Below are 85,289 nucleotides of genomic sequence, written 5' to 3' on the forward strand. Positions count from 1 at the left end.
ACCCCGAAGCCGAGGCCAGCGCCATCCCCCCCGACGGCAAGCTGCTGGGCACGGATCAGGGCGACGAGATTCGCGTCTTCAAGGGCCGCTTCGGCCCCTACGTCCAGCGTGGCGAGGTGACGGAAGAGAACAAGAAGCCGCCGCGCCAGTCGATCCCCAAGGATTGGCCACCGGAGGAGCTGGAGCTTGAGCGCGCGCTGATGCTGCTGTCGCTGCCACGTCAAATCGGCCCACACCCCGAGGATGGCGTGATGGTCTGGTCCAACATCGGGCGGTACGGCCCGTACATCAAACACGCGGAAAGCACGTCAGACCGGGGCGGCACCAATGCCAACCTCGAAGGCATCGACGAGGTCTTTACCGTGGGGATGAACCGCGCTGTGCAGCTGTTGGCCGAAAAAATCGCCAGCCGGGGAGGACGCGGACAGGCCGCCAAACCGCTGCGCGAATTGGGCGACCATCCCGAGGCCGGTGGCGCGGTCAACGTGATGAAGGGCAAATACGGCCCTTACGTGAAGTGGGAAAAGATCAACGCGACAATCCCCGACACCATCGACCCCGAGGATCTGACAATGGCGCAGGCGATCACCCTGATCGACGAACGCGCCGCCAAGGCTGGCAAGAAAAAACCTGCGGCAAAGAAAAAGCCGTCCGCAAAAAAGAAGGCCGCCCCCAAGAAGCCCGCTGCCAAGAAGACCTGAGCGCGACAAAGCAACCGATGATCAAAGACTTGTGATTTGATCCTGCCCCCGAAACTTGCCAGACCAGCGGCAAAACATCGGGCAAAGGGCAGACAAATGACAGATCATCTGAACAAGCGCAGTTTCATAACCGGGGTGGCGGCAACCTTGTTTGCCCCAAGCGTCCTGCGGGCGGACCCCGGTGACCTCAACCCTGTGCGGCGCAACGCCACCAGCTTTACCGCCCAACATTGGCAGGATCACTTTGACACCCTGGGCAAGGCGGCCATCGTGGCCGACACCACCAGCCGCGCATTGCATTTCTGGAGCGGCGACGGGCAGACCTATAATGTCTATCCCACCTCCGTGCCACGCAGCGACGAATTGACCAAGCGGGGGTATACAAAGATCGTGCGCAAGCGTGTCGGTCCCGACTGGACCCCGACGCCCAGCATGGTCGAACGCGACCCTGATCTGAAATACATGCCCCCCGGCCCCGGCAATCCGCTGGGCACCCATGCAATGTACCTGAGCTGGCCCGCCTACCTGATCCATGGCACCCATGACACGCGCAAGATCGGGCGACAAAGTTCCGACGGTTGCATCGGGCTCTACAACCACATGATCGAAGCCCTGTACCAGATCGCGCCCATCGGCACGCAGGTCCGCATACTGTGATCCGCTCCGTGGCGCGCGCCCCTGCATGAATTGACTTTGCCGCGACGCGGCGTCACAAGTTCTTCTGACCATAGTGACAGGGGAGCATGCAGAATGAACAAGATCTACGCAACCGCCACGGAGGCGCTGGAAGGCGTTCTTTCAGACGGCATGCTGATTGCCGCCGGGGGTTTTGGCCTCTGCGGTATTCCGGAATTACTGTTGCAGGCGATCAAGGAACATGGCGCCAAGAACCTGACCTTTGCCTCCAACAATGCGGGCGTGGACGATTTTGGCATTGGCATCCTGTTGCAGACCCGGCAGGTGAAAAAGATGATCTCCTCCTATGTGGGCGAGAACGCGGAATTCATGCGCCAATATCTTTCGGGTGAGCTGGAGCTTGAATTCAACCCACAGGGCACACTGGCCGAACGGATGCGCGCGGGCGGTTGCGGCATCCCCGGTTTCTACACCAAGACCGGCGTCGGCACCCAGATCGCCGAAGGCAAGGAAGTCAAACAGTTCAACGGAGAGGATTACATCCTCGAAGAGGGCATTTTTGCCGACCTCAGCATCGTCAAGGCCTGGAAGGCCGACGACACCGGCAACCTGGTGTTCCGCAAGACGGCGCGCAACTTCAACCCGCCTGCCGCCATGTGCGGCAAGGTCTGCATCGCCGAGGTCGAGGAAATCGTGCCGCGCGGGTCGCTTGACCCCGATACGATCCACCTGCCCGGCATTTACGTGCACCGGATCGTTCAGGGCACCCATGAGAAACGCATCGAACAGCGCACCACGCGCAAGCGGGAGGAAGCATAATGGGCTGGGATCGCAACCAAATGGCCGCACGTGCGGCGCAAGAGCTGGAAGACGGCATGTATGTGAACCTCGGCATCGGTATTCCGACGCTGGTGGCCAACTATGTCGGCGACAAGGACATCACCCTGCAATCCGAGAACGGCATGCTGGGCATGGGCCCCTTCCCCTTTGATGGCGATGAAGACCCCGACCTGATCAATGCGGGCAAGCAGACCATCACCGAACTTTCCCGCACCTCCTATTTCGACAGCGCCACCAGCTTTGGCATGATCCGCGGCGGCAAGATCGCAGCCGCGATCCTGGGTGCCATGGAAGTCGCCGAAAACGGCGATCTGGCCAACTGGATGATTCCGGGCAAGCTGGTCAAGGGCATGGGCGGCGCGATGGACCTTGTCGCAGGGGTCGGCAAGGTCATTGTCGTGATGGACCACCAGAACAAGGCCGGTGAAAGCAAAGTGCTCAAGGAATGCACCCTGCCGCTGACCGGCAAGGGGGTGGTGGACCGGATCATCACCAACCTTGGCGTGCTGGACGTGGTCGAAGGTGGGCTTCGCATCGTTGAATGCGCGGATGGCGTCACCGAGGAAGAATTGCGCGCCGCGACCGAGGCCACAATTGTCTGAGATCACCCGCGAGGTCAGCGGCAGCAAGGGCCGCTATGTCCTGTCTCAGGACGGCCACGAGGCCGAGCTGACCTATTCGCGCCTTGGCGAGACACAGGTGATTGCGGATCACACCAGCGTGCCGGAGGCTCTTTCGGGCACCGGTGCCGGTCTGAAACTGGTCACGCGGCTGATCGAGGATGCCCGTGCAGAGGGTTTCAGGATCGTGCCGCTGTGCCCTTTCGTAAATGCGATGCGGCGAAAGCACCCGGAATGGGCGGACGTCTTCAACGTCTGAAAGGCGGGGTATCGCGATCTTTTCAAAAAGATCGACACGGAGTTTTCAAAAACTCCGGTTCTCCCGATGCGTAGTGCAAGATCGTGCCGCTCTGCCCCCTTGTGAGTACCGAGCTGCGAAAACACCCCTTATGGGCAGACACCTGCAACATCTGAACGGCGGGGTGCAGCGATCTTTTCAAAAAGATCGGGCCGGAGTTTTCAAAAACTCCGGTTCTCTTTTCTCAGTTCATCGCGGCAAAGACACAGCCGTCTGAGATCAGTTCGGGCGGCGTCTTGCACAGGCCCTTGGCCACCTGGAAGGCCGCCAGCACCTTGGGCACGTAGTCGCGCGTTTCGGCAAATGGCGGCACACCGGCGTGTTTGCGCACCGAGCCTTCTCCGGCATTATACCCCGCCAGCACCAGGATCGGGTCGCGGTCAAATTCGTCCATCAGCCAGTTCAGGTATTTCACCCCGCCGGTGATGTTCTGGGACGACGCCAGACTGTCTATCACCCCGAACCGTTCCGCCGTGGCGGGCATCAGCTGCATCAACCCCTGCGCCCCGGCCCGGCTGACCGCATCGGGCTTTCCGGCGGATTCAACCGTGATCACCGCCAGGACCAGCGCGGGCGAGACCTGGGTGCCGATGGTCGAACGCAGGATGTCGATGCCATTGATCTTGGCGATATCCTGCATCTGCTGCAGGCGGGGGCTGTTGATCTTGCCGCCCGCACCCGCCAGCGTCGCCATTGCGGTTTCCAGACGTCCCGGACCGGACTGCGCGATGTTCGGCGATACCTTTTCCCAGAACCAATCGAATTGGCCGGGTGTTTTGGGCGTAATTGCGCCCGAAGGCTGCGCAACCACGTCGGGGCCGACTTTGGGCTTCAGCGCGGCGGCCTGAACCGCCGGGTCGATCTGGATGCCGATCCGCGGCCGACTTCCCGGTTTGGGGGCCTTTATCCGCTTGGCACTGAAATCGGCAAAGGGGCGCGCGCTCTCCGCCCATAGCGGTGCCGCCACCATGGCGCCCGAAAAGAGCGCGATTGCCAGAATACGATACATGCCTGCCTGCCGTTGATTGTTGTCGGCTCGATTTTCAAACAGCTTCCCACAAAATCACCGTCAAAACCAGCAAATCGAGCCATGAGCACTGCCAGAACCCGTAAATCGAGGCGGATATTGCGGCAATTTCGCCATAATTCACCCCCAGATCACGCAATTTTAACTAAACTCATTCATGCTCTGTGGAAATTTTCATTTAGGAACATGTGCTTGCATTTTTTTTGGCCGGAGGTGGGCGAAAAAACCAAAAAGTCACATTTGCCGCCAAATTCATGCCCCAATCAGACAGCTATATAGCGTCATACCAAGTCGGACAGGCGCTCAACTGAGAGAACGGTGCCACCAACGGACGGCAGGGTGTAACCTTAAAACTTTGATCCTTGGAGGGACAAACCATGATGAACTTCTTCGCAAACTTCAAATCTGACGAATCCGGTGCCGTGACTGTTGACTGGGTTGTGCTGACCGCCGCCGTTGTTGGCCTGGCCGTTGCTGCGTACTCCTCGATCCAGACTGGTGCTTCCGGCCTGACCGACCGTACAGCGACATACCTGGACGGCCGTACACCCGGCACCAACTAATTCTTACCTGATGGTATGAAATTGCGGGGCCGCACTCTGATGATCAGACTGCGGCCCCGTTTTCGTCCCGGTCGGACGATCGGGTCAACCCTCTTTGAGAGGAGCACAACCATGTTGCGCAAACTGAAGCAATTTCGAAAGTCCGAACGTGGCGCGGTCACGGTGGACTGGGTCGTCCTGACTGCCGCGGTCGTATCGCTGGCAGTCGTGATAGTTCTGACGATCCACAACGGCGCAGAAAGCGTGGGCGATGGCACCGGCACCTGGCTGGGCAATCGATCGGTCGGGAACTGACCACAAAGCTGACCTGACAGGCTGACCTTTCGGGTCGGCCTTTCGGGCGCTCTTTGCCGATGATTCTGACTTTGTCAGCGCCGCGGCCAGGGCGCCGCAGCCTTTCCATCGGAGAGGCAAAATTTCGTCATATTCGGGTGCTACGCCGGACGTGGACAAAGAGGCGTCGGGCAAACCCGGCACGAATGAGCAAGAGGTGATAACATGCGGATGGTATTTGGACTGGTCCTTTTGGTGGGCATCGCGCTTGCCGGCGGGGCTGTTTATCTGGCCAAGGATCGGATCGCGCAATACCAGTTGGCGAATGCGCGCGCTCAGGAAGCCTTGTCACAGGTTGTGCCCACGGTTTCGGTCTTTGTGGCTGAAGGCCCCCTGAAATACGGTCAACGGCTGACCCCGGAAGACGTGCGCGAAGTTGCATGGCCCGAGAACGCCATCCCCGAAGGTGCCTTTACAGATCATGCCGTCCTGTTTCCCGAAAATACGGATGAACCCCGCGTTGTCCTGCGCGCCATGGAGAAAGACGAAGCGATCATGGCGCTCAAGGTCACAGCGCCAGGCGAAGATACCGGTCTGACCTCGCGGCTGGAACGCGGCAAGCGCGCTTTTACCATCAAGGTTGACGTATCCAGCGGCGTTTCGGGCTTCCTGCGTCCGGGCGACAAGGTCGATGTCTATTGGACAGGCCGCGTCAGCATCAACCGCGACACGCCGACCACCGAAGTCACCAAGCTGATCGAGGCCGGGGTGCAATTGATCGCGGTGGACCAGTCCGCCGGTGGCGAGTTGAGCGAGGCGACCATCGCCCGCACCGTCACCGTTGCGGTCAGCCCGCAGCAGGTTGCAGGCCTGGCCCAGGCGCAATCGACCGGGAACCTTTCGCTGTCGCTGGTGGGTGCCGAGGATGACACTGTGGCCTCTGCCATCGAAGTGGACCAACGTGCCCTGCTTGGCATCGCAGCCGCCGAGATCAAGGCCGAAGTGGCCAAGGAAAAGGTCTGCACCATCCGCACACGGCGCGGTGCTGAAGTGGTCGAACTTCCGATCCCCTGCACCAACTGAGCCGCTGACGGACCACCAAGGTCGTTGAAAACCAAACGTTTGACCCGGCGCCGCAGAGATGCGGCGCCGGTCTCGTTTAATGTTATGTTGCTATTTGCCCACATAAGAAAAACAGCCGAACACCTTGATTCTTGCAATAAAATCAAAACTGACGCAGAGTGTTTCAAACGACGGGCGAAAAGACCCTATATTGAGGCGTGATCAAAAAGGCAGGTCACATGAAAATCGACAGATTTCTGAAAGCGGCTCTACTGGGCCTGACACTGACTGCTGCGCCTGTCGCAGTGTTCTCTCCTTCGACAGCCCATGCGGATACGCTGCGGGTCATGAAACGTGGAACCAACGCGGCACTGAACGTGCCGATGAACCGCGCGGTCGTGGTGGAAAGCGATATTCCCTTTGCTGAACTCAGCATCGCCAACCCCGGTATTGCGGATATCTCATCGCTCTCCGATCGCACCATCTATGTGCTTGGCAAATCGCCGGGTCTGACCACGCTGACACTGCTTGATGCCAGCGGCCAGCTGATCACCAACGTCGATGTGCGCGTCGCGGCGGATGTATCGGAGTTCAAGGAACGCCTGCGGCAGATCATGCCCGGCGAGAACATCGAAGTACGAACTGCAAATGACGGCATCGTGCTGTCGGGCATCGTCTCTTCCACCCAGCGCCTTCAACGTGCGCTGGATCTGGCAGAGCGCTACGCCCCCGAACGGGTGTCCAACCTGATGAGCGTCGGCGGCATCCAGCAGGTGATGATGAAGGTACGCTTTGCCGAAATGCAGCGTAACGTATCGAAATCACTCGGCGCATCGCTGGCCTTGAACGGGGCCATCGGCGGCACCGGTATCAACGGCGGCACTGGGACGACAAATACCTCTGGCGGGGTCACGGGCTCGCTCGGCGGGAATATCCCGGCCACCAACCAGAACGCGGGCGCGGTGCTCTTCGGTTTCAACGCAGGATCGACCCAGGTCGGTATCCTGCTGGAAGCATTGGAAGAAAAAGGTGTCGTTCGGTTTCTGGCAGAGCCGAACCTGGTCGCCCTTTCCGGACAGGAAGCGAAATTCCTCGCCGGGGGTGAATACCCCGTGCCGGTGGCACAGACAGACAACCGGATCTCGGTCGAATTCAAACCTTTTGGCGTCGAACTGGTCTTTGTCCCCCGCGTGGTCGACAAGGACCTGATCAACCTCGAACTCAAGGCGGCGGTGTCGGCCATCGACCCGACCAACAGCCTCGAATTGGGCAACGGCATCTCTATTGCAGCCTTCACCCGGCGGGAGACTTCCAGCACGGTTGAAATGCGCGACGGAGAAAGCTTTGCCATCGCGGGGCTTCTAACCGACGACTTTACCGACAATTCCCGGCAGTTGCCGTGGATCGGTGATGTGCCGGTGCTGGGCGCCCTCTTTCGTTCTGCGGATTATCAGCGCAGCCAGACCGAACTTGTCATCATCGTGACCGCACATCTGGTCACACCGACCCGTGGCGAAGCGCTTGCGCTGCCCACCGACCGGATCAAGCCACCCACTGAAAAAGACCTCTTCCTTTATGGTCGCACCGCAGAAGGCACACGCGCCCCGAACAAGGGTGCCGCCGGCGAGGTTGCCAAACAGGACTTTGGCGGGTCATATGGTTATGTACTGGACTGAACAGATGACACCAAGGCTGGCCATGAAACTCAAACTCACCGCTGCATCGGCAGGTCTGGCCGCCCTTCTGGGCTGCGCGCCCAGTTCCGATCCGGTCTATACCCAGTTCTACAGCGAAGCGGGCGCGCTGGCTGACACCGGCTACTTTGGCAATGCCACGCTGAACAACCGTTTGGTGATGACGGGCGAGCGGCAATATACCTTCGATCTGGCCAACCGATTTGCCAGCGAAGTGACATCGGTCGTTAACTTCGAATTCAATTCATGGCAATTGGACGGCAATGCCCAGGCGATCCTGCGCCAGCAAGCCAGCTGGATTCGCCAGTTCCCGGAAATCCGCTTCCGCGTTTATGGTCACACCGACGCAGTGGGCTCGAACCGCTACAACAAGGGCCTTGGCCTGCGCCGTGCCAATGCCGTCGTCAGCTATCTGTCGACCCTCGGCATCAGCCGCAGCCGTCTCGAAGCCGTTGTTTCCTTTGGCGAAACCCAGCCCTTGATCGTGACACAGGGCCGCGAGCGCAAGAACCGCCGCACCGTCACCGAGGTCAGCGGCTTTGTGGAACGCCACCCCACTGTTCTCGATGGCAAATACGCGCAGATCATCTATCGCGACTACGTCGCAAGCGGCGTGCCGCCCAGTCAGCTGAGCGAGACGCTGACCGCAGGGGTCGGCGGCCAGTAATCCGGACAGCAAGGGGGCCAGTGGCCCCCTTCTTCTTGCGCGCTGATGGCTGCTGCGCGCCCGCGTAACGGTCTGATCAATCTAAGCCGCAGCGCCTGATCGTTTCAACATACCCAACAATCAGACCTTTTTAGCCCCAATCTCGCCCAAGTTTACCGCGATATTCACCTCAATAGGACAGATGTGTCTGTGCAGAATGCCAGACATGGGTGACAGCGCGGGGCCGAAACTGCATAGGAACAGCAGCCGCTCCAGCCGCCAAACCCTTGTGAGTAGAGGAAAAGGGCTATGAGTAGCGTAATGCCGCAACCAGAGACAGCGCCGATTGTTGCCTGCACCGTCAGCCGTGACGTGCAGAATTTCGATCTTTTGATCGAAGACATGGAAGATTCCATGGGCGAAAGCTGGGGCGATCTTGGTTTTGCCGAAGCGCTTGCCTTTTTCAGCCAGCCCGAGGCCTCCGCGATGGAATTCATTGCCCTGGCGATGGATCAGGAGGACGAGGACAACCTTGTTCTGATGACAGAGATCATCAGCCAGGCCAAGGCCCACGGCATCAAGGTTATCCTGATCGCAGAGGATGTAACCCCCGCCGCGCTGCACAGCCTGCTGCGGCAAGGTGCCGATGAATTTGTCCCCTACCCCCTGCCCGAGGGCGAGTTGGCGCAGGCCATCACCCGCGTGCGCATGGCAGATCAACCGGCCCCGCAACACGTTGAAACCAGCGGCCCCAGCCTGCGCGCAGGTGTCAACAAGAATGGCGCGGTGATCGTGGTACACGGCCTTGCCGGTGGCACCGGCAGCACCACCATGGCCGTGAACCTGGCATGGGAACTGGCCACGGCTGACAAGAAATCCGCGCCTTCTGTCTGCTTGCTGGACCTCGATTTTCAGTATGGCTCTGTTGCGACCTTCCTTGACCTGCCGCGCCGTGAGGCCGTCTATGAGATGCTGTCGGACACCGAAACCATGGACGACGAAATCTTTGGCCAGGCGATGCTGACCTACGAAGACAAGCTGAACGTGCTGACCGCACCCACCGACATGCTGCCACTGGACCTGCTGAGCTCCGAAGACATCGAACGTGTGCTGACCATCGCGCGCAGCCAATTCGATTATGTGGTGATCGACATGCCCTCGACGCTGGTGCAATGGTCCGAAACCGTTCTCAATCAGGCGCATGTCTATTTTGCCATGCTGGAACTCGATATGCGGTCTGCCCAGAACACGCTGCGCTTCAAACGTGCGCTCCAGTCCGAGGATCTGCCGGTTGAAAAGCTGCGGTATGTGCTGAACCGCGCACCCAAGTTCACCGACCTGAACGGCAAGGGCCGCGTCAAGCGGATGGCGGAATCGCTGAGCATCTCGATTGACGTGCAACTGCCCGACGGCGGCAAGCCGATCACCCAGGCCAACGACCATGGCCTGCCGCTTGCCAATTCTGCGCCGAAAAGCCCGCTGCGCCGCGAAATCGCCAAGCTTGCCGCCTCAATCCATCATTTGAAAGGCGATCAGGCTGAAGCCGCCTGATCCCCGAACTGAAAGAGCACAGCCATGTTTTCGAAGTACAAGAAGGCGTCAGACGCCGCACCGGCCCGCAAACCGGCAGCGGTTGTCGATCTGGCCCCGCCGCCCGCCGCCACGGCGGCAAAATCGGTTGTGCGCAAGGCGGCGCAACCGGCCGCAGCCGCGCCCATCGACAAGGATGTGAAGCGCAAGCAGCGGATGGGCGAAATCAAGCTGGAACTGCACCGTGCCCTGCTGGACAACCTGAACCTGGCAGCGCTGGAACATGCGACGGAAGCCGACCTGCGGCAGGAAATCAATGCGATCTCGGCGGAAATCCTGGCCGAAAAAAGCATCGTTCTGAACCGCGAAGACCGGATGACGCTGAACTCCGAACTCTTTGACGAGGTCACGGGCCTTGGCCCGTTGGAAACTCTGCTCAAAGATGACTCGGTCAACGATATTCTGGTGAACGGCCCGCAGCAGATTTTCGTCGAACGCGACGGCAAACTGCAATTGACCGATGTTACCTTCAAGGATGAAAAGCACCTGCTGCGCATCATCGACAAGATCGTGTCGGCCGTGGGCCGCCGGGTCGATGAATCCAACCCCTATGTGGACGCCCGTTTGCAGGATGGCTCGCGTTTCAACGCGATGGTGCCGCCGGTCGCCGTGGACGGCAGCCTTGTCTCCATCCGTAAGTTCAAGAAGGACAAGCTGGCCATCGACGATCTGGTCAACTTCGGGGCCTTTACCGAGGAAATGGCCGCCTATCTTCAGGCCGCCGTGGCGACGCGTCTCAATATCATCGTGTCGGGTGGTACGGGTTCGGGTAAAACGACCACGCTCAACGCATTGTCGTCCTTCATCGACAACGCCGAACGCATCCTGACCATCGAGGATACGGCGGAACTTCAGCTGCAACAGACCCATGTGGGCCGGATGGAAAGCCGCCCCGCCAACGTCGAGGGCAAGGGCGAGGTTTCCCCCCGCGACTGTCTGAAAAACGCCCTGCGGATGCGTCCTGACCGGATCATCGTGGGTGAGACGCGTGGCGAAGAGGTGATCGACATGTTGCAGGCCATGAACACCGGCCACGACGGGTCGATGACCACAATCCACGCCAACTCTGCCCGCGACGGGGTGTCCCGTCTGGAGAACATGATCGCCATGGCGGGGATCGAAATGCCGCTGAAAGCCGTGCGCAGCCAGATTTCATCGGCTGTGAACCTGATTGTGCAGGCCTCGCGCCTGCAGGACGGTTCGCGCCGCATGACCTCGATCACCGAAATCACCGGCATGGAAGGCGACGTGATCTCCATGCAGGAAATATTCCGCTATCAGCGTGTGGGCCTGACGCCCGACAACAAGATCATCGGCCATTTCACCGCCACCGGCGTGCGCAGCCACTATGCGGAACGCTTCCGCATGTGGGGCTATGACCTGCCGTCCTCCATCTATGAACCGATTGCGGCCCAATAGGCTGCACCACAAGAAACTCGCGGCCCGATGGGCCGTGCCACATGAATGCAGCCGCCCCTGTAAGGAATTAGTGCAATGAGCGCCGAACCAATCATCTACGGCCTGATCTTCATCGGTGTGCTGGTGCTGGTCGAGGGCCTGTACCTTGTCGCCTTTGGTAAATCCATCAGCCTCAACAGCCGCGTGAACCGCCGCCTTGAGATGCTGGAAAAAGGCACCCGCCGCGAGGAGGTGCTGGACAAGCTGCGCAAGGAAATGCAGCAGCATATGGATGCCAAGACCATCCCGCTGTATTCGCTGCTGTCGATCAAGGCACAGAAGGCGGCCATCGCCTTTACACCCAAACAGCTTTTGATGATCATGGCAGGGGTTTCTGCCGCTGCCTTCATGGCGCTGACCGTGGGCACGGAAACCGACGCGCCGGTGCGCGCCCTTCTGTCGGTCGGGATCGGTGTCGGCGGGGTGTATTTCTGGATCTCGGCCAAGGCGAACAAACGCATGGGCATGATCGAGGAACAGCTTCCCGATGCGGTGGAACTGATGGTGCGTTCACTTCGGGTAGGGCATCCGTTCTCCAACGCCATTTCAATCGTGTCCAAGGAAATCCAGGATCCGCTGGCCTCCGAATTCGGGGTCATCGCCGATGAATCCGCCTATGGCCGCGACGTGGGCGAGGCGCTCAAGGACATGGCCGAACGTCTGGACATGCAGGATTTGCGCTTTCTTGCTGTGGCCGTGACGATCCAGCAGCAGTCAGGCGGTAACCTGGCCGAGATCCTTGCCGGTCTGGCCAAGGTGATCCGCGCCCGTTTCCGCCTGTTCCGCCGGGTCAAGGCGATCACGGCAGAGGCAAAATGGTCCGGCAAGTTCCTGTCTGCCTTCCCCATCGTGGCGCTGATCGTGATCAACGTCTCCGACCCGCACTACTATGACGAAGTGCGCGACCATGCGATGTTCATCCCCGCCTGTTTCCTCGTGGGTATCTTCCTGGCGATGAACCTCTTCGTGATGCGCATTCTCACCGACATCAAAGTGTAAGGCACGGACATGGATATCCTTTTACAGATCAACGATCAGATCACCCAGGTCCTCGGCCCGATGGGGTTGATCATCATCGCGGGTGTCGCGGGCTTTATCATGGTGGCAACCGTCGCCATCATGTACCTGCGCCAACCCGAGGACCCGCTGACCAAGCTCAAGCGCAACGCGGCGAACCCCGGCAAGGCGGATCAAAGCGCCAAGCTGCGCCAGGCCGACCAGAACGCACAATTGCAGAAGTTCGCGAAATTCCTGGAACCAGAGGATGTTGCGGAATTGTCCGCCAAACAGCTCGTCCTGCGCCAGGCTGGCTACCAGTCGCGCGACGCCGTGCGCATTTTTTACTTCGCACAGATGGCGCTGGGGCTGCTCGGCATGGCGGCGGGCATTTTCTATACCGGCATCCTTGGCGGTGGCGAAGGCATGAGCACCCAAAAGACCATGATCTACACCCTGATGCCCGGCGCATTGGGTTATTTCCTGCCGAAATACTGGGTGACGCGCCGCGTCGAGGCACGCAAGGAGGAAATCACCCGCGGTTTCCCCGATGCATTGGACATGATGCTGGTCTGCGTCGAGGCTGGCCAGTCGCTGGACCAATGCATTGTCCGCGTCAGCGCGGAACTGCGTGCGTCCTATCGCGCCCTGTCCGAAGAATTCCAGATCGTTGCCTACGAGATGAAGGCCGGCAAGGACAAGATCACAGTGCTCAACGACATGGGCGAACGCTGCGGCGTGCAGGACGTGTCGTCTTTCGTGACCGTTCTGGTCCAGTCGGCCGCCTTCGGTACGTCGATTTCGGATGCGCTGCGGGTCTATGCCGGGGAAATGCGTGATAAACGCGTGATGCGCGCCGAAGAGGCCGCAAACAAGTTGCCAACCAAGATGACCCTTGCCACAATGATGCTCACGGTGCCGCCGCTGCTGATCATTCTTGTGGGTCCTTCGGTCCATGGCATCACGCAACTTGGCAATATGGGTGGACTGGCGGAATAATGACACCACGACACGGGCGCGGTTTTTTCCCTGCCCTTGCTCTGACCACGATCCTTGGATTGGCCGCCTGTTCACCGGGCGGCTTTTCCGCGTTGAAGCCGGATCAGGTCTATGCCCCCGGTGTCGACCAACGGGCAGAGGCGGTTGACGGCGTCGAAGTGGGCCACCGCCTGATCGCCGCCGGGCAATACGAGCTGGCCATCAAATCCTTCAACCGCGCCGCCCTCGATCAGGGGCTGAATGGCGAAGTGCTGTCGGGTCTCGGCTCTGCCAACCTTGGGCTTGGTCGCCTTGGGCAGGCCGAAACCCTGCTGCGCCGTGCCGTAAAAGAAGAAGGCGGGCAGCCCGAAGTCTGGAACAACCTCGGCGTTGTCCTGATGGAACGGGGCAAGACCGTCGAGGCGGAACAGATTTTCAAGAAAGCCTATGCGCTCGACAATGGCCAAAGTGACGCAATCCGCGACAATCTTCGCTTGGCACTCGCCAAATCGCAAAATTCTGATAACGTAGAACTTGACGACAACGATTATAAGCTCGTGCGCCGGGGCGGCGGTAATTTCCTTATCACAGCCCCTCTTTAACGACACCGGCATCGAGGTAGAGCAGAAAAGGACGCAAACATGCGCCACCCTATTCTTTTGGCCGTCTGCATCGCAGGCGTGACCGCTGTTGCAGGCTGCGGCGAAAAAGACCCCAACGCCACCGTGGAACGTGCCTTCAAGGACGTCAACGTGGTGGACGAAACCAACCTCTCCGACGTGATGCTGACGGTTGCCGACCCGAATGAGGCGGTGACGTATTTCGCGCGCTCCGCCGCCGAGAAACCCGACAACATCAGCCACCAGCGCGGTCTCGCATCCTCGCTGATCCGGGCAAAGCGGGTGACAGAAGGTGCTGTCGCCTGGTCCAAGGTGACCAAGATGAAAGACGCCACCAGCGACGACAGCGTCGAATATGCCGATGCGCTGATCCGTGCGGGCGACTGGGCCAAGGCGGAAAAGGTTCTCGACGGCGTGCCGCCCACCCATGAGACATTCAAGCGCTACAGGCTTGAGGCGCTGGTCGCCGACAGCAAGCAGGAATGGAAGAAGGCAGACAGCTTTTACGAGATTGCGGTCGGGCTGACCACCACGCCGGGTGCCGTGATGAACAACTGGGGCTATTCCAAACTGACTCGCGGCGACTATGCCGAGGCGGAGCGGCTGTTCTCTGAATCCGTGCGCCAGGACACCACCCTGTTCACGGCCAAGAACAACCTGATCCTGGCGCGCGCCGCACAGCGCGATTACACCCTGCCCGTGATCCCGATGGACCAGACTGAACGCGCACAACTGCTGCACACCATGGCATTGTCGGCGATCAAGAAGGGTGATGTGGAAACCGGCAAAGGCCTGTTGCGCGAAGCCATTGATACGCATCCGCAGCATTTCGAGGCCGCTGTGCGCTCGCTGCGCGCGCTGGAAAGCTAGTCCGGTGACAATCAGCGCCACAGTCGCCCTGTGGTTCCTGCCCTTTGTCCTGCCGATCTGCCTGTACGTCGCCTATACCGACATGGCGCTGATGAAGATCACCAACAAGGCTGTGATCCTGTTGGGCCTGATCTTTGTCGTACTGGGTTTTTTCCTGATGCCCTTCGACAGCTACCTGTGGCGGTTGGCGGCGCTGCTGATCGTGCTGGCAGTCGGCGTGATCCTGAATGCGGCAGGGGTCCTGGGCGCGGGTGATGCGAAATTCGCCGCTGCCGCCGCCCCCTATGTTGCGCTGGGCGATCTGCGCCTGCTGATGTCGCTTTTCATGGTGATACTTCTGGCGGCTGTCGTGGCGCATAAGGGGGCCAAATATTCACCCCTGCGGCGGATGGCCCCGGAATGGGTCAGCTGGGAGCAGACGAAAAAGTTCCCCATGGGCCTCGCCCTTGGCCCCACTTTGGCCATCTATCTGATCCTCGGTGCGCTCTATGGTGCCTGATAAACGCCATAATCCACCGTTAAATACCGCCTGAGCAGACAACGCCCCGCCCGAGAGGAGCCGCACCGTGAACATGCAGACCAGCGCCGTCATGGCCCCGCCGCCGCCCAAGCGGCTCGAAGACATGAAATTGCCGATCGTGATGATGCGGGACATCCTGCTCAAGACGATTTTCCGCAAGAACGTCGATCTGGTCAGCGAACTCTCCGCCGCCATCTGTCTGCCGATCCCGGTGACCCAGGAACTGGTCGACATGGCCCGCACCCAGCGCCTGCTGGAGGCAACCGGCACGCTGAACGCCCAGAACGGCAATGAAATGGGCTACCAACTGACCGATGCGGGCAAGGCCCGCGCGCTGGACGCGCTGGCGCAGTCCGAATATTTCGGCCCGATGCCGGTGCCGCTGGATGTCTACCGCGAACAGGTCAAACGCCAGTCAGTGCGCAATCTTCAGATCACCCGCGACCAATTAACCGGCGCAATGGGCCACCTTGTCCTGCCCGACAGCCTGCTCGACCACCTCGGCCCCGCTGTCAGCGCAGGCCGGTCGATCCTGATGTACGGCCCTCCCGGCAACGGCAAATCCTCCATCTCCAACGGCATCCGCGACGCTTTGGGCGACAGGGTCTATGTGCCCCGCGCCATCGAATATGCCAGCCAGGTGATCACGGTCTATGACCCGATCGTGCACTCCAAAGCCGAGGACGAAGCGCAGGACCCGACCTCGCTGCGCCGCGTCACCCGCTATGACATGCGCTATGTCTGCTGCGAACGGCCCACGGTGATCACCGGGGGCGAATTGTCGCTCGACATGCTCGACCTCGTCTACAACCCAACCGCCCGCACCTATCAGGCACCGCTGCAATTGAAATCCACTGGGGGCATCTTCATCGTTGACGACCTTGGCCGCCAGAAAGAACCGCCGCAAAGCATCGTCAACCGCTGGATTGTCCCGCTGGAGGAATCCAAGGATATCCTCGCCCTGCAATCGGGTGAAAAGTTCGAGGTGCCCTTTGACACACTGGTAATCTTCTCCACCAACTTCCACCCGAACGAGATCTTCGACCAGGCCGCGTTGCGCCGGATCTTCTTCAAGATCAAGATCGACGGCCCGAACCAGCAGAACTTCCTCAAGATCTTTGCCATGGTGGCCAAGAAACGCGGCATGCCGCTGGACGAGGCGACACTGGTGCATCTGCTCAAGGTGAAATACCCCACGATCGACAACATCTATGCGAACTACCAGCCGATCTTTCTGATCGACCAGATGATTGCGATCTGCGAATTCGAAGGGGTGCCTTACCATATGTCCCCCGACCTGATGGACCGCGCCTGGGCCAACATGTTCGTCAAGGACGAGACCATCGTAAAGTAAGGGGTCAGGACGCGGCCTGGCCAGAATATTGCGCCACCCTCCCGCTTCCCTATGCCAAAAATGCCTCCGGCGGTCCGGGGGCTGGCCCCCGGTCCATCCCATGCTAACTTGCGCTCCATGCGCCCCTTGCCCCCCCTCTTCACAGACTGGTTCACCGCCAAGGGCTGGTCGATCCACCCGCACCAGCAGGCCATGCTGGACCGTGCCGATGCGCCCGCCCTGCTGCTGATCGCGCCCACGGGGGGCGGCAAGACGCTGTCGGGTTTCCTGCCCACGCTGATCGACCTGGCCGAGGGCCGACACGAGGGGATGCACACCCTCTATATCTCGCCCCTCAAGGCGCTGGCGGCCGACATCAAGCGCAACCTGACCACCCCGGTGCAAGAGATGCAACTGCCCGTCACCATCGACGAACGCACCGGCGATACCCCCGCCAGCCGCCGCAAACGGCAACGCGCGGACCCGCCGCATATCTTCCTGACCACGCCGGAAAGCCTGGCACTGTTAACAAGTTACGAGGACGCCCCGCGCATGTTTCGCGGTCTCAAGCGGGTGGTGATCGACGAAATCCACGCTCTGGCCGAAAGCAAGCGCGGCGACCAGTTGATGCTGGCGCTGGCGCGGTTGCAGACCCTCTGCCCCGACCTCAAGCGCGTGGGCCTTTCCGCCACGGTGGAGGACCCTGCCGCCATCGCGCACCTGATGGCCCGCCACCCCGACCCCTGCGAGATCCTGCTGGCCGACCCCGGCCCGGCCCCCGACATCCGGATGCTGCGCACAGAGGAAGCCCCGCCCTGGTCCGGTGGCGGTGCTGCCTACGCGATTCCGGCGGTGCTGGAGGAGGTGCGCAAGCACCGGACCACGCTGATTTTCCACAACACCCGCGCTCAGGCGGAAATCTTCTTTCACAACCTCTGGCTTGCGAACGAAGACAGCCTGCCCATCGGCATCCACCACGGCAGCCTCGACCGCGAACAACGCACGCGGGTCGAGGCAGCGATGGTGCGGGGCGATCTGCGCGCCATCGTCTGTACCGGCAGTCTCGATCTCGGCATCGACTGGGGCGATGTGGACCTGGTGATCCAGATCGGCGCGCCCAAGAACGTGAAACGTCTGGTGCAGCGGATCGGACGCGCAAACCACCGCTACAACGCGCCGTCCAAGGCGCTGCTGGTGCCCGCCAATCGCTTTGAAGTGGTGGAATGTGTCGCCGCCCTTGAGGCCGTGCTGGACGGAGAACTGGACGGTGACCCGCGCGGCCCCGGCCCGCGCGACGTGCTCTGCCAACACATCCTGATTGCCGCATGCGCCGGACCTTTCGACGCCGACGCGCTCTATACCGAAGTCACCTCTGCCGGGGCCTATGCCGCCCTCTCCCGCGCTGATTTCGACGCCTGCCTCGCCTTTTGCGCCACAGGCGGCTACGCCCTGCGCGCCTATGACCGCTGGCAACGGCTGCTGCAACGCCCCGACGGGTTGTGGCAGCTGCGCGATCCCCGCGCGGCGCAGCGCATCCGGATGAACATCGGCACGATACAGGACACCGATACGCTCAAGGTCCGGATGAAGCGCAACCGGGGCGGCAAGCCCCTGGGCGAGATCGAGGAAGGCTTTGCCGCCTCGCTGACCCCCGGCGACACCTTCCTGATCGGCGGGCAGATCGTGAAATACGAAGGCCTGCGCGACATGACCGTGGAGGTCAGCCGGGACGCCGCCAAAAAACCGAAAATCGCCACCTTCATGGGCACGAAATTCGCCACCTCGACCCAGCTTTCCGCCCGCGTGCAGCAGATGTTCACCCAAGAGAGTTGGCCCGACCTGCCGCGCCACACCGCCGAATGGCTGCATCTGCAGCGCGACGTCAGCCAGTTACCACAGCCGGGCCGCCTGCTGATCGAAAGCTTCCCCCACGACGGGCGCGAACAGACCGTGGTCTACGGCTTTGCCGGGCGCAACGGAATGCAGACGCTCGGCCTCTTGCTGACCAAGCGGATGGAGGAACTGGGCCTGCACCCGCTGGGCTTTGTCGCCACCGATTACGCCACGCTGATCTGGGGGCTGGAGGCGCTCAAAGACCCCGCGCCGCTGTTTGACCCTGCCGCCCTGCACGAGGGGCTGGAGACATGGCTGGCAGGCAATGCGGTGATGAAACGCACCTTTCGCGCCTCTGCCACCATTGCGGGGCTGATCGAACGGAACAGCCCGTCAGCGCGCAAGTCGGGGCGGCAGGCGACGTTCTCCTCCGACATCCTCTATGACACGCTGATGCGCTACGACCCCGACCATCTGATGTTGCAGATCACCCGCGAAGAGGCCCTGCGCGGGCTGGTGGATTTTGGCCGCATCGAAGAGATGCTGGCCCGCATCGGCGGCCGCATCGACCACCGCCGCCTGTCCCGCGTGACGCCGCTGGCCGCCCCACTGTTTCTGGAAATGGGCCGGGTCCCGGTCAAGGCCGAAGCCGAGGAACGCCTGCTGGCCGAAGAGGCCGCGCGGCTGATGGAAACCTCCGGCCTCGCGCAGATCACCCCGGCCCCGTCGAACAAACCGAAATGGCGGGCGGGGTTCTGAGCGCGGGAGCAGGTGGCCTGACCGAGTGGCTGGCGGGGACCAAGGGGCGGTTTGTGTTGTCGCTGATCGCCCAGCCGGAGGTGCGGGAGGTGTTTGCGAGGTGAAGGATCGAGAGCGGCTGCTCGCTGCGCTCTGCATGGAGGTCAGCCATGCGGACTTAGCAAACTTTGACCAAAGCCCGGAATCAAGGTGCGCAGCACCGCCGGGCAGCCCCCGACCGCCCCATGGGCGGGCGCTTTCTCTCCGTAATGCGATTAATAAGCAGCACGTCAAAGTCGAGAAATAAAGTGGCACCCACCAATGTTCCAATGCCCACCCGCGGTCGAGCGCTGCCCTATGTTGCAATGTAACTTCGGGCTCAGACCTGCCCTTAGTTGCGCCAACCACGAATGTCCAATATCGGCCGATACTCCCAAAGAAACGGACCCGAAAATGCAGCCAAACCTGGGAATCATTTGCTGCAAATATCTCTGTAAATCACTGCAGATTTTCGCGTCACGCTACAGTCACGCGACACCTTCTCCATCCCCCCTTGCCAAACCTGACCCTTTCAAACATGAACAAAGGATGAACGGATATGATTTCACCCTTTCCGGGACACAGCTGACCGCGCTCGGTTCCGGGGCGCTGTGGTGGCCGGAGCAAGGCCTGCTCTGCGTCAGCGATCTGCATCTTGGCAAGTCCGAGCGGATCGCCCGGCGCGGCGGGGCTGCCTTGCCGCCCTATGACACCCGCGACACGTTGACCCGGCTGGCCGCTGACCTGGCGCTGTCCGGGGCGCGGACGGTGATCTGCCTTGGCGACAGCTTTGACGATGCCGATGCCGCCCGCGCCCTGCCCCAGGAGGAACGGTTGTGGATCGCGCGGATGCAGGCCGGGCGGCGCTGGATCTGGATCGAGGGCAACCATGACCCCGGCCCGATGGACCTTGGCGGCAGTCATCTGGTGGAACTGCCGCTGGCACCGCTGACCTTTCGCCATATCGCCCAGGCAGGTGCCAGCGGCGAGGTTTCGGGCCATTACCATCCCAAGGCCAGCGTCAGCACCCGCAGTGCCCGCATCACCCGGCCCGCGTTCCTTTATGACAGTGACCGGCTGATCCTGCCCGCCTATGGCACCTATACCGGCGGATTGCGCAGCCACTCAGAGGTGCTTTGCGCCTTGATGCGGCCCGAAGCCCGCGCCATCCTGACCGGCAAGACGCCCGTCACGATCCCCATGCCAAGATAGGACCCTTCATGTCGCCAGAAGCCATTCAGCGCATCCAAGACAGCTTTGCCGCGCAAAGCATGATGGCCACGCTCGGCGCCTCCCTTGAAGCCGTCGGCAGCGGTGACATCCGCATTTCGGCCCCGATCCTGCCCGGCGCACGGCAACAGCAAGGCTTCGGCCACGCGGCGCTGACCTTTGCCCTGGGCGATACCGCCGCCGGCTACGCGGCGCTGTCGGTGCTGCCATTGGACAACGAGGTCGTGACGGCGGAAATCAAGATCAACCTTCTGGCCCCGGCGCGGGGCGACCGCCTGCTTGCGATTGGAAAAGTGGTGAAACCCGGAAAACGGCTGTGTGTTGTCACATCTGAAGTCTTTGCGGAAACAGACGGCACGCGAAAACTGATCGCCGTCCTGCAAGGCACGATGGTGCCGGTCCCGATCTGAACCGGCACCCTCTCAGAACAACCCCGCCTCTTTTGCCGCCTCCCGTTTGCCGCGTGCCACCGGAACGTCGGCACCGTCCGACATCACCAGCACATCCCGCCCCTGCACACGCCGATGGGCGGTGACGGCGTCCAGGCTGACCCAATGGGAGCGATGGGTTTGCAGGCCCCGCACGCCGTCCAGTGCTTCGACCGCCTCGCCCAACCGCATCAGGATCAGGGCGCTGCCCTTGGCAGTGACGACGTTGAGATAGTGATCCTGCGCCTCGATCCGCACCAGCGGGCCGCGCAGTTCCAGCGGAAGTCGGCGCAGAAACATAGCAGCGGGATCTGCGGGCTGCGTTTCCGTTTCCGGCTCCGGGGCGGCCAAACCCCTGCGTGCAAGGTAGAACAGCCCGTTTGCCACCAGGACCGTCGCGCCGACGATGGTGATCATATATCCAAGGCTTCCGGCGGCTTGTCTGGCAAAGACAAGGCTGTTGATCCCATGGATCACGGTCGCGAGGACAAGCGCAAAGACGGACCAGAAGGCGAGTTTGCGTGACGGGCTGTCAGGTACAAAACGCCCCGCCAAAGCGCTGCACAGGATCGACAGCGCCACGACCCCCGCCCAATAGGCAGTGCGGCCTGGAAAGCCCAACGCCTCATTGGTGCCGAAGGGGCCCGCAACCGCGCAAAGCAGGGTCACCAGCAGCCATAATGCCACCAGAAAACCAAGCCGTTGCCGTTCACGATGCGTCAGATGCATCTGCCGCCTTCTCTTTGCCATTCACGAAGCACTGCCGCAGTTCGCGTAATGCCACTGTGTCTGAATGGTCCATCCTGCCATGCAAAGGCAACCCGTTAAAACACAAGGTTTGCCATGTCATTCGCCCCGCTTTTTGCTGCCCCTGCCGTCGTCCAGATCCATGCCTTTCTGGCACTGGCCGCTGTTGTTCTGACCGTAATCATCCTGACCCTGCGCAAGGGCAGCCGCCTGCATCGAAAACTGGGCTGGACCTGGGTTCTGATGATGGCTGCCGTGGCCCTGTCCAGTTTCTGGATCAATCAGCTGCGCTGGGTCGGGCCGTTTGGACCGACCCACATTCTGTCGGTCATCACGCTGGTCAGCCTGGTCGGGGGCGTGCGGGCCGCGCGGCGGCACGACCGGCGCAGGCACGCCCGCATCATGCGGGCGCTGGTTTTTGGCGCGCTGGTCGTCGCGGGGGGCTTCACGCTGTTACCCGGCCGGATCATGCACGCGGTCGTCTTTGCAACGACCTTCTAGGCGGTCAGGCCCTCGGGCTCGTCCAGCCCGTTGGCACGGCAACAGGCGGTGACGGTATTTGCCAGCAGGCAGGCGATTGTCATCGGGCCAACGCCACCCGGCACCGGGGTGATGGCCCCTGCCCGTGCGGCGCAGCTTTCATAGTCCACGTCACCCACGAGCCGGGTCTTTCCCGCGCCCTTTTCCGGCGCGTCCAGCCGGTTGATGCCCACGTCGATCACGGTGGCCCCTTCCTTGATCCAGTCGCCCGGCACCATCTCGGGGCGGCCAACGGCAGCCACGACAATATCGGCGCGGCGCACCACATCGGCAAGGTCCTTGGTGCGGCTGTGCGCGATGGTCACGGTACAGCTGTCGCCCAGCAGCAATTGCGCCATCGGCTTGCCCACGATGTTGGACCGCCCGATCACCACTGCATCCATGCCTGAGATCGACCCGTGATGATCGCGCAGCATCATCAGACAGCCCAGCGGCGTACAGGGCACCATGCTCTTTTGCCCCGTCCCCAGCAGCCCGACGTTGGAGATATGGAACCCGTCCACATCCTTGGCCGGATCAATTGAGTTGATCACCAGATCCTCGTTCAGATGCTTCGGCAGCGGCAATTGCACAAGGATACCGTGGATTTCCGGATCGTTGTTAAGCTGGTCGATCAGGGCCAGCAGGTCCGCCTCGGAGGTATCCGCCTCCAACTTGTGCTCGACCGATTTCATGCCGACCTCGACGGTCATCTTGCCCTTGGACCGGACATAGACCTCCGACGCGGGGTCCTCCCCCACCAGGACCACAGCCAGGCCGGGCGTGATGCCGTGGTCGTCTTTCAGCCGGGTCACATGCCCTGCCACCTGCGCGCGGACACGGGCCGCAAAGGCTTTGCCGTCAATGATCGTCGCCGTCATCTATCTCTCCAAAATTGAGGGGGCGGGGCCGCGCCCGGCTGCGCCGGACGCTCACCCCGCCAGTCGCCTGACTTTGCCAAGCGCCTTAAAACAACCCTTCCACGTCCCCGTCCGCGTTCAGCTTGATGTTCTCTGCCGAGGGCACGCGCGGCAGGCCGGGCATCGTCATGATCTCACCGCAGATGGCAACCACAAAACCGGCACCTGCAGACAGCCGCACCTCGCGTACGGGGATGTCAAAACCCGTGGGCGCACCGCGACGTTCGGGATCGGTGGTAAAGCTGTACTGCGTCTTTGCCATACAGACCGGCAGGTTGCCATAGCCCTGATCTTCCCATTCCTTCAGCTGGCTGCGGATCTTGTTGTCCATCAAGGCTCCATCGGCGCGGTAGATCTTTGTTGCGATGGTGTTGATCTTGTCTGCCAGGCTCATCTCGTCCGGATAGATCGGGGCGAACTTCGCCTCGCCTTTCTCGATGGTCTCGACCACCTTGGTCGCCAGATCGGCAGAACCTTCAGACCCCAGCTCCCAATGACGCGACAGCACCGCTTCGGAGCCTTGCGAAGCCACGTAGTCCTTGACCGCCTGCACTTCGGCATCGGTATCGGTGACGAAGTGGTTGATCGCAACGACCACCGGCACGCCAAAGCTCTTCACGTTCTCGATGTGACGGCCCAGGTTCGCGCAACCCGCATTCACGGCCTCGACATTCTCGGTGCCCAGGTCGGCCTTGGCGACACCGCCGTTCATTTTCATGGCGCGGACTGTTGCCACAACCACAACCGCCGAAGGCGCGAGCCCTGCCTTGCGGCATTTGATGTTCAGGAACTTCTCCGCCCCCAGATCGGCACCAAAGCCTGCTTCCGTCACCACGTAGTCCGCCAGTTTCAGCGCCGTTGTTGTCGCGATGACCGAGTTGCAGCCATGCGCGATGTTCGCGAAGGGTCCTCCATGCACGAAGGCCGGGTTGTTCTCCAGCGTCTGCACCAGGTTCGGCTGCATCGCATCCTTCAGCAGGACAGTCATCGCGCCATCCGCCTTGATATCACGGGCGAAGATCGGCTTTTTCTCGCGGGTATAGGCCACGATCATATCACCCAGGCGCTTTTCAAGGTCGGCCAGGTTCTTGGCCAGACACAGGATCGCCATGACCTCGGAAGCCACGGTGATGTCAAAACCCGCCTCGCGCGGGAAGCCGTTGGCAACGCCACCCAGGGATGCGGTGATGGTGCGCAGCGCGCGGTCGTTCATGTCCAGCACACGCCGCCAGACGACACGGCGGGTGTCGATCTCAAGCGCGTTGCCCCAATAGATGTGGTTGTCGATCATCGCCGACAGCAGGTTGTGTGCCGAGGTGATCGCGTGGAAATCGCCGGTGAAGTGCAGGTTCATTTCTTCCATCGGCACGATCTGCGCATAGCCGCCGCCTGCGGCGCCGCCCTTCATCCCGAAGTTCGGTCCCAGTGACGCCTCGCGGATACAAACGGCAGCTTTTTTGCCGATCCGATTCAGACCGTCGCCCAGCCCGACGGTGGTGGTTGTCTTGCCCTCGCCCGCAGGGGTCGGGTTGATCGCTGTTACCAGGATCAGCTTGCCGTTGGTGTTGCCTTGCACGCTGTCGATGAAGGTCTGGCTGACCTTCGCCTTGTCATGGCCATAGGGCAGCAGGTCGTCGCTGCCGATCCCAAGCTTCTCACCAATCTCCTGAATGGGGCGTTTCTTCGCTGCGCGTGCGATTTCGATGTCAGATTTGTAAGCCATGTGAGGGTTCCCCTAAAGACCGATGTGCCGTTTGCCCCTCTTATCGTGCAATCGTCCGTTCCACAGGTCGCAATTCCGACATTTCCACCACCCGATGCGGCGGTGGACCCATAAACCGTTTCTTTTTGGAAACCAGCGCCACTAAAGCGCCCCGCCTTAAACTTGAATCGCCGATACCCTGCCGCGCTTCGCGCTCTCGGGACATCGGCGATACGGAGTGTATCAGGTTAAAGGCGGGACGCTGTAAAGCGCCCCGCCTTAAACTTGAATCGCCAATACCCTGCCGCGCTTCGCGCTCTCGGGACATCGGCGATGGGGCTTGTGTCAGGTTAAAGGCGGGACGCTCTAAAGCAGTGCCCAGGCGCGCTGCCCCGGCACATGCAGCCGCAATGTATCGCCAACGGCCAGGTCGCCTTCGCGCTCGACCCAGGCGGTGACACCCCTGCGCCCCTTCGCCGCCGCCTTGAAACCCTTGCCCTGCCCCGGCACTTCCTTTTCGATCTCGCGCGCGGGAAGGTTGCAGGGGCCGTTCAGCATGTCGACGGTCAGGGTGGTGCCGGAAGGCGACTGCAACCGGGACGACGGCGGAATATGGGTAAAGTCGGCAATGCCCTGCATCACGATGGACGCCCCCAGAAGGCGGGGGTCCAGCTTTTCCACCCCGATCTGGGCCGCGATGTCCGCCAGCTCCTCTGCCGACAGGATCGAGAACTGCCGCGTATTGCGGATTTCCGTGCCCTGCGGGTATTGCGATTTCACCCGCACGCAGGAGGGTCTGGTCAGGCCGGCATGAAAATCACCCTCGAACCCGGCATAGGTGGCGCGGGCGCGGTCGATGGCATGTGACCGGATGTTGCTGCGGTCCTGCGGCACCATCCCCATCCAGACGATGGTCGCGGTATGATCGGTGGGCAGTAGTTCAGGCATGATCGCGGCTCCTTTTGGGGTGCGGCCACTCTGGTCAGGCAAAGCGCAAAAGAAAAGACCCCGCCGTGGCGGGGTCCGATGACATTCTGTTACGCCCTGATCAATGGCTGTGATCAGGTGGTTGGTTCCGGTTCCAGGCCACCATCCGCGGGGGGCAGTTTCTTGCCCTTGCCCTTGGCCTTGGGAATCGCGGTGACACTGGGCGCGCTGCCCTCGTCCGGGCCGCTCTCGTCATTCTCATCGGAGGGCGGCAGGCCATCCATCACGCGCTTGATCTCGTCTCCGGTCAGGGTTTCATATTCCAGCAATCCCTGGGCGAGACGCTCGAACTTTTGCTCGTTCTCGGCGATGATCTTCTTCGCCCATTCATAACCGTCCTGAATAAACTTCTGGACCTCTTTCTCCACCAGTTCCTTGGTGTTGGCAGAGACGGAGAAACCCGCCGTATTGCCCTGATAGCCCTGCGCGGCTTCGGAATAGTCGATGTTGCCGACCTTGTCGGACATGCCCCACTGAAGCACCATCGCACGGGCCAGTGCACTGGCCTGCTGGATGTCGCCAGCCGGGCCGTTGGACACAGCCTCCGGTCCATACTTGTGGATTTCCGCCGCCTTGCCCGCCATGGTCATGGCCAGCCGCTGGTGGCATTCATCCTTGAACATGTTCAGGCGGTCCATTTCGGGCAGGCTCATCACCATACCCAGCGCACCGCCGCGCGGGATGATCGTGGCCTTGTAGACCGGATCACACTTGGGCAGCGACATCCCGACAAGCGCGTGGCCAGCCTCATGATAGGCGGTCATTTCCTTTTGCTCGGCGGTCATGACCATGCTGCGGCGTTCCGGCCCCATCATGACCTTGTCCTTGGCCTGTTCAAAGTCGATCATGGTCACGAACCTGCGACCCACACGCGCGGCCATCAGGGCCGCCTCGTTCACCAGGTTTGCCAGGTCCGCACCCGAGAAACCGGGCGTGCCGCGTGCGATGATGCGCAGATCGACGTCGGGACCAAGTGGCGTCTTGCGGGCATGGACACCAAGGATCTTCTCGCGGCCCTTGATGTCGGGGTTCGGCACGGTGACCTGACGGTCGAAACGGCCCGGACGCAGCAGCGCGGGGTCCAGCACGTCGCGCCGGTTGGTGGCGGCCAGGATGATCACACCTTCGTTGGCCTCGAAACCGTCCATCTCGACCAGAAGCTGGTTCAGCGTCTGCTCGCGTTCATCGTTGCCGCCGCCATAGCCCGCGCCACGATGGCGGCCCACGGCGTCGATCTCGTCGATGAAGACGATGCAGGGGGCGTTCTTTTTCGCCTGCTCGAACATGTCGCGCACGCGGCTTGCGCCGACGCCCACGAACATTTCGACAAAGTCGGAACCGGAGATGGTGAAAAAGGGCACGCCCGCCTCACCCGCGATGGCGCGCGCCAGCAGCGTCTTACCGGTGCCCGGAGGGCCGACCAACAACGCGCCCTTGGGGATCTTGCCACCCAGGCGACTGAACTTCTGCGGGTTGCGCAGGAATTCGACGATCTCCTCAAGTTCTTCCTTGGCCTCGTCGATGCCTGCCACGTCGTCAAAGGTGACCCGGCCATGTTTCTCGGTCAGCATCTTGGCCTTTGACTTGCCAAAACCCATGGCCCCGCCTTTGCCGCCGCCCTGCATCCGGTTCATGAAATAGATCCAGACACCGATCAGCAAAGCGATGGGAAGCAGTGACATCAGGAAGGTCTGAAAGCCCGATTGTTCCTGCGGACGCACCTTGATCGGCACGTTGTTGTCGATCAGCAGATTGGTGATCTCCGCATCCTCGGGCTTGACCGTGACATAGTCCGACCCGTCCGCCTTGCGAAAACGCACCTGCTCACCGTCCAGGGTGGCATTGCGCACTTCGCCCTTTTCAACCGAGCTGACAAATTCAGAATAGGTCACTTCGTTGCTCTGCAGGGCATTGTTTGAGCCGCTGAAGAGGTTGAACAGCGCCAATACCAGCAAAAGCAACACGACCCAAAACGCGAGGTTACGCATATTTCCCAAGGAAGTTCTCCTAATTACAACGATTGGTGCCTATCGAGGCTGAGTTGTGTATGTCGAATGGCCAAATAGAACACTGACCTAAGATAGGGATCATCACAGTAGTTTCAATGCGATATTAGCCCGGCAAAGAATGTCTCTTCTCCGCCTTCCAACGTCGCATGCCAGTTTTGGTCCGGTCGGACAAGGGGTGTCGCGACAAGAGTATCGCCTTGCCACACTGCGGGTGACGACATCACCACAGGCAACGGAAGCCCGGATGCACGCCAATCTTTGCATTGTTCGACCCCCTGGGGACCCATCGCACCGATATACATGCCGTCGGTGGAAACCCCATCGCGGGCCGGTCTGACATGCCAGCGTGAATCCCACAGCAGGCCCGGCGGCACCCGCATGTCCTGCACAGCCTTATGTTCGCGGAACACCCAGATGGTGTCTTTCTCCCGCAGGGTGTGGCACCCATCCACTGTCGATGCCAGCCCCCGGCGCAGCGCCGCCATCAGCGTGGCAACTGCGGCCCGTCGGGGCGGATAGGGATTGCCGCTGATCCAGCCCAGGGTATGGACCAACAGACGGCGCCGAATTTCTTCGGGCTGAATCCGCAGCTGCCGTTCATTCAGCGCAACCGCACCTTTCTCGACGCGGGCCATATCGCGGGCCGCGAGGAACGATTGCCAGTTCAAAGCCACGCGCGCCTGACGCATCTGTTCGGCCACCGTCGCAAGGCCGTCTGCATCAATGCCCAGTTCGCTCAGTTCAGCCAGGGCCCTGCGGAACCTGATGCGTTCGTAACTCAGATCATTATTGCTCGGGTCTTCCGCCCAGCTGACCTGCTGGCCACGCAGATATTCCCGCAGGTCCGCGCGGGTGACAGCCAGCAGAGGCCGAACCCAGTGGATGCCATGGCGCGAGGTCCGGGGCGGAATTGACGACAACCCATCCACGCCGGCGCGGCGCGCAAGGCGCATCAATACCGTTTCGGCCTGATCATCCGCAGTATGGCCCACCGCAATGGTGCGGATACCGCGCCCCTTTGCCCATTCGGACATCCGTTGATAACGCGCATCGCGGGCCTCTGCCTGGAGGTTGCCCGTGCCATCCCAACCGTCCCAGATCAGGATATCGTGGGGAACACCAAGCGTCGCGCAATATGCAGCGACGGCTTTTGCTTCCCTGGCCGAACCCGGCCTGATGCGATGATTCACGGTCACCGCAAAAAGCCGCGATCCGTGTAGCCTGCAAAACCCATGCAGCAGGTGCAGCAGCGCCATGGAATCGCCACCGCCCGAAACCGCGACTGCAATTCTGTCGGGCGGATGTGGCAGGAAAGCGCTGTTCACCTGCTGGGTCAGCCGGGCCGTCGGCACGTCAACTACACCCTAGCGCAAGCCTTTGGTTTTCGGCCTCTGTCACCGCTGGGGTCGAAGGGAAACGCACACCGACTTCGGACAGAGTGACGCAGGCTTCCTGGGTCTGCCCCAACTGCCCCAGGGCGCGCCCCAGTTCAAAAAGGGCCTGTGGCGCCATCGGCCCTTCGGGCGCGGTGCTGAAGGCGGTCAGGAATGCGCGTGCCGCCTCCTTGGAGTCGCCCAGCCCCTGCAGGGCATCGCCACGGCGCAATTCGGCCTCGGCGGCTAATGGGCCGCCCGGATAGGTCTGGTTGAAGGTCGCAAAGAGGTCTGCGGCGGTGCGAAAGTCACCGGATGCGAGCGCCTCCTGCGCCCGCTTGAAATCGGCCTCTTCACCAACCGCAAGAGATGCCTCGCCCGTCGGAGTGGCCGGGGCGGTCATCGGTGCAGACACCGAAGCCTGCCCCTCCCCCCCAAGTGTCGTTGTCTGACCCAGCGAACCCACATCGCCGCCTTCAAGCTCGACCAGCCTGAATTCCAGGTCGCCAATGCGCCGGGTCCCGTCGTCGACGATCCGGTTGATACGGTTTTCCAGTTCTTCGGTCTTGGAGGTCAGGCGCTGCAATTCGCTTTCCATCGCGCCCACCCGCTCCAGCACCGAAGAGCCCCCGGTGCTGATCGACGCGCCACCCGTGGTAGACAATTCGCGCCGCAGCTTCTGAACCTCGACAAAGAGGATGTTCAATTCCTGCCGCACATCCGCCAGCGTCTGATCGTCCTGCGCCAACACGGCGGCGGGGCTGATCATCAGCCCCAGCACAATTCCCAATACCAAACGCATCTTCATCAGATCAGCCTCAACTTGTCAGGCCGCCAGCCAGGACCGTCACCGCGCGGCGGTTCTTGGCATAGCAGGCCTCTTCGGAGCAGATCTCGATCGGGCGCTCCTTGCCATAGCTTACAACCCGAAGGCGGCCTGCCGGGACACCCTTGGAGATCAGGTATTCCTGCGCGGCATTGGCACGGCGCGCGCCCAGGGCGAGGTTGTATTCACGGGTGCCCTGTTCGTCCGCATGGCCTTCGATCACGGCCTGATAGTCCGAATTTGTCATCAGCCACTGCGCCTGCCCGTCCAGCGTGGCGCGGCCAATGGCGGTCAGGTTCGACTGGTCCACTTCGAACAGCACCCGGTCACCGATCGACTGCTGGAAATATGCGGTCGAGGTCGGGTCATTGGCGCTGCCCGGCACCACGCCAGTGGCACCTGCGTTTGCGCCCGCACCGGCACCATCCGCGCCAAAGCGGTCCGGGTTGGTACAGGCCCCCATGGCAAGTGCCGCAATCAAAATACCGCTTGTCAGAAATCTGTTCATCTTGGTGCCTCTCTTTGGTGGCGTCTTTTTGTTAACCTTTAGTAGCACAGGCCAGCGGCCATTGGAAATTTGCTACGACATCTACGTGTTATTTTTGCAATGGTGACCACGATGGGTCCGACCCCCCTTCGGGCGTGCGCACGGGCCGCAGGTTGCGCCCGGAAATGTCCACCGAATAAAGGGTCGATGACCCGCCCGCGCCCTGGGTTTCGCGGGCGAACATGATCACCCGGCCGTTCGGGGCCCATGTCGGCCCCTCATCCAGAAACGACGCGGTCAGCAGACGCTCTTCCGAGCCGTCCAGCCGCATCACACCGATGTGGAAACGGCCCTTGTTCTGCTTGGTAAAGGCCACCAGATCGCCACGCGGAGACCAGACCGGCGTGCCATACCGCCCCTCTCCAAAGGAAATGCGCGTCGGCTCTCCCCCGGTGGCGGACATGATATATAGCTGCTGGGTGCCGGAGCGGTCGCTTTCGAACACGATGCGGCTGCCATCGGGGCTGTAGCTGGGCGCGGTCTCGATCGACGGGGTATTGGTCAGGCGCACGGACTGGCCGCTGGCGATATCCATTGTGTAGATGTCCGTGTTACCACCCTGCGTCAGCGAATAAACCACGGTCTGCCCGGAGGGCGAGAAGCGCGGCGCAAAGCTCATGGTGCCTTCGGCGCTTTCCAGCACCCGGCGCTGGACCGAGCCGATGTCCAGCACATAAATCCGCGGAAAGCCGCTTTCATAGCTGGTGTACAGAACCCGGTCGCCAGAAGGCGAAAAGCGCGGCGCCAGCACGATGGAACCTGAATCGGTCAGGTACTGAACATTCGCCCCATCGTAGTCCATGATCGCCAACCGCTTCTGACGCGCATCCTTGGGACCGGTTTCAGAGACATAGGCCACGCGGCTGTCGAAATAGGCACCCTCCCCGGTAATCCGGCTATAGACCGCATCGGCCACTTTATGCGCCATGCGCCGCCAGCCTTCGGTGGTCCCCGAAAACTGAAGGCCATCACCCAGTTCCGCGCCCGAGAACACGTCGTAAAGCCGGAACTTCACGTTGACTGAATTGCCCTGCACGTTCACCGCCCCGGTGATCAGCGCCTGCGCGTTGATCGCTTTCCAGTCGGCATATTGCACCGGCGCGTTGAAATCGCTGACGGTGGAGATAAAGGCCGATGCCGGAACCTCGCGGAACAAGCCGGTTCCCGTCAGGTCCTCCGACACCACCCGAGAAATGTCACCGGCAAGCTGCCCGGATTCCGCGCTTTCAGGCTGAAAGCTGGGCACCGCAAAGGGCAAAGGCTCGATCACCCCTTCGGTGATCTCGATCCGCAGCGGCCCCTGCTGGGCCTGTACCGCGCCGGACAGGGCGCAGACCAGCACCAGGAACAGGCTCAAAAAACGCAATTTCATCTCGTCAGCATCCTTTCGGGCTTAAACGTAAATCCACTATTTCGCGGCTTTGCCGATAATTCGAGGGGAAGTTCGCGCAAAATGACACCATAGCAAGATAATGCCTGTGGATAGACACTTGTTCCATCATTTTACCCGCATCTTTTCGGGGTTGAAGGTCATTTCAATCTCCTGCCACTGGCTATATTTCTCCGCAGGCAGTTGATAGCCCTTCGATCCGCACAGGATGATCGCGCGGCGTGCCGCCTCGAACGCCTGTTTGGCAGCGGCAGATGATCCCCCCTCACTGCCGATCATCTGGATCGACCCGATGATGGGGGTGCCGTCCTGCGCCATGTTAACCGCGACAACCACAGTTGTGCGCAGCGCCTCGGAAGACAGCGATCCCACGTTCCAGCAGTTGGATACGGCAACCCGCAGGCTTTCCTTTTCACCCGCCGACAGCGGCGGACCGCTGGGTGCGGCAGCAGGCGCGGGTGTGTCGGCCTGTGCGCCTTCGGTCGCGTCCTGCGCGGCTTCCAATGCGGCCATGATGTCGTCGTTGTTCACCGCAGGATCGGCCTGCGGGGCCTCAGCCGCGGGCTGCGGAGTCGGTTCCGGTGCGGTCTGTGGCGCTTCGGCGGCCTGCACCGGCGGCGCGGCAGGGCGTCGGCCCGGTGGGCGCGGCGATGCGGCCGGTGCCTTGGTCGCCTCGGTCACGATCTCGGTTGTTGCTTCTTCTGGGGCGGTGGCCTCCTGGGTTTCCTGCGGGGTATCGCCGGTTTCGTCCTGGGTGACGGCTTCCTGCTCGACCGGATCGGGCGTTGCCTCCGGCTCGGGCTGTGCGACGGGTTCGGGGGCGACCCGTTCCACCGGGCGGGGCGCAGCCTGGGGGGCAATCTCGGGCACAAGCACCGCCTGATCGCCAACGGGTTCGTCCAATACCGGCGGGGTATCCGTCACCTCTGTCTGCGGCGGCAAAGCCAGCTCCGTCACGTCGGGCGGGGCGTCATCGGCGGGCGGATCGGCCTGCACCGGCGCGGGCTGCTCTATCTGCGTGTCCGGCTCTGCCGTGACCTCCGGCTGATCCGGAGTCACTTCGGGTGCTGCGGGCTGTGCCACCTCGGTCGCCGTGTCGGGCGATTGCTGCCCCGCAACCAGCGCATCGAAATCCGTGCTTGAAATCACCGACACCTCGGTCATCTCGAATGGCGGCGGCTCGGAGGTGAAAATATTACCCAGCAGCAGCCAGCCGATCACTGTCAGGTGGCCGGCACCCGAGACATAATGCCCGATATGAAGATCGTTGCGGCGCAAGCGTCACTCTGACCCCGGACTGTCCAGCGCCGGACCGCCGATGTCGGTCACCAGCCCGATGTTGGAAAAACCGCCCGCGTTCAGCGCGCCCATAACCTCCATCACCTGCGCATAAGGCACTTTGCCATCGGCACGCAGATAGACCCGGTCGCTGGCGCGTTCCGCCGCAATCCCGCGCAGGCGGGTCACAAGTTGATCGCGCGCCACTTCGGTGGTCTGGATCTGCACCGCGCCATCGGCACTGACGGTGACCGTCAGCGGCTCTTCCTGCTCTGCCGGCAGGGCACCGGCGGCAGTTTTCGGCAGTTCCACCGGCACGCCAACCGTCAGCAACGGGGCCGCCACCATGAAGATGATCAGCAGGACCAGCATCACGTCCACAAAAGGGGTCACGTTGATCTCGGACATCGGTTGGGCGCGCCCGCGCCGCCGTCCGCGTCCGCCGCCCTGTTTCTTGATCGCTCCCGCGCCCATGCTCAGCTGTCCAGCTGTCGTGACAGGATGGTGGCGAATTCGTCGGAAAACGCCTCATGCGCGCCAATGATACGCTCAGAATCCGCGTTGAGCTTGTTGTAGAAAATCACCGCCGGGATGGCCGCCAGCAGGCCCAGGCCCGTGGCCAGCAGCGCCTCTGCAATGCCGGGGGCAACAACTGCCAGGTTGGTATTCTGCTGGGCTGCAATCTCGACAAAGGCGTTCATGATACCGATCACGGTGCCAAACAGACCAATGAAGGGCGCGGATGACCCAACCGTCGCCAGCACGGTCAGCCCGCCTTGCAGACGCTCGGCCTCCTTTGCGATGGCCACATCCATCGACCGGTCGATGCGCGCCGTGGCACCGGGGATCAACCCGCCATCGTCGCGATGCGAGCGTTGCCATTCAGTCATGCCTGCGGCGAATATCTTTTCCGCAGGTCCAGTGGGGTCCGGGCCGATCTGGTCGAAAAGTGCGTCCAGCGGCTCCCCTGACCAGAACGCCTGATCGAATGCCTTCTGTTCCGAGCGCGCAACGCGATACTGCAACAACTTCTGCACGATGATCGACCACGACCAGAAGGAGGCAATGATCAGGATGATCATCACCAGTTTGACCCCCAGCGTCGCCCGCGCGAAAAGTCCCCACACGGAGAAATCAATCTCCTGCGCCAATGCCAGCGTTTCTGCTTCCATTATTCCTGCTCTTGTTGTGACGCCGCGTCGCGGCTGCGTGCCTCTGCGGCCCTGTTTTCCAAGGCGCTATTTGGCGCAAACCTATCCCAGTGCAAGCGGGAATGCCAGAACATTGGCGTCAACCCGCCGCATCCTTGGGCAGTGAGCGGAGTTTTGCTGGCAATCTGGTGGGTTTGCCACCGGTTGTCATGCAGACGGCTGTGACCACGGCGCGAAAGATGACCTTGCCCTCACGGCAGACATCCTGATGGAAAACCCAGCGCGTCGCCCCCTTGGCGAAATGCGTGCTGCGCACCTCCAGCCGGTCGCCGAAACCGGCCGTGCCCAGATAATCGGCCTCGACCCGCGTGACGACAAATACGATGCCCTGCGCCCGCATCTCGCGCTGATCCAGGCCGAACTCTTCAACAATATCGGACCGCGCCCGTTCAATGTAACGCAGGTAATTGGCGTAATAGACGATCCCCGCCATATCGGTGTCTTCATAAAAGATGCGGACCGGAAAGACATGGGTCATTGCAGGACTCCGACACGTGCAGCCAGCCGCAAAGCATGGGCCGGGTCCTGGGCCGCAACCGGCAGCACCGGATCATATGCCGCCCGCAGCACCCCCGCCACATCCGGTTGCAGCACCGTCGTCTCGCCCGCCACGGCCAGCGGCGACCGGTCCTGGAACGCGCGGTCCGACCACAGCAACATGGACTGGACGATCTGGCTCAATGCCAGCGTATGCGCGGGAACCGCACTCAGATCTGCATCCATCCGCAGAAAGACAAAACAGGCCTTGATCGCGCCGCGCTTGTCAAAGCGAAAGAACCGGTACTGGTTCGCCCCTGCCGCCTCCAGCCGGGCCACCAGTGGCGCGAGGTCCGGCATCAGCCGGTCCATGCCCGGCACCGCCACCAGTTCCGACCAGTCGCGGAAGAAGAACATCATCAGATTGCTGCCCAGCTCCGCGTCCATCTCGCCCATCTCATGTCCGGCCAGACCGCAGACCGCCTCGACCGCCCCCTTGACCACCGACAGCGTGGCATCATCGACGCCAAAGACCACCGGGCAGACCGGCCGCCCCCAACGCGCAAAGGCAAAACTCCCGTCCCCACGGGTAAACAGCGCCTCGACCTGTTCAGCATCCATGTTTCATTGTTCCCAAAATACACATCACCGACAGCTCAGCCAAACAGATCGTTCTGCCCCTTGGGCGGTGCCATCCCCAGATGCGCCCAGGCCTTCGCGGCCAGCATCCGCCCGCGCGGGGTACGCTGGATCAATCCCTGCTGCAACAGGAAGGGCTCGATTACCTCCTCCAAAGCATCGCGGCTCTCCGACAGGGCCGCCGACAGCGTCTCGATCCCCACCGGGCCGCCCTGATAATTCTCCGCGATCAGGGTCAGATAACGCCGGTCGGCCCCGTCCAGCCCCAGATGGTCCACGCCCAGCCGCGTCAGGGCCATGTCGGCCAGCGCCCTGGTGACCCTGCCATCGCCCTCCACAAGCGCAAAGTCCACGACCCGCCGCAAGAGCCGTCCGGCGATCCTGGGGGTCCCCCGCGCGCGGCGGGCTATCTCGCGGGCGCCATGCTCGTCTGCGGGCGCGCCGAGCTTTCGGGCGTTGCGGTCGACGATGATGAAAAGCTCGTCTTCGCTGTAGAATTCCAGCCGCGTCGGAATGCCGAAACGATCCCGCAGCGGGGTGGTCAGCAACCCCATCCGGGTGGTGGCGCCCACCAGCGTGAAAGGCTGCAGCTCGATCCGCACGGTGCGCGCCGCAGGCCCCTCGCCGATCACGAGGTCCAGCTCGAAATCCTCCAGCGCCGGGTAAAGCACCTCCTCCACCGCCGGATTGAGCCGGTGGATCTCGTCGATGAACAAGACATCGCGCGCCTCAAGGTTGGTCAGGATCGCCGCAAGGTCCCCCGCCTTTGCCAGCACCGGGCCGGAGGTCATGCGGAACCCGACACCCAACTCGCGCGCCATGATCTGCGCCAAGGTCGTCTTGCCCAGACCCGGAGGCCCGTGAAACAACGTATGATCCATCGCCTCGCCCCGCTGACGCGCGGACTGGATGAACACCCGCAGGTTCGCCCGCGCCTCAGCCTGGCCGACGAATTCGTCCAGCATCTGAGGCCGCAAGGCGCGGTCGAAATCCTCGGGCAGCGGGTCGGGCCGCACTGTGGGGTCAATTTCGGTCATCTGTCATCCGCGCCATCTTCGGCCCATCGAGAGGGCTGTTGAACGGCACCCTACCCCTTCGGTGCCAGCAGTTTCAACGCCGCGCGGATCAGGGCGGGCGTGTCGGCATCGGGCGCGTCGCCCGCCGCCTGCGCCACGGCACCGGCGGCATCGCCGGGGCCATAGCCCAGATTGCCCAGCGCCGACAAAGCGTCGGCCTGGGCCGAGGTGGCGGCAGGTGCGGCGCGTGCCGGGCGGGTGACCGGGGCTTCAAGCACCTCTGCGCCCGCATCGCCATGAGCCTCTGCCAGCGAGCCGCTCATTGCCATGACACCGGGGGCCTTGTCCTTGAGGTCCAGCACCACGCGCTGCGCAATCTTGGGGCCAACACCCTTGGCCGCCTTGACCGCGTTCCAGTCGCCCAGCGCGATCGCCCGGCTGACGCCATCGGGCCCCAAAGCGCCCAGAATGGCCAGCGATGCCTTGGCCCCGACCCCCTGCACCGAGGTCAGCAGGCGATGCCATTCCTTTTCCACCAGGGTCTGGAACCCGAAAAGCTGCATCAGGTCCTCGCGCACCACCAGATCGGTATAAAGCGCCACGACCTCTCCCACACCGGGCAGGGCGGCAAGAGTGCGGTCCGAGCAATAGACCAGATAGCCCACGCCGCGCACGTCGATCAAAAGGTGATCCGCCGCGCGGTAGTCGATGCGCCCTGTAATCTTGCCGATCATGCGCTGGCCCGCGCAACAGCCGCCGCCAGCCCGGAGGCCCCGCCGTGATGGGCATGACAAATTGCAATGGCCAGCGCATCAGCCGCGTCCGGGCCGGCGATCTCGATCCCCGGCAGTTGCATCCGCACCATATGGCCCACCTGGCCCTTGTCCGCATGGCCCACGCCGACAACCGTCTTCTTGACCGTGTTGGGTGCATATTCACCAACGCACATCCCCGCCTGCGCCGGCACCAGCATCGCAATGCCCCGCGCCTGCCCCAGCTTCAGCGTGCCGGCCCCGTCCTTGTTTACAAAAGTCTGCTCCACCGCCGCAGCCTGAGGGCGGTAGGTCGCGAAAATCCGCGTCAATTGCGCGTGCAGGGACAGCAACCGCTGCCCCAAATCATCGCCTTGTGACACGATCACACCGTTGGCCACATGGGAAAGCCGTGGTCCGGCCACGTCGATCACCCCCCAACCAAGGTTGCGCAGCCCCGGATCAATGCCGATTACCCGTATCATCCTGTCCGATTTCGCCTCTTTGTTGTTTTTTTGATGCACTAGCACGAAAGGCGAACATTCACCAAGTTCTTTCGCGCGAGGTCTGACTGCGACATCCCGCGCGTCGCTTTTGAGCCACGGCGCCTGTTTACGCCGCAGGAGCGCCCGTCAGCGACATGATCTGCGTGTCTCTTTCCGTTAATATTCAGAGTTTTACGGCGAAAAACCACCTATGCAATAGCCGCAGAACACACATGCATTTCTGGCGATTGTGCAGCGTTTCAATTCCGCCTATCTGCGCAGCACACCGCCGGGAAAACCGGCATAACTCTTTTGTAAAAGGACGGCTCCAATGGCAGCTATTGACACCACCCGCACCGCATACGGCTCCATCATCGCCGTTTCTCGTTTCTTCTCCGGTCTGAACGCACTGGCCGCAGCACTGGTCGCATGGAACGACGCCCGCGCAACGCGCCGGGCCCTGTCCTCGCTGACCGACCGCGAACTTGACGATATCGGCCTGGTCCGTGGCGACATCGACATGGTGGCACAGTCCAACCTGATCCGCTGATCGCGTCGCGGCGGGAAACTCCCGCCGCTTCACCGCTCACCACGCCTAGACAAAAAACCGCGTTCTCCAACACTGGGGAACGCGGTTTTTCTTTGCCGGACTGCGGATCGTCGGAGGAAGACGGGTGCAGCCGCCCGTCAAGGGGCAACTGCGCTGACCAGGCCCTGGTCAGCGCAGGACCGGACCGGTCATGCTGGCAAGCGATTCAGTCACGGGATCAATCGCCAGAACTTTCGCCCCGGCCTGTTCGAAAACCGTGCCGCTCTCAAGTTTCGCGAGGCGATCATTATAGGTCACCGGACCTACAGCCGCGACCATGAAGACCTTGAGGCCAAGAAAGCCAAGCGCAAACATGACCAGAAGCTTGAAGGGAAATCCCCGGCGGCGGCGTTTCGGTGTCACGGTGATCAGCCCATCGCGGCCAACCTTGGTGGAATAGCCATGCGTCATCCGCGCGTGCTTTTTCCCCAGGTTCGAAAGGCGGGCAACAAAGTGGTCGTGTGTCTCAACCATGTCTTATTTCTCTCAACATCGGCCCCCACCGCTGTTGAAATCAGAATTAGACAATGAATGTGGCAAATTCTGGGCAAGTGCCTCAAATGTACCTTAAAACCCCATCAATCTAGGTGTTTCTTTGCAGTGTGAGTGTCGTCCAGTCGACAATGCTCTCGCGGTCGACCAGATTGATGCCAGACCGTGCATAAACACCGATCACCTCATCGGCCTGTTCGTTCAGAATCCCCGAGAGAATCGCATATCCGCCCGGTTGCAGGGAATCAGCCAGATCGGGGGCCAGCGCGATCAGCGGACCCTTTAGTATGTTGGCAAAGATCAGGTCAAAAGGGGCCGCGCCTTCGAGGTCGGGATGGCCAAAGCCCGCCGCCTCGACACAGTTCACCCGGCCGGTCAGCCCATTTGCCGCCACATTCGCCTTTGCGACGTCCACGGCGACCTCGTCAATGTCGCTGGCCAGCACATTTTGCGGCCAGATGCGCGCCGCGGCCATGGCCAGTACCGCAGTGCCGCAGCCGATATCGACCACGTTTGCGCCCTCAAAGCCGCCCGTAGCCAGCCGGTCCAGCGCCCGCAGACATCCCAGCGTGGTGCCGTGGTGCCCGGTGCCAAAGGCCATCGCCGCCTCGATCAGCAGCGGCTCGACCCCTTCCGGCACCTTGTCCGCATCATGGCTGCCATAGACAAAGAAACGCCCGGCCTCCACCGGTGCCAATTCGCGGCGCACATGGGCGACCCAGTCGGTCTCCGGCAGTTCGGACACCACGAAGGGCTTTGCGCCCAGGGCGGCGGCCAGCACGGCCAGGCTTGCCTCGTCCGGCGCCTCTTCGAAATAACCGCCGACCTCCCAGAGCCCGGAGCCGTCTTCCATCTCGAACACGCCGATGCCGGTGGGTTCGGGGGTCATCCCCTCCATCGCCTCGCCCAGCTTATAGGCGGGCACGCGGCCTTCAAGGGTGGTCAATGCGGTAAAGGTGGGCATCAGCGTCTCCGGTATCTGTCAAGGTTCGGGTAGGGCTGCGGCGCGCTGGGGTCAAGGGGCGCGCCCACAGGGTCACGCAGACCCCTGACATAGAACCAGCCCCAGAGTGCTGCCCCGATCCCGACGACCGCCCCCGCCAGCGCCTGACCATAGATCACGCCCTGCGCGCCAAAGAAGGCGGCCAGCCCCGCAGCGGCAGGCCAGCTCAGCAACCCGTCCTTGATCCAGTTCACCAGCGTGGAGCGCCCGGCACGCCCGAGATTGTTGAATGCCGCGTTCGACACAAAGAGCGCCCCGATGAAAACGAAGCCCCCCACACCGACAAAGGTGAAGGACCGCAGAACATCCGCGCCCAGACCGCTCAGCCCGAAAAGCGCGATCAAATGGGGTGTCGCCATGATCAGCAGCCCCCAGGCCAGCAGAGTGTAGATGCCGCAGAACAGCAGTGCGTCGCGGTAGGTGCTGCGCACCCGGCTCATCCGGCCCGCGCCGTAGTTCTGCCCGAAAATACCGCCGATGGCCCCCGACAGGGCAAAGACGCCGCCAAAAACCACAACTGTCAGCCGTCCGATCACCGCCCAGGCCGCCATCGCGTCATCGCCGAACTGCGCCATGACGATGGTCAGGAAATAATTGCCCGCTGGCGTGGACATCTGGGTGGCGACCGCCGGGATCGCCACGGCGGCGAAAGGGCCCGCGATATTGCGCAAGGTGCGCAGCCGGGGCCGCTCCAGCAGGCCCATCTGGACGACGGCGTAATATATCGCCAGCCCCAGCAACGAAAAGCGGAATAGCACCAGCCCGATCGCGGCCCCGTCCAGCCCCCAGCCCAGATAGAAGATCAGGATCGGGTCGATGATCAGCAGCACAAAGCCGGAAAACAGCGTGACATACATCGCCTTGGCCCCATAGCCATGGGCCCGCAAGGCACCGGAACAGGCCAGCGCCGCCGACATCGGGATCAGTGAGGGGATCGTGATCGCCAGGTAGCGCGACGCGAGGCGCGCGGTCTCGCCGGTGGCACCGGCCAGTGCGATCAGCTCCTGCCGGAAGCCGACGATCACCGCGACCACCAGCGCCAGGATCGCAGCGGCAATCACCGTGCCCGCCGCCGCCTGCCTGCGCGCCTGCGCATGGGCACCCTGCCCGATGCTGCGCGAAATCACTGCCGTGGTGGCAATCATCAGCCCAACCGCGATGGACACCGAAAAGAACTGCACCGCATAGGCAAATCCGATGGCCGCCACCAGACGCGCATTACCAAGTTGCGAAATCCACAGCAGGTTGGCCGCATCCACCACAAAGACAAAGGTGATCCCCATGGCCCCGGTCGCCGTCATCCGGACCACATGGCCCATGGTGCCACCGGTCAGGAAACGGCCCTGCTCGGCCATCACTCGGCCGCCTGCGGCACCGCGCTGGCAAAGATCGTCTCGTTCCCCGGTGCCGGATGGCGGGGGATCAGCATGGCAAGGCTCAGCGATACGCCTGCCATACCCGCGGCCAGAAAGAACACCGCCGCAGGCGACACCAGCCACAACAATCCCAGCAGCACCGGCAGAAACACCGCCGCAATGTGATTGATGGTAAAGGCAACAGCCGCCGTCGGCGCAATATCTGCCGGGTCCGCGATCTTCTGAAAATAGGTCTTCAGCGCCAGCGCCAGCCCGAAAAAGATGTGATCCAGCACATAAAGCACTGCCGCCACCACCACGCCCCAACCGAGGTAATAGACACCGCCATAACTGAGAAAGACGATGATCAGGCCGATGTATTCAAACCCCAGCGTGCGGCGTTCTCCGAAATACCCCACCGCGCGGCCCATCAGCGGGGCCAGCACCATGTTGGCGACAAGGTTCACCAGATAAAGCGTGGTGATCTGGTGCACCTCGTAGCCGAACCGTTCCACCATCATGAAACCGGCAAAAACCACAAAGATTTGCCGCCGTGCGCCCGCCATGAACTGCAAGGCGTAATAAAGCCAATACCGACGGCGCAGCACCATCTTCTTGACCTGCGGCGTCGGGGCCTCGAACTGCGGATAGGCTATCATGGCAAAGACCGCGATCAACAGCGTCACCCCGCCACCAGCCAGGTAGACGGCGTTGTAATTCAGGTCCAGCGTCTCCCACAGCGCCATGATCGCCAGATAGGCCACCAGCGTCGCAAACGACCCCGCCGCCAGCAGCCAGCCCAACATGCGCGGCGCATCCTCGATCTTCAGCCATTGCAATTGCAGCGACTGGTTCACCGTCTCGTAGTAATGAAACCCGATTGAGGACAACATGGTGATGGTCAGGATGCCGCCCATGGAGGGAAACCAGGCCGTCACCGCCGTGGCAGCACCCAGCAGGGCCAGCGAGACCAATCCCAGCACCTGTTCGCGTACAAAGATGATGATCGCGATGACGCCCACCGCCAGGAAGCCCGGAATCTCGCGCACCGTGTGCAGCAGCCCGATGTCCGACCCGTCGAAATCCGCAACCTCGATGACAAAATTGTTCAGCAATGCCGACCAGGTGTTGAAGGCAATGGGCATTGCCAGCGCCATCAGGAACAACAGGGCCACGGGCCGCCGCCAGAAGGGCTGATGCTTTGCATCTTCAAGGGTCACAAACTGCGTCATGCCCGCTCCAATACGCCCGCATCCCGTCAATGACGAGGCTAAAAACGCACATCTGCCCTTCCCGAATGCACCGCTCTGCATTCTTTTTGGCTACAAATATCTCTGCACGACGTTTCCCCACAGGCTCCCTCGCCAGTCCGGAAACCTCCAGAATACGGGACGGCGGGCGGGGCGGCTTGCGCGCAGCGCAACAGCGCCGCGCGCAAGTCGTATTTCCGTCAGAGCGGCGTCTGCGCCGGGATGGGCCCGGAATTGCCGTACCAGACCGGCCCGCCGCGCGCGGCCTCGGTGCCCTGGATGCCCCAGACCAGCACTGCGGCAAAAACCGCGCCGATCAGCAAGGCAACCGGTGCGGTCATGCGGACATGCAGCCGCGAAGATTTGAGAATTTGATCCTGAAGTGACATGGCGAACTCCTGCGCTGTGTCAGGCATAGATAGGGACCGGCAAGACATCATGGAAATGAATGTTTATGCGAAGCCACTTCACGAAATTTGATGTATTGCCGCACGGGACGGGCATCACCCCGATCCGGTCAATAGAAACTCTGCGGATCAATATCGACGGCAAGGCGCAACTCGCCTTTCAGCTTCACCTGCGCCACCCATTGCGCAAGCGCCTCCTGCAGGGGGGCGGATTTCTCTGCCTTGACCAGCAGCCTGACGCGATGCCGCCCGCGCACCCGTGCGATGGGTGCCGGTGCCGGGCCAAAGACCTGCGCGCCGATCCGCCGCAACGGCGCGTCGCGCTGTGCCAGCAGATTGCCTGCATCAAAGACCTGCGCCACGTCCGGCCCGGACAGGATGATCCCTGCCATCCTGCCATAGGGCGGCACCCCGGCCTGGTGACGCTCCTTCGCCTCGGCAGACCAGAAGGCCTCTTCATCGCCCGCCAGGATCGCCCGGATCACCGGATGATCCGGCTGATAGGTCTGCAAAAGCGCAGCACCCGGCGCCTCCGCCCGGCCGGCCCGGCCCGCGACCTGGCGCATCAACTGGAATGTCCGCTCTGCGGCCCGCAGGTCCGACCCCATCAGCCCCAGATCCGCGTCGATCACGCCAACCAGGGTGAGATTGGGAAAATTATGCCCTTTGGCCACCAGTTGCGTGCCGATGATGATGTCCGCCGCCCCCGCCGCGATGCCCGCGATCTCGGCTTTGAGCGCGCGCGCCGATCCGTACATGTCCGACGACAAAACCGCCACCCGCGCATCGGGCCAAAGCGCCGCCGCCTCCTCGCCCAGCCTTTCGACGCCCGGTCCCACCGGGGCCAGCCGGTCCACTGCCTCGCAAGAGGGGCAGACCTCGGGCATGGGTTTGCTTTCGCCGCACTGGTGGCAGATCAGACGCTTGAGAAACCGGTGTTCCACCATGCGCGCATCGCAATGGTCACAGCCGATCTGATGCCCGCAGGCCCGGCACAGTGTGACGGGCGCATAGCCACGGCGATTGATGAACAACATCGCCTGTTCGCCCTTCTCCAGCCGCTTGTTCACTTCGGCCTGCAAGGTCGGCGACACCCAGCGGTCGGACCGCAACCCTTCGTCGCGCATGTCGATTGCGCCCATCTGCGGCATCACCGCAGGTCCGAAACGCGATGTCAGGTCAAGCCGCCGGTATTTGCCCGCTTCCACATTCGCCCAGGTCTCAAGCGAGGGCGTGGCACTGGCCAGCACCACCTGCGCGCCGCAGATGGAGGCCCGCAGGACCGCCATGTCGCGTGCGTGGTACAGCACGCCGTCCTCCTGCTTGTAGGAGGTGTCGTGTTCCTCATCCACAACGATCAGCCCGAGGCTCTGAAACGGCAGGAACAGGGCGGAGCGTGCCCCGATCACCAGCTGCGCCTGCCCCTGCCCCACCATGCGCCAGATGCGGCGGCGTTCGGTCATCGTGGCCCCGGAATGCCATTCGGCGGGCTTCGCGCCAAAGCGTTCCTCGACCCGGTGCAGGAATTGCTCTGTCAGGGCGATCTCGGGCAGCAGCACCAGCGCCTGCCGCCCCGCGCGCAGTGTGGCGGCAACGGCTTCGAGATAGACTTCCGTCTTGCCCGACCCGGTAACACCGCGCAGCAGGGTGGTGCCATAACTCTGGCTGCGCACCGCTTCTGCCAGAACCTCTGCGCCTGCCGCCTGATCGTCGGTCAACGCCTTGCCCGGCAGCTCCGGGTCCAATCTGGGGAAGGGCAAGTCGCGGGGGCTGTCCTCTTCGGCCACGGCCCCCTGGCCCACAAGCCCCTTGACCACAGAGGGGGTCACACCGGCCTGTTCGGCCAGTTCCTTGAGGGTAAAGGAAAGATCACCATACTCCTGCAAGGTGGCCAGCACGCGGCGGCGGGCGTCGGTCATCCGCTCGGGCTCAGACAAGCCGCGCCGGTAGACCCTGCGCATCGACGGCGGGTCGCCCAGGCCCGGCGCACGGGTTGCAAGACGCAGCATCGCGGGCATCGGCGTCAGCGTATAGGCGGCAGCCCGCGCAAGGAAACTGCGCATCTCCTCGCGCATCGGAGCCGCGTCCAGGACCCGGATCACAGCGCGGATCTTTGACAGGTCATAGTCGCCCTGCCCTGCCCCCCAGACCACGCCCAGCACCTTGCGCGGCCCCAGCGGCACCTCGACAAATGCCCCCCGGTGGCAGCCGCCCTCGGGCGCGCGGTAATCCAGCGCCCGGCCCAAAGGCTGGGTCGTCAGCACCGACACCAGGTCGCCCTGATCGAAGAATTCCGGACCGTCCACGAATGCCCCACCTTGGAAATTCACAATTGAAGGCTTTCAGCATCGCAGATCATACGATAAAGCCAAGGCGACAGAGATAACCGTTAGCGCCACCATTCCAAGCGATAAGGACACCGAGATGAAATTTTTCGTAGACACCGCAGAGATTGACGCAATCGCCGAGCTGAACGAACTGGGCATGGTAGACGGCGTGACCACGAACCCCTCCCTGATCCTTAAATCAGGCCGCGACATCATCGAGGTCACCCGCGAGATCTGCGCGCTGGTCACCGGCCCGGTCAGCGCCGAAGTGGTCGCCCTCGATGCGGACACCATGATCGCCGAGGGCCGCAAGCTGGCCGAGATCGCGGACAACATCACCATCAAGCTGCCGCTGACATGGGACGGGCTGAAAGCCTGCAAGATCCTGTCCGGCGAGGGCCGGATGGTCAATGTCACGCTGTGCTTCTCTGCCAATCAGGCGCTGCTGGCGGCCAAGGCCGGTGCGACCTTCATCTCGCCCTTCATCGGGCGGCTGGATGACATCCACATCGACGGCATGGACCTGATCCACGACATCCGCACGATCTATGACAACTACGGGTTCGAAACAAACATCCTCGCCGCCTCGATCCGGTCCGTGAACCATGTGCACGAATGCGCGCTGGCCGGTGCCGATGTGATGACGGCACCACCCGAGGTGATCAAGAAGCTGGCAATCCACCCGCTGACCGACAAGGGGCTTGAGCAGTTCACCAAGGATTGGGAAAAGACCGGCCAGAAAATCCTCTGATCCGGGTCCGGGGCGGCATGCCCGCCCCGCGCCCCAGGCTCGGTCTCAGGGGCACAATTTCGCAACGCCACGGGATTTTACCCCGGCAAGGCGAAAAAGGGGCGGCAATTGCCCGCCACCGGTGCTATACCGGAGCAAATCAAGCAGAGACTGATATGAGCAGCAGCCCCAAGATTGACGACGCCCTGCGCGAGGCGATCATTTCGCAACCCGATGTGATACTCGACGATACCGATGTGATGCAGGCGCTGATCGCTGCCAATGAAAAGGCGATGGGCGGCAATATCGTCGATCTGCGCGGCATCGCGATGGAAAGGCTGGAAACACGGCTGGACCGGCTGGAGGACACCCACCGCAGCGTGATCGCCGCCGCCTATGAGAACCTTGCCGGGACCAACCAGATCCACCGTGCCATCCTGCGGATGCTCGATCCGGTCGAATTCGAACCTTTCCTGCGCGATCTGGGCGGCGAAGTGGCCGATATCCTGCGCGTCGATGCGGTAAAGCTGGTTCTTGAATCGGTGCAGAACGACAGCGACCCGGCGGTGCAGCGGCTGGGTGATGTGCTGAGCGTGGCGGAACCCGGCTTTATCGACAGCTACCTGACCCAGGGCCGCGGCGGCGCCCCCCGCCAGGTGACCCTGCGCGGCGTGCAGGACGGCGCGCATCAGATTTATGGCGAGAAATCCGACTGGATCCGGTCCGAGGCCTGCCTGAAGCTGGATTTTGGCGCGGGCCGCCTGCCCGGTCTGCTGGTGCTGGGCGCAGAGGACCCGCATATGTTCGGCCCCCAGCAGGGCACCGACCTGCTGACCTTCTTTACCGGTGTATTCGAGCGCGCGATGCGCCGCTGGCTGTCTTGAGGCGCGGCGACACAGCAGCACAGACCGGGCTGATCAGCCCTGCCGCGCGCGATGCGCTGGCCACTTGGCTGGACCAGCAGCGCGCGTTGAAAGGGGCGGCGGAGAATACGCTGACTGCCTATCAGGGCGATGTTGCGGACTTCCTGGCCTTCATGACCGCCCATAAGGCAGAGCCGCAGGGGCTGGGCGCGCTGGCAAAGATCACCATATCGGACATGCGCGCCTGGATGGCCCGCACGCGCGGCCCCGGTGTCGGCCCCCGGTCCATGGCGCGCAAACTGTCGGCAGTGAAGGCCTTTTACCGCTGGCTGGCGGAACGCGAAGGGTTTGAACCCACGGCGGTCCTGGCCACCCGCGCCCCGAAATTTTCAAAGAAACTGCCCCGCCCGCTGGCGGTGGATGCCGCCCGCGCGATGATCGACTTCGTCGAGCTGCAATCGCGCCACCCCTGGGTCGCAACCCGCGATGTGGCGGTGCTGACCTTGCTGTGGGGCTGCGGGCTGCGGATTTCCGAGGCGCTTGGCCTGAGGGGCGCGGATGCGCCACTGCCCGAGACGCTGCGCATTTCCGGCAAGGGCGGCAAGGAACGTGTCGTCCCGGTGCTGCCCGCCGCCCGCGAGGCGGTCGCGGCCTATCTGCGCGCCTGCCCCTTCCCGCAGGAAGCTGATGGCCCGCTGTTTCGTGCTGTGCGCGGCGGGCCCTTGGGGCCACGCGCGATTTCGCAGGTGATGGCGGATGCGCGGATGCAGCTTGGGCTGCCTGCAACCGCGACGCCCCATGCAATGCGCCACAGCTTTGCCACCCATCTGCTGGACGCGGGCGGCGATCTGCGCGCGATCCAGGAATTGCTGGGCCATGCGTCACTTTCCACCACCCAGGCCTATACGGCGGTCGACACGGCGCGGTTGATGGACGTCTACAACCGCGCGCATCCCAAGGCGGGGTGAGCCTGCGTTTTCTTTAAAGAAAACGGACCAGCGTTTTCGAAAACGCTGCCGACTCGTGCATTTTTCTGAAGATCTGCCCCCAACCCCGGTTTCTTTAAAGAAACCGAGCCGGAATTTTCGCAAAATCCGAAGTATTTCAACTTATTCTCTGCGAAAAGGATGCCGGACAGATGCAAAGCCCAGGCAACCGATTTCTTTAAAGAAATCGGACCGGAATTTTCGAAAATTCCGGCGCTGTGGCTACTTCCGCAACCCGTCAACAAAATCCTGAGCGGCGGCTGAAGGGTCCTGCTCCCCGGCGGCAACGGCGTCGCTCAACGCGGTGAGCCGGGCTTTTGTCCCGGCTTCGGACAATTGCGCCAACAAGCGCTGCTTCACGTCTTCGAGAAACCAGTAACGCGCCTGTGCGGCGCGGGTGCGGTCCCAGAACCCGTTTTCGCGCCGCCAGTCCGCCAGGTCCTCCAGCGCCCGCCACGCCTTGTCCAGCCCGTTTTCCTCCAGCGCCGAAACGGTCATCGCACAGGGATACCCCGCCGGGTCCTGCGGGCGTTTGCGCAGCAGCCGCAGAGCACCTGCATAATCAGCGCAGGTGCGGGTGGCAGTCGCCTTCAAGTCACCATCGGCCTTGTTGATCAGGATCACATCCGCCATTTCCATGATGCCGCGTTTGACGCCCTGCAATTCATCCCCCCCCGCCGGGGCCAGCAGCAAAACGAAGAGATCGGACATCTCGGCCACCACGGTTTCGGACTGGCCCACACCCACAGTTTCGATCAGCACCACGTCAAAGCCCGCCGCCTCGCACAGGCGCACGGCCTCGCGGCTGCGCCGCGCCACGCCCCCCAGGTGGGTCTGGCTGGGCGAGGGCCGGATGAAGGCATTGGGATCGCGGCTGAGCTGGTCCATCCGGGTCTTGTCGCCAAGGATCGACCCGCCGGATCGGGAGGAGGACGGATCGACCGCCAGCACCGCCACCCGCTTGCCCATGCCGGTCAGCATCATGCCGAAGCTTTCTATAAAGGTGGATTTTCCCACACCCGGCGTGCCGGACAACCCGATGCGCAAGGCCTGGCCGTCCTGCGGCAAGGCGGCCAGCAATTCAGCCGCCTGTGCCCGGTGATCAGCGCGGCCCGATTCCACCAGCGTGATGGCACGCGCCAGCGCGCGGCGCTCCTGTGCGCGGATGCGGCTGGCAAGGTCATTGATATCCATGGCGCATCTTTTGCGGGACAGCGCAAAAATGTCCAGCCCCGGCCCTTGGCGCGCCGCATGGTTTGCCGGATAAGACGATATGTCCTTTACCCTGCCAATCGACGCGGTCCTGCCGCAGGTCATCACCGCCCTGCGGGAAAGTGGCCGCGTGGTGTTGCAGGCCCCGCCCGGCGCGGGCAAGACCACGCGCGTCCCGCTGGCGATGCTCGACGCCGCGCTGACAAAGGGCAAGATCGTGATGCTGGAGCCGCGCCGCCTTGCCGCGCGGGCCGCCGCCGAACGCATGGCCGCCACGCTGGGCGAGGAGGTGGGCCAGATCGTAGGCTACCGCGTGCGCGGTGCCTCGGCCATCGGCAAGACCACCCGCATCGAGGTGGTGACCGAAGGCATTCTGACCCGGATGCTACAGGCAGACCCGGACCTGCCGGGCGTGGGTGCCGTGATCTTTGACGAATTCCACGAACGCTCGCTTAATGCGGATCTTGGGCTGGCGCTCTGTCTGGAGGTGGCCGAAGCCCTGCGGGACGACCTGCTGCTGGTGGCGATGTCCGCCACACTGGACGCGGCCCCGGTGGCCGACCTGATGGCAGCGCCCATCGTCACCTCCGAAGGGCGCAGCTTTCCGGTCACCCCGCAGTGGCTGGACAAACCCGTGGGCAACAAACGCCTCGAACAGGCGGTGGCGGATCTTGTGCTGCACGCAATGGCCGAGGCGGAAGGATCGGTGCTGGTGTTCCTGCCCGGTGAGGGCGAGATCCGCAAGGTCGAGGCGATCTTGCGCAATCAGCTGCCCAAGGGGTGCACCATCGCCCCGCTGTTCGGCGCGATGGACTTCAAGGCCCAGCGCGCCGCCATCGCCCCCGCAGCATCGGGCCGCAAGGTGGTGCTTGCCACCTCCATCGCGGAAACCTCCCTGACCATCGAGGGCATCACGATTGTCGTGGATGCGGGCCGGGCACGCCGGGCGCGGTTCGACCCGGCCTCCGGCATGTCGCGGCTGATCACCGAGAAAGTCACCCGCGCCGAGGCCACCCAGCGCGCGGGCCGTGCCGGCCGGATGGCCCCCGGCGTGGCCTACAAGCTTTGGACAAAGGGGGAGGACGGCGCGCTTGCCGCCTATCCGCCCGCAGAAATCGAGGCCGGAGACCTGACAGGGTTCACCCTGGAACTGGCGCTTTGGGGTGGTCAGGCCGAAGACATGCGTTTTGTCACGCCCCCGCATGAGGGCCGTCTGGCTGAGGCGCGGCGCGTCCTGCAGATGCTGGAAGCGCTGGACACGCAGGGCAGGATCACCGCCCACGGGCGGGCGCTGGCGCGCCTGCCGCTGCACCCGCGCCTTGCGCATATGGTGGCACGGGGCGGCGCGCGGGCACCGATGCTTGCGGCCCTGCTGGCGGAGCGTGACCCGCTGCGCGGTGCCGGGGTGGACCTGATGCTGCGCATTCAGGCGATCGAACGCGGCAACCCGCAGGCCCATGCGGCGACCCTGGCGCGCATCCGGCAAGAGGCTAAACGCCTTGCCAGGGGGCAGGTGGCGCAGGGCCCCGAAGATGTCGCGATACTGGCGGCGCTGGCCTACCCCGACCGCGTGGGCCTGCGCAGGCCGGGCGACGCGCCGCGCTATGTGTTGTCAGGCGGCAAGGGGGCCATCCTGCCGCAGGGCGACGCAATGGCCCCGGCGCGGCTGATTGTCGCCACCGATCTGGACGGTGATCCCCGCGAGGCCCGCATCCGACAGGCCGCGCGGCTGGAAGAGGCCGATCTGCGCACGGTATTTGAGGGGCAGATCGCATGGAAAGACGTCTGTATCTGGTCGCGGCGGGATAACCGGGTGCTGACCCGTCAGCAGGAAACATTCGGTGCATTGGTCCTGCAAGACCGCAACTGGACCGACGCGCCAGACGATCAGGTGGCATTGGCGATGCTGGACGGTGTGCGGCAGTTGGGCCTGCTGCCCGGTGCCTCTGCCCAGCGGTTCCTTGCCCGTGCGCGGCTGATGCCCGCGCCCTTCCCCGATTTTTCCGACGCGCACCTGATGGCAACTCTGGAGGGTTGGCTGCTGCCGCATCTGGGAGGTCTGCGCAGCGCCGGGGACTGGAAGGGGTTCGATCTGCTGCCTGCCCTTCGGGCACGCCTTGACTGGGACCAGCAGCAGGCGCTGGACGTTGCTGCGCCTGCACATTTCGAAACCCCGCTGGGCCGCCGCATTGCCATCGACTACAGCGGTGCGCAGCCCGCAATTGCACTGCGCCTGCAAGAGGTTTTCGGCGTCACGCGACACCCCATGGTCGCGGGGCAACCGGTGCAGATGACCTTGCTCTCCCCGGCTCAGCGTCCGGTTCAGGTCACTACCGATCTACCGGGGTTCTGGACCTCGTCCTATGCGGATGTACGCAAGGATATGCGGGGGCAATACCCCAAGCATCCCTGGCCGGAGGACCCCACCCAGGCGGACCCGACGTTGCGCGCCAAGCCGCGCACAAAATAAAGCAGCGCGCCAAGCCGCGCACGAAGTGATAGAAAAGCGCCAAGCCGCGCAAGCAAAATGAGATCTGTACCCGCAGCCCTGCTTCTGAGGGGTCTTACCTCAAGCCCCCAAGTATTCTTGGCAAAAAGAACCCGGGGGTCAGTCGTTGTCGGTGAGGCCCGCTCCTGCACCGGCAATGCGGGAGGCTTCGCTTTCAGGGACGAGGATGCGCGCGGCCAGGTGGTTGAGAAAAGTGAACAGGTCTTCCGACATTGTGATCCGGGCAATTGCCGGTCCGGGCGATGGAGATTTGCGGGCGACGGTGATTTGCATCTGCTGCCCCCCGGGGTGCAGCGTGGTGAAGAAAGGCTGCGCCTCGGCGTAGCTTTGCACCAGTTCCGTGGCCACATCCGGAGGCAACGGAGTATCGCTGCAGTCTTCGGTCAGAATACCAATAAAGACCAAAGGCAGGGTCAGGATCGGCCCCTGCGGAAAGGCCTCAAGCGCGGCTGTCAGATCATCCTCCGACCGGGCGGCGGCAAGGTGGAACATGGCCGCGCGGCCGAACATGGCCGCTTGTGCCGGTGGCGCCCCCGCACCGCGTGTGGCCCTGGCGGCAAGGGCCATCACCTCATTGACGGAGAGCTTCATGCGGCAAAAACCGGCAGCCACCAATCGTCCGCGCCCGGCCCCAGTTCGTCGGCCAATGGCGCGCCCTGACACAGGGTGATCCGGGTCCAGCGGTCCGACTTCGGGTCGAACTTGGCCGCGCCAAAGAACGCCAGCTTGCAGCGCAGCATGTCGATGGGCAGGCAGGTTTCGGCAATCAGATTGTCGCGGATTTCACCATAAGGGTAGCGCGCGGCCATCGCCACACGCCCTGCCGCCAAGGCGTGATCGGGATGGCAGGTCAGGAAGGCGGCCAGCGGCGCATTGTCCCCCTTGAGGTCCCGGTAGAGCGCCTTGACCCGGCGACCGATGTCCAGCGGGGTTTCCAGTTCGGCACCCTCCTCGGAAAAGCGCAGGCCAAGGCGCGGTTCCTGCTTGGCGGCGGATACGTACCAGAACTGGCCGCATCCCTCTGGCGTGGCGTAGTCGGGTGTCAGCGCCCATTTGAAATCACGCGCGATGAGCGTGCCAAGCTGATCCGTGTCCGGGACCGGCGCACAAAGCGGGCCAAAGGGATCGCCCATGTTTTCGGCCAGATCATCAACCAGGTCGCCGAATGGTTCGATGATCAGCGCGGCCATCAATTCCTGTACATCCAGGCTCGCCGCGTCGACCCGGCGCATGGCGGCATCAAGGGGGCGCGGGCCGGACAGGTCCAATGCCCTGCGCGCTGCGTCCCAATCGCCCCGCAGCGTGACGATGCGGGACTGATGCACCGGATCAGGCACCTCCCATTCGCGCAGATGGGCAGCAGCGCGGGCGGCAAGAATCCGCAGGCGGTCCTGTTGCGCAGGGGCCAGCCGTGGCAGCGCACGCACACGGGCCAGCGCCGTTTCGCGGGCCTGCACCCAGTTGTTCAAGAGCACCGGATGGCTGACCAGAAAAGGGGCCATGCCCAGCCCGGTCGCATTGCCGATACCAAGGTGACGTTTCAGCGCCCGGTCAAGCTTGCCGCCCCCGACATGCTCGGCCAGATCATGGGTGAAGTGACGGATCAGCCAGACGGTCAGCATTTCGGCGGCAAAGGGCCCTTCCAGCCCTGGCCGGTCCGCAATCAGGTGACGGTCGGCAATGCCGAACTTGCCGTTGCCGTAAACCGCAGTCGTGCGCATCAGGTAGCCGACATCGCGGATCAAGTCCGCATCCGGCTGCCGACCTTCGCGCAGAGCCTGCGTGACATGTGCGAACAGCCGCACGGATTTGTTTGCGCGGCTCAGGATCAGGTCGCGCTCGGTAAACCGCGCTGCCTCCTGCCTGGGTGCGCTGGCAATGATGCGCTCAATCTCCGCCGCTTCGGGGATGCCGTCGTACAGCACATAGGCGCTGTCCCAGGCGGTGGCGATCACCCGGTCGGTGCGCTGATCGGCTGGCAGATCGGTGGAGACGGCAACCAGCGCATAGTCATGGCCACCCAGGCGCAGGGTATAGACGGCATGGCCAAAACCGCCTGCGTCCATCTGCCAGACGGGTCGGGCGACGGTGACCTTTTCGGCGGCAAGGCGGCGGATCAGACTGCGCAGGAAACTCAGCCGCGTGGGAAACATCGACCCCATGCGCGCCAGCCGCATCACCTTATCCGGCGGGCGCAGCGCGGCCTGCGGTGGCGGCGCGGCGTCCCTCATGACGGGCCAAAGCCCTGTTCGTAGAACCTTTGCCAATTTCCGCCCATGATGCCGTCGACCTCGGCCACGCTCAGCCCTGTCGCGGTCAGGCCCCGGCGGATGTTGCCGAAATCGCGGTTGTCGTTGAACCAATCGGGCATTGGCGGAAAACCCGGCCGGCCAGCCGACCCTTCCCCGTAATCCATCGCCTTGGTCCAGCGGCCCACGCGCATCCATGCGACGACGCTGTCGGGCTGGTTCTGGCACAGGTCCGTCCCGATGCCGAGGTTCTGCGCACCATAGCGCGCGGCGGCTTCTGCGATCATCTGGCAAAAGCTGTCGAGCGTGCAGTCGGAGCCTTGGTCCAGATGATGCGGATAGATCGAAAAGCCCAGCATCCCCCCTGCGCCGGTCAGTGCCTTCAGCACCTTATCTGACTTGTTGCGCAGGGCAGGATGCCACCAATGCGGGTTGGCATGGGTGATGGCGATGGGGCGGGTGGAATGTTCTATCGCCTCAAGCGTGGAGCGTTCGGCGGAATGGGACATGTCGACCACCATGCCGACGCGGTTCATTTCCGCAACGACAGCGCGGCCCATCCGGGTGAGGCCTGTGTCGTTGTCCTCGTAACAGCCCGTCGCCAGCAGGGACTGGTTGTTATAGGTCAACTGCATGAAGCGGATGCCCAACTGGTGGCAGATCTCAACCAAGCCGATGTCATCCTCAATCGGACTGGGGTTCTGGAAACCAAAGAATATTGCCGTGCGCCCGGTTTCCTGTGCGCGCGTCACATCCGCTGCGGTCGTGCCTTTGAAGATCAGGTCGGAATGATCCTCGAACCAGCGGTTCCAGCGTTCGAGGTTCAGCACCATTTCGCGAAAGCTCTCGTGGTAGGCGATGGTCACATGGACCGCATCCACCCCGCCCGCGCGCATCTGCTCAAAGATGGCGGGCGAGAAATTCGCATATTGCAGATTGTCGATCAGCGGGGCCTTCATGCGGGCAGCATGGATCGGCTGATGTGGTTTCTCAATGAAAAACTGGGTGTTGACGCCGTGCTGTCAGCCGCGCGGCGCCCGCAATTCCGCCGCCGCCAGGATCAGAAGGCCGCCAGCAATCGCCCAGTTCTTCACGAAGATCGACATCTGCCAGGGGTCGTCAGGCAGAAAATGGAAAATGCTCGTCACCATGCAATAGCCGGCCAAGATCAATGCCGTCGGAACCAGAAAGAACCCCGTCACCAGAAAGATCGCCCCAAGCAGATTCAGCGCCACGGCGGGCCAGATCAGGAACTCAACCCAATGGTGTGCCGCGAGCATTTGCTGGACGATTTCGGGCGCATAGATCTTTTGCGCGGCACCCGTCACGAAAAGTGCCGAGATGCAAAAGCGCCCCATCAGCACAAGGGCATCGGCCCCCATCGCGCGGCGGTGCGAAAGATGTGATGGACCTGTATCCATGACCTCCTCCGGATCAACAAAACGCCGAGCTGACGGCTAAGGTTGCCAGCCCGGCGCTACTCGTCACTGTGCGGGAAACACCCGCGCACTGGTCAAACCACAAGCCCGGCCAAATACATTGTGACCCGGACTGAACCCGCCGAAACCGGACTGATACGCCGGTTCTACGTGGTTCTGAAGTAAGCCACGTTTGGGTTGCAGAAAAGTTTCAAAAAAAATCTGAAATTGTTAAATTTTGAATAGGAGCCGCCGGACCATGTGGATCAATAAGGTGCCCCAGAACCCTGCGGATCAAGGATAAGGACGCGGTCGGAGCGCTTTACTTGGATATGACGATGCACTCGCCGACGGCGGTGTCGGTTCTAAAACAGGGGTTTGATCCTGCACCGCCGCACCCGGTTCGAACAGGCCCACCAAACTCCTGCGGCGGCAGCCACAGAAACTGCTAGATTTCCTCGACCGTGCCGACAGCGCGGATTTCGCCTGTCGGGGCACCGTCAGGCGCGCCGCCGGGCGGTTCGTCAGAGATCGCAAGGGTCAGGCGGTCAATCTGCGCTGCAATTTCCGGCGGCAATTTCAGATGCGTCGCATCATCCGGCACCAGGCCAAGCGACAACGGTGCGGCATCGGGCAGCAGCGCCCAAAGCTCCAGCACACGCCCAGTCGGCGGGGCACCGGCAGTGCGGGTCACCGCGATACCCCCGCGGGATGGATCAAGCACCGCATAGACCTGCAAATCGTCGATCGTACCGGTAAGCTGGGTGCCATAGATCGGGCCGGCCACGGTTGGCGCATCGGGCCGCAGCATCGGCATGGCAAGGACCGCCAGCATCGCCAGCGAAGCAAAGGTCAGCCCCTGCCAGACCCAGAGCCGCTGCATGAAAGGCACGCGGGCCTTGGGGAACAATGACCTGATCAGCGTCTTTTTGACCCGCGCAGGTGGTGCCACCGGCGCAATGTCATCGGTCAATGCAGCAAGGCGTTCCTGCCACGCGGCAACAGCACCGGCGAACAGGCCGTCGCGGCGCGCACGTTCGCGGGCCAGCGTCAGGTTTTCTCCTTCGGACAGGCCCAGCGCATATTCGGCGGCCAGGAACGCGTCTTCCTCTTCGGGTGTGGGGGGTGGCAGATCCGTCATTGGCTCATGCACTCCCTGAGGGAGATCAGCCCACGTCTGAGCCAGGTCCGCATCGTATTGAGCGGCACTTTGAACCTTTCGGCCAGATCGGCATAGGTTTCGCCATCAAGATAGGCCCCACGAATGGCCGCGCTCCGGTCAGCCTCCATTGCATCCAGGCAGCCGGTCAGTTTGCTGGCCTCGGAGGCCGCGATGGCCGATTGTTCGGGCGACGGACCGGTCGCGACAAGCTCCATGCCCGGCGTGTCAATATCCTGATGGCCCTTCTTGCGCGCACGCAGCCTGTCAATGGACGTATTCCGCGCGATGGTGATCAACCATGTCATCGGCGACAGGCCGTTCGCCTGATAGCGATCGGCGTTGTTCCAGACTTTGACAAAAGTATCCTGCATGGCGTCCTCTGCGGCGGCGCGTTTGTTCAACACACGCAGGCAAACACCAAAAAGTTTCGCACTGACACGATCATAAAGCTCTTCGAACGCTGCACGGTCCTTCAGGGCCACCTGTGCGATCAGGCGCTCTATCTCTTCGCGGTCCATATTCTTAATCGGTCTCCGCCCAGCGACAAACTTCAGGCGCGCGGAAAAAACCTCCCGCGCTAAAGGTAATCTGAGGCATTTGGCCCGTAAGTCAAACAGGCATTCCGCAAATCTTGCCCCTGCTCGCCCCTCATGCGCCCCATGGCAGACAGATACCGACCCCGCCAATCGGGCGAGCTGGCCTTTGGCATTTTACAGAAGTTTACCCGGCACTGCATTCTGCGGTACGGGGGGATCAGGACGGTCAATCGAATCGGGAATGCGACGATGGGTGCTGCTGCACGATCCTCATACGATGTTGTGATAATTGGCGGTGCCATGCACGGGTCGGCGCTGGCCTGGTGGCTGACCCGAACGCCGGGCTTTGACGGCAGCATTCTGGTGGTGGAACGCGACCCCAGCTATGAGTTTGCATCGACCAGCCATACGAATTCCTGCATCCGGCAGCAATTCACCAACGAGGCCAACATCCGCGTGTCACAGTTCGGCGCGGAATTTATCAAGAATTTCCGTGACTTCATGGGCGGTGACCCGGACGTGCCGCACCTGACCCTGCAAAGTTTCGGGTATCTTTATCTGGCCGATACGCCGGAATTCGCCAACACCCTGCATCAGGCCCAGCAAGTGCAGGCCGCGCTGGGTGCGCAGACCCGCCACATGACGCGCGACCAGATCGCCGCCGCCTATCCTTTCTATGCCCTCGACGACATCATTGCGGGCAACCACAATACCGTGGACGAGGGGTATTTTGACGGCGGCACCATGTTCGACTGGTTCAAGCGCATGGCCCGCCGCGCCGGGGTCGAATACATCCACGATGAAGTGACCGCGATGACCCTGAACGACAACAGGACCGAGGTGCAGAGCGTCACCCTGAAATCGGGCGTCACGCTGTCCTGCGGGACAGTGGTCAATGCCTCGGGCCCTCGCGCGCTTGCCACTGCAAGGATGGCCGGGTTGGACCTGCCGGTGTATCCCCGCAAGCGCTATTCCTTTGTTTTTGATGCCGCCCATCCGCTGGACCGGGACCTGCCGCTGACCATCGACCCTTCGGGCGTTCATGTGCGTTCCGAGGGGAAATATTACCTCGCCGGCTGCCCCCCGGATGACGACCCCGATGTGACCTATGACGATTTCGGCTTTGATCACAGTCTCTGGCTGGACAAGGTCTGGCCCGCCATCGCCACCCGCATTCCGGCGTTCGAAGAGGTCAAGGTGATCAATGAATGGGTCGGGCATTATGCCTATAACACCTTCGACCAGAACGTGATTGTCGGCCCGCACCCCGTGCTGTCAAATTTCATCTTCGTGAACGGTTTTTCCGGCCATGGCCTGCAACAAGCTCCCGCCATCGGACGCGGGGTGGCGGAATGGATCACCTATCGCGAATACCGCAGCATTGACCTGAGCGCCTTTGCCTATGACCGCATCGGGGCACAGAAATCATTCCTCGAAAAAGCGATAATCTGAATATTGCTCCTCCGACCAACGAAAGGCCAATACCATGAAATTCAAGAAACTTGTGCTGACAGGGGCTGCCGGGCGACTGGGGTCCTACCTGCGCGAACCGCTGTCGAAAATGTGTGACGAACTGCTGAGCACCGACATCGCCGAGGAGATCGGAACGCTCTATCCCGGTGAAAGCTACGTCCGCGCCGATCTGGCAAAATTCGATGAGATCCACCCGCTACTGGAAGGTGCCGACATGGTGGTGCATTTCGGCGCAATCGTGGATGAAAAACCGTTTGAGGAACTGCTGGGGCCGAACTTCATCGGGTCCTACAACATCTGGGAAGCAGGCTATCAGCATGGCGTGCGCCGGATCGTCTATGCGTCTTCCATCCATGCGGTGGGCATGCACAAGAAGCGCGATTTCATCGGCACCGATGCGCCGCACCGGCCCGACACTTTCTATGGCCTTGCCAAATGCTTCACCGAAGACCTGGGGTCGATGTACTGGGACAAACGCCAGTTGGAGAGCGTGCACCTGCGCATCCTGTCGGCCGCGCAGGTCAACAACGCGCGCGCGCTGGGGTCATGGCTGTCTTATGACGATCTGATCCATCTGGTCACGCGGGCAATCGACACGCCCTCTGTCGGCTTTACCGTGATCTACGGCGTGTCCAACAACGACCGCGCGCCGGTGGACAACACAAATGCCGCCTTCCTGGGATACCGGCCCAAGGACAACGCAGAGCAATTCGCGCAAGAAGTTCTCGCCGACACCCCTGCCGCAGACCTGAATGACCCTGCCGAGATGCTGCAAGGCGGACCTTTTGCCGCCGTCGATCTGGGCCAGAGCGGTCTGGCGCAGATGACCATCGTGGACGACCGCAAAAAGACCTGACCCCCCGGCGGATGCATCGCCCCGATGCATCCGCTGCACCAAAAACACAGGGTAACGGAAACAGTCCGCTCATTTTATTGAGATTTTTTCTCAAGTTGCCAAAATTCCGCCACACTTCCCCGTAAGGTTGACAGTAAGCATGCGTGCACGCCGCGCTGGTATTAACTGTGGTGGAGAAACCGATGAAAATTCTGGCAGTGGATGACGACCTGATCATCTTGGAACTGCTGACGCAGTTCATTCAGGCTGTGGGTGACCACGAACTGGTGACAGCGGAATCGGGCAGCGAAGCACTGGACCTGCTGCGCGCAGAGGCGAAGGGGACTTTCGACTGTTTCATGCTCGACATCCAGATGCCGAACATGGACGGAATTGAACTGACCCGCCGCATCCGCATGATGTCGCGTTATGCCGACACGCCAGTTCTGATGCTGACCGCAATGGCGGACAAACGGTATATCGACGGCGCTTTCGCTGCGGGGGCCACGGACTATGTGACCAAACCCTTCGAAGTGGCCGAACTGCAGGCCCGGCTGGGTCTGGTCGCCGGCATGATCGAAGGGCGCCGGGCGCGCACGCGGAAAATCTTTGCCGCAAGTGCGGTAGGTGCGCAGGCAGGCTCGACCGCTGTTGAACTGCACGAGCCGATTTCCATCCATGATGTCGACAACGTCATCGAATACGTAGCGATGGAAAACTACGTGCAACAATTGACCCGCAATTCGCTGTTCGGATCATCCACTTTCGCCTTCACCATGCGCGAGATCGAGCAATATCACGCGGCGATGAGCCCGTTTGAGTTCTACAGCCTTATCTCGGACATGGCCGAGATCATCTCGGACACCCTGCATGGACACCAGTTCCTGATGTCCTACGCGGGCAGCGGCACCTTCGTCTGCATTACCGAAAGCGGCTGGCGCCCTGACATGGGCAGGCTTGTCGATGCCGTGAACCTGTCGCTGGCGCGCACGGAGCTATACAACAACGCGGGCGAACGGCTGCATCCTCGGGTTTCGGGGGGTGACGTTGTCCGCCTGATCTGGAAAAGCGGTGCCGCCGTCATGGATGCGCTGGCAACGGCGCATGCGACAGCAGAGGCCGCCAGCGCGGCCCATGGCAAGTCGCAGACCGATTACTGGAACATGGGACAGATTGCATGAAAGACATGGTCGATGAACTTCCCGGTCTGGCCAAAGTCAGGACCCGGTTTCTGGAAATGCTGGTGGACCGCCAGGCCCTTATTGCGGAACACGCATTAAGCGCATGGGAAGGCGAGACCCTGCAAGACATCAACGGCAACCTGGAGGCGGCAAAAGCCATCCTGCACCAGATTGCAGGCACTGCCGGCTCGCTCGGGTTTTCCGACCTCGGGGTTGCGGCACGGTCCTGCGAGAGCGAAGTCATTGCACATCTCGAAGGCCCGGATGCAGATCTGGCGATCTGCCCCGGCGAAATCATCTATCACATGGACCTTTTCGTGAAGCAGTGTGAGGAAACGCTGAACACATTGGCCTGACATCCATCAGGCTGCGCTCAGATTGCAACAGAACATCCCTCCCTCCCCGGTTGCGTCTGCATCCGGGGCTTTTTTGCCTGGGGTCGTGTCTGAGTGATTACTTGCGGATCGCGCTCTTGATCTGGTCGGCCAGTGACATGGGGTCGAAGGGCTTGCTGATCACATCGGCAGCGCCAACATTGCGCAACTCCTCGATCTCGGCATGTTGGGCACGGGCTGTCATGAAAATCGCGGGCACATTGGCCAGATGCGGCAGCTTGCGCATTTCCTCAAGCGTCTGACGACCGGTCATGCCCGGCATCATCATATCGAGCAGAATGACATCAGGGGTATAGTCCTGCACCCGCGCCAGGGCGTCCTCGCCACATTCGCACTGGATCACGTCGAAATCCCCCGCAAGGTCCAAAGACATCTTGGCAATTTCGCGAATGTCCGCATCGTCTTCTACGTGAATAAGTTTGAGCATCGGGGACTCTCTGTCAGGAGGCGCTGCGCATCTTTACGACATTATCCGCAGGGGTGCTTTCCATATTGGCTTCGGTTTTAGGCAGTACGAAATAGAATGTCGTTCCTATTCCCTCTGTCGTCTCGAATCCTATATTGCCACCTAACCCCTCTACAATAGCTTTACAGATGCTCAGGCCCAATCCGGTGCCACCTTTTGCAGATCGGTTCGAATTTTCCATATCCGCAAAGCGTTCAAAGACCTTGTGCTGGTCCTTGATGGGAATTCCGGTGCCCTGATCCTTCACCGCGACCCGCACCGAATCGCCCTGATCCTCGATCACAATCCGAACCGCGCTGCCTGACTTGGAAAACTTGCAGGCGTTGGACAGGAAATTGTTGAGGACCTGAATGATCCTGTTCGGGTCGGTATTGATCCAGATCGGGGAATCGTCGCTGTTGCTTTCGACCTTCACCGCAAAGCGTTTCTGCATCGTGACATTCGCGTTCTTTGTTTCTGTGACCAGATCGGTGAGGTTCACGTCGCGTCGGTCGAACTCCATCCGCCCGGCAGCGATCTTTTCCAGGTCGAGAATGTCATTGATGATCAGCACCAGCCTGTCGGCGTTGCGGTGCGCGATTTCCAGCATGCTCACCGCCTTGTCGGGCAATTCCCCGGCAGCGCGGGACAACAACAGGCCCATCGCCCCCTTGATCGACGTCAGCGGAGAGCGCAGTTCGTGGCTTACCGTCGAAATGAAATCCGACTTGCGCTGCTCTTCGGAGACGCGTTTTGACATGTCCGCCATCACGACCATGAAGCGGCCCTTGAGCGTGCCGACCTTCAGACGGGTGATGCCGATGTGAAAGGGCTTGCCGCAATACTCCGTCTCGAATTGAGCGTTGTCCGCGCCAGTGCTGCGCATCTCGCGGCAGGTTGCCACGATGCTGCCGACACCATCCACTCCCTTGAGCTGGGACAGCGGAATCAACTGTTCAGCCGCCCGTCGCAGCCCAAGACGGCCAAGAGCCACCTTGTTCATGTAGGTCGCGGCCATCATCTCGCAATCGACGATCCAGATATCTTCCTTCATTTCATCCGTCACCTGCGCAATATCGCGCGCGGCCAGCAATTCATGGGTCTGCGTGACATCCGTGCGGGCAGAGATCGACCCGATCCAATTGCCTTTCAGATCATAGATCGGGCGGACCGTCGTATGGGTAAAAAAGACCGAGCCATCCTTGCGGCGGATCGGTGTCTCGCCGCTCCAGCTCTTGCCCGTGCTCAACAGCAAATGGATCGTGGGGGCCAGTTTCTGATTTTCGTCGCAGTACAGTTTATGCATGGACGTGCCGATCAGTTCTTCCTTGCTATATCCGGTTGCCTCAAGGAAACGGTCATTCACTTCGATCAGGTTGGTGCTTCTGTCGACGACATTAACAATCGCGTGTTCATTCAGGACGTCGATACGCTGGCCCAGGGCCAATGATTGCTTGTCCGTTACAAATCGCGCACGGCGGACGCCCAAATAGGCCGGCAAAAGGGCCGCAATTGCAACGGTGCCCAACACCGGAACCACATCGGCCGCCGAGCCAGAGAGCACGGCACTGGATGCAAGATACCACCCCAATGCCGCTGCACCACCAAGTGACAAGCTATTGAATGTATTCAATTTCGTTTCAGACGAACGCATAAATTTGCCTCGAACTTTCTTCCAATCAAGCCGTCTTGCGACATGACGGCATCAACCGTGAGAAACTCATGCCGCAATAACCTGTCATAAATATGGCAAATTCGAACAAGATTCTCATCACCATATTGGCCGCGTCACGACGCCTGGGTCTGATGCCCCACGACATGCTCGGCGATCGTCTCCAGTTCTGCCCGCGATTTCACCAGATTTGCACAGACCCTGCGGTCCTGCGCCCGTTGGCCATCCGAAGACAATCCGAGAATGCGAACAGGATAGGGAAGCTCTTCGATCTCGTCCAGCAGGCCTATCGCGTCCCCGTCAGGAAGCGACCAGTCAAGGATGATGACGTCCAGCCGCTCACATTCCTCCATTACGGCGCGTGCCTGCGCGATGCTCTTCACGTGCCGGATGTTTGCGATCTCGCAAAGACCCGATTGCAGGACCTCGGCGAAATCCTGGTCGTCTTCCACATGCAGAACGTTCAGCTTTGCCGACATCCGCTTGCGGACGGCCTTTTGGACCGGGGGTGTTTCCACCGGTATTTGCCGATCGAGCGGATAGGTGAACCAGAACACCGTCACGCCATGCCCTGTGCTTTCAAAACCGATATCGCCGTCATGCCGCCGGACAATCCGTTTCGCTATGTTCAGGCCCAGCCCGGTGCCCCCCTTGGTCCGGGTGTCCGAACTGTCCGCCTGCGTAAAGGCATCGAATATCCGGTGACGGAAACTCTCCGGTATTGCCGGCCCGGTGTTCTGAACATAGACGATCACCTGTTCGGAGACGATCTCGGCCTTGATCAGCACCTGCGTTCCCGCGTTCGAGTATTTACATGCGTTGGAAATCAGATTGGCAAGGACCTGCCGGGTGCGTCCGACATCCGCTGACACATCGAGAGGTTCGGCAGGCAGGTCCACCGTAAGGGTGTTCTTGTGCGCCAGCGCGTAGGGGGCCAGTTCCTCGACCGTCGCATGAATGACTTCATTCATCGTGATGCGCTGAAAATCAAAGGTAATTTCGCCGGAGGAAATCTTTTCCAGGTCCAGGATGTCGTTCACGATATCGGTCAGGTTGTCGGCATTGTTGCGTGCGATTTCCAGCAAACGCTGGACCTTGGGCGGCAGTTCGGCGTCCTTCATCGCGCCGATCAGCCCAAGGGCCCCCTTGATCGACGTCAAGGGCGTGCGCAATTCGTGGCTGACCGTCGCCACGAATTCGTTCTTCATCTGCTCCACTTTCTTCAGTTCGGTGATATCGCTCACCTGGCCAATGAAGGAATTGCTGCCGGCATTCTTGTCGAAGAACCAGGAGATATGCAGCAGGCACCATCTTTCCTCGCCACTGCTGTGCAGGAACCTGTGTTGCCCGCTGTAGATCTGCGAACTTCGGGTTTGGAGCATTTCCGATACGGTTGAGGCGATTGCCTTCACCTCTTCCTTGGGCAGAATATCCGACATCCGCATCCCGGATATCAGCTTTTGCCCGTCATAGCCGCTGATCGCGCAGAATGCCGGGTTGACGCTTTCGAAAACGCCGTTCTCGCGCAGCACCACCATGCCGATGGGCGCGGATTCCAGAACCTGCCGAAACTGCGCTTCGCTGGCTTCAAGGGCATTGCGCGCGTGGCGCAGGTTGGTCACATCGGTCTGTGTGCCGATCATGCGCAGCGCCCGCCCCCCTTCGTTGCGTTCCACGACAACGGCATCCGACCGCATCCAGCGCCAGATGGCATCGCCGAAACTGACCCGGTATTCCGAAATCGCACGCGGGGTTTTCCCGTTGATACAGTCGCGGTCCGCCTGTTCAAGGACAGCCCGGTCGTCGGGATGTATCCGGTCCAGGAAAATCTGCTGCGGATCATCCAGCTTCTCATCGCCCGGAATCGACATTATCTTCCGCCAGGTGTCGCTGACTTCAGACTTTCCGGTGCGCAGGTCGATGTCGAACACGCCGATCTGCGCGCCCTGAAGCGCCTTGTCATAACGAGCTTTCATCTCGCGTGTCTCTTCGATCGCATGGTATTCACGGGTCATGTCGCGCAGGATCGCCGTCGTCCGTTCCTCGTGTTCATGCGTCAGCCAATTGTTGCGCTCCAGATTCAGGATCAGACCCTGACCGTCGCGCCGGGCACCGGTGGCGTTGAAAATCTGGTCTTCGGACAGGTTGGTCAGGGCGGTGACCATCTCGTCGAAATAGAGGTCGACCATAGCTTGCGGCGGATAGCCAAAACAATCGTGCGCCGCCTGATTGGCAAAAAGGATACGGCCATCTCCATCCATGACGACCACCGGGATCACCGCATTATCGACCAGGGCGCGAATTGACTGTTCCTGTGCATTGACCTGACGGGCGCGCAGTTCTGCCACTTCGGTCAGGGCTTCGCCGCGCCTGCGCAGGGACCGGATCAGGAACAGCAACATGCCGGTCAACAGGATACCCGCCACCAGGACAGAGATGGCAGCATTCAAGGGGAAATAGGCGTCGAATACCGGCGTGCTTGTGTAAACCAGCGTCCAGGGCCTGCCATAATTCGTGAAAGTGTAGGTAGCGGCGTACTTGCCGGTCGCGGTGTTCAGCGCGCCAAGTTGGTCGGCGCTGTCAAAAATAATGTTGTCAGGATCGGCAACTGGTCCATCGAAAACCGAAATGTGATAACCGCGCCCCTGATTGGGCGACAGACCCGCCAGCAACCTGTGACCGACAAAGGGCGCATAGACCCAGCCGCGGAACCTGCCACGCACCATTCCGCCCTTTTCGGGGACGAATTCCTTGTTCCACAAGGGGCGCAACAGCAGGAACCCCGGTTGCTGGGTCTCGTCCTGCAACAGCAGGATGCGCGGCGTAAGTTGCGGCAGCCCGGTGTCACGGGCGCGCAGGGCGGTATTTCTGCGCCCCTCTTCAAACGTGATATCCAGCCCCAGCGACTCGATGTTCCGGTCAATGGGCGCAATCCGCGACACAATGAAATGCTCCGGCCCATCGGTCTGCGGATGTGTGGCAAAGTCGGAGCGGGTGTAGACGCGGGTCCGGCCCAGGAAGAAATCCATGTTTTCTGAACGGACCGGTTCGATAAATCCGACACCGTTGATCCCGACCAGCAGGTCATCCAGGTCCAGTGTCTCGGCAAAGGTTTCGAATTCAACCTCGGTTACGGTTTCTGAGGCGCTGAGGAACGCGGCGACGCCGTTCAGGGTTTGCAGATAGGTCTGCATCCGATGCCGCAGCGCATCGACACCTTCTTCGGTCAGATGTGCAAATTCCAATTCCGCTTTGTGTTGGGTCTGGCGGACGCTGACACCGAAAAGCACTGCTGTAGCCAGCAGGCAGACGGCCACCAGCATCAACTCCAGTTTTCTCATCACTTCACCAACCTTGTCGCAAACCGAACTTGTTAAAGCGCGCCCTTTTAAAGCTTGAGTATCAACCAGCCCTCATCCCCCGACGAATACCACTATGGGTTGCTTACTGGACTCTGTCAAACTTCGAGAGGTTGAGAAACGGGTGCAACGTGGTGATTCTGCACCAGTTATGGCAAAAGACATACCCCGGCAAAGACGCGTCTCACTTCGGGTCTGCGCGCGCTCAAGCGTTGATGTTCGCCTCAAGCATTTTGGGTGTCACGCGCCATGTCGCATATGGTTCTGCCGCCAGCTTCCGCTCCAGCGCCTTGAGATCGCTCAGGAACAGGCGAAACGCCTCGGCGCCGCGGGCATCAACCGCGAAATACGACAGGTCCTGCATCAGCTTCGCACGGTCCACGTTCAGATTGAAATTGGCATTCAGCAGGCGCTGGAACACGTCCACCGGCACCCTTTTGCCACTGGTGTGGATGCGCACCGGATTCTTGTCGACCCACATCTGGTAGTTCCACATGCAACTGCCCAGCGCCTCGTGCTGGACTGACGCCATGTAGATGAACCCGGCACAAAGCGTGGCAAGGCTTTCGCGCGTGACCACGCCGCCGGTGACACCGTCAATCCCGTTGGGGATATGGTCATTGAGCGCCCGCAGCCATGCCATGACCGTTTCATCCCATTGCAGGTCTTTGTCACTGTCGTAATAGGCGTTGATATAGCGGGTCGTATGGGCATGCATCACGTCGTAGAGGTCGCGCAGGTTGTCCTGAACGGGGGTGTCGAATTTCCCCTCGGGCAACCCCCTGTCGTGCCAGTCGAGCGTCGGCACCATGACCGAGGCGCGGTAGCTGTTGAAGGTCCGCTGAAACAGGTCGATCATGCCTTCATGGGTGAAGGAGAACACGGTCTCGAAATCGCCGCCGCGCAGCATCTGGCCCTTTGCCACCAGGTAGTTTGAATTCTGGGTCCCGAACATATGCGGCCACATCAGGCGGCACATGGGATGATCGCGATACAGGTGGTTGCGCGTGGCGACCGACAGCGGGCCGCCGCAGGCCAGATGCACCCAGCCGAAATGGTTCACCAGTGATATTTTTGTAGAGGCCGCGCACATCGCGGTGCGCACCGCCTCGTTCCAGCGGCCATCCTCGGCCTTGATATCACCCAGAACAGAGGTGATCCGGCTCGCCTTCAACCTGCCTGCGCCCTTTTCCACCTTGAAATAAACGCAACAGCCCAGCGGCCGCAGGCCGGGATATATCTCGTGTTTGTCCAGATCGGTAAAATCCCAAACCAGCTCGCCCGCCGCATTCCTTTCCAGAAAACAGGCATAGGGGCTGGCAGTTGCCATCTCGCCCAGGTCGGGAAGGCCCGCGTGGCGGAAGGCATCGGGCAGCGCGGGCGGTGGGTAAAGCTTGCGATAGGCCGGACGGCAGGCCGCCTGCATGGCCTTGTTGATATCGGCGTCGATCTGCGGCAGGCCGGGCCGCACCGGGGGCAGAACCTGACCCAGCCAAATGCGGAACGAAAACGACGCCTGCATGATCTTGTCGGATTCACCGGGCGGAATCCGGTCGGCCATATAAATGTCCCTGACCTCCACGCCGGGAATGCGTTCGGCCACGGGAACCAACCGGAGCGGCTGCGGATTGCGCGGCGGCAGCGGGATTTTCTTGGCCTTCTTGAAACGGAAGATCAGCAGGGAAATCGAATTCCACACCGTGCGGCGGATGATCCAGGTGAAGGGGGGGCGCTGGCTCATTTCGCGGGCTCCTCGGTGTCAAATGCAGGATCGCTGCGCGCCGATTTGATCGGCACCCAATCCAGGCTGTAATAGTCGCCCCTGTCCCGCGCCCAGGGGTCAAAGGCGTTGATCACCGGGTCAAGCTGGTCGCGCAGCCCCGGCAGGTTGCGCATCAGCACCCGCTTCAGGGGCATGACGTCTTGCCTGTGACCATTGGGGCGTCCCTGCTCCATCTGCTTGTCGGGACCGTTGTTGATCACCCAGTCGAGGCCGAAGGTGGAGTAGAATTCGGGCCGGAACGACGAGGTAAAGAACCGGTCGGAAAACAGACGGCGCGAGGCATTGACGATGAATATCTGGAACTGCGTTTCGGAAATCGCAAACCCATGGGGCCGCGTGCTTTCGGCCAGATAGCCGACCACCGTGTCCACGTCTTCCACGTTGTCCACCAGCGATCCATCGGGGTGGCCCAGGCAATCGTCGGGAAAGGGCGATTGCCGCGTGCCGCCTGCTGCCCCATCGGGTGACAATTGCGTGGTGCTGATGATCATGGAGGCATCACAGACGTGCTGGCCATAGACCTCGCGCAGTTTCTGGGCCAGCACCCGCTGCTGGGCAAGTGTCTTGTCCTCCGCTGCGGTCCTGCCCTCTTTCTGCGCCAGCCGCTGATCCACGAAATCGCTGAAACTGGTCATCTGCCGCAAGCCGATCTGGCGGCGGAACTCGTTGAAACGGGGGATGCCGCGTTCGCGGTCGCGCATGATGTCCAACGCCATCACATCCACCACCTTGGTCGGCCCTTCGGGGCGCGACGGCATCGAAAGGTTCTGCAGGAACTGCGGCTGGTTCTTCAACCCCAGCGCGCCCAGCCGTTGCCGGCCCATGGACAGCGCCATGTTCTCAAGCCCCGTCTCATGCATCACATCCGTCGCCTTGTGCCGGAACGTGGTCACAATGGGCAGCTTGGCCGCAATCCGGTTGGGGTCCTCCTGCGCATCGCGCAACTCGATCAGATCGGGCAGCAGGGGGTGCAGGCGGTAAACACTGACGAATTCCTCGGGAAAATTGAAGGGCGACCCGAAATGGTTCACCCCGTCATTGTTGTAATCCAGATCCGTAAGCGACCCGTTCTTGTTCAGCGTGCCGGTGCCGACAATCCCGGCACCAGAGGAAAACACCGAATACCAGGTGGTCTCCTTTTCCGCGTCGCCAGAGGTGCCAAGGTCGGTGACCACCCGGCTGAGGATACGGTCGATGCCCGGAAAATCGTGGAACAGCCCGTACCAGTTGGAATTCATCGCGGTATAAAGCGGCTCGTCATAGAGCAGTTGGGTGGTCCATTCGATGGTGTGGATTTTCGCGATCATCGCGGCGACGACAAGGCGGCCGATCTCGAACACTTCTTCATCCGTCACATCGCGATAGGCCACCGGAGCGTTTGGCGCATAGGGGCGACGCAGGCCGGAATCCCGGCGCGGATGGCGGCGTGCCTCGTTGCGGAACGCGGCAACAAAGCTGTTGTGCTCCCGTGCGAAGAGGTTGTGGTAGAAACTCATCCCGATGGACCAGTTCTCGGGGAAGGCTGTGGCCTCCTGCCCGCGCCACTTGGGATTCATCGGGGAGGGGGTGCAACCGGTGTCGGTGGCCGCGCATTCCGCGACCATCACCGGCAGGTATCCCCCCGTATCGCCCTGATCGGTGCGCGCGGCTACGCTGCGCATCAGCAGTTTCGCGGGGTCCTCGGGGTCGCGCTTGACGCGCGCGCGCGACACCGCATCATAGCCATAAATCTGCGAGGCATCCCACCAAGCCGTGACGGTGTTGGCAGTGGTCTTGTAGGCCCGATTCAGGCGTGATCCGCCATCGAATGTGCCGGGCGGCGCTGTCTGGTCAAACCGCGCGCCAAATTCCTCGGCCGCCGGGTTGCAGCCCAGATCGGATATCTCTGCCGGTGTCAGGGGGCGCTTTGCCTCCCCCACCCCCTTGCTTTGGCATCCCATCGAAATCCGCCGGCTTTCATCGTTTCGGCCCTCGTCCAGATGGCTGAACCAATCATGGGTCATGAACTGGATCCAATAGGCGGCCAAGACGTTGAAGAACGGGGCTTTCTGGTAATCGCATTGAGCGGCGGGGTCGTTGCCGGGCAGGCCGTAGCCCGCGTTGCACAGATCCGGCGCAGCTTGATCCCGCGTGAACAATTCGCGGCTGATCACCTGCGGATCGGGGGTCATCATGTCGATCCGGCCCGCATGGCGCGCGGAGGCAATGCTGTTGCCTTGCGACGCCGCGACAATGGGAAAGGTCGATTCAAACTCGACATTGCGAGGATAGACCGCCCCGGTCGCCCCCATACCGGGATTGCGCAGGTCGTTGCAGGTGCCCTGAAGGGTGCGAAAGCGCAGCATATCGCCCCGGCAGACCTGCGCACCGGGGCCACCAACACGCGCATAATCGGGGTGATCAGGGCGCAGCCGCAGCTCTGGCCAACTTTTCAACGTCCGCCCGTCCCTGCCATCGCGTCCCAGCACGTAGTCGGGGTAAGTGCCATTATCGAACAGATTGAACTTGATCAGTTCCACCCGTTGCCGTTCAAGATCCAGCAATGCACCGTCGACGCCCCGCCCGGTGCCGCTGAGATGTTTGGCGATAAATGTGATCGGGTTGTAGTTGCTGGACCGCGAGGCATCGTCGCCGGTGCCCCAATAGTTCGACCAATCCACCCAGGGAGTGCCACGCGAGGTCACCGCCCCCTCGCCGCCCCGGCAATTGGCGGTGTCATATAGCACCTTGCCCAGAAACCGTTCCTCGCGCGTGGCTGCCACGGGCGGGATGCCGCGCTCTGCCATGGTGATGCAACTGCGGATGCTGGGATCAATGGCAATCCAGATCGCCACGAAGGCCACGCAGAATACACCCAATGCGGCGACGACATACTTGAACATTGTCTCTCCCCGGCCGCGCGAACGGCCCGCAAATTCTCAAATCAAAAAACTGAAACTCAAAAAAAACTGAAACGATCCCGCGTCAGCGACGCCAGACATACAAACCAAGCGACAGGAAAACGCCGATATCGGCCCAGACAATCGGCCAGAGCCACCAGCGTGGCACCGCGACATCCAGCCAGATCATCAGCAGGGCCGCCGGGATCCCCGCCGCCATAATGAACAGCGTGGCCTTGGCCCATAATTCCGACCCGGACATCAGGCTGCGCGCAATCGCGGCATAGGCCAGCCCCACCAGCAACAGCGCGATTGCAGAGATGTAGAACCCAGCGACAAGGATCGCAAAGACATGCAACGCGGCGGAAATGCACATGAAAATGCCACCCGATGCCAGTGCCTTGCTGTGTATCACCCGCGTCACCCACACCTCCGGTGCTTTGGCAAAATTCAACCATAACGATAAAGAGACACCATAATAAATCAAGCAGTCAATGCGGCAGGCACTGACCAAGATCATTGACGCATCGCAGGTGCCGCGCCAATACTCAGGCTTTTATACTACTATTGGGGGAATTCGTTTCATGTCGAATGTGGCTGGCAAAGCCTATTGCCTGAATGTGGTAACCCCGACAACCCGGCTGAACGGCTGGGTCAAATCGCTGATCTTTATTGTGGTGCGCGCCTTTCCGGTGCTGATGGCCGGTCTGCGGGGCCTGTCGGTGATCCACTTTGCCCGCTGGGTCATCATCAGGCGGCAGGACTGGCCGCGTTTCGGGCGCAAACCACCCAAGCTGCATTACGATTACACATTGTTTTGCAGCAACTTCAACGGGACCTGGGACCAGTACATCGACGCCTTTTCCGATGGCATCCCCTATATGCTGGATCTGGCGTGGTTTCGTGACTACCGCTACCCCGGTTCGATCCCGCTGCAACCGTTCCAGCGCTACATCAGGGACAACCAGGTCAACACGGACTACTATTACAACGCCACCCCCGGTGCCGCGAAACGCGATGTGGTCGCCGCCCTGCGGGTGTGGCGCGCGGTGCGGGCGCTTGCACAGATCCGGCCCTACCTCGACCCCATCGCCTTCGAACAGGAATACAACCGCCTGTTCACCGCGATCCAGAACGACCTCGGCGCGCCTGGCCCCGGCGTGGTTTCCAGCCTGCCGACCGAAATGGCGCACGCATTGCGGCAAGAAGGGATCAACGCGGAATGGCGGGGGCTGCCGCCCGGCATCACCCCCTATGATGGCGTCCGGCAGGAGGCAGCACATGGCGAATTATGACGCAGGCCATTATTTCCTGACGGTGATGGCCCCGCTCCAGCGCGACGCCTATGTGGAGGTTCAGGGCGTCCGGCGCTCGCTTATCGACCATGTCCGGTACATGCTGGCCACACTGCCAACGGCCCAACAGGATCACTTCAGCGCCGACAGCGGGCTGATGAGCCCCTTCGCAAGGGTGCCGGGCACCCATTTCGCGCATCTCTTCGTGATCGACACGCTCCATTACAACGGGCGGCGTCCCTCCAACCCGATCATCGACCTGCTGGAAAACGTGCAACTGACCATCCCCGAGGAGGTGGACGCCCTGCCCCATGCCTACCTCGCGCTTGCCGTGGATTTCGACGCGCCCGATGGCAGCGACGACGCGCTCAGGGCTTATACGGTCGGGCTTTGGGCGCAAATGGCACCGGAATTGCGGATGCTCTACCGCCATTGCGACGGCTTTGGCGATGTGCGCGATGCCGCGACATTCTTTGCTTTCGTGAAGCAGGGCCAGGTGCATACCAACCTGCCCTTCAACGACTACTGGACCTATGAGCCGGAAATGCCCAGCCCTACCCGCTGGATGACCGCAGCCTCTGCGCTGTTGGTGGTGCTCGCCGTGATGGCGCTGCACTGGGGGGCCTGGCCCGGCGGAGGCTGGAGCCTGTTTTTCACCACCCTGCTTGCGCTGCTTGGCGTGAACATTGCCATCGTGGCCAAATTCGGCCTCACCCCCTTTCCGGTGGCCCCTGACAGCGACCTGCCGTCGATCCTCAAGGCGCTTCATGTTCAGCAGAGCTTCCTGAAATTCGGGATCGACAACCTGGGCAAGGGCGGTGCGGACCTGCGCGCGGCCTTTGATGCCTATTGCGAGGTCCACAGACCGCTGGACGTCGACGGACCGCGCCAGCGGCCCGGTGTGCTTTGGTCGGACGGGGCCGGCCAATGAGCAGCGATTTGGATCTCCGCGACATCCAGGGCAACATCGTCCGCGCCTACGGGCGCTACGGCTTTCCCCATGCGCGCTACTTTCTGTTTCACATCCGCGAGGCGGCGGCCGGGCGCAGGTTTCTGGCCGAGTTGCACCCCTGGGTCACCACGGCAGAACGCTGGCATCACGCCTGGGAGGACGACCACAACAGCCTGCCCGCGCCGCCACCGGTGACGTTGAACATCGCGCTGACCTGGAAGGGGTTGCGGGTGCTGGACCTGCCCACCGCGACACTGGCGCAATTCCCGCGCGAATTCATCGACGGCATGGCCCCCCGCAAACATATCCTGACAGATATAGGCCCCAGCGGGCACCACAACTGGGACAAGGTCTGGAACGACCCGATAGAAAATATGCGCGGCAGCGACATTCACCTGCTGGTGACACTCAACGCGCAGATGCTGCCCGACGGCACCCCGGTGCCGGAAATGGAGAAGAAGACGGACTGGCTGCGCGACCTCGGTGCAGGCCAGGGCATGAAGCTGCTGACCGGCCACGGGCGCGACGGCAAAGGCGACTTTCAACCGGGCGGCGCGCGGCTGGTGCCGCGCGGCGACGGCACCATGATGATCGACGCACAGGAACATTTCGGGTTCGAGGACGGCATCGGCAACCCGGTCTTTGCCGGGCAATACCCCCCGCAGGTCGAAGCGCGCCGGGTCAAGGGCCGGGGCAAAATCATGCCGGACCAGACATGGGCACCGCTGGCGACCGGCGAGTTCCTGATCGGGCATGTGGATGAATCCCAGCAGATCCCTTATTCCACCCAGCCCCCCCGCTTCATGTTCAACGGCACCTTCCTCGCGTTCCGCAAACTGCATGAAAACGTCGGCACCTTCGAGAATTACGTGGACCGGCAAGCACAGGACTATGCCGAAGTCCAAGGTGTGACCGTCGATGCCGCGCGCCTCACGCTCAAGGCCAAGATGGTCGGGCGCTGGCCCAACGGCGTGCCACTGATGGCCGCGCCCACCTATGAGGACATGATGCGCTTTGACGCGGAATGGTCGGATATTCCTGCGATCAAAAACAAGACCGGAGCGCGCACATCTGCCGAACAGGCGCGGCTGGATGCCTGGAACGAACAGATGATCGACTTCAAGTACCGCGACGATCAGGTCGGCGTGAAATGCCCGATCTCGGCCCATGTGCGGCGCGGCAACATGCGCGACATGCTGGACCCGCGCCTCACCTCGAACAATCCGCGCGACTGGACGGGATCGGCGCTGACCAACCGCCGCCGCATCCTGCGGCGCGGCCTGCCCTATGGCACCTTTGCCCCCGACAACCGCGACGACAGCGCTGAACGCGGTGTGATCTTCATCGCCATGTGCGCAAACCTGTTTCGCCAGTTCGAATTCGTCCTGCAACAATGGATGAACTATGGCCTCGACCTGAACGCGGGCAACGACACCTGCCCGATGCTGGGTTATCATCAGCCCGGCTCGAAATTCATGATCCAGGCCGATCCGGAGGGCTGCAACACCCCCTGGGTCATGAACGAGCTGCCCCAGTTCATCGAAACACGCGGCGGCGAATATTTCTTTGTGCCCAGCCTCAACACCCTGAACATGATTGCCCTCGGCGTGGTGGACCCCACATGACAGACCTGCCCCCCAACATATCCGAACCCGAGCAGATCAAGGCGCTGGTCGATATCAACCTTGCCTTTGCCAAGGACAGCCCCACGCCCGACCAACGCTCCGAACATGGCAAGGGGGTCGCGGACCTGCGCGCAACCTTCACCGTGCTGGACCACCTGCCCGCGGACTGTCGCGTCGGCCTGTTCGCCAAACCGGGCAGTCATGACGCGATTATCCGCTTCTCGAACAGCGCCATGCAGCGCGATGACAAACGCGACACCCATGGCATGGCCGTCAAGGTGCTGGATGTCCCGATGCCAACCGCGCCGCGCGACGCGACTGGCGTGCCGGTGCAGGATTTCATCTTTATCGACAGCCCGGTCTTCGTGATCGGTGACCTGCGCACCTACATCCCCTTTGACGCGGCCTTTATGGAAGCCAAGCTGAACCTGATGGGCAAGCTCAGGATGGGGCTTCTGGTGCTGCGCAACCTGCATCTGCTGCCGGTTCTGCTGCGGCTGGCCCTGCGCCGCGCCAACGCCCCGCTCAGCGTGAGCTACTGGAGCACGACACCCTACCGGCTGGGCCCGCAACAGGTGGTGAAATACAAGGTCATGCCGATTGGTCCAAACCGTCCTGCCCCGCGTATTCGCGGCAAGGACGGCAGGCGCCGCGCGCTCAAAACGCAATTGGACTGGGGGCCGGGGCTGTTTTCCTTTGGGGTGATCCTGCGCAACACGCCCAAGACACAGCCCATCGACAATCCGCGCGTGGATTGGGAGGAACAGGGTGCCCGCTTTGTGCCACTGGCAGAAATCAGCATCCCCTCCGACCAGCCGGTCGAGGCACCGGCAGATATGGAAAACGACCTTGCGTTCTCGCCCGGTCATGCGTCAGTCGAACATTACCCGATGGGCGCGATCAACCGGGCGCGGGTTGCCATCTATGCCGCCGCACAAGAGGCCCGCAAAAAGGCCGCCGCCGACCGCGCAACTATATCCCCGGACTGAGCTCGAACCATCCGCCGCCACGGCCCCATCGGCTGAAAAATCCTGCAGTTGCCTGACAAAGGTCGCGCCAAAACGTGCAGATGCCTTGCGCTGAGAGGCGCGCCGCGCAACTATGGCGCGGGGAACAGATTACATGTCAGCCGATACCGTCAACAGCCAGAAGCGCAGTGGCACAGTCCTCTTTGCCGATGTCGTGGGCTTTACATCCTTTGCCGAGAAAATCGGCGAAGAGATGGCGTTCGAGATGATTCAGGATGTCACCGCCAAGATGCAGGCCGCCATCCACGCGCAGGATGGCACCATCGGCGAATTCCGCGGCGATGGCATCATGGCATTGTTCAGCGTGACCGAAGGGCTTGAGGACGGCCCCCTGCGCGCCTGCCAGGCGGCGCTGGACATCCAGAAGGTAATTGCCGAAACCCAGACCGACATGACCAGCGCCTATGGTGCGGCGCCACAGGTCCGCGTGGGGCTGCACTGCGGGCCGCTGGTGGTGGGGGACGTGGGCCACCGGAACAAGGCGCATGTGACCATCATCGGGGACACCGCCAATGTCGCCTCGCGACTCGAAGGGCTGGCCGAGCCGGGACAGGTGCTGATCACCCGCGATCTTTTTGTGCTGGTCGAGGGGCAGGTCACCGTGCAGGACCTTGGCCCGCACGAGGTCCGGGGCAAGGCACAGCCGGTGCGGATTTATGCCCTGACAGAGGTACGCCACCGGGTATCGCGGTTCGAAGCCTCCCGCTCGCGCGGGTTGTCGCGGCTGGTGGACCGCGATCTGGAACTGGCCCAGCTTGAGGATATATTTCAGCGCACGCTGGCCGGTCAGATCACCCTGGCTGGCATCCAGGGCGAACCGGGCATCGGCAAATCCCGGCTTGTGCACGAGTTCCAACAGACCCTGCCGCAGGACAAGGTGCGGGTGCTCAAGGGGGATTGCCGCGCAGATGGCTCCACGGTGCCCTTCCTGCCCTTTGCCGATATCCTGCGCACGGCGCTGGACCTCGAAGCGCAATCCACGGCGGGCGAGACGGAAACGGCGGTGGATGCCATGATCGCGCGGCTGGGGCTGGAACCGGACACAACCCGGTCCTACCTGATGGCGCTGCTGGGCAAATCCGGCGACGGCACGCCGATGCGCGGCGAGAGTGCCGACATGATCGGGGCACGCATCCGTCAGGTGATCATCGACCTGATCCTGAATGCCTGCCAGGAACGCCCCCTTGTGCTGATCGTGGAGGACCTGCATTGGGCCGATCCCGGCACCTTGCAGATCATCGAGCGGCTGCTTTCGCTTGAAAACGACGTGCCGCTGATGATTCTGGGCACCTGCAGACCCAGCTTTCAGAAGGCCTGGCTGATGCACGCCCGCGCCACCCGCATCCTGCCCAAACCGATCAGCGAGGCGGCGGTGTCCGGCCTGATCAAGGCGGTGCTTGCCGGGTCCGGCCAAGCCGATCAATTGGCCGCCCTCGCGATAGAAAAGGCCGAAGGCAACCCGCTCTACGCCGAAGAAATCGCCAAGTTCCTGCTGCAACGCCAGGAAAGCATCGACGCGGGCGCGCCGCTGTCGGGGGACATCGTGCTGCCCACCAACCTGCAAAACATGGTGATGGCCCGCTTTGACAAGCTGGGTCCTTCCTGCCGCAAGCTGTTGCAGGCGGCCTCCGCCATCGGGCGGCGATTTGACGCCGAGATGGCGCATGGCATCGTATCCGGTGCCACGCCTTTCAATCCCGATCTTCTGGAGGACGCTGTCGCGGCAGAGGTCATTCTGCCCACCCGGACGGGATACCAGTTCAAACACGCGCTGGTGCAGGACGCGATCTATGACACGCTGCTGCGCGGCCAGCGGCGCGAACTGCATGCCAAGATCGCGCTGGCGCTGGAGCACCGTTTCTCCAACCGGGCCGAAGAGACGGCAGAGGCACTTGCCTACCACTTCGACGAAGCCGAAATGCCGGCCAAGGCGGTGCCCCATCTGATTGCCGCCGGCACCCGCAACCTCAACCTGTTCTCGCTGGACGTGGCCGGCAATTCCTTTGCCCGCGCCTTTGAACTGACCGAGGAATTCAAACTGGACCCGGCTCCTGCCCTGATGGGAGAGCTTTTTTCAGGCTGGTTCGAGGTCCAGCAGTGGCGGGCGGAATTCGGGCGCATCGTCACCCTGTTCGAGACCCAGCGCGCGCGCGTCGACCGGATCGAGGGTCATCCGACCTATCCGCGCATCATGGCACTGGCCGGCACCGCTTATTGCCAGAACAAGCATTTCAAATCCGCCGAAAAGCTGTTTGAGCAGGCCATCGACATCGGCGAACGCACCGGCGACGACGACGCAATCACCCATGGCTGCCTTGGTCTGATGGTCATGCACTGCTCTGCCCCCGGTCCGGGATATTGGGACAAGGTGCGCGCGTTGAGCGCACGGATCAACGACCTGTGGGGCGAAAACGCACAGCCCTATTACCGCACCTACCTCGAATTCTACGAAACCTGGAGCCATTCGATCAGGGGCGATATCGACCAGGCGCTGGAGGAAGGGCAAAGGCTCTATGACTTCGGCAAGGCCGAGAACTTCCCCGGCGCGGTCGGCTATGGTGCGATCTGCATGGCCTTCAACGAGGCCTATTCAGAGAACTTCGATGCCGCGATCCGCCATGCCAGCGAAGGGGCCGCAGCCGCAGGCGGCAAGGTCGACCAGATGGTCAGCCTGGGGCTCAAGGGGCTGTCGATGGTCATGAACGGCGACCCCGAGGGCGGAGAGAAACTGCTGAACGCGGTCTATCAGGATGGTTTGCAGCTCGAATACCGCGGTGTTGCCAACATCGTCGATGGCCCCATCGGGTTGGCCAAGGCCCTGCGCGGCGACCTGGGCGGCGGCGTGGCCTGGATACGGGACGCCATCGACCGCGCGCTCGACGTGGGCAACAGCCACGGCGCTGCGATGTCGCATATCTCGCTCGGGACCATCTATCTGATGCTGGCACGGGGCGATGAAAAGCCCAATCTCGGCATGCTGGCCCGGAACGCGATGTTCCTGCTGCGCGAGGCCCCCTTTGCCAAAAGCCGCGCGCTGGCGCATTTCGAACAGGCGCTGAACATGGGCCGCGAGGTCGGCATGACCGGCGTGATCGCGCAGGCGCTGCACGGCAAGGGCATGGTACTGCTGTCAAAACGCAAGAAGGACGCGGCCAGAACCGCGCTTGAAGAGGCGCGGACCGCCGTGGGCCAGATCCGCTGGTCGCTGATGGAAAACCGGATCAGAGATGACCTGGCCGCAATCGGCTGATGTGCTGCAATCACGGGGCTGAGCCCTCAGCCCCAGACCACCACCGCCCAGAGCATTGCAACATAGGTCAACTGATGCATCATCTGATCCACCCCGAAGGCATGCCAGTACCCGGCCTGATCCGGCCCCTTGCCAGAGCTTTCCGCATGACGGCCCTTGATCCAGTCGATGTGGAAATGCGCCACCCCTTCGGCCAGAAAGATCACCAGCGCCAGCATTGGCCCTACCCCGACCAGCAAAAGCGCCACCAGCGACAGCCCCGTATGGACACCCGCATGCTGAACCCGGCCCAGATGCAGATAGCGCGCCCGGTCTGACAACATGCGCGGTGTCTGCAAAAAATAATCCGCAAACAGGTGCTTTACCTGTAGAAGGGTCAGCAGAAGCAGCACCATTTGCATTTCAATCGTCACAGAATTCTCTCCTAGGTGGTAACAGCTTAGGATCTGGGTCCATTAATTCCCTACAGTCAGCCCTCCCGCAACCGCAAATGATTTGATCTGATGTGGGCTGTCTTGCTACCAATTACGCAGGATATTGCCCTGCAAGAAACCCGCCCGCCTTCAAACTAAAGTGGATATTTCCAATCGAACGCTCCCTGTTCTCCTTCATCTGGAAGTATTCAAAACGCGATCAGCTTGTCCTGCTGCTGGTCACGCTGACACTGTTTCCACTGCTCTACCTGACGCTTGAACTGCCCAAACGCATCATCAACGATGCCATCGGTGCCTCTTCTGACCGGGTCGAGGCACTGGGATACGAGATCGGCCAGGTCCCCTTCCTGATGATCCTCTGCGGGCTGTTCCTGATCTCCGTGCTGCTGCACGGGATCATGAAGATGCGCATCAACACCATGAAAGGCGTGCTGTCGGAACGGTTGCTCAGACGGCTGCGCTATACGCTGATTGCGCGCATCCTGCGCTTTCCGGCCCCCTATTTCGAACGCACCAGTCAGGGTGAACTGGTCTCCATGGTCACGTCAGAGGCCGAACCGATGGGCGGGCTGATGGGCGATGCGGTGGCCCAGCCGGTGCTGCAGGCCGGGCAGATGCTGACCATCCTCGCCTTCCTATTCCTGCAAAGCGTGGCCTTTGGCCTGGCGGCCTGCGCGCTGATCCCGCTTCAGGCCTGGCTGATCCCGCGCTTGCAGCGGCGCATCAACCTGCTGAACAAGAGCCGCGTGATCGAGGTGCGGGCACTGGCCGCCGAGATCGGCGAAAGCGCCGCAGGGGCCGCGACGCTGCGCACCAATGGCGGCTGGCGCTACCGGCTGGCGCTGATCTCGGACCGTCTGGGCCAGCTTTACGTGATCCGCTTCGAGATCTTCCAGAAGAAGTTCTTCATGAAGTTTCTCAACAACTTCATCGGCCAGCTGACCCCGTTTTTCTTTTACAGCATCGGCGGATACCTTGCCATCACGGGCGACATCACCGTGGGTGCCCTTGTTGCCGCCCTTGCCGCCTACAAGGATCTGGCGAGCCCCTGGAAGGAACTGCTGGCCTATTACAACCAGTCACAGGACATGGCCGTGCGCTGGGAGACGATCACCGAAAGGTTCGCCCCCCCAGACATGATCGACGACCGGCTGTTCGATGGCTTCCCCGAGGATCTGCCGTCCCTTGCGGGCGATCTGGAACTCAATGCCGTCTCGGTGGGCGATGCGGAAGGCAACACCGTGCTGGACAGCATCACCGCCACCTTCCCCAAAGGCAGCACCGTCGCGATCAGCGCCCCCAGCGAAGAGGACCGCCGGGCGCTGGCGGCGCTGCTGACCCGCGAGGTGATGCCGATCACCGGCAGCGTCACACTTGCCGGTCACGCATTCGACCAGTTACATCAGGCCACGATTGCAGCGCGGATCGGCTATGCCTCCTCGAAGCCGGTGCTGTTTCAGGGCAACCTGGGCGAAAACATCAACATGGCGCTGCGCCGCGCGCCCCATGCCCAACCCGAAGACACCCGCGCCTTTGAAAGCCTGCGCACGGGCAACAGCACCGACCCGGTCGCGGCGGACTGGCTGGACATGTCCGCCAGCGGGGCCGCCGATTTTGCCGAGCTCAGCGCCTGGTGGATGCGTCTGGTGCGCGGCATGGGGATCGAAGACACGCTGTTCCGCCGTGCGATGGAACAACGGCTCGATAGTGCCGCGCACCCCGATCTTGCCGCCGCCCTCGCCGCATTGCGCGCGCCCCTGGCAGAGGCCATCGCGGCAGCGGACCTGTCCGGCCAGATCAGCTTTTTCGACCCGCAGGAGTATACCACCACGCTCGCGGTGGCGGAAAACCTGCTGTTCGCCACCCCCCGCGTCCCGGTCACGGCGGCGCTGCTGGCAGAGCAGACAGATTTCATGGACCTTCTCGGGCAGTTGCAACTTGAACAGGACCTGCTGCATCTTGCCGCCGACCTTGTCGAACTGCTGCGCCAGATTTTCGGCCACGACGGCACCGATCACCCGCTGTTCCGAAAGCTGGGGCTGGACCCGGAGACCTATGGTGCGGCGCTGGACCTGTTGCCGCGCCACAAACGTGCCGAACCGCTGAGCATTGAACAAAAGGCGCAACTGCTGGCGGTGCCTTTTGTGATCCCGGCGGAAAAGATCGGCACCGCCTTCCCGCAGGACATCATCAACCGCGTGCTGCAGATGCGCGACCGGCATGGTGCTGCCCTGCGTGACAGCATGGCCGGGGTGTTCCAGCCGCTGGACATCGCCACCCCGATCGAGGGGATGACCGTGCTGGAGAACGTCCTGTTCGGCAAGATCCGCGACGGCAGCGAAAGCGATGCCATCCAGGCCCTTGTGACAAAGCACCTGCGCGAGGCCGGGCTGGAAAGCGCGGTGCTGCATCTGCTCTTTGACCTGCCGCTCAGCATCGGCGGCGCGAACCTGCCCGCGCAACTCAGCGAGCCGCTGGCGCTGAGCCGCGCCGCGATCAAACGCCCCGATGTGCTGGTGCTGGACAATGTGCTGGCCAGCTATGGGGCAGACCAGAGGCACGGTCTGCACGACCGCCTGCGCAGCCTGCTGCCCGATACGACCATCATCTGCCTGTCCGCCGGTTTCGAGGACAGCGAGAAATTTGATCGTCGCTTTGTCGTGCAACAGGGTCGGCTGTCATCACTGGCAGGGCAGGTCGAGGACACCGCCGATCAGACCGTCAGCGCCGATCTGTCACGCAAACTGCGCGCCCTTGAACGCACCGATCTTTTTGCCGGGCTTGAGCGCAAGCAGTTGCGCCTGCTTGCCTTCGGCGCGCGCTGGTACGACGCCAAGGCGGGCGATTACGTGTTCCGCAAGGACGATGATCCGGGCGACGGCGCATATCTCATCCTGTCGGGCGAGGCCGACCTGCTGTTGCCGCAGGAAGGGGCCGAAGACCGGCTGATCACCACCTCCGGTCCAGGGGCATTGGTGGGCGAATTGGGCCTGATCCGCAACGTCCCCCGCGCCCTGGACATGCGCGCCGCCTCGGACCTCTCCTGCCTGCGCATCGGCGCGGAGGAATTCCTCGCCGTGGTCGAAAACGACGCAGGCACTGCCTACAAGATCCTGCAGGTCGTCGCAGGGTACGTCTGATGCCGGTCTTAACAGCGCCTTGAAAGGGGTTTCATTCGCTTTCGGGAGGGGCGGGAATGGGTCCCGGCATGACGCCGTGCGCTTGTTTTTTTCAGTGTCGGTTACAGACGCGCTGCTGGTTGGTAATAACGAAACGCTGCTTCAATGCCTGCGCTTTGAGACGACCCTCTTCCTTTGAATCAGCCGCAAGCCTGAAAGCCAATGCCTTCGGAAACAGAATGTGGATTGAGCGGAGGGCGCACAAAACAGAAGGGCCCTAATTTATTGAAGTAAAACAATAATTTAGGGTTTCTGGCGGAGACGAAGGGATTCGAACCCTCGAGACCCTTCCGGGCCTACTCCCTTAGCAGGGGAGCGCCTTCGACCACTCGGCCACGTCTCCGCGGACGGGTATAGCCGCGCAAGCTTAGGAGATACAAGGGAAAATTCGCCTTCTTGCCTGAATACCGCTTCGGCGCCTCAAACCCTTGAAATGGCACGGGAAGGCACAGGAAAGCACCCGTTGTGGGCAAGATTTGGTCAACCGAAAAAACCGCCGAGTCCGCGGCGCCAACCGTTTTGGTTCGCCAATCACCAAAAGCCAGCTCTCACATCCGCACTTGCGGAGACCACATTTTTGCCTCTGCGGTATCGACCCAATCTCCTGGCACAGGAGATGCACCAATGATCATCCAGAACGACCAACGACGAGGCCCAGAGCCGATTACCACCCGAGAGGCCCAAGCTTGGCTTTGCATTGGGCCGGACAAGGGTCGCGACTTCTGGGAAACCCAGCGGTGGTCAACACACCAGGAATTGTTCTGGGAGGACCTTTGGATGCTCATTGGCCTCGCTCCGTGTCAGCCCTCAGCCTTTATCGAAGAGCTGAAGCGGCCACTTTGGGAGACGAAAAAAGTGGCAGAATATATTTCAAAAACTCCGAAGGTAGTCGCCGCGTGGCACAAAAAGAGCACTTACCCCACCGGTTTTTCCTCTCCGGCGCTGGTCGTGGGGCCGCGGAAGAAGCTGTGGCTGCCCATTGAAGTCGAGGCCTATCGGCACGGGCAACATTTTACCCAGATAGCAAAAAGCATACGGCGCCGGCGCGGACAGGAAAGCCCGCGTCTTCGACAAACAACGGAGCCTCTTGTGACGCTTGACCCACTTACCGAATGACACGGTGGCTTCGTGCCGCCGGAAATTGGCCAATATTCTTGCTGATCGAGGAACTAAGAACAAGGAACAAGGAACAAGGAACAGACATGTTTCAAACCATCGAAGAAGCCTACGAACAGCATGCCCGCGATGTCGAGTTTGTTTCTAGTACCGAAGCCCAAGCCACGATGGCGATGGTGATCGATTTGCTCGATGAAGAGATCTCAGCAGGCGAGGCGAAGAGCTCGAGAGAACGGGCCAAGACAGCACTGAACACCCTTCTAAAGGCATACAACCAATCGCCGGAAACAACAGCTCTTTCCTTGGAGTGGTTTGATAAACATTTCCATTACGACGGCTGGAGCCCTACCCGGCTGCCCAACCTTTCACAAAAAAACGTATCGCGACTATCGAAAGCGCGCCCGCGAAGCCATTTCCCGGACGACTGGAGAAACCGCAAGACGCAGACATCTAAAAGCGCCGTCCGATCAGTGGAACGACCTCGAATCCGAACTCCGCAAGATTCCCTTTTTTATTAATACGCCTCAAGAACTGATTCCTTTCACCTCGGCTCTTCCCCGACGCGCCCGTGAAAGAAACTTACTACCACCCCACCTGTCCAACGACATTCTGAAAGATCTCGTAAAGGGGGCACCTAATGGTGAAAGAAAAAGTCTCAGGAACGCCGCTCGACGCATTCACAGGTTACAGAACGATCCTAAGACGGCAGAAATTTTCAGCTTCTTTTCCCCAATCCGATCGAGCCCATTAAGGCGGAACCCCGGAAGAGCTTGACGGTGCCGGAACACTTTTGTCTGGAGATCGACGACATGGTCGAAATGTCGTCTCGTGTGCACTACGTCAGAATCAAAAAGTATTGGGAGTGCTATTCCGAGGGAACGCAAGCTGTCCATCGCAACATTCTTCGCCGTATCGTGTCAGCTATGATCAAATCGGGTGTTTTGGACCCAACTGCGAATAGCTGCCTCTCCGCACTTCAGGATGAAAATACAGTCGCGGCCGCTCTCGACTTTGTCCATAACCGAGCTTGCTTAGGCGACCTCGCATGGAGCACTGCCAAGATCACGGCGACCCACTTGCCTTGCATTCTGGAGCGCAACGGAATTCATTTGCCTAATTTGCGGGCCATGATCGCGGAAGTCAAAGAGTTCCGCCACAATGCGACTGAGGGCGAAATGCCCGAGGAGGCCAAGGAGTTCTGTCGCGCGTTGATAGAACGACCGACGATGCTGGCCGACTTTGGCACTGCACACCTTGCTCTTCGGACGGAGGCCGATAGCATAATATGTCGAGCGCGCGCTGAGAAGCGCCGAATGACGGCCCTCGAAAAAGCCCATGTTCGGCAACTCGGAACTGTCGCGTTGTTTTGCGCGATTGAGACTGGATGGACCTGTCACGCTTTAGTGCCGCCCCAAGTGCTCGTTTAGGC

The 85,289-nt window shown here is 61.7% G+C and carries 78 protein-coding genes and 1 tRNA gene; 40 read left to right on the forward strand and 39 right to left on the reverse strand.

Annotated elements, in window-relative coordinates:
• The 5 genes from A8B82_RS14110 to A8B82_RS14130 all read left to right on the forward strand — a co-directional run.
• On the forward strand, window positions 1–701 hold a 701-nt coding region (locus A8B82_RS14110; RefSeq protein ID WP_328586502.1), incomplete at its 5' end, for a topoisomerase C-terminal repeat-containing protein.
• 96 nt (window positions 702–797) lie between these two features.
• Window positions 798–1,358, forward strand: a complete 561-nt coding sequence (locus A8B82_RS14115; RefSeq protein ID WP_067293574.1) for a L,D-transpeptidase — start codon at window positions 798–800, stop codon at window positions 1,356–1,358.
• 93 nt (window positions 1,359–1,451) lie between these two features.
• Window positions 1,452–2,156, forward strand: a complete 705-nt coding sequence (locus tag A8B82_RS14120; RefSeq protein WP_067293576.1) for a CoA transferase subunit A — start codon at window positions 1,452–1,454, stop codon at window positions 2,154–2,156.
• The gene (locus tag A8B82_RS14125) at window positions 2,156–2,779 is read left to right on the forward strand and encodes a CoA transferase subunit B (RefSeq protein ID WP_067293579.1); all 624 of its coding nucleotides are present in this window, start codon (window positions 2,156–2,158) and stop codon (window positions 2,777–2,779) included. The genes A8B82_RS14120 and A8B82_RS14125 overlap by 1 nt, the downstream gene beginning before the upstream one ends.
• Complete coding sequence (locus tag A8B82_RS14130; RefSeq protein ID WP_201120819.1) at window positions 2,772–3,056, forward strand: GNAT family N-acetyltransferase; 285 nt, start codon at window positions 2,772–2,774, stop codon at window positions 3,054–3,056. Before A8B82_RS14125 ends, A8B82_RS14130 begins: the two co-directional genes overlap by 8 nt.
• Window positions 3,057–3,279: 223 nt before the next feature.
• Here the strand turns inward: A8B82_RS14130 and A8B82_RS14135 are convergent, their stop codons facing one another.
• Window positions 3,280–4,104, reverse strand: a complete 825-nt coding sequence (locus tag A8B82_RS14135) for a lytic transglycosylase domain-containing protein (RefSeq protein WP_201120820.1) — start codon at window positions 4,102–4,104, stop codon at window positions 3,280–3,282.
• Window positions 4,105–4,499: 395 nt separating this feature from the next.
• Here A8B82_RS14135 and A8B82_RS14140 point away from each other — a divergent pair, with 395 nt between their 5' ends.
• From A8B82_RS14140 to A8B82_RS14215, 16 genes are all read left to right on the forward strand, one after another.
• Entirely contained in the window at window positions 4,500–4,685 is a 186-nt protein-coding gene (locus A8B82_RS14140) for a hypothetical protein (RefSeq protein WP_067293584.1), read from the forward strand.
• 111 nt (window positions 4,686–4,796) lie between these two features.
• Window positions 4,797–4,979, forward strand: coding sequence for a hypothetical protein (locus A8B82_RS14145; protein ID WP_067293587.1), 183 nt, complete (start codon window positions 4,797–4,799; stop codon window positions 4,977–4,979).
• 204 nt (window positions 4,980–5,183) lie between these two features.
• A complete protein-coding gene (cpaB, locus tag A8B82_RS14150; protein ID WP_067293589.1) occupies window positions 5,184–6,041 on the forward strand; it encodes a Flp pilus assembly protein CpaB in 858 nt (285 codons plus the stop codon).
• 218 nt (window positions 6,042–6,259) lie between these two features.
• Complete coding sequence (locus A8B82_RS14155; RefSeq protein ID WP_067293592.1) at window positions 6,260–7,696, forward strand: type II and III secretion system protein family protein; 1,437 nt, start codon at window positions 6,260–6,262, stop codon at window positions 7,694–7,696.
• Complete coding sequence (locus tag A8B82_RS14160; RefSeq protein ID WP_067293594.1) at window positions 7,683–8,381, forward strand: OmpA family protein; 699 nt, start codon at window positions 7,683–7,685, stop codon at window positions 8,379–8,381. Before A8B82_RS14155 ends, A8B82_RS14160 begins: the two co-directional genes overlap by 14 nt.
• 288 nt (window positions 8,382–8,669) lie before the next feature.
• Window positions 8,670–9,911: an AAA family ATPase gene (locus A8B82_RS14165; protein ID WP_067293597.1), complete on the forward strand. Its 1,242-nt coding sequence runs from the start codon at window positions 8,670–8,672 to the stop codon at window positions 9,909–9,911.
• Between the two features lie 24 nt (window positions 9,912–9,935).
• Entirely contained in the window at window positions 9,936–11,369 is a 1,434-nt protein-coding gene (locus tag A8B82_RS14170; protein WP_067293599.1) for a CpaF family protein, read from the forward strand.
• Window positions 11,370–11,444: 75 nt separating this feature from the next.
• The gene (locus A8B82_RS14175) at window positions 11,445–12,407 is read left to right on the forward strand and encodes a type II secretion system F family protein (RefSeq protein WP_067293603.1); all 963 of its coding nucleotides are present in this window, start codon (window positions 11,445–11,447) and stop codon (window positions 12,405–12,407) included.
• Window positions 12,408–12,416: 9 nt separating this feature from the next.
• Window positions 12,417–13,403, forward strand: a complete 987-nt coding sequence (locus A8B82_RS14180) for a type II secretion system F family protein (protein WP_201120822.1) — start codon at window positions 12,417–12,419, stop codon at window positions 13,401–13,403.
• Window positions 13,403–13,984, forward strand: a complete 582-nt coding sequence (locus A8B82_RS14185; RefSeq protein ID WP_067293606.1) for a tetratricopeptide repeat protein — start codon at window positions 13,403–13,405, stop codon at window positions 13,982–13,984. Before A8B82_RS14180 ends, A8B82_RS14185 begins: the two co-directional genes overlap by 1 nt.
• Before the next feature lie 39 nt (window positions 13,985–14,023).
• Window positions 14,024–14,872, forward strand: coding sequence for a tetratricopeptide repeat protein (locus A8B82_RS14190; protein WP_067293611.1), 849 nt, complete (start codon window positions 14,024–14,026; stop codon window positions 14,870–14,872).
• A 4-nt stretch (window positions 14,873–14,876) separates the two neighbouring features.
• Entirely contained in the window at window positions 14,877–15,371 is a 495-nt protein-coding gene (locus A8B82_RS14195) for a prepilin peptidase (RefSeq protein WP_067293614.1), read from the forward strand.
• A gap of 67 nt (window positions 15,372–15,438) precedes the next feature.
• Window positions 15,439–16,746, forward strand: a complete 1,308-nt coding sequence (locus A8B82_RS14200; protein WP_067293617.1) for an ATP-binding protein — start codon at window positions 15,439–15,441, stop codon at window positions 16,744–16,746.
• Window positions 16,747–16,863: 117 nt separating this feature from the next.
• Window positions 16,864–19,317 carry a ligase-associated DNA damage response DEXH box helicase gene (locus A8B82_RS14205; protein ID WP_067293619.1) on the forward strand — a complete coding sequence of 818 codons (2,454 nt, stop codon included), beginning with the start codon at window positions 16,864–16,866 and terminating at the stop codon, window positions 19,315–19,317.
• Window positions 19,318–19,884: 567 nt separating this feature from the next.
• Window positions 19,885–20,547 (forward strand): ligase-associated DNA damage response endonuclease PdeM, encoded by a 663-nt coding sequence (gene pdeM, locus A8B82_RS14210; RefSeq protein ID WP_067293621.1) that lies wholly within the window; start codon window positions 19,885–19,887, stop codon window positions 20,545–20,547.
• Between the two features lie 8 nt (window positions 20,548–20,555).
• Window positions 20,556–20,975, forward strand: a complete 420-nt coding sequence (locus A8B82_RS14215) for a PaaI family thioesterase (protein WP_067293624.1) — start codon at window positions 20,556–20,558, stop codon at window positions 20,973–20,975.
• A 12-nt stretch (window positions 20,976–20,987) separates the two neighbouring features.
• Here the strand turns inward: A8B82_RS14215 and A8B82_RS14220 are convergent, their stop codons facing one another.
• Window positions 20,988–21,722 carry a LytTR family DNA-binding domain-containing protein gene (locus A8B82_RS14220; protein ID WP_067293626.1) on the reverse strand — a complete coding sequence of 245 codons (735 nt, stop codon included), beginning with the start codon at window positions 21,720–21,722 and terminating at the stop codon, window positions 20,988–20,990.
• A 114-nt stretch (window positions 21,723–21,836) separates the two neighbouring features.
• Between A8B82_RS14220 and A8B82_RS14225 the strand changes: the two genes are divergently transcribed.
• Window positions 21,837–22,241 carry a DUF2306 domain-containing protein gene (locus tag A8B82_RS14225; protein ID WP_067293629.1) on the forward strand — a complete coding sequence of 135 codons (405 nt, stop codon included), beginning with the start codon at window positions 21,837–21,839 and terminating at the stop codon, window positions 22,239–22,241.
• Here the strand turns inward: A8B82_RS14225 and folD are convergent.
• The 16 genes from folD to ruvC form a co-directional block, all read right to left on the reverse strand.
• Window positions 22,238–23,140, reverse strand: a complete 903-nt coding sequence (folD, locus tag A8B82_RS14230) for a bifunctional methylenetetrahydrofolate dehydrogenase/methenyltetrahydrofolate cyclohydrolase FolD (protein ID WP_067293632.1) — start codon at window positions 23,138–23,140, stop codon at window positions 22,238–22,240. The two genes, A8B82_RS14225 and folD, sit on opposite strands and share 4 nt — an antisense overlap.
• 85 nt (window positions 23,141–23,225) lie before the next feature.
• Entirely contained in the window at window positions 23,226–24,902 is a 1,677-nt protein-coding gene (locus A8B82_RS14235; protein ID WP_067293635.1) for a formate--tetrahydrofolate ligase, read from the reverse strand.
• A gap of 345 nt (window positions 24,903–25,247) precedes the next feature.
• Window positions 25,248–25,829, reverse strand: coding sequence for an MOSC domain-containing protein (locus A8B82_RS14240; RefSeq protein WP_067293638.1), 582 nt, complete (start codon window positions 25,827–25,829; stop codon window positions 25,248–25,250).
• A gap of 113 nt (window positions 25,830–25,942) precedes the next feature.
• Entirely contained in the window at window positions 25,943–27,865 is a 1,923-nt protein-coding gene (gene ftsH, locus A8B82_RS14245; RefSeq protein WP_067293641.1) for an ATP-dependent zinc metalloprotease FtsH, read from the reverse strand.
• Window positions 27,866–27,969: 104 nt separating this feature from the next.
• Window positions 27,970–29,229 (reverse strand): tRNA lysidine(34) synthetase TilS, encoded by a 1,260-nt coding sequence (gene tilS, locus A8B82_RS14250; protein WP_235604701.1) that lies wholly within the window; start codon window positions 29,227–29,229, stop codon window positions 27,970–27,972.
• 1 nt (window position 29,230) lies between these two features.
• The gene (gene ybgF, locus A8B82_RS14255; protein ID WP_067293767.1) at window positions 29,231–30,052 is read right to left on the reverse strand and encodes a tol-pal system protein YbgF; all 822 of its coding nucleotides are present in this window, start codon (window positions 30,050–30,052) and stop codon (window positions 29,231–29,233) included.
• Window positions 30,053–30,068: 16 nt separating this feature from the next.
• Window positions 30,069–30,584: a peptidoglycan-associated lipoprotein Pal gene (pal, locus tag A8B82_RS14260; RefSeq protein ID WP_067293642.1), complete on the reverse strand. Its 516-nt coding sequence runs from the start codon at window positions 30,582–30,584 to the stop codon at window positions 30,069–30,071.
• Between the two features lie 88 nt (window positions 30,585–30,672).
• Entirely contained in the window at window positions 30,673–31,995 is a 1,323-nt protein-coding gene (tolB, locus tag A8B82_RS14265) for a Tol-Pal system beta propeller repeat protein TolB (protein WP_067293645.1), read from the reverse strand.
• Window positions 31,996–32,121: 126 nt separating this feature from the next.
• Entirely contained in the window at window positions 32,122–33,291 is a 1,170-nt protein-coding gene (locus A8B82_RS14270) for an energy transducer TonB (RefSeq protein WP_067293646.1), read from the reverse strand.
• Between the two features lie 3 nt (window positions 33,292–33,294).
• The gene (tolR, locus tag A8B82_RS14275; protein ID WP_067293648.1) at window positions 33,295–33,765 is read right to left on the reverse strand and encodes a protein TolR; all 471 of its coding nucleotides are present in this window, start codon (window positions 33,763–33,765) and stop codon (window positions 33,295–33,297) included.
• A 2-nt stretch (window positions 33,766–33,767) separates the two neighbouring features.
• On the reverse strand, window positions 33,768–34,463 hold the full coding sequence (gene tolQ, locus A8B82_RS14280; protein WP_067293651.1) for a protein TolQ: 696 nt from the start codon (window positions 34,461–34,463) through the stop codon (window positions 33,768–33,770).
• Between the two features lie 118 nt (window positions 34,464–34,581).
• Window positions 34,582–34,980: a YbgC/FadM family acyl-CoA thioesterase gene (locus A8B82_RS14285; protein WP_067293654.1), complete on the reverse strand. Its 399-nt coding sequence runs from the start codon at window positions 34,978–34,980 to the stop codon at window positions 34,582–34,584.
• The gene (locus tag A8B82_RS14290; protein ID WP_067293657.1) at window positions 34,977–35,600 is read right to left on the reverse strand and encodes a hypothetical protein; all 624 of its coding nucleotides are present in this window, start codon (window positions 35,598–35,600) and stop codon (window positions 34,977–34,979) included. The genes A8B82_RS14285 and A8B82_RS14290 overlap by 4 nt, the downstream gene beginning before the upstream one ends.
• Window positions 35,601–35,635: 35 nt before the next feature.
• Window positions 35,636–36,655 carry a Holliday junction branch migration DNA helicase RuvB gene (gene ruvB / locus A8B82_RS14295; RefSeq protein WP_067293660.1) on the reverse strand — a complete coding sequence of 340 codons (1,020 nt, stop codon included), beginning with the start codon at window positions 36,653–36,655 and terminating at the stop codon, window positions 35,636–35,638.
• 50 nt (window positions 36,656–36,705) lie between these two features.
• Window positions 36,706–37,368: a Holliday junction branch migration protein RuvA gene (gene ruvA / locus A8B82_RS14300; RefSeq protein ID WP_067293663.1), complete on the reverse strand. Its 663-nt coding sequence runs from the start codon at window positions 37,366–37,368 to the stop codon at window positions 36,706–36,708.
• Window positions 37,365–37,871, reverse strand: a complete 507-nt coding sequence (gene ruvC / locus A8B82_RS14305; RefSeq protein WP_067293770.1) for a crossover junction endodeoxyribonuclease RuvC — start codon at window positions 37,869–37,871, stop codon at window positions 37,365–37,367. Before ruvC ends, ruvA begins: the two co-directional genes overlap by 4 nt.
• 331 nt (window positions 37,872–38,202) lie before the next feature.
• On the opposite strand from ruvC, the gene A8B82_RS14310 reads away from it, so the two are divergent.
• Complete coding sequence (locus tag A8B82_RS14310) at window positions 38,203–38,421, forward strand: DUF1127 domain-containing protein (protein WP_067293666.1); 219 nt, start codon at window positions 38,203–38,205, stop codon at window positions 38,419–38,421.
• A gap of 168 nt (window positions 38,422–38,589) precedes the next feature.
• Here A8B82_RS14310 and A8B82_RS14315 read toward each other — a convergent pair whose 3' ends face one another.
• From A8B82_RS14315 to A8B82_RS14340, 6 genes are all read right to left on the reverse strand, one after another.
• Complete coding sequence (locus A8B82_RS14315) at window positions 38,590–38,934, reverse strand: hypothetical protein (RefSeq protein ID WP_067293669.1); 345 nt, start codon at window positions 38,932–38,934, stop codon at window positions 38,590–38,592.
• A gap of 109 nt (window positions 38,935–39,043) precedes the next feature.
• Window positions 39,044–39,916, reverse strand: coding sequence for a 50S ribosomal protein L11 methyltransferase (locus A8B82_RS14320; RefSeq protein WP_067293672.1), 873 nt, complete (start codon window positions 39,914–39,916; stop codon window positions 39,044–39,046).
• A complete protein-coding gene (locus tag A8B82_RS14325; protein WP_235604702.1) occupies window positions 39,916–41,310 on the reverse strand; it encodes an MATE family efflux transporter in 1,395 nt (464 codons plus the stop codon). Before A8B82_RS14325 ends, A8B82_RS14320 begins: the two co-directional genes overlap by 1 nt.
• Window positions 41,310–42,542, reverse strand: a complete 1,233-nt coding sequence (locus A8B82_RS14330; RefSeq protein ID WP_067293675.1) for an MFS transporter — start codon at window positions 42,540–42,542, stop codon at window positions 41,310–41,312. Before A8B82_RS14330 ends, A8B82_RS14325 begins: the two co-directional genes overlap by 1 nt.
• A gap of 218 nt (window positions 42,543–42,760) precedes the next feature.
• Window positions 42,761–42,949, reverse strand: coding sequence for a hypothetical protein (locus A8B82_RS14335; RefSeq protein ID WP_067293679.1), 189 nt, complete (start codon window positions 42,947–42,949; stop codon window positions 42,761–42,763).
• Between the two features lie 128 nt (window positions 42,950–43,077).
• Entirely contained in the window at window positions 43,078–45,273 is a 2,196-nt protein-coding gene (locus tag A8B82_RS14340) for a primosomal protein N' (protein WP_067293683.1), read from the reverse strand.
• Window positions 45,274–45,391: 118 nt separating this feature from the next.
• On the opposite strand from A8B82_RS14340, the gene fsa reads away from it, so the two are divergent.
• The 3 genes from fsa (at window position 45,392) to A8B82_RS14355 (ending at window position 47,855) form a co-directional block, all read left to right on the forward strand.
• The gene (gene fsa / locus A8B82_RS14345) at window positions 45,392–46,045 is read left to right on the forward strand and encodes a fructose-6-phosphate aldolase (RefSeq protein WP_067293686.1); all 654 of its coding nucleotides are present in this window, start codon (window positions 45,392–45,394) and stop codon (window positions 46,043–46,045) included.
• 155 nt (window positions 46,046–46,200) lie between these two features.
• Window positions 46,201–46,908 (forward strand): DUF484 family protein, encoded by a 708-nt coding sequence (locus A8B82_RS14350; protein WP_067293689.1) that lies wholly within the window; start codon window positions 46,201–46,203, stop codon window positions 46,906–46,908.
• Window positions 46,905–47,855, forward strand: a complete 951-nt coding sequence (locus A8B82_RS14355; protein ID WP_235604703.1) for a tyrosine recombinase XerC — start codon at window positions 46,905–46,907, stop codon at window positions 47,853–47,855. The genes A8B82_RS14350 and A8B82_RS14355 overlap by 4 nt, the downstream gene beginning before the upstream one ends.
• Before the next feature lie 240 nt (window positions 47,856–48,095).
• Here A8B82_RS14355 and meaB read toward each other — a convergent pair whose 3' ends face one another.
• On the reverse strand, window positions 48,096–49,067 hold the full coding sequence (meaB, locus tag A8B82_RS14360; protein ID WP_067293692.1) for a methylmalonyl Co-A mutase-associated GTPase MeaB: 972 nt from the start codon (window positions 49,065–49,067) through the stop codon (window positions 48,096–48,098).
• Between the two features lie 79 nt (window positions 49,068–49,146).
• Here meaB and hrpB point away from each other — a divergent pair, with 79 nt between their 5' ends.
• The gene (hrpB, locus tag A8B82_RS14365; RefSeq protein WP_067293695.1) at window positions 49,147–51,555 is read left to right on the forward strand and encodes an ATP-dependent helicase HrpB; all 2,409 of its coding nucleotides are present in this window, start codon (window positions 49,147–49,149) and stop codon (window positions 51,553–51,555) included.
• A gap of 138 nt (window positions 51,556–51,693) precedes the next feature.
• Here the strand turns inward: hrpB and A8B82_RS14370 are convergent, their stop codons facing one another.
• The 6 genes from A8B82_RS14370 to A8B82_RS14395 all read right to left on the reverse strand — a co-directional run bounded on the left by A8B82_RS14370 (window position 51,694) and on the right by A8B82_RS14395 (window position 56,941).
• Window positions 51,694–52,185, reverse strand: a complete 492-nt coding sequence (locus A8B82_RS14370; RefSeq protein WP_138069769.1) for a hypothetical protein — start codon at window positions 52,183–52,185, stop codon at window positions 51,694–51,696.
• Window positions 52,182–53,825, reverse strand: coding sequence for a hypothetical protein (locus A8B82_RS14375; protein ID WP_067293699.1), 1,644 nt, complete (start codon window positions 53,823–53,825; stop codon window positions 52,182–52,184). The genes A8B82_RS14370 and A8B82_RS14375 overlap by 4 nt, the downstream gene beginning before the upstream one ends.
• Window positions 53,822–54,802 (reverse strand): membrane dipeptidase, encoded by a 981-nt coding sequence (locus A8B82_RS14380; RefSeq protein WP_067293702.1) that lies wholly within the window; start codon window positions 54,800–54,802, stop codon window positions 53,822–53,824. The genes A8B82_RS14375 and A8B82_RS14380 overlap by 4 nt, the downstream gene beginning before the upstream one ends.
• Before the next feature lie 63 nt (window positions 54,803–54,865).
• Window positions 54,866–55,264, reverse strand: coding sequence for a DoxX family protein (locus A8B82_RS14385; RefSeq protein ID WP_235604704.1), 399 nt, complete (start codon window positions 55,262–55,264; stop codon window positions 54,866–54,868).
• Window positions 55,265–55,709: 445 nt separating this feature from the next.
• Window positions 55,710–56,402, reverse strand: a complete 693-nt coding sequence (locus A8B82_RS14390) for an anti-sigma factor (RefSeq protein ID WP_067293705.1) — start codon at window positions 56,400–56,402, stop codon at window positions 55,710–55,712.
• Window positions 56,399–56,941: a sigma-70 family RNA polymerase sigma factor gene (locus A8B82_RS14395; RefSeq protein ID WP_067293708.1), complete on the reverse strand. Its 543-nt coding sequence runs from the start codon at window positions 56,939–56,941 to the stop codon at window positions 56,399–56,401. The genes A8B82_RS14390 and A8B82_RS14395 overlap by 4 nt, the downstream gene beginning before the upstream one ends.
• A 267-nt stretch (window positions 56,942–57,208) precedes the next feature.
• On the opposite strand from A8B82_RS14395, the gene A8B82_RS14400 reads away from it, so the two are divergent.
• The 4 genes from A8B82_RS14400 to A8B82_RS14415 all read left to right on the forward strand — a co-directional run bounded on the left by A8B82_RS14400 (window position 57,209) and on the right by A8B82_RS14415 (window position 60,804).
• Entirely contained in the window at window positions 57,209–58,411 is a 1,203-nt protein-coding gene (locus A8B82_RS14400; protein WP_067293710.1) for an NAD(P)/FAD-dependent oxidoreductase, read from the forward strand.
• Window positions 58,412–58,445: 34 nt separating this feature from the next.
• On the forward strand, window positions 58,446–59,288 hold the full coding sequence (locus A8B82_RS14405) for an NAD-dependent epimerase/dehydratase family protein (RefSeq protein WP_067293712.1): 843 nt from the start codon (window positions 58,446–58,448) through the stop codon (window positions 59,286–59,288).
• A 182-nt stretch (window positions 59,289–59,470) separates the two neighbouring features.
• Complete coding sequence (locus A8B82_RS14410) at window positions 59,471–60,448, forward strand: response regulator (RefSeq protein ID WP_067293715.1); 978 nt, start codon at window positions 59,471–59,473, stop codon at window positions 60,446–60,448.
• Window positions 60,445–60,804 carry an Hpt domain-containing protein gene (locus tag A8B82_RS14415; protein WP_067293718.1) on the forward strand — a complete coding sequence of 120 codons (360 nt, stop codon included), beginning with the start codon at window positions 60,445–60,447 and terminating at the stop codon, window positions 60,802–60,804. The genes A8B82_RS14410 and A8B82_RS14415 overlap by 4 nt, the downstream gene beginning before the upstream one ends.
• 97 nt (window positions 60,805–60,901) lie before the next feature.
• On the opposite strand, the gene A8B82_RS14420 is transcribed toward A8B82_RS14415, so the two are convergent.
• The 6 genes from A8B82_RS14420 to A8B82_RS14445 all read right to left on the reverse strand — a co-directional run bounded on the left by A8B82_RS14420 (window position 60,902) and on the right by A8B82_RS14445 (window position 71,405).
• On the reverse strand, window positions 60,902–61,270 hold the full coding sequence (locus A8B82_RS14420) for a response regulator (protein ID WP_067293720.1): 369 nt from the start codon (window positions 61,268–61,270) through the stop codon (window positions 60,902–60,904).
• Between the two features lie 13 nt (window positions 61,271–61,283).
• Complete coding sequence (locus A8B82_RS14425; protein ID WP_235604705.1) at window positions 61,284–62,921, reverse strand: PAS domain-containing sensor histidine kinase; 1,638 nt, start codon at window positions 62,919–62,921, stop codon at window positions 61,284–61,286.
• Between the two features lie 155 nt (window positions 62,922–63,076).
• Complete coding sequence (locus tag A8B82_RS14430) at window positions 63,077–66,301, reverse strand: PAS domain S-box protein (protein ID WP_235604706.1); 3,225 nt, start codon at window positions 66,299–66,301, stop codon at window positions 63,077–63,079.
• Window positions 66,302–66,524: 223 nt separating this feature from the next.
• Window positions 66,525–68,060: a lipoxygenase family protein gene (locus A8B82_RS14435; RefSeq protein WP_067293728.1), complete on the reverse strand. Its 1,536-nt coding sequence runs from the start codon at window positions 68,058–68,060 to the stop codon at window positions 66,525–66,527.
• Entirely contained in the window at window positions 68,057–70,984 is a 2,928-nt protein-coding gene (locus tag A8B82_RS14440) for a peroxidase family protein (protein ID WP_201120823.1), read from the reverse strand. The genes A8B82_RS14435 and A8B82_RS14440 overlap by 4 nt, the downstream gene beginning before the upstream one ends.
• Before the next feature lie 82 nt (window positions 70,985–71,066).
• The gene (locus tag A8B82_RS14445; protein WP_138069770.1) at window positions 71,067–71,405 is read right to left on the reverse strand and encodes a hypothetical protein; all 339 of its coding nucleotides are present in this window, start codon (window positions 71,403–71,405) and stop codon (window positions 71,067–71,069) included.
• 160 nt (window positions 71,406–71,565) lie between these two features.
• Between A8B82_RS14445 and A8B82_RS14450 the strand changes: the two genes are divergently transcribed.
• The 5 genes from A8B82_RS14450 to A8B82_RS14470 all read left to right on the forward strand — a co-directional run bounded on the left by A8B82_RS14450 (window position 71,566) and on the right by A8B82_RS14470 (window position 79,131).
• Window positions 71,566–72,276: a hypothetical protein gene (locus A8B82_RS14450; protein ID WP_201120824.1), complete on the forward strand. Its 711-nt coding sequence runs from the start codon at window positions 71,566–71,568 to the stop codon at window positions 72,274–72,276.
• Window positions 72,263–73,207 (forward strand): hypothetical protein, encoded by a 945-nt coding sequence (locus tag A8B82_RS14455; protein ID WP_067293736.1) that lies wholly within the window; start codon window positions 72,263–72,265, stop codon window positions 73,205–73,207. The genes A8B82_RS14450 and A8B82_RS14455 overlap by 14 nt, the downstream gene beginning before the upstream one ends.
• A complete protein-coding gene (locus tag A8B82_RS14460) occupies window positions 73,204–74,853 on the forward strand; it encodes a Dyp-type peroxidase (protein ID WP_067293739.1) in 1,650 nt (549 codons plus the stop codon). The genes A8B82_RS14455 and A8B82_RS14460 overlap by 4 nt, the downstream gene beginning before the upstream one ends.
• Window positions 74,850–75,842: a hypothetical protein gene (locus A8B82_RS14465; RefSeq protein WP_067293742.1), complete on the forward strand. Its 993-nt coding sequence runs from the start codon at window positions 74,850–74,852 to the stop codon at window positions 75,840–75,842. The genes A8B82_RS14460 and A8B82_RS14465 overlap by 4 nt, the downstream gene beginning before the upstream one ends.
• A 133-nt stretch (window positions 75,843–75,975) precedes the next feature.
• Window positions 75,976–79,131: an ATP-binding protein gene (locus A8B82_RS14470; protein ID WP_067293744.1), complete on the forward strand. Its 3,156-nt coding sequence runs from the start codon at window positions 75,976–75,978 to the stop codon at window positions 79,129–79,131.
• Window positions 79,132–79,157: 26 nt separating this feature from the next.
• Here A8B82_RS14470 and A8B82_RS14475 read toward each other — a convergent pair whose 3' ends face one another.
• On the reverse strand, window positions 79,158–79,544 hold the full coding sequence (locus tag A8B82_RS14475) for a DUF3307 domain-containing protein (protein WP_067293747.1): 387 nt from the start codon (window positions 79,542–79,544) through the stop codon (window positions 79,158–79,160).
• 92 nt (window positions 79,545–79,636) lie between these two features.
• Between A8B82_RS14475 and A8B82_RS14480 the strand changes: the two genes are divergently transcribed.
• The gene (locus A8B82_RS14480; protein ID WP_443069342.1) at window positions 79,637–82,705 is read left to right on the forward strand and encodes an ABC transporter transmembrane domain-containing protein; all 3,069 of its coding nucleotides are present in this window, start codon (window positions 79,637–79,639) and stop codon (window positions 82,703–82,705) included.
• Between the two features lie 292 nt (window positions 82,706–82,997).
• Here A8B82_RS14480 and A8B82_RS14485 read toward each other — a convergent pair.
• Window positions 82,998–83,087, reverse strand: a tRNA-Ser gene (locus A8B82_RS14485).
• Between the two features lie 281 nt (window positions 83,088–83,368).
• Here A8B82_RS14485 and A8B82_RS14490 point away from each other — a divergent pair.
• From A8B82_RS14490 to A8B82_RS14500, 3 genes are all read left to right on the forward strand, one after another.
• Entirely contained in the window at window positions 83,369–83,860 is a 492-nt protein-coding gene (locus A8B82_RS14490) for a hypothetical protein (RefSeq protein ID WP_067293750.1), read from the forward strand.
• An 86-nt stretch (window positions 83,861–83,946) separates the two neighbouring features.
• On the forward strand, window positions 83,947–84,378 hold the full coding sequence (locus tag A8B82_RS14495) for a hypothetical protein (RefSeq protein WP_067293753.1): 432 nt from the start codon (window positions 83,947–83,949) through the stop codon (window positions 84,376–84,378).
• A 252-nt stretch (window positions 84,379–84,630) separates the two neighbouring features.
• Complete coding sequence (locus A8B82_RS14500; protein WP_138069772.1) at window positions 84,631–85,287, forward strand: hypothetical protein; 657 nt, start codon at window positions 84,631–84,633, stop codon at window positions 85,285–85,287.
• Window positions 85,288–85,289 lie beyond the last annotated feature (2 nt).

It is taken from the genome of Sulfitobacter sp. EhC04 (assembly GCF_001650875.1).
GTDB lineage: Bacteria > Pseudomonadota > Alphaproteobacteria > Rhodobacterales > Rhodobacteraceae > Sulfitobacter.

Excerpts from the sequence above, each read along its gene's own strand:
- A8B82_RS14115 (WP_067293574.1), top strand. The coding sequence starts at position 798 with ATGACAGATCATCTGAACAAGCGCAGTTTCATAACCGGGGTGGCGGCA.
- A8B82_RS14120 (WP_067293576.1), top strand. The coding sequence starts at position 1,452 with ATGAACAAGATCTACGCAACCGCCACGGAGGCGCTGGAAGGCGTTCTT.
- A8B82_RS14125 (WP_067293579.1), top strand. The coding sequence starts at position 2,156 with ATGGGCTGGGATCGCAACCAAATGGCCGCACGTGCGGCGCAAGAGCTG.
- A8B82_RS14135 (WP_201120820.1), bottom strand. The coding sequence starts at position 4,104 with ATGTATCGTATTCTGGCAATCGCGCTCTTTTCGGGCGCCATGGTGGCG.
- A8B82_RS14140 (WP_067293584.1), top strand. The coding sequence starts at position 4,500 with ATGATGAACTTCTTCGCAAACTTCAAATCTGACGAATCCGGTGCCGTG.
- A8B82_RS14145 (WP_067293587.1), top strand. The coding sequence starts at position 4,797 with ATGTTGCGCAAACTGAAGCAATTTCGAAAGTCCGAACGTGGCGCGGTC.
- cpaB (WP_067293589.1), top strand. The coding sequence starts at position 5,184 with ATGCGGATGGTATTTGGACTGGTCCTTTTGGTGGGCATCGCGCTTGCC.
- A8B82_RS14155 (WP_067293592.1), top strand. The coding sequence starts at position 6,260 with ATGAAAATCGACAGATTTCTGAAAGCGGCTCTACTGGGCCTGACACTG.
- A8B82_RS14160 (WP_067293594.1), top strand. The coding sequence starts at position 7,683 with ATGTACTGGACTGAACAGATGACACCAAGGCTGGCCATGAAACTCAAA.
- A8B82_RS14165 (WP_067293597.1), top strand. The coding sequence starts at position 8,670 with ATGAGTAGCGTAATGCCGCAACCAGAGACAGCGCCGATTGTTGCCTGC.
- A8B82_RS14170 (WP_067293599.1), top strand. The coding sequence starts at position 9,936 with ATGTTTTCGAAGTACAAGAAGGCGTCAGACGCCGCACCGGCCCGCAAA.
- A8B82_RS14175 (WP_067293603.1), top strand. The coding sequence starts at position 11,445 with ATGAGCGCCGAACCAATCATCTACGGCCTGATCTTCATCGGTGTGCTG.
- A8B82_RS14180 (WP_201120822.1), top strand. The coding sequence starts at position 12,417 with ATGGATATCCTTTTACAGATCAACGATCAGATCACCCAGGTCCTCGGC.
- A8B82_RS14185 (WP_067293606.1), top strand. The coding sequence starts at position 13,403 with ATGACACCACGACACGGGCGCGGTTTTTTCCCTGCCCTTGCTCTGACC.
- A8B82_RS14190 (WP_067293611.1), top strand. The coding sequence starts at position 14,024 with ATGCGCCACCCTATTCTTTTGGCCGTCTGCATCGCAGGCGTGACCGCT.
- A8B82_RS14205 (WP_067293619.1), top strand. The coding sequence starts at position 16,864 with ATGCGCCCCTTGCCCCCCCTCTTCACAGACTGGTTCACCGCCAAGGGC.
- pdeM (WP_067293621.1), top strand. The coding sequence starts at position 19,885 with ATGAACGGATATGATTTCACCCTTTCCGGGACACAGCTGACCGCGCTC.
- A8B82_RS14215 (WP_067293624.1), top strand. The coding sequence starts at position 20,556 with ATGTCGCCAGAAGCCATTCAGCGCATCCAAGACAGCTTTGCCGCGCAA.
- A8B82_RS14220 (WP_067293626.1), bottom strand. The coding sequence starts at position 21,722 with ATGCATCTGACGCATCGTGAACGGCAACGGCTTGGTTTTCTGGTGGCA.
- A8B82_RS14225 (WP_067293629.1), top strand. The coding sequence starts at position 21,837 with ATGTCATTCGCCCCGCTTTTTGCTGCCCCTGCCGTCGTCCAGATCCAT.
- folD (WP_067293632.1), bottom strand. The coding sequence starts at position 23,140 with ATGACGGCGACGATCATTGACGGCAAAGCCTTTGCGGCCCGTGTCCGC.
- A8B82_RS14235 (WP_067293635.1), bottom strand. The coding sequence starts at position 24,902 with ATGGCTTACAAATCTGACATCGAAATCGCACGCGCAGCGAAGAAACGC.
- A8B82_RS14240 (WP_067293638.1), bottom strand. The coding sequence starts at position 25,829 with ATGCCTGAACTACTGCCCACCGATCATACCGCGACCATCGTCTGGATG.
- ybgF (WP_067293767.1), bottom strand. The coding sequence starts at position 30,052 with ATGCGTTTGGTATTGGGAATTGTGCTGGGGCTGATGATCAGCCCCGCC.
- pal (WP_067293642.1), bottom strand. The coding sequence starts at position 30,584 with ATGAACAGATTTCTGACAAGCGGTATTTTGATTGCGGCACTTGCCATG.
- tolB (WP_067293645.1), bottom strand. The coding sequence starts at position 31,995 with ATGAAATTGCGTTTTTTGAGCCTGTTCCTGGTGCTGGTCTGCGCCCTG.
- tolR (WP_067293648.1), bottom strand. The coding sequence starts at position 33,765 with ATGGGCGCGGGAGCGATCAAGAAACAGGGCGGCGGACGCGGACGGCGG.
- tolQ (WP_067293651.1), bottom strand. The coding sequence starts at position 34,463 with ATGGAAGCAGAAACGCTGGCATTGGCGCAGGAGATTGATTTCTCCGTG.
- A8B82_RS14285 (WP_067293654.1), bottom strand. The coding sequence starts at position 34,980 with ATGACCCATGTCTTTCCGGTCCGCATCTTTTATGAAGACACCGATATG.
- A8B82_RS14290 (WP_067293657.1), bottom strand. The coding sequence starts at position 35,600 with ATGGATGCTGAACAGGTCGAGGCGCTGTTTACCCGTGGGGACGGGAGT.
- ruvB (WP_067293660.1), bottom strand. The coding sequence starts at position 36,655 with ATGACCGAAATTGACCCCACAGTGCGGCCCGACCCGCTGCCCGAGGAT.
- ruvA (WP_067293663.1), bottom strand. The coding sequence starts at position 37,368 with ATGATCGGCAAGATTACAGGGCGCATCGACTACCGCGCGGCGGATCAC.
- ruvC (WP_067293770.1), bottom strand. The coding sequence starts at position 37,871 with ATGATACGGGTAATCGGCATTGATCCGGGGCTGCGCAACCTTGGTTGG.
- A8B82_RS14310 (WP_067293666.1), top strand. The coding sequence starts at position 38,203 with ATGGCAGCTATTGACACCACCCGCACCGCATACGGCTCCATCATCGCC.
- A8B82_RS14315 (WP_067293669.1), bottom strand. The coding sequence starts at position 38,934 with ATGGTTGAGACACACGACCACTTTGTTGCCCGCCTTTCGAACCTGGGG.
- A8B82_RS14320 (WP_067293672.1), bottom strand. The coding sequence starts at position 39,916 with ATGCCCACCTTTACCGCATTGACCACCCTTGAAGGCCGCGTGCCCGCC.
- A8B82_RS14325 (WP_235604702.1), bottom strand. The coding sequence starts at position 41,310 with ATGGCCGAGCAGGGCCGTTTCCTGACCGGTGGCACCATGGGCCATGTG.
- A8B82_RS14330 (WP_067293675.1), bottom strand. The coding sequence starts at position 42,542 with ATGACGCAGTTTGTGACCCTTGAAGATGCAAAGCATCAGCCCTTCTGG.
- A8B82_RS14335 (WP_067293679.1), bottom strand. The coding sequence starts at position 42,949 with ATGTCACTTCAGGATCAAATTCTCAAATCTTCGCGGCTGCATGTCCGC.
- fsa (WP_067293686.1), top strand. The coding sequence starts at position 45,392 with ATGAAATTTTTCGTAGACACCGCAGAGATTGACGCAATCGCCGAGCTG.
- A8B82_RS14350 (WP_067293689.1), top strand. The coding sequence starts at position 46,201 with ATGAGCAGCAGCCCCAAGATTGACGACGCCCTGCGCGAGGCGATCATT.
- meaB (WP_067293692.1), bottom strand. The coding sequence starts at position 49,067 with ATGGATATCAATGACCTTGCCAGCCGCATCCGCGCACAGGAGCGCCGC.
- hrpB (WP_067293695.1), top strand. The coding sequence starts at position 49,147 with ATGTCCTTTACCCTGCCAATCGACGCGGTCCTGCCGCAGGTCATCACC.
- A8B82_RS14370 (WP_138069769.1), bottom strand. The coding sequence starts at position 52,185 with ATGAAGCTCTCCGTCAATGAGGTGATGGCCCTTGCCGCCAGGGCCACA.
- A8B82_RS14375 (WP_067293699.1), bottom strand. The coding sequence starts at position 53,825 with ATGAGGGACGCCGCGCCGCCACCGCAGGCCGCGCTGCGCCCGCCGGAT.
- A8B82_RS14380 (WP_067293702.1), bottom strand. The coding sequence starts at position 54,802 with ATGAAGGCCCCGCTGATCGACAATCTGCAATATGCGAATTTCTCGCCC.
- A8B82_RS14385 (WP_235604704.1), bottom strand. The coding sequence starts at position 55,264 with ATGGATACAGGTCCATCACATCTTTCGCACCGCCGCGCGATGGGGGCC.
- A8B82_RS14390 (WP_067293705.1), bottom strand. The coding sequence starts at position 56,402 with ATGACGGATCTGCCACCCCCCACACCCGAAGAGGAAGACGCGTTCCTG.
- A8B82_RS14395 (WP_067293708.1), bottom strand. The coding sequence starts at position 56,941 with ATGGACCGCGAAGAGATAGAGCGCCTGATCGCACAGGTGGCCCTGAAG.
- A8B82_RS14400 (WP_067293710.1), top strand. The coding sequence starts at position 57,209 with ATGGGTGCTGCTGCACGATCCTCATACGATGTTGTGATAATTGGCGGT.
- A8B82_RS14405 (WP_067293712.1), top strand. The coding sequence starts at position 58,446 with ATGAAATTCAAGAAACTTGTGCTGACAGGGGCTGCCGGGCGACTGGGG.
- A8B82_RS14410 (WP_067293715.1), top strand. The coding sequence starts at position 59,471 with ATGAAAATTCTGGCAGTGGATGACGACCTGATCATCTTGGAACTGCTG.
- A8B82_RS14415 (WP_067293718.1), top strand. The coding sequence starts at position 60,445 with ATGAAAGACATGGTCGATGAACTTCCCGGTCTGGCCAAAGTCAGGACC.
- A8B82_RS14420 (WP_067293720.1), bottom strand. The coding sequence starts at position 61,270 with ATGCTCAAACTTATTCACGTAGAAGACGATGCGGACATTCGCGAAATT.
- A8B82_RS14430 (WP_235604706.1), bottom strand. The coding sequence starts at position 66,301 with ATGAGAAAACTGGAGTTGATGCTGGTGGCCGTCTGCCTGCTGGCTACA.
- A8B82_RS14435 (WP_067293728.1), bottom strand. The coding sequence starts at position 68,060 with ATGAGCCAGCGCCCCCCCTTCACCTGGATCATCCGCCGCACGGTGTGG.
- A8B82_RS14440 (WP_201120823.1), bottom strand. The coding sequence starts at position 70,984 with ATGTTCAAGTATGTCGTCGCCGCATTGGGTGTATTCTGCGTGGCCTTC.
- A8B82_RS14450 (WP_201120824.1), top strand. The coding sequence starts at position 71,566 with ATGTCGAATGTGGCTGGCAAAGCCTATTGCCTGAATGTGGTAACCCCG.
- A8B82_RS14455 (WP_067293736.1), top strand. The coding sequence starts at position 72,263 with ATGGCGAATTATGACGCAGGCCATTATTTCCTGACGGTGATGGCCCCG.
- A8B82_RS14460 (WP_067293739.1), top strand. The coding sequence starts at position 73,204 with ATGAGCAGCGATTTGGATCTCCGCGACATCCAGGGCAACATCGTCCGC.
- A8B82_RS14465 (WP_067293742.1), top strand. The coding sequence starts at position 74,850 with ATGACAGACCTGCCCCCCAACATATCCGAACCCGAGCAGATCAAGGCG.
- A8B82_RS14470 (WP_067293744.1), top strand. The coding sequence starts at position 75,976 with ATGTCAGCCGATACCGTCAACAGCCAGAAGCGCAGTGGCACAGTCCTC.
- A8B82_RS14490 (WP_067293750.1), top strand. The coding sequence starts at position 83,369 with ATGATCATCCAGAACGACCAACGACGAGGCCCAGAGCCGATTACCACC.
- A8B82_RS14495 (WP_067293753.1), top strand. The coding sequence starts at position 83,947 with ATGTTTCAAACCATCGAAGAAGCCTACGAACAGCATGCCCGCGATGTC.